At 73.4% G+C, this 113395-nt stretch carries 110 protein-coding genes, 2 tRNA genes and 1 pseudogene (1 of these 113 cut by a window edge); 74 read left to right on the top strand and 39 right to left on the bottom strand.

Annotated elements, in window-relative coordinates; translation table 11 throughout:
- Both JQX11_RS24645 and JQX11_RS24650 read right to left on the bottom strand, forming a co-directional pair.
- Positions 1-333 (bottom strand): 2-oxoacid:acceptor oxidoreductase family protein (locus JQX11_RS24645; protein WP_204927345.1); only part of this gene is annotated, 333 nt, incomplete at its 3' end.
- A gap of 257 nt (positions 334-590) precedes the next feature.
- Positions 591-2039, bottom strand: coding sequence for a hypothetical protein (locus JQX11_RS24650; RefSeq protein ID WP_232378523.1), 1449 nt, complete (start codon positions 2037-2039; stop codon positions 591-593).
- Positions 2040-2181: 142 nt separating this feature from the next.
- Between JQX11_RS24650 and ndhC the strand changes: the two genes are divergently transcribed.
- Positions 2182-2559 (top strand): NADH-quinone oxidoreductase subunit A, encoded by a 378-nt coding sequence (gene ndhC / locus JQX11_RS24655; RefSeq protein ID WP_204927346.1) that lies wholly within the window; start codon positions 2182-2184, stop codon positions 2557-2559.
- A gap of 83 nt (positions 2560-2642) precedes the next feature.
- On the opposite strand, the gene folP is transcribed toward ndhC, so the two are convergent.
- On the bottom strand, positions 2643-3512 hold the full coding sequence (folP, locus tag JQX11_RS24660) for a dihydropteroate synthase (RefSeq protein ID WP_204927347.1): 870 nt from the start codon (positions 3510-3512) through the stop codon (positions 2643-2645).
- A 189-nt stretch (positions 3513-3701) separates the two neighbouring features.
- Here folP and JQX11_RS24665 point away from each other — a divergent pair, with 189 nt between their 5' ends.
- The 5 genes from JQX11_RS24665 to JQX11_RS24685 all read left to right on the top strand — a co-directional run bounded on the left by JQX11_RS24665 (position 3702) and on the right by JQX11_RS24685 (position 6942).
- Positions 3702-4352: a DivIVA domain-containing protein gene (locus JQX11_RS24665; RefSeq protein ID WP_204927348.1), complete on the top strand. Its 651-nt coding sequence runs from the start codon at positions 3702-3704 to the stop codon at positions 4350-4352.
- Positions 4349-4867, top strand: a complete 519-nt coding sequence (locus JQX11_RS24670) for an SRPBCC family protein (RefSeq protein WP_204927349.1) — start codon at positions 4349-4351, stop codon at positions 4865-4867. The genes JQX11_RS24665 and JQX11_RS24670 overlap by 4 nt, the downstream gene beginning before the upstream one ends.
- An 80-nt stretch (positions 4868-4947) precedes the next feature.
- Complete coding sequence (locus JQX11_RS24675; protein ID WP_204927350.1) at positions 4948-5544, top strand: DNA-3-methyladenine glycosylase I; 597 nt, start codon at positions 4948-4950, stop codon at positions 5542-5544.
- Complete coding sequence (locus JQX11_RS24680; protein ID WP_204927351.1) at positions 5541-6125, top strand: hypothetical protein; 585 nt, start codon at positions 5541-5543, stop codon at positions 6123-6125. Before JQX11_RS24675 ends, JQX11_RS24680 begins: the two co-directional genes overlap by 4 nt.
- A 64-nt stretch (positions 6126-6189) precedes the next feature.
- Entirely contained in the window at positions 6190-6942 is a 753-nt protein-coding gene (locus JQX11_RS24685) for an SDR family NAD(P)-dependent oxidoreductase (protein ID WP_204927352.1), read from the top strand.
- Positions 6943-6977: 35 nt separating this feature from the next.
- Here the strand turns inward: JQX11_RS24685 and JQX11_RS24690 are convergent, their stop codons facing one another.
- Positions 6978-7769 (bottom strand): enoyl-CoA hydratase/isomerase family protein, encoded by a 792-nt coding sequence (locus JQX11_RS24690; protein ID WP_204927353.1) that lies wholly within the window; start codon positions 7767-7769, stop codon positions 6978-6980.
- Positions 7770-7773: 4 nt separating this feature from the next.
- Complete coding sequence (locus tag JQX11_RS24695) at positions 7774-8592, bottom strand: PaaX family transcriptional regulator (protein WP_088647021.1); 819 nt, start codon at positions 8590-8592, stop codon at positions 7774-7776.
- 191 nt (positions 8593-8783) lie between these two features.
- Between JQX11_RS24695 and JQX11_RS24700 the strand changes: the two genes are divergently transcribed.
- Together JQX11_RS24700 and JQX11_RS24705 are read left to right on the top strand one after the other, a co-directional pair.
- Positions 8784-8951, top strand: coding sequence for a DUF3117 domain-containing protein (locus tag JQX11_RS24700; protein ID WP_007455245.1), 168 nt, complete (start codon positions 8784-8786; stop codon positions 8949-8951).
- Positions 8952-9093: 142 nt separating this feature from the next.
- Positions 9094-10563 (top strand): leucyl aminopeptidase family protein, encoded by a 1470-nt coding sequence (locus JQX11_RS24705; protein WP_204927354.1) that lies wholly within the window; start codon positions 9094-9096, stop codon positions 10561-10563.
- A gap of 94 nt (positions 10564-10657) precedes the next feature.
- Here the strand turns inward: JQX11_RS24705 and JQX11_RS24710 are convergent, their stop codons facing one another.
- Positions 10658-11266, bottom strand: a complete 609-nt coding sequence (locus JQX11_RS24710) for an O-methyltransferase (RefSeq protein WP_204927355.1) — start codon at positions 11264-11266, stop codon at positions 10658-10660.
- A gap of 329 nt (positions 11267-11595) precedes the next feature.
- Here JQX11_RS24710 and JQX11_RS24715 point away from each other — a divergent pair, with 329 nt between their 5' ends.
- Together JQX11_RS24715 and JQX11_RS24720 are read left to right on the top strand one after the other, a co-directional pair.
- Positions 11596-12945 carry a S1C family serine protease gene (locus JQX11_RS24715; protein WP_204927518.1) on the top strand — a complete coding sequence of 450 codons (1350 nt, stop codon included), beginning with the start codon at positions 11596-11598 and terminating at the stop codon, positions 12943-12945.
- 73 nt (positions 12946-13018) lie between these two features.
- The gene (locus tag JQX11_RS24720) at positions 13019-13444 is read left to right on the top strand and encodes a twin-arginine translocase TatA/TatE family subunit (RefSeq protein ID WP_204927356.1); all 426 of its coding nucleotides are present in this window, start codon (positions 13019-13021) and stop codon (positions 13442-13444) included.
- A 129-nt stretch (positions 13445-13573) separates the two neighbouring features.
- Here JQX11_RS24720 and JQX11_RS24725 read toward each other — a convergent pair whose 3' ends face one another.
- The 3 genes from JQX11_RS24725 to JQX11_RS24735 form a co-directional block, all read right to left on the bottom strand.
- The gene (locus JQX11_RS24725; protein WP_204927357.1) at positions 13574-14722 is read right to left on the bottom strand and encodes an Mrp/NBP35 family ATP-binding protein; all 1149 of its coding nucleotides are present in this window, start codon (positions 14720-14722) and stop codon (positions 13574-13576) included.
- A gap of 134 nt (positions 14723-14856) precedes the next feature.
- Complete coding sequence (locus tag JQX11_RS24730) at positions 14857-15480, bottom strand: DUF1003 domain-containing protein (protein ID WP_204927358.1); 624 nt, start codon at positions 15478-15480, stop codon at positions 14857-14859.
- Complete coding sequence (locus tag JQX11_RS24735) at positions 15473-16777, bottom strand: magnesium transporter MgtE N-terminal domain-containing protein (RefSeq protein ID WP_204927359.1); 1305 nt, start codon at positions 16775-16777, stop codon at positions 15473-15475. The genes JQX11_RS24730 and JQX11_RS24735 overlap by 8 nt, the downstream gene beginning before the upstream one ends.
- A 33-nt stretch (positions 16778-16810) precedes the next feature.
- Between JQX11_RS24735 and JQX11_RS24740 the strand changes: the two genes are divergently transcribed.
- The 4 genes from JQX11_RS24740 (at position 16811) to JQX11_RS24755 (ending at position 21689) form a co-directional block, all read left to right on the top strand.
- On the top strand, positions 16811-17680 hold the full coding sequence (locus JQX11_RS24740) for a PhzF family phenazine biosynthesis protein (protein ID WP_204927360.1): 870 nt from the start codon (positions 16811-16813) through the stop codon (positions 17678-17680).
- 61 nt (positions 17681-17741) lie between these two features.
- Complete coding sequence (locus tag JQX11_RS24745) at positions 17742-18275, top strand: hypothetical protein (protein ID WP_232378547.1); 534 nt, start codon at positions 17742-17744, stop codon at positions 18273-18275.
- Positions 18276-18400: 125 nt separating this feature from the next.
- Positions 18401-19363: a DMT family transporter gene (locus JQX11_RS24750; RefSeq protein WP_204927362.1), complete on the top strand. Its 963-nt coding sequence runs from the start codon at positions 18401-18403 to the stop codon at positions 19361-19363.
- A gap of 106 nt (positions 19364-19469) precedes the next feature.
- The gene (locus JQX11_RS24755) at positions 19470-21689 is read left to right on the top strand and encodes an APC family permease (protein ID WP_204927363.1); all 2220 of its coding nucleotides are present in this window, start codon (positions 19470-19472) and stop codon (positions 21687-21689) included.
- Positions 21690-21771: 82 nt separating this feature from the next.
- On the opposite strand, the gene JQX11_RS24760 is transcribed toward JQX11_RS24755, so the two are convergent.
- The 4 genes from JQX11_RS24760 to JQX11_RS24775 all read right to left on the bottom strand — a co-directional run bounded on the left by JQX11_RS24760 (position 21772) and on the right by JQX11_RS24775 (position 24359).
- Positions 21772-21939 carry a hypothetical protein gene (locus JQX11_RS24760; protein WP_204927364.1) on the bottom strand — a complete coding sequence of 56 codons (168 nt, stop codon included), beginning with the start codon at positions 21937-21939 and terminating at the stop codon, positions 21772-21774.
- A gap of 192 nt (positions 21940-22131) precedes the next feature.
- A complete protein-coding gene (locus tag JQX11_RS24765) occupies positions 22132-22353 on the bottom strand; it encodes a FadR/GntR family transcriptional regulator (RefSeq protein WP_204927365.1) in 222 nt (73 codons plus the stop codon).
- Positions 22354-22847: 494 nt separating this feature from the next.
- Positions 22848-23672, bottom strand: coding sequence for an SDR family NAD(P)-dependent oxidoreductase (locus JQX11_RS24770; protein ID WP_204927519.1), 825 nt, complete (start codon positions 23670-23672; stop codon positions 22848-22850).
- A 126-nt stretch (positions 23673-23798) separates the two neighbouring features.
- Positions 23799-24359, bottom strand: a complete 561-nt coding sequence (locus JQX11_RS24775; RefSeq protein WP_204927366.1) for a DUF4190 domain-containing protein — start codon at positions 24357-24359, stop codon at positions 23799-23801.
- 185 nt (positions 24360-24544) lie between these two features.
- Here JQX11_RS24775 and JQX11_RS24780 point away from each other — a divergent pair, with 185 nt between their 5' ends.
- Complete coding sequence (locus JQX11_RS24780) at positions 24545-25381, top strand: SDR family NAD(P)-dependent oxidoreductase (RefSeq protein ID WP_194823078.1); 837 nt, start codon at positions 24545-24547, stop codon at positions 25379-25381.
- On the opposite strand, the gene JQX11_RS33490 is transcribed toward JQX11_RS24780, so the two are convergent.
- The 4 genes from JQX11_RS33490 to trxA all read right to left on the bottom strand — a co-directional run bounded on the left by JQX11_RS33490 (position 25382) and on the right by trxA (position 28225).
- Positions 25382-26110, bottom strand: coding sequence for a DUF4190 domain-containing protein (locus JQX11_RS33490; protein ID WP_204927367.1), 729 nt, complete (start codon positions 26108-26110; stop codon positions 25382-25384). It abuts the gene before it with no gap.
- Between the two features lie 116 nt (positions 26111-26226).
- A complete protein-coding gene (locus JQX11_RS24790) occupies positions 26227-26634 on the bottom strand; it encodes a CoA-binding protein (RefSeq protein ID WP_204927368.1) in 408 nt (135 codons plus the stop codon).
- Positions 26635-26730: 96 nt separating this feature from the next.
- A complete protein-coding gene (locus JQX11_RS24795; protein ID WP_204927369.1) occupies positions 26731-27777 on the bottom strand; it encodes an Rv2578c family radical SAM protein in 1047 nt (348 codons plus the stop codon).
- An 85-nt stretch (positions 27778-27862) separates the two neighbouring features.
- Positions 27863-28225: a thioredoxin gene (gene trxA, locus JQX11_RS24800; RefSeq protein ID WP_088647038.1), complete on the bottom strand. Its 363-nt coding sequence runs from the start codon at positions 28223-28225 to the stop codon at positions 27863-27865.
- Between the two features lie 669 nt (positions 28226-28894).
- On the opposite strand from trxA, the gene JQX11_RS24805 reads away from it, so the two are divergent.
- The 10 genes from JQX11_RS24805 (at position 28895) to JQX11_RS24850 (ending at position 36804) form a co-directional block, all read left to right on the top strand.
- Positions 28895-29386 carry a hypothetical protein gene (locus tag JQX11_RS24805; protein ID WP_204927370.1) on the top strand — a complete coding sequence of 164 codons (492 nt, stop codon included), beginning with the start codon at positions 28895-28897 and terminating at the stop codon, positions 29384-29386.
- A gap of 97 nt (positions 29387-29483) precedes the next feature.
- A complete protein-coding gene (locus JQX11_RS24810; RefSeq protein ID WP_204927371.1) occupies positions 29484-30107 on the top strand; it encodes a TrmH family RNA methyltransferase in 624 nt (207 codons plus the stop codon).
- 164 nt (positions 30108-30271) lie between these two features.
- Complete coding sequence (locus JQX11_RS24815) at positions 30272-30961, top strand: DUF6758 family protein (RefSeq protein WP_372444636.1); 690 nt, start codon at positions 30272-30274, stop codon at positions 30959-30961.
- A gap of 116 nt (positions 30962-31077) precedes the next feature.
- Positions 31078-31236, top strand: a complete 159-nt coding sequence (locus JQX11_RS24820; protein WP_165942702.1) for a hypothetical protein — start codon at positions 31078-31080, stop codon at positions 31234-31236.
- 6 nt (positions 31237-31242) lie between these two features.
- Positions 31243-32109 carry a PH domain-containing protein gene (locus tag JQX11_RS24825; protein WP_204927372.1) on the top strand — a complete coding sequence of 289 codons (867 nt, stop codon included), beginning with the start codon at positions 31243-31245 and terminating at the stop codon, positions 32107-32109.
- A gap of 103 nt (positions 32110-32212) precedes the next feature.
- Entirely contained in the window at positions 32213-33049 is an 837-nt protein-coding gene (locus tag JQX11_RS32735; RefSeq protein WP_307826347.1) for a SigE family RNA polymerase sigma factor, read from the top strand.
- Between the two features lie 56 nt (positions 33050-33105).
- Positions 33106-34296 carry a TolB-like translocation protein gene (locus JQX11_RS24835; protein WP_307826348.1) on the top strand — a complete coding sequence of 397 codons (1191 nt, stop codon included), beginning with the start codon at positions 33106-33108 and terminating at the stop codon, positions 34294-34296.
- A 23-nt stretch (positions 34297-34319) separates the two neighbouring features.
- Positions 34320-35186, top strand: coding sequence for a PHP domain-containing protein (locus JQX11_RS24840; protein WP_204927374.1), 867 nt, complete (start codon positions 34320-34322; stop codon positions 35184-35186).
- 40 nt (positions 35187-35226) lie between these two features.
- Positions 35227-35841 carry a MarC family protein gene (locus JQX11_RS24845; RefSeq protein ID WP_204927375.1) on the top strand — a complete coding sequence of 205 codons (615 nt, stop codon included), beginning with the start codon at positions 35227-35229 and terminating at the stop codon, positions 35839-35841.
- Positions 35842-35967: 126 nt separating this feature from the next.
- Positions 35968-36804, top strand: a complete 837-nt coding sequence (locus tag JQX11_RS24850; protein WP_204927521.1) for a RecB family exonuclease — start codon at positions 35968-35970, stop codon at positions 36802-36804.
- Positions 36805-36840: 36 nt separating this feature from the next.
- On the opposite strand, the gene JQX11_RS24855 is transcribed toward JQX11_RS24850, so the two are convergent.
- Positions 36841-37695, bottom strand: coding sequence for an oxygenase MpaB family protein (locus tag JQX11_RS24855; protein ID WP_204927376.1), 855 nt, complete (start codon positions 37693-37695; stop codon positions 36841-36843).
- Positions 37696-37861: 166 nt separating this feature from the next.
- Between JQX11_RS24855 and JQX11_RS24860 the strand changes: the two genes are divergently transcribed.
- Both JQX11_RS24860 and JQX11_RS24865 read left to right on the top strand, forming a co-directional pair.
- The gene (locus tag JQX11_RS24860; RefSeq protein WP_204927522.1) at positions 37862-38344 is read left to right on the top strand and encodes a DUF2231 domain-containing protein; all 483 of its coding nucleotides are present in this window, start codon (positions 37862-37864) and stop codon (positions 38342-38344) included.
- Between the two features lie 1129 nt (positions 38345-39473).
- Positions 39474-39665 (top strand): hypothetical protein, encoded by a 192-nt coding sequence (locus JQX11_RS24865; RefSeq protein ID WP_372444632.1) that lies wholly within the window; start codon positions 39474-39476, stop codon positions 39663-39665.
- A 136-nt stretch (positions 39666-39801) separates the two neighbouring features.
- On the opposite strand, the gene JQX11_RS24870 is transcribed toward JQX11_RS24865, so the two are convergent.
- The 3 genes from JQX11_RS24870 to JQX11_RS24880 form a co-directional block, all read right to left on the bottom strand.
- Positions 39802-40350: a flagellar biosynthesis protein FlgA gene (locus JQX11_RS24870; protein ID WP_204927377.1), complete on the bottom strand. Its 549-nt coding sequence runs from the start codon at positions 40348-40350 to the stop codon at positions 39802-39804.
- A 269-nt stretch (positions 40351-40619) separates the two neighbouring features.
- Positions 40620-41075: an FmdB family zinc ribbon protein gene (locus JQX11_RS24875; RefSeq protein ID WP_232378525.1), complete on the bottom strand. Its 456-nt coding sequence runs from the start codon at positions 41073-41075 to the stop codon at positions 40620-40622.
- Between the two features lie 76 nt (positions 41076-41151).
- Positions 41152-41796, bottom strand: coding sequence for a 5-formyltetrahydrofolate cyclo-ligase (locus JQX11_RS24880; RefSeq protein ID WP_204927378.1), 645 nt, complete (start codon positions 41794-41796; stop codon positions 41152-41154).
- 85 nt (positions 41797-41881) lie between these two features.
- Here JQX11_RS24880 and JQX11_RS24885 point away from each other — a divergent pair, with 85 nt between their 5' ends.
- The 6 genes from JQX11_RS24885 (at position 41882) to JQX11_RS24910 (ending at position 48456) form a co-directional block, all read left to right on the top strand.
- Positions 41882-44167 carry a diguanylate cyclase gene (locus tag JQX11_RS24885; RefSeq protein ID WP_204927379.1) on the top strand — a complete coding sequence of 762 codons (2286 nt, stop codon included), beginning with the start codon at positions 41882-41884 and terminating at the stop codon, positions 44165-44167.
- 9 nt (positions 44168-44176) lie between these two features.
- Positions 44177-45178, top strand: coding sequence for a UTP--glucose-1-phosphate uridylyltransferase (locus JQX11_RS24890; protein WP_204927380.1), 1002 nt, complete (start codon positions 44177-44179; stop codon positions 45176-45178).
- Positions 45175-46467 (top strand): molybdopterin molybdotransferase MoeA, encoded by a 1293-nt coding sequence (locus JQX11_RS24895; protein ID WP_204927381.1) that lies wholly within the window; start codon positions 45175-45177, stop codon positions 46465-46467. The genes JQX11_RS24890 and JQX11_RS24895 overlap by 4 nt, the downstream gene beginning before the upstream one ends.
- A gap of 91 nt (positions 46468-46558) precedes the next feature.
- The gene (locus JQX11_RS24900; RefSeq protein ID WP_204927525.1) at positions 46559-47161 is read left to right on the top strand and encodes a GNAT family N-acetyltransferase; all 603 of its coding nucleotides are present in this window, start codon (positions 46559-46561) and stop codon (positions 47159-47161) included.
- 178 nt (positions 47162-47339) lie between these two features.
- On the top strand, positions 47340-48143 hold the full coding sequence (gene sepX, locus JQX11_RS24905) for a divisome protein SepX/GlpR (protein ID WP_204927382.1): 804 nt from the start codon (positions 47340-47342) through the stop codon (positions 48141-48143).
- A gap of 236 nt (positions 48144-48379) precedes the next feature.
- A tRNA-Ala gene (locus JQX11_RS24910) sits at positions 48380-48456 on the top strand.
- Between the two features lie 76 nt (positions 48457-48532).
- Here the strand turns inward: JQX11_RS24910 and JQX11_RS24915 are convergent.
- The 6 genes from JQX11_RS24915 to JQX11_RS24940 all read right to left on the bottom strand — a co-directional run bounded on the left by JQX11_RS24915 (position 48533) and on the right by JQX11_RS24940 (position 55834).
- Complete coding sequence (locus JQX11_RS24915) at positions 48533-49408, bottom strand: S1 family peptidase (protein ID WP_204927383.1); 876 nt, start codon at positions 49406-49408, stop codon at positions 48533-48535.
- Between the two features lie 147 nt (positions 49409-49555).
- Positions 49556-50539 carry a DUF4352 domain-containing protein gene (locus JQX11_RS24920; protein ID WP_204927384.1) on the bottom strand — a complete coding sequence of 328 codons (984 nt, stop codon included), beginning with the start codon at positions 50537-50539 and terminating at the stop codon, positions 49556-49558.
- 54 nt (positions 50540-50593) lie between these two features.
- Positions 50594-51250: a 4'-phosphopantetheinyl transferase family protein gene (locus JQX11_RS24925; protein ID WP_204927385.1), complete on the bottom strand. Its 657-nt coding sequence runs from the start codon at positions 51248-51250 to the stop codon at positions 50594-50596.
- Positions 51251-51417: 167 nt separating this feature from the next.
- Entirely contained in the window at positions 51418-52197 is a 780-nt protein-coding gene (locus JQX11_RS24930; RefSeq protein ID WP_204927526.1) for a peptidase, read from the bottom strand.
- Positions 52197-53477, bottom strand: a complete 1281-nt coding sequence (locus JQX11_RS24935) for a VWA domain-containing protein (protein ID WP_204927386.1) — start codon at positions 53475-53477, stop codon at positions 52197-52199. The genes JQX11_RS24930 and JQX11_RS24935 overlap by 1 nt, the downstream gene beginning before the upstream one ends.
- A gap of 575 nt (positions 53478-54052) precedes the next feature.
- Entirely contained in the window at positions 54053-55834 is a 1782-nt protein-coding gene (locus JQX11_RS24940; RefSeq protein ID WP_204927387.1) for a dolichyl-phosphate-mannose--protein mannosyltransferase, read from the bottom strand.
- A gap of 92 nt (positions 55835-55926) precedes the next feature.
- Between JQX11_RS24940 and rsmI the strand changes: the two genes are divergently transcribed.
- Positions 55927-56766, top strand: coding sequence for a 16S rRNA (cytidine(1402)-2'-O)-methyltransferase (rsmI, locus tag JQX11_RS24945; RefSeq protein ID WP_232378527.1), 840 nt, complete (start codon positions 55927-55929; stop codon positions 56764-56766).
- A gap of 13 nt (positions 56767-56779) precedes the next feature.
- Here rsmI and JQX11_RS24950 read toward each other — a convergent pair whose 3' ends face one another.
- Entirely contained in the window at positions 56780-57643 is an 864-nt protein-coding gene (locus JQX11_RS24950; protein ID WP_372444634.1) for a hypothetical protein, read from the bottom strand.
- A gap of 143 nt (positions 57644-57786) precedes the next feature.
- On the opposite strand from JQX11_RS24950, the gene metG reads away from it, so the two are divergent.
- A complete protein-coding gene (metG, locus tag JQX11_RS24955; protein ID WP_204927389.1) occupies positions 57787-59589 on the top strand; it encodes a methionine--tRNA ligase in 1803 nt (600 codons plus the stop codon).
- A gap of 63 nt (positions 59590-59652) precedes the next feature.
- On the opposite strand, the gene JQX11_RS24960 is transcribed toward metG, so the two are convergent.
- Both JQX11_RS24960 and JQX11_RS24965 read right to left on the bottom strand, forming a co-directional pair.
- Complete coding sequence (locus JQX11_RS24960) at positions 59653-60504, bottom strand: alpha/beta fold hydrolase (RefSeq protein WP_204927390.1); 852 nt, start codon at positions 60502-60504, stop codon at positions 59653-59655.
- A 65-nt stretch (positions 60505-60569) separates the two neighbouring features.
- On the bottom strand, positions 60570-61814 hold the full coding sequence (locus JQX11_RS24965; RefSeq protein ID WP_204927391.1) for a hypothetical protein: 1245 nt from the start codon (positions 61812-61814) through the stop codon (positions 60570-60572).
- Between the two features lie 107 nt (positions 61815-61921).
- Here JQX11_RS24965 and JQX11_RS24970 point away from each other — a divergent pair, with 107 nt between their 5' ends.
- From JQX11_RS24970 to JQX11_RS25000, 7 genes are all read left to right on the top strand, one after another.
- Positions 61922-62821, top strand: a complete 900-nt coding sequence (locus JQX11_RS24970; RefSeq protein ID WP_204927392.1) for a TatD family hydrolase — start codon at positions 61922-61924, stop codon at positions 62819-62821.
- Positions 62822-62853: 32 nt separating this feature from the next.
- Positions 62854-63723, top strand: coding sequence for a 16S rRNA (adenine(1518)-N(6)/adenine(1519)-N(6))-dimethyltransferase RsmA (rsmA, locus tag JQX11_RS24975; protein WP_204927393.1), 870 nt, complete (start codon positions 62854-62856; stop codon positions 63721-63723).
- Positions 63724-63732: 9 nt separating this feature from the next.
- A complete protein-coding gene (locus tag JQX11_RS24980) occupies positions 63733-63873 on the top strand; it encodes a hypothetical protein (RefSeq protein WP_204927394.1) in 141 nt (46 codons plus the stop codon).
- Positions 63870-64823 (top strand): 4-(cytidine 5'-diphospho)-2-C-methyl-D-erythritol kinase, encoded by a 954-nt coding sequence (locus JQX11_RS24985; protein ID WP_204927395.1) that lies wholly within the window; start codon positions 63870-63872, stop codon positions 64821-64823. Before JQX11_RS24980 ends, JQX11_RS24985 begins: the two co-directional genes overlap by 4 nt.
- Positions 64824-65059: 236 nt before the next feature.
- Positions 65060-66862 carry an ABC-F family ATP-binding cassette domain-containing protein gene (locus tag JQX11_RS24990; protein WP_204927396.1) on the top strand — a complete coding sequence of 601 codons (1803 nt, stop codon included), beginning with the start codon at positions 65060-65062 and terminating at the stop codon, positions 66860-66862.
- A 90-nt stretch (positions 66863-66952) separates the two neighbouring features.
- Positions 66953-67408: a DUF4383 domain-containing protein gene (locus JQX11_RS24995; RefSeq protein WP_204927397.1), complete on the top strand. Its 456-nt coding sequence runs from the start codon at positions 66953-66955 to the stop codon at positions 67406-67408.
- A gap of 110 nt (positions 67409-67518) precedes the next feature.
- Positions 67519-67980, top strand: coding sequence for a DUF4383 domain-containing protein (locus JQX11_RS25000; protein WP_204927398.1), 462 nt, complete (start codon positions 67519-67521; stop codon positions 67978-67980).
- An 8-nt stretch (positions 67981-67988) separates the two neighbouring features.
- On the opposite strand, the gene JQX11_RS25005 is transcribed toward JQX11_RS25000, so the two are convergent.
- Complete coding sequence (locus JQX11_RS25005) at positions 67989-68678, bottom strand: TetR/AcrR family transcriptional regulator (RefSeq protein WP_204927399.1); 690 nt, start codon at positions 68676-68678, stop codon at positions 67989-67991.
- A gap of 113 nt (positions 68679-68791) precedes the next feature.
- The gene (locus tag JQX11_RS25010; protein WP_204927400.1) at positions 68792-69751 is read right to left on the bottom strand and encodes an acyl-CoA desaturase; all 960 of its coding nucleotides are present in this window, start codon (positions 69749-69751) and stop codon (positions 68792-68794) included.
- Positions 69752-69871: 120 nt separating this feature from the next.
- Here JQX11_RS25010 and JQX11_RS25015 point away from each other — a divergent pair, with 120 nt between their 5' ends.
- From JQX11_RS25015 to cysN, 9 genes are all read left to right on the top strand, one after another.
- Entirely contained in the window at positions 69872-70645 is a 774-nt protein-coding gene (locus JQX11_RS25015) for a helix-turn-helix domain-containing protein (RefSeq protein WP_204927401.1), read from the top strand.
- Positions 70646-70691: 46 nt separating this feature from the next.
- Positions 70692-70762 (top strand) — tRNA-Gln (locus JQX11_RS25020).
- Positions 70763-70836: 74 nt separating this feature from the next.
- On the top strand, positions 70837-72336 hold the full coding sequence (glmU, locus tag JQX11_RS25025; protein WP_204927402.1) for a bifunctional UDP-N-acetylglucosamine diphosphorylase/glucosamine-1-phosphate N-acetyltransferase GlmU: 1500 nt from the start codon (positions 70837-70839) through the stop codon (positions 72334-72336).
- Between the two features lie 87 nt (positions 72337-72423).
- On the top strand, positions 72424-73404 hold the full coding sequence (locus JQX11_RS25030) for a ribose-phosphate diphosphokinase (protein WP_145917824.1): 981 nt from the start codon (positions 72424-72426) through the stop codon (positions 73402-73404).
- A gap of 302 nt (positions 73405-73706) precedes the next feature.
- A complete protein-coding gene (locus tag JQX11_RS25035; protein ID WP_204927403.1) occupies positions 73707-74396 on the top strand; it encodes a 50S ribosomal protein L25/general stress protein Ctc in 690 nt (229 codons plus the stop codon).
- Between the two features lie 99 nt (positions 74397-74495).
- Positions 74496-75086 (top strand): aminoacyl-tRNA hydrolase, encoded by a 591-nt coding sequence (gene pth, locus JQX11_RS25040; protein WP_204927404.1) that lies wholly within the window; start codon positions 74496-74498, stop codon positions 75084-75086.
- A gap of 117 nt (positions 75087-75203) precedes the next feature.
- Positions 75204-76007, top strand: coding sequence for a 3'(2'),5'-bisphosphate nucleotidase CysQ (locus JQX11_RS25045; protein WP_204927528.1), 804 nt, complete (start codon positions 75204-75206; stop codon positions 76005-76007).
- A gap of 78 nt (positions 76008-76085) precedes the next feature.
- Positions 76086-77000 (top strand): sulfate adenylyltransferase subunit CysD, encoded by a 915-nt coding sequence (gene cysD, locus JQX11_RS25050; RefSeq protein ID WP_204927405.1) that lies wholly within the window; start codon positions 76086-76088, stop codon positions 76998-77000.
- Positions 77000-78295: a sulfate adenylyltransferase subunit CysN gene (gene cysN / locus JQX11_RS25055; protein WP_204927406.1), complete on the top strand. Its 1296-nt coding sequence runs from the start codon at positions 77000-77002 to the stop codon at positions 78293-78295. The genes cysD and cysN overlap by 1 nt, the downstream gene beginning before the upstream one ends.
- A gap of 299 nt (positions 78296-78594) precedes the next feature.
- On the opposite strand, the gene galK is transcribed toward cysN, so the two are convergent.
- Entirely contained in the window at positions 78595-79761 is a 1167-nt protein-coding gene (gene galK / locus JQX11_RS25060) for a galactokinase (RefSeq protein WP_204927407.1), read from the bottom strand.
- Positions 79758-80687: a UDP-glucose 4-epimerase GalE gene (gene galE, locus JQX11_RS25065; RefSeq protein WP_232378560.1), complete on the bottom strand. Its 930-nt coding sequence runs from the start codon at positions 80685-80687 to the stop codon at positions 79758-79760. The genes galK and galE overlap by 4 nt, the downstream gene beginning before the upstream one ends.
- A 228-nt stretch (positions 80688-80915) precedes the next feature.
- Between galE and JQX11_RS25070 the strand changes: the two genes are divergently transcribed.
- The 6 genes from JQX11_RS25070 to JQX11_RS25095 all read left to right on the top strand — a co-directional run bounded on the left by JQX11_RS25070 (position 80916) and on the right by JQX11_RS25095 (position 85699).
- A complete protein-coding gene (locus tag JQX11_RS25070) occupies positions 80916-81971 on the top strand; it encodes a hemolysin family protein (protein ID WP_204927409.1) in 1056 nt (351 codons plus the stop codon).
- Positions 81972-82004: 33 nt separating this feature from the next.
- A complete protein-coding gene (trpS, locus tag JQX11_RS25075) occupies positions 82005-83030 on the top strand; it encodes a tryptophan--tRNA ligase (protein WP_204927410.1) in 1026 nt (341 codons plus the stop codon).
- 32 nt (positions 83031-83062) lie between these two features.
- Positions 83063-83632: a 2'-5' RNA ligase family protein gene (locus JQX11_RS25080; protein ID WP_204927411.1), complete on the top strand. Its 570-nt coding sequence runs from the start codon at positions 83063-83065 to the stop codon at positions 83630-83632.
- Between the two features lie 164 nt (positions 83633-83796).
- Positions 83797-84708, top strand: coding sequence for a YihY/virulence factor BrkB family protein (locus JQX11_RS25085; RefSeq protein WP_302746607.1), 912 nt, complete (start codon positions 83797-83799; stop codon positions 84706-84708).
- Positions 84708-85076, top strand: a complete 369-nt coding sequence (locus tag JQX11_RS25090) for a GntR family transcriptional regulator (protein ID WP_204927413.1) — start codon at positions 84708-84710, stop codon at positions 85074-85076. The genes JQX11_RS25085 and JQX11_RS25090 overlap by 1 nt, the downstream gene beginning before the upstream one ends.
- A gap of 185 nt (positions 85077-85261) precedes the next feature.
- Positions 85262-85699 carry a hypothetical protein gene (locus JQX11_RS25095; RefSeq protein ID WP_204927414.1) on the top strand — a complete coding sequence of 146 codons (438 nt, stop codon included), beginning with the start codon at positions 85262-85264 and terminating at the stop codon, positions 85697-85699.
- A 164-nt stretch (positions 85700-85863) separates the two neighbouring features.
- On the opposite strand, the gene JQX11_RS25100 is transcribed toward JQX11_RS25095, so the two are convergent.
- A complete protein-coding gene (locus JQX11_RS25100; protein WP_204927415.1) occupies positions 85864-87498 on the bottom strand; it encodes a glycoside hydrolase family 13 protein in 1635 nt (544 codons plus the stop codon).
- Positions 87499-87727: 229 nt separating this feature from the next.
- Complete coding sequence (locus JQX11_RS25105; protein WP_204927416.1) at positions 87728-88792, bottom strand: LacI family DNA-binding transcriptional regulator; 1065 nt, start codon at positions 88790-88792, stop codon at positions 87728-87730.
- Between the two features lie 198 nt (positions 88793-88990).
- Between JQX11_RS25105 and JQX11_RS25110 the strand changes: the two genes are divergently transcribed.
- From JQX11_RS25110 to JQX11_RS25165, 12 genes are all read left to right on the top strand, one after another.
- Positions 88991-90244 (top strand): sugar ABC transporter substrate-binding protein, encoded by a 1254-nt coding sequence (locus tag JQX11_RS25110; RefSeq protein WP_204927417.1) that lies wholly within the window; start codon positions 88991-88993, stop codon positions 90242-90244.
- On the top strand, positions 90244-91881 hold the full coding sequence (locus tag JQX11_RS25115) for an ABC transporter permease subunit (protein WP_204927418.1): 1638 nt from the start codon (positions 90244-90246) through the stop codon (positions 91879-91881). The genes JQX11_RS25110 and JQX11_RS25115 overlap by 1 nt, the downstream gene beginning before the upstream one ends.
- A 149-nt stretch (positions 91882-92030) precedes the next feature.
- Positions 92031-92840 carry a sugar ABC transporter permease gene (locus tag JQX11_RS25120; RefSeq protein WP_204927529.1) on the top strand — a complete coding sequence of 270 codons (810 nt, stop codon included), beginning with the start codon at positions 92031-92033 and terminating at the stop codon, positions 92838-92840.
- A gap of 15 nt (positions 92841-92855) precedes the next feature.
- The gene (locus tag JQX11_RS25125) at positions 92856-94712 is read left to right on the top strand and encodes a glycoside hydrolase family 13 protein (RefSeq protein WP_204927419.1); all 1857 of its coding nucleotides are present in this window, start codon (positions 92856-92858) and stop codon (positions 94710-94712) included.
- A 96-nt stretch (positions 94713-94808) separates the two neighbouring features.
- The gene (locus tag JQX11_RS25130) at positions 94809-95150 is read left to right on the top strand and encodes a hypothetical protein (protein WP_145917841.1); all 342 of its coding nucleotides are present in this window, start codon (positions 94809-94811) and stop codon (positions 95148-95150) included.
- A 262-nt stretch (positions 95151-95412) separates the two neighbouring features.
- Entirely contained in the window at positions 95413-96483 is a 1071-nt protein-coding gene (locus JQX11_RS25135) for a BMP family lipoprotein (RefSeq protein ID WP_204927530.1), read from the top strand.
- Between the two features lie 258 nt (positions 96484-96741).
- Positions 96742-98292, top strand: a complete 1551-nt coding sequence (locus JQX11_RS25140) for an ABC transporter ATP-binding protein (RefSeq protein WP_307826355.1) — start codon at positions 96742-96744, stop codon at positions 98290-98292.
- A complete protein-coding gene (locus tag JQX11_RS25145; protein WP_204927420.1) occupies positions 98289-99614 on the top strand; it encodes an ABC transporter permease in 1326 nt (441 codons plus the stop codon). The genes JQX11_RS25140 and JQX11_RS25145 overlap by 4 nt, the downstream gene beginning before the upstream one ends.
- A 3-nt stretch (positions 99615-99617) precedes the next feature.
- Complete coding sequence (locus tag JQX11_RS25150; RefSeq protein ID WP_204927421.1) at positions 99618-100898, top strand: ABC transporter permease; 1281 nt, start codon at positions 99618-99620, stop codon at positions 100896-100898.
- A gap of 161 nt (positions 100899-101059) precedes the next feature.
- The gene (locus JQX11_RS25155; RefSeq protein WP_204927422.1) at positions 101060-101770 is read left to right on the top strand and encodes a cytidine deaminase; all 711 of its coding nucleotides are present in this window, start codon (positions 101060-101062) and stop codon (positions 101768-101770) included.
- Positions 101771-101822: 52 nt separating this feature from the next.
- Positions 101823-103103 (top strand): thymidine phosphorylase, encoded by a 1281-nt coding sequence (locus JQX11_RS25160; protein ID WP_204927423.1) that lies wholly within the window; start codon positions 101823-101825, stop codon positions 103101-103103.
- 135 nt (positions 103104-103238) lie between these two features.
- On the top strand, positions 103239-103919 hold the full coding sequence (locus tag JQX11_RS25165; RefSeq protein ID WP_204927424.1) for a DUF4272 domain-containing protein: 681 nt from the start codon (positions 103239-103241) through the stop codon (positions 103917-103919).
- A gap of 44 nt (positions 103920-103963) precedes the next feature.
- Here JQX11_RS25165 and JQX11_RS25170 read toward each other — a convergent pair whose 3' ends face one another.
- Complete coding sequence (locus tag JQX11_RS25170) at positions 103964-104842, bottom strand: putative RNA methyltransferase (protein ID WP_204927532.1); 879 nt, start codon at positions 104840-104842, stop codon at positions 103964-103966.
- A gap of 235 nt (positions 104843-105077) precedes the next feature.
- Here JQX11_RS25170 and JQX11_RS25175 point away from each other — a divergent pair, with 235 nt between their 5' ends.
- On the top strand, positions 105078-106154 hold the full coding sequence (locus JQX11_RS25175; protein WP_204927425.1) for an adenosine deaminase: 1077 nt from the start codon (positions 105078-105080) through the stop codon (positions 106152-106154).
- Between the two features lies 1 nt (position 106155).
- Here the strand turns inward: JQX11_RS25175 and JQX11_RS25180 are convergent, their stop codons facing one another.
- Positions 106156-106629, bottom strand: a complete 474-nt coding sequence (locus tag JQX11_RS25180) for a nucleoside/nucleotide kinase family protein (protein ID WP_232378532.1) — start codon at positions 106627-106629, stop codon at positions 106156-106158.
- Between the two features lie 322 nt (positions 106630-106951).
- Between JQX11_RS25180 and JQX11_RS25185 the strand changes: the two genes are divergently transcribed.
- From JQX11_RS25185 to JQX11_RS25200, 4 genes are all read left to right on the top strand, one after another.
- A complete protein-coding gene (locus JQX11_RS25185) occupies positions 106952-110599 on the top strand; it encodes a nitrate- and nitrite sensing domain-containing protein (RefSeq protein ID WP_204927427.1) in 3648 nt (1215 codons plus the stop codon).
- Positions 110596-111000, top strand: coding sequence for a roadblock/LC7 domain-containing protein (locus JQX11_RS25190; RefSeq protein ID WP_067304724.1), 405 nt, complete (start codon positions 110596-110598; stop codon positions 110998-111000). Before JQX11_RS25185 ends, JQX11_RS25190 begins: the two co-directional genes overlap by 4 nt.
- A gap of 93 nt (positions 111001-111093) precedes the next feature.
- Positions 111094-111471 carry a DUF742 domain-containing protein gene (locus JQX11_RS25195; protein ID WP_088643989.1) on the top strand — a complete coding sequence of 126 codons (378 nt, stop codon included), beginning with the start codon at positions 111094-111096 and terminating at the stop codon, positions 111469-111471.
- Position 111472: 1 nt separating this feature from the next.
- A complete protein-coding gene (locus tag JQX11_RS25200) occupies positions 111473-112066 on the top strand; it encodes a GTP-binding protein (RefSeq protein ID WP_088643912.1) in 594 nt (197 codons plus the stop codon).
- Positions 112067-112426: 360 nt separating this feature from the next.
- Here JQX11_RS25200 and JQX11_RS33645 read toward each other — a convergent pair.
- Positions 112427-113395: pseudogene (locus JQX11_RS33645) on the bottom strand (hypothetical protein); its annotated part runs 318 nt beyond the window's last position; the annotation flags it as partial.

The following is a 113395-nucleotide window of genomic DNA, read 5'->3' on the forward strand; positions in this document are numbered from 1 at the left end:
GAACTCGTCGGTGTTCACGATGATGTCCGCACCCCGACGCAGATCACCCAGATTCGCCTTCAACGCCGCCGGATTCATCGCCACCAACACATTCGGCGCGTCCCCCGGCGTCAGAATGTCATAATCGGCGAAATGCACCTGGAAACTCGACACCCCCGGCAACGTTCCCGCAGGCGCCCGAATCTCCGCCGGGAAATTCGGCAACGTCGAAATATCATTACCCAACTGCGCCGTCTCCGAGGTGAACCTGTCCCCCGTCAACTGCATCCCGTCACCCGAGTCACCAGCAAACCGGATCACCACCCGGTCCAACTGACGGATCTGCTTGGTCACGCCTGCACCTCGCTTCGCTCGGCCCCGCCGCGCGTGCGGCTGCACATGATGGTGACCTCGCCTTGCCCGGCCACGCGACCTCCCTGATGCGCCGCTGCGCCCGGTCCGCCCGTGGCGGGCCGGACCGCTGTCATCTCTCGCCTCCGAGCCTACGTCCAGGGCTTAGGGCATCCTTGGTGGAGGTCCGACACCTGGGAACCGGGTCGGCGAAATCTGTACGGCTATGCGGCGATTTGCGGTGCACGCCGTAATCGATATCACCGCGACCCCCCGGACGGCCCCCTCCACCTGCCCCGACCCCCGGCCGGTCGGGTCGGCCGCCCCGTCGGCGGCAGGTCCCCCGCCACCTCGGCGGAGCGTCGGCGCAGCGCACCGGTCGCCAGCACGAGGGCCAGCACCACCAGCAGGACGGAGATCGTGATCAGCGCGAGCGCGGTCCGCTGGGCGGAGGACATCCCGCCCAGCGCGACCGTCCCGCCCTGCGCCGCGATCAACCCCTGCGAACCGGTCGGCGCGGGCGTGCCCACCGGCGGGGTGGTCAGCGCGGCGGCGGCGGTGATCCGGAAACTCATCTGGACCTGCCGGGCCGGCCCGCTCTCCGGGGTCAACCGGCCGGTCAGCGCCCCGGCCAGCGGGGCCTCGCGCTGGGCGTCCGGGGTGGCGGCGACCGTGAACCGCAGCGGCTGTGTCCGCCCCGCCGGCAGCACGCCGAGGTCGCAGCGGGTACGCGTCGGAGCCAGCGGCGCACAGCCGGCCGGCGGGTCCAGCACGCTGACCCCCTCCGGCAGCGCCACCTCGACCCGTCCGGCGGCCGGCACCCGGCCGGTGTTGCCCAGGTGGGCCGTCAGCACGGTGGGTCCGCCGCTGATGTCGAAGGCCACCTCGTCGGCGTCGAGGAATATCCCGGGCACCGGCGGGCCGGGTGGGAAGAGCACCGCGAACCCCTCGTCGTCCTGCGCGGTGCCGCCGTCCGGGGCGGTCGCGGTGACCCGTACCGCGCCGCTGAGGGGCATCTGCCGCCAGGCGGTGCCGCTGACCCGTACCCGGATCATGCTGTCGAACCGGTCGCCCGGCGCGGTGGCCCACTCGCCGCAGTGCCACCCGCCGTCGCCGCTGGCCGCGCAGCCCGGCGTCCCGGCGTCGGTGAGCCCGGCCGGCAACGTGTAGGTCAGCCGCAGCCGCGCCGGCACGGCCCCGGTGTTGGTGACGGTGACCCGCAGCGCGGTGACCGTGCTGCCGGCCGCCCAGTAACCGTCGTCGAGGGTCACGTCCCCGGTGCCCACCCGGACCTCGACCCGGTCGCCGCCCGGCAGGCCGGGGCGGGTGGGTCGGCCGGGCAGCGGCGGCCGGGCGGGCGGCGCGGTGGTGGCCGTCGGCGGGGGTGCGGTGGTCGCCGGTGGGGTGCCGGTCGGTTCCGGGGCGGCGGTGGTCGGCTCCGGGTCCGGGGGCAGCGTCGGCGGCGCGCTGGTCGGGCCGGCCCCGGTCGCCGTCGGCTCGACCGGGGGCGTGGTCGAGTCGGTCGGGTCGCCGCCCGGGGTTCCGACGTCGGTCGGGTCGGTCACCGCCAGGGTCACGGTGGGTGGGGCCGCCAGGCCCGGTGTCACCCCGAGCGCGACCGCCAGCCCGGCCGCCAGGGTCGCCACGACCAGAGCGGGGGTACGCCGGGCGAGGGACCGTCGGACGGTACGCGCGTCCACGCCGGGCATCTGACCTCCGTGACCCTGGGTGAGAGTTCATTATTCGGCAACAGTTGCGGCGGGGCACTAGTACCAGCGGAAAATATTCGGTGACGGCCGGCCCGCCCTCGCCTCCTCCGGTGCGGCCCGCCGCCCGGTAGGCTGAGCCACCGTGACCGGTTACCTGGGCTCGTACGCGACGCTCGGGCTGCTGCTGCTCGCTGCCGTCCTCTTCTTCGTTACGGCGTTCTCGGCCAACCGGGTGTTACGTCCCCGCCGGCCGGCCGATCCGGTCGGCAAACGGACCGGCTACGAGTGCGGCCTCGACCCGGTCGGCGGCGACTGGGCACAGATGCAGATCCGCTACTACGTGTACGCATACCTCTACGTGCTCTTCGCCGTCGAGGCGGTCTTCCTCTTCCCCTGGGCGATGGTCTTCGACCGGCCCGGGTTCGGCGCGGTCACGGTCACCGAGATGGGCGTCTTCGTGGCCGTGGTCGCGCTCGGCATCCTCTACGCCTGGCGCAAGCGCATCCTGCACTGGACCTGACCACCGTGCCGGCGGGGCCGGGCCGACCACCGCACCGGCCGGGCCTGACCACCGCACCGGGTCGGGTCACCCGGTGACCGGTCTCAGGCCAGGCCGCGGCGGGTGAGCGTCGGCGGCCGGTCGCCCCGGATCGAGGCCACCATGTCCAGCACCCGCCGGGTGGGCAGCACCTGGTGGGCGCGGAACACCCGTGCGCCGAGCCAGGCCGACACCGCCGTCGCGGCCAGGGTGCCCTCCAACCGCTCCGGCACCGGCAGGTCCAGCGTCTCGCCGATGAAGTCCTTGTTCGACAACGCCACCAGCAGCGGCCAGCCGGTGCCGGCCAGCTCGGCCAACCGGCGGGTGATCTCCAACGAGTGCCTGGTGTTCTTGCCGAAGTCGTGCGCCGGGTCGATCAGGATGCCGTCGGGGCGTACCCCCAGGGACACCGCGCGCCCGGCGAGCCCGGTCACCGTCGCGACCACGTCGGCGACCACGTCGGTGAAGGCGGCCCGGTGCGGCCGGGTCCGGGGCGTCAGCCCACCGGCGTGGGAACAGACCAGCCCCACGCCGGTCTCGGCGGCCACCCGGGCGAGCGCCGGATCGGCCCCGGACCAGGTGTCGTTGAGCAGGTCCGCGCCGGCCGCCACCGCCTCCACCGCCACCTCGGCCCGCCAGGTGTCGATCGAGATGACCACCCCGGGGAACGCGGCCCGGACGGCGGCGATCGTGTCCACCGTCCGGCGGATCTCCTCGGCCACGTCGACCTCGTCGCCCGGCCCGGCCTTCACCCCGCCGATGTCGATGATCTCCGCGCCCTCGGTGACCGCCCGCTCCACCGCGCGCAGGGCGCTGTCCTGGGCGAAGGTCGCGCCCCGGTCGAAGAACGAATCCGGCGTCCGGTTGACGATCGCCATCACCACCGGCTCGCCCGGGGCGAAGCTCCGCCCCCCGAGTCGCAGCGCCCCGGCCAATTCCGCCTCCCGCAGGTCACCGGCCGGACGACCCGGCCGACGCCGACGCTATCCGGTCGCCCGACCCGCCCCCGGGGCGGTACGACCCCGACGACCCGGCCCGTCGCCGGGCCGTCCCGGCCGAAAGATCGGTGACGATGATGGTGGTTGGGGTCGCTCCGGAGGGTGTCCCCGTGCCACGATCTCTGCATGGGTCAGACTCTGCTCATTCTGGTCGTCGCGTTGACCGTGGCGGCGGTCGTGTTCGGCGTGACGGTGCTGATCTCGGGTCGGGACGGCCTCGCGCCCGCCGAGCCCGACGGCAGAGCCGTCCCGCTGCCGGGCGGCCGCCCGCTGCGGGAGTCCGACGTCGGCGCGCTGCGCTTCGACACCGCCCTGCGCGGCTACCGGATGGACCAGGTCGACCAGGCGATGCGCCGGGCCGGCTACGACATCGGGTACAAGACCGAGCTGATCGGGGTGTTGGAGGCCGAGATCGTCGCGCTGCGGGAGGGCCGTACCGCCGACGCCGACGCGCTGCGCCGCACCCGGGAGGAGGCCGCGAGCACCGCGTCCGACGCCTCCCCGACGCCCGCCGACGTGCCCGCCGACCCGGACGGGCCGACCACCGGGGCCGCGCCGACGGAGCCGGCGACCGCCGGTGTCCGCCCGACCGCCGACGCCGACGCCGACCCGTCGGCTGACGCCACCGACGAGGTCACCCCGACCGACGAGGTCACCCCGACCGGCGACGTCACCCCGACCGACGACCGTCCCGGGGACGACCGGTCGGGGGAGCCGGCCGGGAAGACCGACGCCGACCGTCCCGGCGGCGCGGCGGTCCGCTCGGAGCCGGTGTGACCGGACCGGACCCGGCGGGCGGCGGGTTGGCCGACGAGGCGGCCCAGCCCGGAGCCGGCGAGTTCACCGCCACGGTGATCGTCAACGCCCCCGCCGAGCGGGTCTTCGCCGCGCTGACCGACTGGGAGGGGCAGTCCGACTGGATCCCGCTGACCCGGGTCCGGGTGGTCGAGGGCGACGGCGGCGAGGGCAGCCTCGTCGAGGCGGTCACCGCGCTCGGCCCGGCGGCGCTGCGCGACGAGATGCGGGTGGTCCGGGTCGACGCCCCCTACGAGGTGGGCGTGGTGCACTGCGGCAAGCTCCTGCGCGGCCCGGGGGTGCTGCGCTGCACCCCGCTGGCCGACGACCGCACCCAGGTGGTCTGGCACGAGTGGTTCCACCTGCCCGGCGGCGCGGCCGGCCGGGTCGCCTGGCCGCTGCTCTGGCCGGGCTCCAAGGCCAGCCTGACGCTGGCCCTGAAACGCTTCGCCCGGCTGGTCGAGTCCGGCCGGCTGCCCCGCCCGTCCACCCGCTGACGCTGCGGAGCGGGATCGGCCGGGCCGCACCACCCCGGCCCCGACGCCGCGTGTCAGGGCCCTGGCCTAGCGTGTGACGGGTGACTGACCTGGTGACCGGCCCCGACGGCCTGCCCCGCTGTGCCTGGGGGGCGAGCACTCCGGACTACGCGATCTACCACGACACCGAGTGGGGCCGCCCGCTGCGCGGCGACGACGCCCTCTACGAACGGCTCACCCTGGAGGCGTTCCAGTCCGGGCTGTCCTGGCTGACCATCCTGCGCAAACGCGAGGCGTTCCGGCTCGCCTTCGCCGGCTTCCGGATCGAGCGGGTCGCCGCCTTCGGCGACGCCGACGTCACCCGGCTGCTCGCCGACGCGGGCATCGTCCGCAACCGCGCCAAGATCGAGGCGGCGATCGCCAACGCCCGTGCCGCGCTGACCCTGCCCGACGGGCTCTCCGCGCTGCTCTGGTCTTACGCGCCACCGCCCCGGCCGGCCCGGCTCGGGTCGTTCGCCGAGGTGCCGGCGTCGACGCCGGAGTCCGTCGCGCTGGCCAAGGCACTCAAGAAACAGGGCTTCCGCTTCGTCGGCCCCACCACGGCGTACGCGCTGATGCAGGCCACCGGCATGGTCGACGACCATCTCGCGGGCTGCCACGCCGGCACCGCCGTGGCCCGTGATCAGATGGGGGCATGACAGTGACCGACCACCGCAGCACCGGCCCGACGGACGTCGACGGCGGGCCGGACGGCGACGCCTGGGCGGTGCTGCTCCCGGCCGGGCGGCACGACGCCGAGCGCCTCGTCCACCACGAGACCCTGGAGCTGGCCGTCCCGGCCGGTGGGCCCGCCCCGCGTCCCGGTGACCGGGTGGCGGTGCTGGCCGACGGGCCGCCCCGGCTGGTGGCGCTGGGCCGGGTGGCCCGCCACGACGGGCGGGCGCTGCTGGTGACCTACACCCGACGGTCGTTCGACGCGCCGGTGCCGGCCGGGCAGGTGACCGTCGCCGGCCCGGTCACCCCGCTCGAACCGGGCACCTACCGGGAGCTGGTCGACCGGCTCGGCCCGCCGCCGTCGCGCCGGACCTGGCTGGTCAGCCTCGACCTGCCGATCGAGGCCGAGTCGCGGGCCGAGGCGGTCCGGCTCTTCTGGTCGTACGTGCAGGAGCTGGGCCCGGCCGAGCTGCCCGCGTTCGTCTCGCCCAGCGGCGACGAGCTGGCCATGCAGGCGTTCGTGCTGGGCGTCGAGGCCAACCAGGACCCGGAGGAGGACGACTAGCCGCCCACCCACCGGGTATGGCGCACCGGTGCCGACGCCCGGTCGGCCGGTCGAGGGAGGGCCGATGCGGTTCCAGGACAAGGTCGCATTCGTCACCGGTGGTGCCTCCGGGCTCGGCGAGGCCACCGCCCGGCGGTTCGCCGCCGAGGGGGCCCGGGTGGTGGTCGCCGACATCAACACCGAGGGTGCCGAGCGGCTCGCCGCCGACCTGCCCGACGCCCTCGCGGTCACCGTCGACACCGGTGACGCCGACGCGGTGGAGCAGGGCGTCGCCGACGCGGTGCGGCGCTACGGCCGGATCGACCTGATCTTCAACAACGCCGGCATCGACGGCCGGCAGCAGCCCCTGCACGAGATGGACGTGGAGAACTGGCAGAAGGTCCGGCAGATCAACGGCGACGGCGTGTTCCACGTGCTCAAGTACGGCATCGAGGCGATGCTGCGCGGCGGCGGGGGCGCGATCGTCAACACCTCGTCCACCACCGGCCTGGCGGCACAGGAGAACATCTCCCCGTACACCTTCACCAAGGCCGGCATCGTCGGGCTGACCCGCTCGGCGGCGGTGGAGTACGCGGCCCGCAACATCCGGGTCAACGCGGTCGCCCCCACGGTGGTGATGACCCCGTTGGTGCAGCACTTCATCGACAGCGCGCCGGACCCGGCGGAGATGCGGGCCCGGATGGAGTCGTTCAACCCGAAACCCGGCATCCCCAGCCCGGACGACGTGGCCGGCGTGGTGCTCTTCCTCTGCTCCGACGACGCGGCCTGGATCACCGGCCACACGGTGCCCATCGACGGCGGGTACGTGGCCCGCTGACGGCCGGCATGTCCCCGTGCGCCCGGCCGGGCGGCTCAGTTGCCCTGGAAGACCGGCTTCTGCTTGTTGACGAAGGCGATGGTGGCGGCCCGGTGGTCGGCGGTGCCCCCGCAGATCGACTGGGCCTGCGCCTCGGCGGCGAGGGCGTCGGCGAGGGTGCCCGCGTCGGCGATGGAGAGCTGCCGCTTGATCGCCCCGTACGCGACGGTCGGGCCGGCGGCGAGCCGGGCGGCCAGCTCGTGCGCGGTGGGCAGCACCTGCTCGTCGTCGTCGACCAGCCGGGTGAGCAGGCCCAACCGGCACGCCTCGTCGGCGGAGACCGGCTCGGCGAGCATCAGCAGCTCGACGGCCTTGGCGTGGCCGACCAGCCGGGGCAGCGTCCAGGACGCCCCGGTGTCGGCGGCCAGGCCCACCCCGGCGAACGCCATCAGGAACTTCGTCTTCGGCCCGCCGATGCGGAAGTCGGCCAGGAACGCCAGCGAGGCGCCCGCCCCGGCGGCCATGCCCCGGACGGCGGCGACCACCGGCTTGGGCAGGTTGGCCAGCCGGGCGGCGATCGGGTTGTAGTGCGCCCGGACGGTGTCCAGCGGGTCGCGGCCCGGCGACTCCAGGATCTGCACGTGCTCACGCAGGTCCTGCCCGGCGCTGAACGAGCCGCCCGACCCGGCCAGCACCACCGCCCGGCAGGACCGGTCGGTCTCCAGCGCGGCCAGCGCGTCCCGCAGCGCCTCCTTGAGCGCCACGTCGAGGGCGTTCATCGCGGTGGGGCGGTTCATGGTCAGGGTGACCACGCCATCGGTGCGGTCGACGAGCAGCGGCTCGGTCACGTCTCTAACGGCCCTTCTGTCGGGGGACCCGGTTGCCGGCGTCGAGGCACTGCTCGACGTACCGGTCGGCGGCCGGCCGGAGCCGGGCGGCGTGCCGGTCGAAGAAGCTGGCGGCGGCGGTGCCGGGCCAGCGTTCGGGTAGCAGTGCCGGAGGGAGTTGAGGGTCCTGGAACAGGAAGGTACGCCACGCGTGCACCAGCCGGAACCGGGCCGCGTACGCCTCCTCGTCACCACTGCGTACGGTCACCCCGGCGAGTTGGGCGCGCTGCTCGGCGACGAACCGTTCGTAGGCGTGCCCGATCTCGCCGAGGTCCCAGGCGCGGCGGACCACGCCCATCGCCCCGGGGGTGCCGGCGGCGTGCGCGGCGGTGAACCGCTCGTAGCGCACCCCGGCCTCCTCCAGCAGCAGGTCGACGTCCTCGCTGGCCCGGGTCGCCACCCAGGTGTGCTCGTCGAGGGTGCCGTAGCCGAGGAAGCTGAGGTTGGCGGCGAGCCGCTGCCGGTCGCGCCGGGCGGTCGGGGTGGACAGGACGAGCAGGTCGAACCGCCCGTCCCAGGTGATCCGGCCGGTGCGGTAGATCCGGGCGGCGGCCTCGTCGAGCCGACGGACCGCCTTCGGTGTGATCGAATACCCCGGGCCGGAGGCGAGCCGCAGGGGCTCCAGCCAGCCCTGGCGCACCATCCGGGACACGGCGGTCCGGACGGCCGGCGGGGCGACGCCGAGCGGGGCCAGCAACTTCACCAGGGCGGCGACCGGTGCGCGCCCACCCCGCGTGCGGAGATGGTCGCCGTACAGGTCGAAGAGTGCCGACCGTGCCTGCATGACCGCACATTGTGACAGGCCTTCTCAAGATAAGCTAGATGCTGTTACATCAATGCTGCTCCGGTTTGGGTCCGGCGGTGTTCATCAGGGAAAATCGTGGTCGACGCCCCCGCGTACCTTGCGGGTGGTCGACACGAAGTGGCTGTGGGGCAGTACACCGACCCTGATGTATAGGTCTGAGGGGAGACAACATGGCGGCGATGAAGCCGCGGACGGGCGACGGTCCGCTGGAAGTCACCAAGGAGGGTCGGGGCATCGTCATGCGGGTCCCGCTGGAGGGCGGTGGCCGGCTCGTCGTCGAGATGACTCCCGACGAGGCCAACGCACTCGGTGACGCGCTGAAGGCGGCTGCCGGCTGATCGGCCGACGCTCCGCGCGGTGCCGCGCGGAAGGTCCCTGGTCCCTGAGTCACCGGCACCGCCGGTGACTCAGGGACTTCGTCTGTCCCCAGCGGGTCGTCGAGGTCCCGCACCGCCAACTTCTCCGGAGGTACGGTCCAGCGTGCTCGCCATCAGTCTCGCCGCCACCCTCGACGGGTCGGACGTCCTCGTCCTGCCCGTCCGCGCCGCCACCGACCCGGACGACGCCGCGCCGACGCTGGTCGCCACCGCGTCGCCACCCACCGACGAGGTGCGGGCGCAGGCGCGGGAGCTGCTGCCGGTGACCCGGCTGACCGGGCGGGCGGGCGAGACACTGACCCAGCTCCGCCCCGGTGGTTCCCCGGCCCGGCTGCTGCTGCTCGGTGTGGGCGACGGCGGGGAACGGGCCTGGCGGACGGCCGGGGCCGCCCTGGCCCGCGCTGCCGTAGCTGAGACACATGTCACGTTGGCGGTGCCGGTCGACGCGTCCGCCGAGGTCGTCCGGGCCGTCGTCGAGGGGCTGCTGCTCGCCTCGTACCGGTTCCGGCTGACCGGGGCGGGGACGACGCCCGCGCTGACCGCGGTGACCCTGCTGACCACCACGCCGGACGCGTACGCCGGGGCCGTCGAGACGGCCCGGACCACCGCCGCGATGACCCGCCTCGCCCGGGACCTGACCAACACCCCCTCGGCGGTGAAGACCCCGCAGTGGTTCGCCGCCCAGGTCGCCGACGCCGCCGCCGACCACCCCGACCTGCACCTGCGGGTACGCGGGCCGCAGGAGCTGGCGGACGAGGGCTTCGGGGGCATCCTCGCCGTCGGTGCCGGCTCGGCCAGCGGCCCCCGGCTGGTCGAGCTGGACTGGCGGCCCGCCGACGCCCGGCAGCACGTCGTCCTGGTCGGCAAGGGGATCACCTTCGACACCGGTGGCATCTCGATCAAGCCGGTGCCGGCGATGAAGCTGATGCGCAAGGACATGGCCGGCGCGGCGGCGGTGGTCGCGGCCACCCTCGGCGCTGCGGCGCTGCGGCTGCCCGTCCGGGTCACCGCCCTGACCCCGCTGGCCGAGAACATGGTCAGCGGGTCGGCGTTCCGCCCCGGCGACGTCATCCGGCACTACGACGGGACGACGAGCGAGAGCACCAACTCCGACGCCGAGGGGCGGCTGGTGCTCGCCGACGCGCTCGGCTACGCGGCCCGGGAACTCCGTCCCGACCTGTTGATCGACCTGGCCACCCTGACCGGCGCGAACGCGGTGGCGCTGGGCAAGCGGACCGGCGCGCTGTACAGCGACAACGACGAGCTGGCCGCCGCCGTGCTGGCCGCCGTCGCCGACGCGGGCGAGGCGGCCTGGCGGATGCCGCTGCCCGCCGACTACCTCGAACACCTCGGCAGCGACCTGGCCGACCGGCACAGTTCCCCGGACCGGGGGGCCGGCTCGGTGATGGCCGCGCTCTACCTGCGCGAGTTCACCGGCGAGCTGCGGGACCGCTGGCTGCACATCGACATGTCCGCGCCGTCCTGGGCCGACGGCGACGACGCCGAGCTGACCCGGGGCGCGACCGGCTGGGGCGTGCGGGGCCTGCTGCGCTGGCTGGCGACGCTGGACTGAGCGGTCGCCGGGCCGGGTGCCCGCGCCCTGCGTCCCGACGCGGTCGCACCCGGCCGTGGCCGGCTTCCGGCCGCCGGTCAGCGCTCGGTCGTGGTCAGCACTTGACTGCGGCCAGCAGGCCGTGACCGACCGGGAGCAGGGCCGGAATCCACTGCTCGGCCTCCCGGATCGCCTTGACCGTCTCCCGCATGGTCACCGTCTCGGCGTCCCGGGCGGCCGGGTCACCGATCCGGCCGCCGGCGAAGCCGCCGTTGAGGGCGAGCACCCCACCGGGGCGCAGCAGCCGCAGGGCGGCGTCGACGTACGCGGCCGAGCCGGTCGTCTCACCGTCGACGAAGATCAGGTCGTACGCGCCGTCGGCGAGCCGGGGCAGCACGTCCAGCGCCCGGCCGGTGATGATCCGGGTACGGCCGGACGGGAAGCCCGCCTCGACGAAGATCCGTCGGGCGATCCGCTGGTGCTCGACCTCGACGTCGATGGTGGTGAGCACCCCGTCGGCACGCATGCCGCGCAGCAGCCACACCCCGCTGACCCCGGTGCCGGTGCCGATCTCCACCACCGCGCGGGCGTTGCCGGCGGCGGCGAGCAGGCGCAGCGCCGCCCCGGCGCCGGGGGTGACCGCGTCGAGGCCGACCTCCCGGGCGAGGCTGCGGGCGGTGGCCAGGACGATGTCCTCGCCGACGTACGACTCGGCGAACTGCAACGACTGCGCCGTCGGGCTGCCGGAACTGGCGACCGTGGCGATGGGACACCTCCGGGCGGTGGCGATGGTTGTGCGGAGCGGGTGGGCGCTATGAGCCTAGAGGCGAGGCTCCTTCGGCCGCGAGTCCACCCGTGACGGCCCGGGTGGCGCGGCGGCGCTGGCGTGTGGACGGGGTAGGCGCACCGGTCCGGGTGGCGCGGGGCCGGGCGGTGCGCGGGTGCGGGCGGACAAGAGCTGACTCCGCCCGGCGCATCCGTGCAATCCTGGACGGGGTGCCCCCTGCGCCGTGACCGCCACCCCCGGTCGTGGTCCGGGGCACCGGGGGACGACTGGGAGGCACCGACGTGACCGACGGCTGGGAGTGGCGAGCGCCCGGCGGGACTCCGGGTTCGGCGGGACCGCCGCCCGGTCCGCCGCAGACGGCCCCGACGACGCCGTACGGCGGGTCGGCTGCACCGTACGGCGGGTCGGCGTCGCCGTGGTGGTCGGACGCGCTCGCCGACCCCTGGCGGGACCCGTACGCCCCGGCGGCGGTCGTGCTGCCGAGCGTGCCGGCCACGGGTGCCGCGCCGGAGCCGGTCACCGACCCGGACGCGCCCGGCCGGCCACGGCTGCGCCAACTGCTGCTCGTCCCGCTGATCGTCGCGTTGCTCGCCGGCACCCTGGGCGGTGCCCTCGGGTACGCCTTCGCGGTGCGTGGCGGTGTCGGCGGCGGGGTCACCCTGGGGGCCGGCCCGGCCGAGGGGCCCGCGCTGGCCCAGCGTCGCCCGGACTCGCTGGCCGGGGTCGCCGGCCGGGTCCTGCCCAGCGTGGTGACGATCCGGGTGGCCGGTCCGGCCGGCACCAGCGAGGGGTCCGGGTTCGTCGTCAGCACCGACGGCTACGTGGTCACCAACGACCACGTGGTCGCCGACGGCACCGGCCGGGCGTCGGTGACCTTCAACGACGGCAGCAGCTCGGCGGCGACGGTGGTCGGGCAGGACCCGGAGTCGGACATCGCGGTGATCAAGGTGAACCGTGCGGGGTTGCGACCGATCGAGTTCGGTGACTCCGACGCGCTCGCGGTGGGGGACCCGGTGCTGGCCATCGGTTCGCCGCTGTCCCTGGCGAACACGGTCACCGCCGGCATCATCAGCGCGCTGGACCGCACCATGCAGGCGGGGGAGCCGGGCGGGCCGGTCCGCTACTACGCGGCGATCCAGACCGACGCGGCGGTCAACCACGGCAACTCCGGTGGCCCGCTGGTCGACTCGGCCGGTCGGGTGATCGGGGTGAACTCGACGATCAAGTCGCTGGTGGCGGAGGGGCAGGAGGCGGGGAACATCGGGCTCGCCTTCGCCATTCCGATCAACCAGGCGAAACGGATCACCCAGGACATCATCGGCACGGGCAAGGCCCGACGCACCGTGATCGGGGCCCAGGTCGCCGGGACCGGTACGGCCACCCGGGCCGGCGTGGGGGTGCGCCTGGCGGCCGTGGAACCGGCCGGTCCGGCCGCCGGGGCGGGGTTGAAGGCCGGGGACGTCGTGCTCCGGCTCAACGGCCGGCCGATGAACGAGCCGACCGACCTGATCGCCCTGGTCCGCAAGTTCGCCCCCGGGTCGGTGGTGACGGTGGAGTACCGGCGCGGGTCGACCCGGCAGAACGCCTCGGTGACGCTCGCCGCGGACGCCAAGTGAGGGCCGTTCACCCCCTCCCGGACCGGGCCCTGACGTGCGTACGCTGGGGTCGACGTGACGAGGAGGCCCTGCGGTGCTCGACAACCTGAACTGGTGGGAGATCGGCGTCCTGCTGCTCCTGGCACTGCTGATCTTCGGGGACCGGCTGCCCAACGTCATCAGCGACGGCCTGCGGCTGGTGCGCAACCTGCGCGCGATGGCCCGCAACGCCACCGGCGACCTGAGCCGTGAGCTGGGCACCGACATCCAGCTGGAGGACCTCCACCCGAAGGCGTTCATCCGCAAGCACCTGCTCAGCGAGGAAGACGAGCAGGCGATCCGCAAGCCCCTCCAGAGCGTCTACGACGACCTGCGGGCGGACGTCACCGGGGTGCACGAGGAACTCAAGGGTGTCGCCGACCGGATCGACCCGAGGGCGGCCGCCCGCAAGGGCACCGCGACGAGCACCGCCTCCGCGCCCGCCCCGGCCCCCCGCCCCAGCTACGACGACGCCACCTGACCCCGCGTCCGGTCTGGACCACCGCCGGGCGGGCTGCCGCAGTGGAGCGCCAAATGCGGTATCCCCTGCCGGGGATACCGCATCATCGGCTCACGTGAGTGAATCAGGCCTGTGGCGCGGGGCCGGTGGTCAGCGTCCGGCGGGCTTGAGGCCCAGCGACTTGCCGAGCAGCGACTCGCGGCGTACCGCCAGCCGGTCGGCCACCTGGTGCAGCGCCTTCGCGGCGGGCGCGTCCGGCGCGGACAGCACGATCGGGGTGCCGGCGTCGCCGCCCTCCCGGACCCGGCTGTCCATCGGGATCTGCCCCAGCAACGGCACCTGCGCGCCGATCGTCCGGCTCAGCGAATCGGCCACCTCCTGGCCGCCGCCGGCACCGAAGACCTCCATCCGGGACCCGTCGGGCAGCTCCAGCCAGGACATGTTCTCGATGACGCCGACGATCCGCTGGTGGGTCTGCAACGAGATCGCGCCGGCCCGCTCGGCGACCTCGGCCGCCGCGGCCTGCGGGGTGGTGATCACCAGGATCTCGGCGTTGGGCAGCAGTTGGGCGACCGAGATGGCGATGTCACCGGTGCCCGGGGGCAGGTCGAGCAGGAGGACGTCCAGCTCACCCCAGTAGACGTCGCCGAGGAACTGCTGCAACGCCCGGTGCAGCATCGGGCCGCGCCACACCACCGCCGCGTTGCCCGGGGTGAACATGCCGATCGAGATGACCTTCACGCCGTTCGCCTGCGGCGGCATGATCATGTCTTCCACCCGGGTGGGCTTGCCCTCCGCGCCGAGCATCCGGGGCACCGAGTGGCCGTAGATGTCGGCGTCGACCACGCCGACGGACAGGCCCCGGGCGGCCAGCGCGGCGGCCAGGTTGACCGTGACGCTGGACTTGCCGACACCGCCCTTGCCGCTGGCCACCGCGTAGACCCGGGTACGGGAGCCCGGCTGGGCGAACGGGATGACCGGCTCGTCGGTGGCGGCCCCGCCACGCAGCTTGCCCTGCAGCTCCTGCCGCTGCTCCGGGCTCATCACCCCGAACTCGATCTCCACGCCGCTCACCCCGGGCACCGCGCCGACGGCGGCGGTGATGTCCCCGCGCAGCTTGTCCTTCAGCGGGCAGCCGGCCACGGTGAGCAGCAGCCCGACCCGGACCACGCCGTCCTCGCCGATCTCGGCGGAGCGGACCATGCCGAGGTCGGTGATGGGCCGACGGATCTCCGGGTCGTTGACGGTGGCCAGCGCGGCCTGGATCGCGTCGGAGAGGGTGCTGACAGGAGCTGACATGCGGGCAATGCTACGTCGGGCGGCCGGGGCGTCCGCCAACAGCGGGGCCGGGTGTGAGCGAATCGATCGACCGGCCGGGGCCGCCCCGCCCTACCGGACAAAGCCGGACGATCAGGTGGGTCACCCCGGCCCGCTCAGCTCTCCGGGCGGTGACCGTCGCGGACGTAGTCGCCGTCCAGATCGTCGCGCGGCTCGTCGAGCGGTGGTTCGCCCCCGGAACGGCCCTCACCCCGCCCGACTGGTCGCTCCGGCTGCCGCAACTCCCGCTTCTGCCGCCGCTGCGCCGCCGCGTCCAGCTCCTCGGCCAGCCGGGCCAGCTCCGAGCGGAGGAAGTCCCGGGTCGCCACCTCGCCCAGGGCGATCCGCAGCGCGGCCACCTCCCGGGCCAGGTACTCGGTGTCCGCCTTCTGCATGGTCGCCCGGCGACGGTCCTCCTCCAGCGCCACCCGGTCCCGGTCGGTCTGCCGGTTCTGCGCGAGCAGGATCAGCGGGGCCGCGTACGACGCCTGCAACGACAGCACCAGGGTCAGGAACGTGAACGTGTACGGGTCGAAGCGCAGGTCCGCCGGGGCCAGGGTGTTCCAGCCGAACCACAGCGCGATCACCACCGTCATGTAGACGATGAAGTTCGCCGTGCCCATGCCCCGGGCGATCCCCTCCGACCACCTGCCGAACGCCTCCGGGTCGAACCGGGGCAGCTTGACGCCCCGGGGCTCACGCGGCTGGTCCAACCGCTCGGTCCGCCGCTGGTCAGCCATCGGAGTCACCGCCTACCGGCGTGGTGTCCGGCTCCGCCTCGTCCGCGCCCGGGGTGGACACGGCGTCGCGGTCCCGCCAGTCCCGGGGCAGCGAGTGGTCGAGCACGTCGTCGACGGTGACCGCGCCGACCAGCCGGTTGTTCCGGTCGACCACCGGCATCGCCACCAGGTCGTAGGTGGCCATCCGGCGGGTTATCTCCGGCAGCGGGGTGGTCGGCCGCAGCGGGTCGATGTCGTTGATCACCACCCCGCCGAGCAGGTCGGCCGGGGGTTCGCGCAGCAGCCGCTGGAAGTGCACGATGCCCAGGTAGCGGCCGGTCGGGGTGGTCATCGGGGCACGGGTGACGAAGACCTGCGCGGCGATCGCCGGGGAGAGCTGCTCCTCCCTGATCCGGGCCAGCGCCTCGGCGACCGTGGCGTCCGGCGGCAGGATCACCGGCTCGGAGGTCATCACGCTGCCCGCCGTACCGGAGGTGTACTTGAGTAGCTGACGGACCGGGTCGGCCTCGTCCGGCTCCATCAGGTCCAGCAGCACGTCCTGCTCCGGCGGGGGCAGCTCGTTGAGCAGGTCGGCGGCGTCGTCCGGGTCCATCTCCTCCAGCACGTCGGCGGCCCGTTCCCGGTCCAGCGCGGCGAGGATCTCCACCTGGTCGCGTTCGGGCAGCTCGCCGAGCACGTCGGCGAGACGTTCGTCGTCGAGGGCCGCCGCGACCTCGTTGCGTCGGGCGTCGGGCAGATCCTGCAGCGCGTTGGCCAGGTCGGCGGGGCGCATGTCCTCCAGCACGGCCAGCAGGTTGGCCGTACCCCGGTTGTCGGCGAGGCCGCTCAGCCCGCGTACCCGGTCCCAGTCCACCTGGTGCAGGTGGCCACGGCGGGTCAACCGGCTGGTCTGCTCGCGGACGGCGACCCGGGACAACGACCACTCGCCGCCCCTGCTGCACTCCATCGCCACGTCCACGACCGCGCCGGGCTGGCCGCCCGGGTCGAGCTGCACCCGCCGGTCCAGCAACTCCTGGAGGACGAGCAGCTCGTTGGGTCGTTTGGAGAAGCGGCGCAGGTTGAGGGTGCCGCTGCCGAGGACCACCGCGTCGGCGTCGATGGAGGTGATCCGGTTGATGGACAGGAAGATCCGGCGGCGCATCGGCATCTCGGCCACCAGACCCACCACCTCGGGCGGACGCTGGGTCGGCCGGATCCGGGCGACCGCGTCGCGGACCCGCCCCACCTGGTCGCCGTTCGGGTCGAAGACGGCGACTCCGGCGAGTCGAGCGATGTAGACCCGGTTCGGCGTGCTCACGGCCACCAGCCTAAGCGCCTAGTGTTTACCACCATGTCGACCCTGGCCTACGAGATCGTGGACGTCTTCACCGACCGCCCGTTCGCCGGCAACCCCCTGGCCGTGGTGTTCGGCGCCGAAGCGCTGGCCACCGAGCAGATGCAGGTGTTGGCGATGGAGTTCAACCTGTCGGAGACGGTGTTCGTGCTGCCGCCGACCCAGGTGGGCGCGACCTACCGGGCCCGGATCTTCACCCCGACCGGGGAGCTGCCCTTCGCCGGCCACCCCAGCGTCGGCGCGGCGGTGACCGCCAGCCGCCGGGGCCTGTTCCCCGCCGGGTCGGTCAGCCAGGAGTGCCACGCCGGCGTGCTGCCGATCGAGGTGACCGCGACCGGTGCCACCCTGACCGGCGGCACCCCCACCCTCGGGCCGGAACTCGACCCGGAACCGCTGCTGGAGATGGCCGGGCTCACCGCGGCCGACCACGCCGGCCCGGCCCCCCGGGTGGCCGGCTGCGGGCTGGAGTTCCCCTACCTGCCGGTGCACCCCGATGCGGTGGCCCGTGCCCGGCTCAACACGGCCGCCGCGCAGCGGTACGGGGTGGAGCACGTCAGCGTCTTCTCCTGGGACGCCGACACGCGTACCGCCCACGCCCGGGTCTTCGTGCCGGGGCTCGGGGTGCCCGAGGACCCGGCCACCGGCTCGGCCGCACTGGGGCTGGGCGTGTGGCTGGTCGCCAGCGGTCTGCTTCCCGGCGTCGGCCACAGCGGGTACGCCGTCCGCCAGGGCGTGGAGATGGGCCGCCCGTCCGCCCTGGCGTGCACGGTGACCGCCGAGGACGGGACGGTGGTCGGCACGACGGTGACCGGTCAGGTGATGCCGGTCGCCCGGGGCGAGATCCTCGTCCCGCCGTTCGTCGGGTGACCGGGCCGCCGCCGTCACCGTCCGGGCCGGTGGTGACGGTCGGGTGCCGACTGGGTGGTAGCTGCGAGAGGATGCGGGTGTGACGGACGAGGTGGACGCCTCCCGGTCGACGCCACTGGTCGACGAGGCGATCAAGAAGGCCGCCGTGGCCTGGGTGGGGGTCGGCGACGGGCCGGCGGTCGCGCTGTGGTGCGTACCGCTGGAGGGGTCGTTGTTCGTGGTCAGCGGGCCGGGGGAGCAGACCGCGCCGGGGCTGGCCGACGCCGGCACCGCCCGGGTGACCCTGCGCGGCGACCACGGCGGGCGCATCGTGACCTGGCCGGCGCGGGTGACCCGGCTGGCCCCGGGCAGCCCGGAGTGGGAGACCTCCGCACCGCTGGTGGCGGCGAAGCGGCTCAACGCCTCCGGTCCGACCGCCGACCTGGTGGCCCGCTGGGTGGCCGACGGCTGCGCGCTGACCCGGCTCGTCCCGGACGGCACGCCGGACGCCGGGGACGCCCTGCCGGACACCTCGCTGGCCGCCGAACCCCGGGGCGCGGCCGTGGTCCGGGCCACCCGCAAGCCGTTCCGCCTGCACCGGGTGCGCCGCCGCTGACCCACCGGCCGCCGCCGGGCACCACTGACCAGCGCCCCGCCGTCACGCCGGGTCACCGCCGGGCAGCGCCGACCCGCCGCCCGGCGTCCACCTGAGCGCCGCCGTCCGTGTGAGGATGACCCACCGTGTCCTCCGCCGCACCGCCGCCGCGTCCGCCCGTCGACCCGCTCACCGTCGGCATCCTCGTGCTCGCCGTCGCGTCGGTCTCGTCGTCGGCCCCGCTGATCGCCTTCGCGGCGGCACCGGCGCTGGCCGTGGCGTGCTGGCGGAACCTGCTCGCGGTCACCGTGCTCGCCCCGTTCACGCTGGCCCGCCGCCGGGCCGAACTGCGTGCCCTGACCGTGGGGGCGGGCCGCCGCGAGGGCTGGTACTGCGTGCTGTCCGGGGTGGCGCTGGCCGCGCACTTCGCCACCTGGATGCCGAGCGCCCAGCTCACCTCGGTCGCGGCGGCCACCGCGCTGGGCGCCACCCAACCGGTCTGGCAGGGGCTGATCGCCCGCTGGCAGGGCCGGCGGTTGTCGTACCCCGTCTGGGTCGGCATCGGGGTGGCGGTGACCGGCGCGGTGCTGGCGACCGGCGCGGACGTCGGCGTCTCCGGCCGCGCCCTCGCCGGTGACCTGCTCGCGGTCGTCGGCGGGATGTTCGCCGCCGTCTACACCGCGTTCGGTGAACGCGCCCGAGCCACCATCAGCACCGCCACCTACACCACCATCTGCTACGGGGTGTGCGCGGCGATCCTGCTGGTCGGCTGCCTGGTCGGCGGGGTACGGCTGCACGGCTACGCCACCAGCACCTGGGTGGCGATCGTCGGGCTGGCGGTGGGCGCCCAACTGCTCGGCCACTCGATGTTCAACCACGCGCTGCGCCGGGTGTCGGCGACCACGATCAGTGTGCTGATCCTGCTGGAGGCCCCCGGGGCCGCGCTGATCGCCTGGGCCTGGCTGGGGCAGCTGCCCCGCCCGTACGCGTTGCCCGGGTTGGCGCTGCTGCTCGCCGGGGTGGTCGTGGTGGTGCTCGGCGGCGCCCGTACGGGCCGGCGTGCCACCCCGGCGGCGCTGCCCGCCGACGCCGCCCCACCGGCACCCTGACCGCCTACCCGGCCCGGGTGCCCGCCGCAGATCCGTTCGTCGCGATTCCGCCCGAACGGCGGGCACGGGACCCGTCCGCACGTGAGAGTGCGGGGGGAGGTGGGCGATGGCGGGGCGCAGCGCGGACGACGACGACCGTGGCGGCACCGTGGTCACCCCGTCGGCCGAGTTCCCACCGCTCACGCCGGCGGAGGTGGACGCCCTGCGCCGGGTCGGCGCGCACTGGCGGGTCGGCGTGCCGCCCGCCCTGCCGGTCGACCCGACCCTGGACCGCTACCGGCACCGCCCCACCCCGGGCCGGTTCAGCCGGCTGGCCCCGATCGCGCTGTTCCGGCCGGCACCGGGGGCACCGGCCGGACGGGACGGGCTGGTCGCCGCCGAACCGGCCAACCAGCCGGACTCCCCCCTGGGCCGGCGGCTGGGCCGGGTCCGCCGGGTGTTTCTCGGCCCACCGCTGGCCAGCGCCGCCGTGCTGCACGAGCGGATGCGCAAACTGGTGGCCCTGCCGGTGCTCTCCTCCGACCTGCTCAGCTCGGTCGCGTACGGGCCGGAGGCGTTGCTGACCGTGCTGGTGCTGGCCGGCAGCGGGGCGCTGGGCCTGGCCCTGCCCCTGTCGGCCGGGCTGGTGCTGCTGATGGTCGCCGTCGGGATCTCGTACCGGCAGACCATCCCGGCGTACCCGCACGGGGCCGGGTCGTACCTGGTGGCGGGGGACAACCTGGGGGTCGGGGCGGGGCTGACCGCCGCCGCCGGGCTGATGCTCGACTACGTGCTGACCGTGTCGGTGTCGATCGCGGCGGGCGTGCACGCGATCACCTCGGCCCTGCCGGGGCTGACGCCGTTCACCGTGCCGCTCGGGGTGCTGGTGATCCTGCTGCTGCTCGCCGGCAACCTGCGCGGGGTACGCGCCGCCGGCAACCTCTTCGTCCTGCCCACGTACGCGTTCGTGGCCGCCGTGCTGGGGTTGCTCGTGGTCGGCTACCTGCGGGCGGCGGGTCGGGGTTTCGCGCCGGTGGCCCCGCCGGTGGTGCCGGCGACCCAGGGGTTGGGGCTGCTGCTGGTGCTGCGGGCGTTCGCCTCTGGGGCGGTGTCGATGACCGGCATCGAGGCGGTCTCCAACGCGGTCCCGGCGTTCCGGACGCCGGAGTGGCGCAACGCGCGCACCACGCTGGCCTGGATGGTGGCGATGCTGGTGGTCCTGTTCGCCGGGCTCACCCTGCTGATCCACCTGGCGGGCCTGGTGCCCCGCCCCGGCGAGACGCTGCTGTCCCAGCTCGCCCGGGTCACCTTCCCCACCGGCCCGTGGTACGCCGTCGTCCAGGTGACCACCGCGCTGATCCTGCTGCTGGCGGCGAACACCGCGTTCAACGACTTTCCCCGGCTGCTGTTCTTCATGGCCCGCGCCGGTCACGCCCCCCGCCGCTTCCTGCACCTGGGCGACCGGCTGGCGTTCGGCAACGGACTGGTCGCGCTGGCCGCGACGGCGGTCGTGGTGTTCGTGGCGTTCGGCGGCCACACCGGGAAACTGATCCCGTTGTACGCGGTGGGGGTGTTCCTCGCCTTCACCCTGTCGCAGAGCGGCATGGTGGTGCACTGGCGGCGGCACCGGGGCGACGGCTGGCGGCGGCGGGCGCTGGTCAACGGGGTGGGTGCGATCCTGTCCGGCCTGGTGCTGCTCACCGCGGCGGTGGCGAAGTTCATCGAGGGCGCCTGGGTGGTGGTGGTCGCGGTGCCGCTGCTGGTGCTGCTCTTCGACCGGATCCACCGGCACTACCGCACCTTGCACGCCGCCCTGGCCCTGCGCTCCCCATCTCCCGACCCCGCCCCGCCGGCCGTCGTCTGCCGACCCGCCGCCGGGCCGCCGGAACCCGTCGCCGCACCGGCGGACAGGCCCGTCGAGGGCGGGGAGTTGCCGCAGGAGCTGCGCCACCTGGTGGTGGTCCCGGTGGTACGCCTCAACCGCGCCTCGATGCGCGCCCTGGCGTACGCGGTGTCGCTGGGCCGGCCGACGCTGGCGGTGCACCTCGCCCCGGAGGACGCCGAGGCGGACCGGTTCCGGGAGCAGTGGCGGGCCTGGGGGGACCACGTCCGGCTGGAGACGATCGTCTCGCCGTACCGGGCGGTGGTCGGGCCGCTGGCGCACTACCTGGAGGCGCTGCAGGCCGCCGCGCCGGAACTGGTGCTGACCGTGGTGGTGCCGGAGGTGGTGCTGCGCCGGCCGTGGCACCGCCTGCTGCACAGCCGCACCGGCCAACGGCTGCGCCGGGCCCTGCGCGCCCTGCCCGGTGTGGTGGTCACCACCGTCCCCGTCCACGTCCCCGACTGAGGGCGACCCCGACGGCGCAGGGCGGTCGGCGGCACGCCACCGATGGCGGTCCGGCGGGATGACGGCTACTGCCCACGCCCGATCATTCGCTCCTGTTGGTGCGCGTCAGGACGAGGTCGACAACGAGGACCGGCGTCATCGCGGCCGCCCCCATGAGGGCCGCCTGCCAGACCGGCAGATCCGCGATCGATCCGACAACGACCAGGATCAGCAGTGCCGCTGGATACGCAATCCGCACAGAACGCGCCATGACTCGACCGTAGCGACCGACGGCACTGCCGAACGCTCCACGTGAACGGGTCCCCGGCTGACCGTCGAGCAACGCGTCGCCGGGCCGGCCAGGCAGCACGTCAGGATCGTGGAGATCTGTTGTCGCTCCAGCAGCAACAGATCTCCACAGAAACAGGGCGTCTCCGAGGGCCTGCCTGTTCGACGGGCAGGATCAGTCTGCCGGCACTGCCTTCACGTAGACGCCCTCGCCCTGGCGCCCCTCGACCAGGCCCTCGGTCTTGAGGACCAGCATTGCTCCACGGATCGATCCGTAGGACACGTCGTACTCGGCCTTCAGTTCGGTGGTGGACGGAAGTTTGTCCCCCACGGCGAGTTGGCCGGACCGGATCTGCTCGCGGATGGCCTCGGCCACCCGCTCGTACTTGGCGGGCATCTGCACTCCTCGGGTCGCACCCCGAGTAGATCACTTTGAGAAACCTGCATCAACTATGTCGAGCAAGCTAGACCAAGTAGACATAGTTGATTAAGCTGCCGTCGTGTTCATCCTCGGGTCGCACCAGAGGAAGCGATCTATCTGCACGAGCGGGCCATCCGTCGTGTCGACTGGCCTCAACTACCGGCTGAGCACCGGGCCGCCCACCTCATCGATGCCGCCCGCGCCTATCTCCAGACCGGCAACCTCGCTGCCGCCGGACATACCCTCCTTGATGCCGACACCATTGCCCCCGCCGAGGTCCGATACCGGCCGTACGCCCGTACCGTGATCGCCGAGATCGCCCGCGGCGGCCCGGCGGCGGCCGGCGTAACCCGGCTGGCCTCCATCGTCGGCTTGACCCGGTGACCCGACGGAATGCCAGCGGAGGGGTGCCCGAACATCCCGCGATGGCCACGTCGGTCCCGGGGCGCAGCAGTTGGTGTGGGGGCCGGTCAGGCGGTGATGCCGACGGCGGCGGCGCTGGCGGCCCAGAGGCGCGCGGCAAGCGCCGGATCGGTGGCGCGCGGCCAGGGTCGGCGCAGTCGCCGGTCGGCGTAGTAGCCGCCGTCGACCAGCCGGGACGCCGGCTGGTTGGCCAGCCAGACCAGCGTCTCCGCGCCCTTCTCCGGGCTGCGGAACGGCATCACCCGCATGCCGAGGGCGACCAGCCGGCTGTCCGCGCCGAACCGGGTCCGCACCACTCCCGGATGGAACGAGTACGCCGGCACGTCGGGCCAGCGCCGGGCCGCCTCGGCGGCGAACAGGATGTTGGCCTGCTTGCTGGTGCCGTACGCGCGCATCGGCCGGTAGCGGCGCAGCGCGGCGTTGAGATCGTCCGGGTCGAGGGTCCCGCTGCGGTGCGCGCCGGAGGCGGTCACCACCTGCCGGCCGACCCGGTCGACCAGCAGGTTGGTCAGCAGGAACGGGGCCAGGTGGTTGGCCTGGATCGACAGTTCGAACCCGTCGACCGTGCTGAGCGGCTGCAACACGATCGCCCCGGCGTTGTTCGCCAGCACGTCGATCCGGTCGTACGCCGCCCGCAGCCGCTCGGCGAGCCCGCGTACGTCGTCGAGCACGGCGAAGTCGGCGCGGAACAGTTCGGGGCGTTCGCCGGACGCCTCGCGTACCCGGTCACCGGCGGCCTGGAGGCGGGCCGGGTCCCGGCCGACCAGCGCCACCCGGTCGCCGCGTCGGGCCAGCGCCACCGCGGCGGCCAGGCCGATGCCCGAACTGGCCCCGGTCACCACCACGGTCCGCCGCCCGGCGACGTCTTCCACAGGTCCATCCACCCCGGTCACGGCACGAGGTTACCGTGGAGTCACCACGTCACGGGGGCCGTCGGGTTCTCGTCACGTGCGGATGACCGGGTGGGCCGCCCAGGGTGCCCGGGGCGGCCCCACCGCTCAGTACGAGGTGCCGTAGCCGGTCGTCGACTCCTGGTTGGCCAGCCAGACGAAGAAGACCACCATGGCGATGGTGGCCAGCACCGCGATGACGGTGGAGATCCACCCGACGACGATGCCGGCGGTGGCGAAGCCCGCGCCGCCCTCCCCCCGCTCCCTGATCTGCCGCCGGGCCACGTGGCCGAGGATCGCGCCGATGAGGCCGATGTAGCCGCCGAGCCCGTAACCGCACAGCCCGATCGCGCCGATGATCGAGACGATCATCGAGGCGATGGCGAGGCCGTTCTGCGGCGGTGGGGGCTGGTAGCCGCCGTAACCGGCGTACCCCATCGGCTGCGGGTAGCCGGGCTGCGGGTAGGCGGCAGCGGCGGCGTACGGGTCGACCGGGGCGGCCTGGGCGGGGATGCCCGGCGCGCCCGCGTACGGGTCGACCGGGGCGTACGGGTCCTTCCCGACCGGTGCCGCCGAGATCGGCGGGCCACTGGCCGGCAGTGTCGGGTCGGGCTGCTGGGCCGACCAGGCCGGGTCCGACCAGCCGTCGGAGGGCGGGGGATAGGTCATCTGATCTTCTCCGTCGCATGTAGGTGCGCCGTCAGGGTAGCCAGGACCACACAGTGGCGAGGTCGGCCCCGTGGTGGCTCGTTGCCCGCACCCGGTCGAGCGGGCAGGATGCCGGCATGGCTATCGACGCGCGTGGGGCCGACCGATCCGGCAGCCGACCGAGGCGGGACGTGAGCCGCCCCGGCCTGGCCCGGCGCACCCGCGCCACCACCGGTGGCAGCCAACCCGGCCAGGACGAGCCGGTGCCGCTGCCGGACCCGGTGACCATGCGGCTGGACGGCCGGGTCGCCCTGGTCACCGGCGCGGGCAGCGCCGACGGCATCGGGTACGCCACCGCCCGCCGACTGGCCGACCTGGGAGCCCGGGTGGCGATCGTCTCCACCACCCGGCGCATCCACGAGCGGGCCGGTGAGCTGGGCGTGACGGGTTTCGTCGCCGACCTGACCGACGAGTCCGAGGTCGGCGCGCTCGCCGACGCGGTCGCCGAACAGCTCGGTGACGTCGAGGTACTGGTCAACAACGCCGGCTTGGCCAGCCGGGCCAGCCCCGAGGTGCTCCGCCCGGTGGCCCAGCTCAGCTACGACGAGTGGCGCGGCGAGATCGACCGGAACCTGACCACGGCGTTCCTGTGCAGCCGGGCCTTCATCAGTGGGATGGCCGAGCGGGGCTGGGGGCGGATCGTCAACCTCTCGGCCACCGCCGGCCCGGTCAACGCCCTGCCCACCGAGGCGGCGTACGCGGCGGCCAAGGCGGGGGTGGTCGGGCTGACCCGGGCCCTGGCGATGGAGATGATCGCCGACGGGGTGACGGTGAACGCGGTGGCCCCCGGCACCATCTACACGGCGGCCTCCACGATGGCGGAGATCAAGCAGGGGCTCGGCACCCCGGTCGGCCGCCCCGGCACCCCCGACGAGGTGGCCGCCGCGATCAGCTTCCTCTGCTCGCCGGCGGCGTCGTACATCACCGGGCAGATGCTGGTGGTGGACGGTGGCAACAGCGTCCGGGAGGCGCAGTTCCGCTGATCAGTAACCGGTGCCGGTGCTGCTGCCGACGCCGGCCACCACGACGAGGGCGAGCCAGCCGCAGCAGACGAGCACCCCGATCGCGGTGAACGCGTAACTGAGGACCAGCCCCCAGGTGGCGAGCTGGTCGCCCTCCTCGCCGGTCCGACGGATCTGCCGTTTCGCCAGGTGGCCGAGGACGATGCCGGCCGGGGCGAAGACGATGGCGAACACCAGGGACAGGATCGCCAGCACGTTGGTCCCGCCGCCACCCGGTGGTCCGTACGGCCCGGGTGGCGGGTATCCCCACCGCTGTTCGCCCGGCGGCTGCCCCCACGGCGGCGGCTGCTCCCAGGCTGGTCCGCCGGGGGTCGGCTCCCCCCAGGCCGGTGGTTGTTCCCAGGCCGGTGGTTGTTCCCATGCCGGTCCGCCCGGCGGGGTGACGGCCGGCTGTTCGCCCGACGGCGGCCCCGTCCAGCCGGGTGACCCGGACGGTGGGGCTGACCCGCCCGGCTGACCGATGCCCGGGGAGCCACCGGCCGGGCCCGCCTCCGCCGGCGGTTGCGGGGCCGACGGCTCGGACTGCTGCGCCCAGGGGGACGGCTCGGACGGTCGGGCCCACGCCGACGGCTCGGGCGCAGCCGGGCTCCACGGTCCCTCCGGCGGGACGGGTGCGGGCGGGGTGACCGGCTCGCCGGGTGACTCGTACGGTGACGGCGGCTGCTCCGGCTCGCCCGGTGGCGTACTCACGGTGCCCGCCCTCCGCCGCAGGTCAGTGGCCTCTCTCCAGCGGACGCTACCGGCGCGCGGTGCGGCTTTTCACCCGGTTGACGCCGGGTCACCTCGTCGGGGCGGGTCGGGGGCGGTCAGGGAAGCCGGGACAGGCCGGCGGCGGCCCGCTCGACGATCAGGCAGCGGTCCTCCACGTAGTCCATGCCGGCCGCTTCGGCGATCCGCCGCGCCTCGGCGGAGACGATGCCGAGCTGGAGCCAGACCGCCGGCGCGCCGATCGCCGCCGCCTGTCGGACCACCTCGACGGCGTCCCGGGCCGGGCGGAAGACGTTCACCAGGTCCACCGGGTGCGCGATGTCGGCGAGCGACGGGTACGCCCGCTCGCCGAACAACTCGTCGACGGTCGGGTTGACCGGAATGATCCGCCAGCCGTACCGCTGCATCTGCGCCGGCACCCGGTGCGCGGCCTTGCCCGGGTCGCGGGACGCGCCCACGACGGCGATCACGGCGGAGTCGGCGAGGAGCTGCTGTGCGGTCCGCATCCGCCGAGCCTAGCCCGATTCCGGGCGGGTGGGACCGGCCCGGCCGCCGGGCCCGGGGACGGCTCTGCCCGTACGCCGCGCGCCCGACCGGCCCGCTCAGAGCAGGGCGAGCTGTTCGGGGGCGGGTGCGGGCGGTGGGGCCGACACGCGGCGGGTGTCGCCGGGTTCGCTGCGGTGCAGGCCGTGCCGGCGGGCCGCGATCCGCACCCGGGCGGTCAGCTCCCGCTGGTACGCCTGCGGCGGGTAGGCCCCGGACCGGTACAGCTCGCGGTAGCGGGGGACCAGGTGCGGGAACTCCCGGCCGAGCCAGTGCGCATACCACTGGCGGGCACCGGGGCGCAGGTGCAGGGCCAGCGGGGTGACACTGGTGGCACCGGCGGCGGCGATGGCCGCGAGGGTGGCGTCGATCGACGCGTCGTCGTCACAGAGGCCGGGCAGGATCGGCGCCATCAGCACCCCCACCTCGAAGCCGGCGTCGGTGAGCCGGCGGACCGCGTCGAGCCGGCGGCGCGGGCTCGGGGTGCCCGGCTCCACCGCCCGCCACAGGGCCTCGTCGACGAAGGCCACCGAGAACGACAGGCTGACCCGGGTGACCTCGGCGGCCTGACGCAGCAGCGGCAGGTCGCGCAGGATCAGCGTGCCCTTCGTGAGGATCGAGAACGGGTTGGCGAAGTCCCGCAGTGCCGTGAGGATCGGCGGCAGCAGCCGGTAGCGGCCCTCGGCGCGCTGGTAGCAGTCGACGTTGGTGCCCATCGCGATGGCCGCCCCGCGCCAGCGCGGCGCGGCCAGCTCGCGGCGGACCAGCTCCCCGGCGTTGATCTTGACGATCACCTTGCGGTCGAAGTCCGCGCCCGCGTCGAGGTCGAGGTAGGTGTGCGAGTTGCGGGCGAAGCAGTAGACGCAGGCGTGGGTGCAGCCCCGGTACGGGTTGATCGTCCAGCTGAACGGCACCTGCGACCCGCCCGGCACCCGGTTGATGATCGACTTGGCCTGCACCTCGTAGAAGGTCATGCCGGCGAAGTCGGGGGTGTCGAACGTGCGGGTGACCGCGCCGGGCAGCGCCAGCGGCAGGGGTGGCGTCGCTGGCGCTGCCCGGTCGGGACGCTCCTCGTCCGGGGGAGCGGAGAGGTGGTCCCAGCGCATGCCGTCCATTCGAACATGTGTGCGAGCGTGGCGCAAGTGAAACGCCGGCGGCCGGGCCGTCGGGCCCGACCGCCGGCGGCGGTGGTCAGTGCTGGTGGTTGGCGAGCTGCTTGCGGACGTCGTCCATGTCCAGCGCCTGGACCTGCTCGATCAGGTTCTCCAGGGCCGACTCGGGCAGCGCGCCGGGCTGGGCGAAGACGATCACGCCGTCCCGGATCGCCATGATCGTGGGGATCGAGCGGATGTCGAACTTGGCGCCCAGCTCCTGCTGCGCCTCGGTGTCGACCTTGCCGAAGGTGATGTCGGGGTGCTTCTCCGACGAGCGTTCGTAGACCGGGGCGAACCGCTTGCACGGGCCACACCACTCGGCCCAGAAGTCGACCAGCACGATGCCGCTGCTCTCGGTCACCTCGTCGAAGTTGGCCGTGGTCAGCTCAACGGTTGCCATTGGACTCTCCGATCAGCGCGGATTGCTTTTTCCGTCCGGTAGAACCAGGTGGTACCCCGGCAAATTCCCGGGTGGGGCGCGCCGAAACCGGCCCACTCCGAAGCGCCGATCACGCTCATCGAGCTGCATCTGTCGATGCGCGCGTGCGGACTGCACTTGCACGACGCATTTGCGTGACGGCCCGTGATGGGAGCGTTTCCAGGGAGATCGCCGCCCGGAGCAGCCAACATGCGTCAACTTGTCGCCTGACAAGGTACTACTTCACCTGCGGAGATCGCTCTCTCGTTGATCGTTAGTGACTCTGAGTATTGTTACGAAAAGATAAATGTGACCTCCGTCTCTGTTCGTTCATCGTCGTGGTGGGGCAGAATCTTCGACATCAGAGCGTGGGCGGCGGGTGCCGGGGAGGGCCCCGCCGCTCATTGCGTCTCCCCCCGGGTGGGTCCGGGAGTGACATTTCGCCGTCACCCGCCGCCCGGTATCTCCTTAACCAGCGGTAAGGCAGGTTGAGTCAACCACCGGTAAGGCATGTCGAGTCGTGCTCACCGCTGTCCGCCGACGGCGACGCGCGGGTGCCCGTACCGCGACCCCGGGTGGCGGCGGGCGCGGATCGCGCCGGGACGAGCACGTCACCCGTCCGGCGGGCTTATGCTGACGGCGGAGGTCCTGATGAGCCACTCCCTCGCCGGAGAGCCGCCCTCTGCCGGACGGCGTGCCGCACCGCTGACCAGCGCCGTCTACTCCGCCACCGAGTGGGACCTGCTCACCACCCTGCCCGGTCGGGTGCTGGTGGCCGCCGCCTCACCCGGTCCCGGTCGCCCGCCCAGGGACGTCACCGCCGGCCTCGTCGGGTTGGACGCGCTCGCCGCCGGCCGAGCCTCCGACAGTGACCTCGTCCGCGCCGTGGTCGCCGCGATCTACGCCCGGCACGACGGCGCGACCGCTCCGGTCGGCGGGCCCACCGGCCCGGCGGACCTGCCGCCGGCCTGCCGGGCCGCCGTCCGGGTGCTGCGCCGCCGCGCCGACCCCGCGGACTCCGCCGCGTACCGGCAGTGGGTGGAGTCGGTGGCGGTCCGGGTCTGCCGCACCGGTGTCCCCGACCCCACCGACCAGCGGTTCCTGGACCGCCTCGGCGACGCGTTGGGCCTGCGCGGGCGGTGAGGGCGCGGCGGTCCGGCGGACCCGGGCGGGCGCCCCGGAGGGCACCGGTCGGGGTGGCGCACGGGGCTCGCCGTTGCGGCCGTACCCTCTTGGAACCGTGACCGAGGACCAGCTCGACGTGGGTGTCGGACCGTGGCCGGGCGACCCGCCGGACGACCCGCGCTACGACCCGGAGCTGCTCGCCGCCGGCGACCGGCGCAACGTGGTGGACCGCTACCGCTACTGGCGGCGGGAGGCCGTCGTGGCCGACCTGGACACCCGGCGGCACGAGTTCCACGTGGCCATCGAGAACTGGCAGCATGACTTCAACATCGGCACGGTGGTCCGCAACGCCAACGCCTTCCTCGCCGCCGAGGTGCACATCGTCGGGCTACGCCGGTGGAACCGCCGGGGCGCCATGGTCACCGACCGGTACCAGCACGTCCGGCACCATCCGACGATCGAGGAGTTCGTCGGCTGGGCCGCCGGTCGGGAGCTGCCGGTGGTCGGCATCGACAACCTGCCCGGAAGTCGGCCGTTGGAGACCACCACCCTGCCCCGGCGCTGCGTGCTGATCTTCGGCCAGGAGGGACCGGGGCTGTCCGCCGCCGCCCGCGCCGCCTGCGACCAGCTCTTCTCGATCGCCCAGTACGGCTCGACCCGGTCGATCAACGCCGGGGTGGCCAGCGGCATCGCCATGCACGCCTGGGTACGCGCCCACGCCGCCGCCCCGCCCGCCTGACCCCTCCCCGCCCGCGCCGTGCCGGGCCGCCACCTCCACCGGGGTGGAGGCCGACCGCAGGAAATCGCCGTACGGGCGCTGAGGTGGGGAAAGGGGCGGCACGTCCGTGGCGGCGGCTTGACGGCGGGCGGTCACCGGGCCACGGTGGGGATGTGAGTGTCGTGGTGAGTTGTCCGAGGTGTGCGGGTCAGGTACGCCCACCGGACCTGATGCACGGTGAGTCGCGCTGCGTCAGGTGCGGGCCGGTGGCCCCGCTGCACGTGCCCGAGCACATCGACGCCGACATCGTGGCGAGCGTGGTGGACCGGGTGGCCGCCGAGAGCGACCCGCAGCGGCCCGCGCCGCCGCTGTGGTGCCCGTGGCCGCTGCCGTCCGGCTGGACGGTGACCGGGGTGGCCTGGGCCGGCGACGAGGCCGGTGGCGTCCGCGCCACGGCCGTCGCGTGCGCCGGGCCGGCGCCGCTCGGCGGTGGACCGGCCGAGTTGGTCCTCGTGGCCGAGGAGCCGGGGGTGGGACTGGGCACCCGGTTCGCCGGGGTGGCCGGCCCGGACCCCGGTCCAGAGTTGACGGAGGTGCTGGCCGGGCCCGGTCCCGGCCCTGGTCACCCCGAGCATGTGGAGCCCGCGCGGATCAGGGTCGGCGGCCATCCGACTCCACTGTGGTTAATCAATTCGGCAACGGATCGAAGCGCGTACGCCGGTGAGGCTCGGGGAATGTGGCTCCATGCGATAGCCTGGCCGGCGAGCGCGGGTCACCTCCTCGCGGAAGATGTCGTCCTGCACGACCTCACCGAGTGGACTCCGCCCGAGCTCGTGTACGGCGCTCCGTCCCCGTACCTGCACGGAAAGGCCTGACGGTCCTCCGGGCGAGTCGGAGATGGGACGCAGATATTCACGCTACGACATCATGCTGATACTCTGGGTGCCGCTGCGGTAAACGGACCCGGCGCCGCGCGAGAGGATGGCCCGCTATGGTCAAGAAGGTCCTCACCTGGGCCGGTATCGCATTCTTGATCTTCTTCGTTGCCTACCGGCCAAACTCGGCAGCGGACGTCTTCAAGTCGCTCGGCGGTGGCATCGTGGACATCGCCCAGGGCTTCGGCGACTTCTTCACGAGCCTCGTCGCCTAACCCCCGATGGGCAGCCCCTCCGGACCCCCGTTCGACCCGGACGATCCCGGCCGGGACCGCCGGGAGCGGGACACCGAGCCGATCCCGAGGTACCGACCCGACGACGGGCCGGCCTACGGGTCCGGGGCGGGACCGACCGGCGGACCGTCCTTCTCGGACGACGCCGGCTACGGCGACGCCCCGGGATTCGGTGGCCAGGGGCGCACCTGGGTCCGCGACCCGGAGGAGGGCTACCAGCAGCCGGTCATCTCCGAAGAGGAACTGGCCGGCCTGCGGTCCGACGCCCAGGGCATGACACCCCGCCGGGTGCTCCCCCTGGAGGACGAGCCCAGCTCCCTGGTCGCCCGCTACCTCTTCCCCACCGAGCGCTACCGGGGCGAGTGGAAGCGGCACTGGATCCACCTCGGCACCCCGATCGTCGTCGGTGTGGCGGCCACCTTCATTCTCGGCTACCTCTCCGGCTTCCTCGCCGGGCAGGACGTCGGCGCCCTCACCACCATCGCCGTGCTGCTCTGGTTCGCGGTGATGGGCTGGGTCGCGTGGAAGGTCGCCGACTGGTGGTACGACCGGTTCATCCTGACCAACAAGCGGGTCATGGTGGTCAACGGCATCGTCACCCGCAAGGTCGCCATGATGCCGCTTGCCCGGGTCACCGACATGAAGTACGAGCAGACCCCCACCGGTCGGGCCCTCAACTACGGCACCTTCGTGCTGGAGTCCGCCGGCCAGGAGCAGGCGCTACGGGAGATCAAGAACCTGCCCAACCCGAACGAGCTCTACCTGCGGGTCGTCGAGGAGATGTACGAGCCGCAGGCGGTCGAGGCCCGGTTGGGCAAGGAGGCCGACGAGGCGAAGGCCGACGACGGCGCCTGAACGTTTTCGTCCGTACGTCGGGCGAACTGCCCACCTTCCGCCGTCGACCGGACCCTGCCCGGCGTGACAGCCTGCCAGACAGGACGGGGTGCGGAGGTGAGCGGTGGCCGACCGGGATCCGCTGGAGGACGAGTTCCGCGACTTCGTCGCGGCGCGCTCCGGCGCCCTGCTGCGTACCGCGTACCTGCTCGCCGGGGACTGGGCCACCGCCGAGGACCTGCTCCAGACCGCGCTGACCAAGACGTACCTGGCCTGGCGGCGGTTGGGCGGGATCGAGGCGGTCGAGCCGTACGCCCGACGGGTGATGGTCAACACGTCCACCAGTTGGTGGCGGCGTCGATGGCACGGTGAGCGCCCCACCGAGGTGCTGCCCGAGCGGGCCGGGGTGGACGAGATCGAGCAGCAGCTCGACCGGGACGCCCTCTGGCGACACCTGCGCATGCTGCCGGCCCGGCAGCGGGCGGTGCTGGTGCTGCGCTACTACGAGGACCTGTCCGAGGCCCAGACGGCGGCCCTGCTGGAGATCTCCCCCGGCACGGTGAAGAGCCAGACGTCGCGCGCACTGAACACCCTGCGCCGCCGGCTCGCCGCCGAAGGGCTGCACGACCTCGCCGCCGACCCGACCGGCCGCCCCGCCCCGGCCGTCCCGACGGCCCGCCCGGCCACCACCACCGCCCGGCCCTCCCTCGCCGCCCGTACGTCGACGCCCGACCGGGCCACCGGCACAACCCGGACACCCGCGCCGGGCCGGACCCCGGTCCGTGGCGGGCGGCGCGCCGGCCCGCCGCCCGCCCTCGCCGATGGGCCGCCCACCCGGGTCGGAGCCTCCCCGCCGGGAGCGGCACCCGCCGGGACCGGCGACGATCCGGCGACGGTCCAGCCGGTCGGCGCGGGCACCCGACCGAACCCGACCACCGCGGTCGCTGCGGAGAGCCGATGAAACCCTCCTCACCCCGGTCGGACAACCAGACCGGTGCCCCCGAGCGTCCATTCGCCGTGACGCACGACGAGCCGCTGGAGCAGGCGCTGCGGGAGACCCTCGTCCAGCGGGTCGCCGTACCGCACCGGCTGCCCGCCGACCCGGCCGGCGTGGCGCTCGGGCGGGCCCGTCGGGTGCGACGACGGCGAACGGTCGCCGGGCTCGCCCTGGCCGGCGTGGCGACCGCCCTGGTCACCGGGGGGATGACCCAGCTCGGAGGGCAGCCGGACCGCCCCACCACGCCGACCGTGGTGCTCGGCGACCCGCGCGGGGTGGCCAGCCTGTCCGCCGGGCCGGTCGCGCCCGCCCCGCCGCAGCAACCCGCCGACGGTGGGGTCGACCTGGTCGTCGCCGGCACCCTGGTCACCGCCGCCGGGCAACGGTACGAGCTGGGCGTCGGGCCGGTCGAACGCGCGCAACGGCTACCCGACCACGGCGGCTGGCTGCTGACCGGGGCGGTCACCGCGGCCGGCCGTACCCTCTGGGTGGTGCCCGCCGGGGGTGAGCCCCGGGCGTTGCTCGCCGGAGCGGACGAGATCGCCCTGTCGCCCGACGGGCGACAGGTGGCCTGGCGTGACGACGGCCGGCTCTTCGCCGCCGTGATCGTCGCCGGTCAACTCATCGCCCCCGTGACCGGACCGCCCGCCGACGCGGTGCCGGTCCGGTTCGTCGGCGACCGGGTGCTGCTGCGGGCCGGTGCCGCAGGTGGTCACCGGTGGTGGCGGCCGACGCCGGGCGGGTCGCCCGGGCCCGTCGCCCCGGACGTCCTCGATGTCTACGGGATCATGCCGGACGGCCGGTTGGCCGCCCGGGTGCGTGCCGGGGCACGGAGCGACCTGGCCCTGCTCGGCCCCGACCTCACCCCGGCCACCACCCGGGGAGCGCCGACGCCCGCCGCCGACGGCCGGGGTGCGGTCTCTCCCGACGGGCGCTGGTTGCTGGTCAACAGCCGGGTCGCCGGGGTGGACGGCGCGGTCCTGGTCGACCTGACCGGCACCGCCCCGCCGTCGCGGACCGCCGGCCCGGTGATCGGCGGAGTGGTGACCTGGACGGACACCCGGACGGCGGGGTACGTCGACCGGGACGGCGCGCTGGTCCGGCTGCGCCCCGCCGAGGCGCTGGCGGGCCAGCGGGCCGCCTCGACCCCGGTCGCCGGGGCCGCCGACGGCGTCCGGCCGGTGCTGGTGACCGGCACCGACCCGGGGTGACCTGCCCGGGTAGCGTCGGGATCATGCCCGCGCGCCCGTTGATCGACCTGCATGCCCACTCCACCGCCAGCGACGGCACGCTGGGCCCGGCCGAACTGGTCCGGGCCGCCGCCGACGCCGGGTTGGACGTCGTGGCGATCACCGACCACGACACCACCGCCGGGTGGGCGGCGGCGGTCGACGCATTGCCGGCCGGGCTCGGCCTCGTACGGGGCGCGGAGCTGTCCTGCCGCTGGCAGGGCGCCCAACCGGCGCTCCCGCTGCACCTGCTGGCCTACCTGTTCGACCCGGAGCACCCCGAGCTGGTCGCCGAGCTGGCCCGGGTACGACGGGCCCGGGAGGCACGCGGGGAACGGATCGTCGAGCTGCTGCGGGCCGACGGGATCGACGTGAGCTGGCCGGAGATCATGGCCGCCGCCGACGGGGGCACGGTCGGTCGCCCGCACATCGCCGCCGCGCTGATCCGGACCGGCCTGGTCGCCACCACCACCGAGGCGTTCGGCCCGCAGTGGCTGGGGCAGCGGTACCGGCTGCCCAAGGAGGACATCGACGTGTTCCGGGCCGTCGCCCTGGTCCGGGCGGCCGGCGGCGTGCCGGTGTTCGCCCACCCCCGGGCCAGCCGGCGGGGGCGCATCGTCCCCGACTCGCTGATCGCCGAGCTGGCCGCCGCGGGGCTCGCCGGCCTGGAGGCCGACCACGAGGACCACACCCCCGCCGAGGCGGCGCACGTCCGGGGGCTCGCCGCCGACCTGGGCCTGCTGGTCACCGGCTCGTCGGACTTCCACGGCAGCCACAAGACCGTCCGGCTGGGCGCGCACACCACCGCGCCGGAGGCGTACGAGCGGATCGTGGCGGCGTCCTCCGGAGTGACCGGCGTCGCTTCCGGGTGATCCGCGTTTCGCCTGCCAGCGGCACCGCTACCCTCGTCCGGTGGATCTCAAGCTCTTCGGTGAGGTCTTCGTGACCCTGCTGGTCATCGTCGACCCGCCGGGCATGATGCCGATCTTCCTCGCCCTGACCGGACCGCTGCCGGCCCGTGACCGTAACCGGGCCGCCTGGCAGGCGGTCGCGTTGGCGCTCGGCGTCATCGTGGTCTTCGCCGTCGCCGGCCAGACCCTCCTCGCCTACCTGCACGTCGACCTGCCGGCCTTGCAGGCGGCCGGCGGCCTGCTGCTGATCCTGGTGGCGCTGGAACTGCTCACCGGCAAGGCCGACGACCCCAGCCAACAGGCCACCTCCAACATCGCCCTGGTGCCGCTGGGCACTCCGCTGCTGGCCGGGCCCGGCGCGATCGTGGCGACCATGCTGTTCGTGCAGCAGTCCGAGGGCGTCGGGCAGGTCTCGGCGATCGCCGCCGCGATCGTCGCGGTGATGCTGGCGGTCTGGGTGGTGCTGCGGTTCTCGGGCGGGATCGTCAAGATCCTCCGGCCGGGCGGCATCGAGGTGCTGACCCGGATCGCCGGCCTGCTGCTGGCCGCCATCGCCGTGCAGCTCATCGCCGACGCGGTGGCCGCCTTCGTCACCCAGTACGTGAACATGAGCTGATCCGCCCGTCGTGCCGCCGGCGGGCTGTCGTACCGGGCTGGCAGGATCACCGGGGTGCGACGAGCCTCCTCCGCCGGTACTCCCCGGCCCCGCTCCGGCCAACCCGAGCAACTCGGCTTCGCCGGCATGCCCGAACGGCTCTTCACCTGCACACCCAGCAAACTCGGCGCGTACGCCGACTGCCCCCGGCGCTACCGTTACGCCTACGTCGACCGGCCCGCCCCGCAGAAGGGCCCGCCGTGGGCGCACAACTCGCTCGGCGCGAGCGTGCACACCGCCCTGAAGAACTGGTATGCGCTGTCCGCCGACCGTCGGCGTCCCGAGGCGCTGCCCGCCCTGCTCAAGGGCACCTGGGTCCGCGAGGGCTACCGCGACGACGAGCAGGAGCGCGCGGCCTACCAGCGGGCGCTGGGCTGGCTGGAGGGCTACGTCGCGACCCTCGACCCCGGCGACGACCCGCTGGGCGTGGAACGGGTGGTCGCCGTCAAGACGGCAGTGCTGGCCTTCAACGGGCGCGCCGACCGGATCGACTCCCGCCCCGGCCCGGACGGCCCCGAACTGGTCATCGTCGACTACAAGACCGGCCGTACCGGGCTGGACGCCGACGACGCACGCGGCTCGCAGGCACTCGCCCTCTACGCGTACGCCGCCGAGCGGACGTTCCGCCGGCCCTGCCGCCGGGTGGAGCTGCACCACCTGCCGACCGGCACCGTCGCCGGGCACGACCACAGCGAGGAGTCGCTGGCCCGGCAGCTCAGCCGCGCCGAGGACACCGCCCGGGACATCATGGCCGCCGAGCGGGCGGTCACCGACGGGGCCGACCCGGACGAGGCGTTCCCCACCGTGGCCGGGCCCCGCTGCGGCTGGTGCGACTACCGCCGTACCTGCCCGGTCGGCGCGCAGACCCCCGGCCGTGAGCCGTGGTCGGCGATCGACCGTCCCGCCGCTCCGGTGGCCGACTGACCGGCCGTCCGCGTCGGGGCGACCCGTCCGGGGTGGTCAGGCGGCGGCGGTGCGGCGGGCGGCACGGGTCTTCGCCGCCTGCTGGATCGGGCTCTCCCGCCAGTTGCGGGGCAGCGCCGCCAGGGCGAGCCGCAACGTCCGGACGCTCAGGTCGGCCGACAGTGCGGTGGTGGGCAGCCCCAGGCCGCCGTAGAGCCGCAGCGCCCACGGCGGCAGCAGCCCGAGCGCCGTGCCGGCCACCCCGAAGTACGCCCAGCGTGGCGGCCCCAGATTCAGCCCCAGGCGGGCCGGTCGGCTGAGCTTCCACGGGATCGGCGGGGCGGTCAGGAACAGCGCAGTCTCGGCCGCCTCCTTCGTCATCCGCAGCTCGGGCCGGACCGCCCGGTAGTAGTCGGCCACCTCGGCGGCGCTGCCCGGCACCCCGGCCGGGTCCAGCCCCACCAGCGCGGCGGCCCGCCGCTGCTCGGCGTAGTACCCGTCGACCTCGGCGTCGGTCAGCGACAGGCCGGCCCGGCGGGCGGTGCTCACGAACGACTCGACCTCGGTGACGTGCACCCAGCGCAGCAGGTCCGGCTCGTCGATCCGGAACCGCTCCCCGGTGAACAGGTCGGTGGCGTGCAGCCGGGCGTGCCGGGCCCGCAGCCGCCGGCCGGCCGCCTCGGCCTCGGCGGTGGTGCCGTAGTTCACCGTGTCGATGTACGTGCCGGTGCGGACCAGCCGCCCCCAGGCGTCCGACCGGTAGTTGCTGTTCTGGGTCACCCCGGCCATCGCCCGGGGGTGCAGGGTCTGCAGGTAGAGGGAACGCAGGCCGGCGACGATCAGGATCGGCTCGTCGTGCACCTTCCAGGTGACCGAACCGGGACCGAAGAGGCCGAGATCGTCGGTGTCCACCCGTCAACAGTGCCACGCCCGGCCGGGAACCGCCGGTCGTCGGGGCGCTGCCCGGGACGCCACCGGGCGGGATGAACCTGAGCGGTCTTCGCCGCGTGTACTCCTGCGGGGCACGTCGCGACGTACGCTGTCTGCCGCAACCCGCATTCCACCCTCGGAGGTGTCGGTGTTCAAGGAGATCAACGGTCTGCCCGGTCACGTCCTGGTGGTCCACGCCGTGGTGGTCTTCGTGCCGCTGCTCGCGCTGCTCGCCAGCGCCTATGGGCTGATGCCCCGCTGGCGGCCCCGCCTCGACTGGGCGGTGGCCGTCCTGGCCGTGATCACCCCGGTCCTCGCCTGGGTGGCGACCGAGTCGGGGGAGGCCTTCGAGGAGGCGCTGCGGGCGAAGGGCTACTCGCCCGAACTGCTCGCCAAGATCCACGAGCACTCCGAGTACGGCGAGACGCTGCAGTGGTTCACCATCGGCCTGGCCGTGGCGGCGTTGCTGCTGCTGGCGGTGACCAGCAACCGGGTGCGTACCCCGGACCTGCCCGCCTGGACGCCCTGGGTGCTGACCGCGATCACCGTGGTGCTGGCCGTGTTCGCCCTGGTCTACGTCTATCTCACCGGGGACAGCGGTGCCGCCTCGGTGTGGAGCAACACGTTCTGACCGGTGACCCCCGTCGGGCGGCGGTCAGAACAGCGCCCGCGAGCAGAGCAGGCAGAGCAACACCAGCAGGACGACCCCGACCACCGCGCCGACGCTCCAGGTGATCCGTTGCGCCTGCTGCTCCGCGGCGTCCATCGCCTCCATGTCCTGCGCCGGCAGGGTGCGGGCCGGGGTCGCCGCCAGGTGTACGGGGGGACGCCAGCCCGGCGGCGGGGGCGTGGTCGGCGGCGGCCCGGCGTAACCGGCCGTCCCCGCCTGCCCCGCGCCCGCCCACCCCGGGCCCGATGCCGCCCTGCCCGTTCTCGACGCCGGCCTGCCCGATTGCGGTACCGGCCCGCCCGTTTCCGGTGCCGCCGGGCCTGCTGCCGGCCCGGACGCCCCCGGGCCGGGTCCCGCACCGGAGGGCGCGCCCGCAGCGTGCTGGCCGGGCTGGGCGGGTGGTGGAGCGGGCTGGCCGGGCTGTGGGCCGGGCTGTCCGGGTTGGGCGGGCGGTGCAGCGGACGACCGAGCCGGAAGGCCCGACGCCGACCCGTCGGCCGGGCTGGCCCAGAGCGACGGTACCGGCGAGGCCCCCGCATCCGTCGCGGCTGCGGACCCGGCTTCCGTTCCCTCCCCCGGGCCGGCTGCGGACCCGGCTTCCGCTCCTTCTCCCGGGCCGGCTGCGGACCCGGCTTCCGCTCCTTCTCCCGGGCCGGCTTCGGCAGTTACTCCTCCCGGGCCGGTTGCGGGCTCTGTCTCTGTCGTGCCGGCTTCCGCCCCCCTTCCCGCGCCGGCCTTACCGGACGGGTCCGTGACGGGCGGGTGCGGCTGGGAGGAAGCGGGTGGCGGGGCCGCGTCCGTCTGTTCCGCCGTTTCCGCGTCGCTCGACGTGGGTGTCGGTCCGGTGGGGGAGGGGGTGGGCGGGCGTCGCCAGTACTCGTCCTCGGGGCTGGCACCGCTGGGCGTCGTCACGCCGTCCGACGCTACCAACGCGAGGAGCCCGTCAGCCGGTCCGACGCGGCGATCTTCGACCGGCATCCCCCGGCGCTGGTGGCGGTTCGGTCGGCTGCATCCCGCCCGCTGCGGTCCGGGTGGGTGCCGGAGAAGCGCCTTCGGTGGTGCGCCGGGGTGGGTCCGGCGCGGGGTAGTGTTGCCGATCGTGATCCCCGAGGACCCGGCCGGGCATGGCGTGCCCGGCGACGACGACCGCACGGTCGACCTCAGCGACGACTTCGTGGTGTTGCCCGAGCAGACCACCGACGACACCGATTTCGGTTGGGGTGAGCGCCGGGGCGGCAACGACGACTGGTTGCTCGCCGAGCGTCCCCCGCACTGGAGCTGACCCCCCGGGGCCGCCCGACCGGGCACGGTCGTCGGTAAGATCCACTCAAGGGTGCCGATGTTGCGGTATCCGGGGTGGGCGATGCCGCAACATCGGCCCCGCTGCGCGCCCCGAACCGCCGTCGACGACGACGGGATCATCCTCGGATGACGACGCTGAAGCGGCTGCCCTCCGGCTGGCCGACCGAGCGCTGCGCCTGATCGGGTCGGACCGCCAGGTAGAGCGCGGACGAGCCGTCGACCGCGTTCCCACCCACCACGTCGAGCACCAGCGCGTCGGCTGCCAACAGGACCGTCTCACCGGCGTTCCGTCCCGCCGGGAGCACGAGCAGGTCGACCCGCGCGCCGGGGCGCAGGACCGCGAGGGCGGCCGGCTCGGCCAGGCGTACGGGCACTCCGACGAAGCCGCTCGGCAGTGGCAGCGCATCTGGAGCCTTCCCGTCGGCAGCTCGATCACGAGCTGGATCGGGTCGGTCAGCGTCCTGCCGGTGTGGGGTGGCGATCCCGTCGGCAGCCGTACGCCCGTGGGATGTGGTGGGGGCGGGCCGGCCCGCGTCCAGGACGATCACCGCCAGACCCAGCAGAACGGCGACCAGCACCGCGCGCACCAGGGTCGCCCCACCCGGCCGACGCGGCCAGCGGAACGGTCGTAGCGAGCCGTCGCCGCCCGTGCCCCTGGCCGCCATGACCCACCTCCACCTGTTCCACCGGGATGCCCCGGTGGCGTCCCGGCTCAGCAGGCTAGGCGGAAACCACACACCTTACGAGCCGTTGTCCACAGCCTGTGGACAACGGCTCGTCCTGTGGAAAACCCACCCGCCCCGGGCCCGCCCCGACCGCCCCGGCCCGGACCCGGGGGCGGTGATCAAGAGGTTCGCGTCATCCGCAGAGATCCACTTGACGCGAATCTCTTGATCAACCCGGGCTGGCGGGGGTGGGGTGCTGGGGGTGGGGGTCAGGAGGAGGTGCTGGTGGCGGGGGACTTGGTGGAGCTGGACGAGCCGGACGCCGGGGACCCGCCCGAGCCGGACGACGAACCCGAGCCGGACGCCGGGGACCCGCCCGAGCTGGACGACCCGCCCGAGTTGGACGACGAACCGGAACCCGAGGAGTCTCCGCCGGACGAGGAACCCTCCGACTTCGGCGACTTCGCCGCGCCGCTCTTGCCCTCGCTGCCGGAGGCCCGGGAGTCGGTGCGGTAGAAGCCGGAGCCCTTGAACACGACCCCGACCGAGTTGAAGACCTTGCGCAGCCGCCCCTCGCACGCGGGGCACTCGGTCAGCGGCTCGTCGGAGAACGACTGCACCGCCTCGAGCTGGTGGCCGCACGCGGTGCAGGCGTACTGGTACGTGGGCACGTTCTCCTCCGGATCTGGTACGGCCGGTTGGCACTCGACGTATTCGAGTGCCAATGGTGCGTCATCGGACCCGGATTCGTCCAGCGGACGTGATCGTCCTCCGTCCACCGGGCGTCCCCGGACCGCAGCGTCAACTCACCGGATGATCAACGGAGGTTGGTGCCGGAAGCGCGAGGAGCCCGTCCGACGGGGTGAGCGCGGCACCCACCGGCCGGTCGTGCGGCTGGGCGGGCAGCGCCGGGAGCAGTTCGCCGTCGTGCAGCAGCGCCACGGTCAGGGTGGCCGCCGGCACCCGGGCCAGGGCCCGGTCGTAGGAGCCGCCGCCCCGCCCCAGCCGCAGGCCGCGCCGGTCCACCGCCACCGCGGGCACCACCACCAGGGTGGCTCCGACGATCGCCGTCCGGCCGAGCCGGGGGCCGTCCGGCTCGCGCATGCCCCGGCCGGCGGCGACCAGGGTGCCCGGCCCGGCGTAGGCGGCCCAGTCCAGGTCGAGATCGTCGCACAGCACCGGCAGCAGCAGTTCCGCCCCGGCCGGCAGGGCGGCCCGCAGCACGTCGGGCAGGTCGGGACCGCCCGGCTCGGAGCCGACCGGCACGTACCCGGTCATCCGGGCCGGCCGCAGCCGGCGTACCAGCGCGGTCAGCTCCGCCTGGACGCGCGCCGCGGCGGCGGCCCGCCGGGGTGCGGTGAGCGCCCGACGGCGGGCGAGCAGCGCGACCCGCGTCTCGCGTTTCGCCGCGTGGACTGCTTCCGCTTCATCAGAAAAATCGGGCACGCAACACTCCTGACGCAACGCTGTCAACACGGTTGCTCTGTGTCAGCATCGCAGGAACGGGCCTGGAACTTCCGGGGGGACAGCGTTGACGCTACGCGGGCGGTTGACGGCGGCCTTCCTCACGGTGGTGCTCGGCCCGGTGCTGCTCGGCGCGGTCTTCGTCGGCACCACGCTGTCGACGGTGGACCGCAGCCGGTCCACCGAGCGCCTCGGCCTGGCCGCGTCCGCCGTGCGTACCTCGATCGACGCGCTCTGCCAGCAGTTGCGGGCCGCCGCCGACGCGGTGGCCCTGCGCCCCGACCCGGCGACCCGGGCGGGCACGGCCGGTCAGGTGGTCAGCCGGGGCCTGGCCGCCGCCGTGCTGGTCACCGACGTTGCCGGCGGCACCACGTACGCCACCCCGGGCGGACCGGCGACCCCCTGGCAGGACTGCACGGGGACGACCCGCAGCGGCGGACCGGTGCGGGCGCTGAGCGCCCGGGTGGACCTGCGTGACCCGGCCGGCACGCCGCTCGGCACGGTGGCCGCCGCCGAGGTGGTCGACCCGGCGTTCGTGGCCCGACTGGCCGCCGCGACCGGCGTCGCGGTCACCCTGCTCGACGACACCGACGGCCCCGACCGGATCACCCACACCACCGAGACCCGTCGGGTACGCGAGGCGGTGCTCGCCGCCGCCGGCTCCCTCGACGGCGACCGGGTCACCGCGACCCCCGACGGCCGGTACGTCAGGCGGCTCGGGCCGGCCCCCGGGCAGCCGCTGCCGCTGGTGCTCTCGGTCGCCGGTGAGCAGCCGTCGGGTCTGCCGGCGGCGCTGGTCGGGGCGGTGCTGCTGGCCGCCGTGCTGGCCGTGCTGACCGCGTGGCGACTGGCCCGGGTCACCACCCGGCCGCTGGTGGAGCTGGCCGGGGCGGTGGACCGGGTGGCCCGGGGTGACCTGACCACCCGGGTGCCGGTGCGCAGCCGGGACGAGATCGGCCGGCTCGCCGCCGCGTTCAACCGGATGATCCGGGAGACCGCCGGGTACGTGACCGCGCTGACCAGCAGCCGGGACCAGTTGCGCGGGCATCTCGGGGTGCTCGGGGACACCCTGGCCAGCACCCACGACCTGCAACGCATCCTGCGGGTGATCCTGCACAGCGCCGTCGCGGCGACCGGGGCGCGGGCCGGGGCGGTGCTGCTGCGCGACGACGCGGCGACGCTCGTCGGGCGGTGCGCGGAGGGGCTGGCCGGGCGTTGCCCGGCGGGCACCGAGCCGGAGGAGCTGCGGGTGCCGGTCGGCGCGGGGGTGGTCGGTGCGGTCGCCGCCACGGGCGAACCGCAGCGGGGCCGGGTGTCGCCCGGGGCGACGCCGCCCGGCGAACCGTGGTGCGAGACGTACGTGGCGGTGCCGTTCACCGCACCCGGCGGGGACGCCACGGGTCGGGAGCCGGCGGTCGGCGTGCTGGTCCTCTACGACCGGCTGGGCGGCGACGAGTTCGACGACGACGACCTGGCCACCCTGCGGACCTTCGCCGGGCACGCGGCGGTGGCGGTGGAGAACGTCCGGGTGCACGAGGAGGCGCAGCGGCTGTCGCTGACCGACCCGTTGACCGGGCTGTGGAACTACCGCTACCTGCGTGAGTCGTTGCGTCGGGAGGTGGAGCGGGCCAGCCGGTTCGGTCGGATGCTCAGCATCCTCGTTCTCGACCTGGACCGCTTCAAGACCGTCAACGACAGTTACGGACACGCCGCCGGGGACGCGGTGCTCGCCGAGTTCGCCCGCCGGGTGCGGGGCGAGATCCGCGAGGTGGATCTCGCCTTCCGGCAGGGCGGCGAGGAGTTCGTGGTGCTGCTGCCGGAGACCGACGCCCGGGGCGCGGCGACCGTGGCCGAGCGGTTGGGCGCGGCCGTGCGGGACACCCCGGTCGTGGTGCCGGGCCATGCGGGCGGCCCGACGACGATCGCGGTGTCGGTCTCCATCGGCATCGCCGTCTATCCCGACCACGCCAGCACCGGTGTGGAGGTGCTGGACGCCGCCGACGAGGCGTTGTACGCGGCCAAGGGCGCCGGCCGCGACGGCTACCGGGTGGCGACCGCGCGGCCCCGACCGACGCCGGTCGCGGACGGTGCGGTCGAGGAGATCGTCGTACCGGCGGGGGCGACCAGCCCGGCCGACGGCCTGCCCCGCGCCGGCCCTCCCACCGACCCGCCCTCCATCGACGAGCCATCCGCCCGCCGGCCGCCCGCCGACCGGGCTCCCGTCGACGACCTGCCGACCGGCCTGCCGGTCGACGGGTCGACGGGTCGGCACGCCGTCGGCGCTCCCGGTGTGACGCAGCCGGGCGGCGCGTCTTCCGGTCCTCACCCGCCGCGGCAGAGCCGTGGCCGATAGTCTCGCGGCATGTCGGAGCACTCAGCGAACCCCTCAACGACCGCCGCGACCGGTCGCGCCCGCGCGGTCAAGGCCGTGATCCCGGCCGCCGGCCTGGCCACCCGGTTCCTGCCGGCCACGAAGGCGGTGCCCAAGGAGCTGCTACCGGTGATCGACCGCCCGGTGCTCCAGTACATCGTCGAGGAGGCCGCCCAGGCCGGCATCGGTGACGTGCTGCTGATCACCGGCCGGGGCAAGACGTCGATGGTGGACCACTTCGACCGTCGCCCCGACCTGGAGGCCCGGCTGGAGGCCAAGGGCGACGCGGACCGGCTCGCCGCGGTCAAGCGCCCCAGCGAGCTGGCCGAGATCTACACCTGCCGCCAACCGGAGCAGCTCGGTCTCGGCCACGCCGTCGGCTACGCCGAGTCGCACGTCGGCGACCAGCCCTTCGCGGTGCTGCTCGGCGACGAGTTCGTCAAGCCGTCCGAGCCGCTGCTGCCGGCCATGTTGGAGCTCCAGGCCCGCACCGGCGGGGTGGTGCTGGCCTTCTTCGAGGTCGACCCGGCCGAGACCAAGCGGTACGGCATCGCCTCGGTCGCCCAGGCCGAGGCCGAGCTGACCGACATCGGCGAGGTCGTGAAGGTCACCGGCATGGTGGAGAAGCCCCAGCCGCAGGACGCCCCGAGCAACCTGGCCGTCCTCGGCCGGTACGTCCTGCCGGGGCGGATCTTCGACGCGATCCGGCGTACCGAACCGGGCAGCGGCGGGGAGATCCAGCTGACCGACGCGATGGAACTGCTGCGTAGCGAGGGGGTGCCGGTGCACGCGATCGTCTACCGGGGCACCCGCTACGACACCGGCATGCCGCTGGGCTACCTCCAGACAGTCGTGCAGATCGCCGCCGAGCGGGAGGACCTCGGCACCGAGTTCCGCGCCTGGCTGACCGAGTTCGTCAACAACGGCGACGAGACGGTCACGGCGGCGGTCCTCAACGGGGTACGCGACGCGGCGGGCGGCTCCGGTACATGACCTCGACGGCCGACGCCGAGGCGGCCGCGAACGAGTTGACGCCGCTCGCCGACTACCTGGGCAGCGTGCTGCGCAGGTTGCGCGCGCTGCCTCCACTCGACCTCGACCTCACCCAGGCGTACGGCAACGTCCTCGCCTCGGACGTCGTCGCCCCGCACTCGTTCCCCGCCTTCGACCAGGCGGCGGTGGACGGGTACGCCGCGCGCTGGGAGGACCTCGTCGGGTACGGCCCGGTCCCCACCCAGGGGCCGGGCCGTCCGGTACGCCTCAACGTGGTCGGTGACCTGGGGGCGGCGAGCTGGCGACCGGTCCGGCTCACCCCCGGCTCGTGCTTCTCGGTGGCCGCCGGTGCACCCATGCCGATCGCCGCCGACGTGGTGGTGCCGGTGGAGTGGACCGACCAGGGCATGGCCGCGGTGGAGATCTTCCGTACCCCCAAGCGGGGGTACGGCGTCCGCCGCGCCGGTGAGGAGTTGCCCGCCGGCACCGTCCTCGCCCGCGCCGGCACCTACGTCGCCCCGGCGTTGGTGGCCGTGTTCGCCGCCACCGGCATCGGGCACGTGGTGGTCCGGCCCAGCCCCCGGGTGGTCATCGTGGCCACCGGTGACGAACTCGTCGACGTGGGCCGGGGCAGCCAGCCCGGTCAGGTGGTGGACGCCAACTCGCACGCGTTGACCGCCGCCGCCGCCGAGGTGGGCGCGTTGGCGTACCGGGTGGGGATCTGCGACGACGACCCGGAGGGGCTGCGCGGCCTGCTGGAGGACCAGACCCTGCGGGCCGATCTGATCATCACCACCGGCGGCACCGGCACCGGCCCCGGTGACATGGTCCGGCGGATCCTGTCCCGTCGGGAGGGCGGCCGGGCCGGGCCGGTCACGTTCACCGATGTGGCGCTGTACCCCGGCACGGCCCTCGGGTTCGGTACCGTCGGCGCCGAGGAGGTGCCGGTGGTGTGTCTTCCCGGTGAGCCCGGTGCGGCGTTGATCGGTTTCGAGGTGCTGGCCCGGCCGGCGATCCAGCTGCTGGCCGGCGCGGAGCCGGTGTTCCGGCCGAGCGTCCGGGCGCACCTGCTGGAGACCATCTCGTCGCCCGGCGGGCTGCGGGAGTTCCGCCCCGCGCACGTGGCCGAACGGCGCGGCGGGGGCTACACGGTGCAGCCGCTCAGCGGTGGTCCGTACACCCTGTCCGGGCTGGCCGAGGCGAACGGCCTGATGGTGCTCGGCGAGCGGGTGACCACCGCGGCGGCCGGCTCCACCGTGGACGTGCTGCTGCTGGACCGGCGGCGGTGAGCCGGCCCGGGCGTGCCGACGCCCCGGTGGCGGACGGGAGGTCGGCGCGGTGAGCTGGTTCGGGCGGGCACCGGGATGGCCGGTGGTGCTGATGGACGGTCCGGTGGTGCTGCGGCCGTACCGCCGATCCGACGCCGGCGCCTGGTCGTCGGTGCGCCGGGCGAACCGGGCCTGGCTGGCACCCTGGGAGTCGCATCTGCCGGGCAACTGGGACGAGACGAACTCGCCTGCCGCGTTCCGTTACGTGCACGCCGACCAGCGGCGCTCGGCGCGTACCGGCGAGGGGATGCCGTTCGCGGTCTGCCTGCGTGAGGACGGCCGGGAGCAGCTGGTGGGGCACCTGAACGTGGGCAACATCGTCCGGCGGGCGTTCTGCTCCGGGTACGTCGGCTACTGGGTGGACTCCCGGGTGGCCGGGCGCGGGGTGATCCCCACCGCGATGGCGCTCGCCGTCGACCACGCGTTCGGCGCGGGTGGACTGCACCGGGTCGAGGTGAACATCCGGCCGGAGAACAAGCCGTCCCGGCGGGTGGTGGAGAAGCTGGGCTTCCGCGAGGAGGCGTACCACGTCCGCTACATGCATATCGACGGTGCCTGGCGTGACCACATCGGATACGCGATGACCAGCGAGGAGGTGGCCGCCGAGGGCGGTCTGCTGGCCCGCTGGCACCGGATGCGTCACGACGCCGGGTGAATCGTCCCACGCGTGGGATGCGGCGCGGCGTGTCGGCATCCCGGTCGGCGGCCCGTAACCTCAAGTAACTGCAAGCTGCGGCAAGCGCTGCCCGGCCGCAGGATCTGCGCCCAGGGCGAGGTTTCGGGGAAGATCCTGCTGTCGAACGGCGGTTGCCCCGAATTCGGTGACGGGAGGGGTGAGGGTGCCGACCTCGGTGCTCCTCGCCGTCCTCGCCGCCGCCGGTCTGCTCGCCCTCGCGCCGGCGCTGGTCCGCCGGTACGACGCCACCGAGCGGCTGGTGGCGGAGCGGGCGCAGTCGACGGCGCGGGTGCTCCAGCGCCGTCGGCGGCGTCGTACTGTCCCCGGGCGGCGGCCGGTCAACCAGCCCCGCGCGCTCGTGGTCACCCTGGCCGAGGACGCCGCCACCGGTAACCTCGGTGTCCCCGTCTCCGCGCCGCCGGCCCGCCGCGCCGCCCCGCCCGCCAAGCGTCGGTCGGGTCGCCTGCGGGCCGTGCCGCCCACCGCCCGGCAGGCCCGCCGCCGTCCGCCCCGGCACCACACCCCGGCCGTCTACCGGCGGCGTCGGGTGCTCGCCGCGCTGCTGCTGCTCAACTTCGTCGAGCTGGTCGGCGTGGTCGTGGTCAGCCCCGGCTTCTGGATCAGTTTCTCGGTCACCGCCACCCTGCTCGTGGTGTACGTCGTACACCTGCGGCGGCGGGCGCTGGCCGAGCGTCGGCGGCGGCGGATCCGGGCCCGGGAGGCCGCCTGGCTGGCCGCCCGGCAGGCCGAGGTGCGCCGGGAGCAGGCCCGTCGGGCGGCGGCCCGCCGGGAGGCGCAGCGCCGTCTCGCCGCGCAACGCGAGGCGGTACGCCGTACCGCGATGGGCCTGGACCGGCCGACCGACCTGCCGGCTGCGGCCAGCGGGGGCGGCTCGGTGTCCTACCGCCGCTCCGGCGGACTGCGTGGCCGCCCCTACCAGTCCGGCCGCGACCCCCGCTGACCCCACCCCTGGCCACTGCCCCGGTGATCGACGGGGCGTCCCGGTGATCGACTCGCCGGGGCCGAAACAGCGGCTTCCGGGCGGTCGGATGCCGCTACCTGGGCCCACAGGCGCGGGCGGACCGTCGGGGGGCGTGGCGGGAGGGGTGATTCGCCCGGGGGGCGGGTGGGCTGTTAGTCTTGGCGCCGGCCCGCCCGGTGAAAGCCGGGTGGGACCGAAGCCGGTCCACCGGCGGAGGGGCTGTGGCGCAGTCTGGTAGCGCACCTCGTTCGCATCGAGGGGGTCTGGGGTTCGAATCCCCACAGCTCCACCAGGAATTTCATGATCAAGGGCGGGTCTCCGAGCAGGGGGCCCGCCCTTGATCATGTATCCCGGGTCGACGGGGCCGCTCAGGGGAGGGTGACGCCGTAGGCGGCCAGGATCTCGGCGACCGGCTGGTAGTAGGTGCTGCCCCCGCTGGTGCAGTTGCCGCTGCCGCCGGAGAGGATGCCGATGATCACCCCGGTCGCGGCGACGTAGAGCGGGCCGCCGCTGTCGCCCGGCTCGGCGCAGATGTTGGTGCGGATCAGCCCGGACACGCTGCCCTCGGCATAGTTGACCGTCTGGTTGAGGGCGGTGACGGTGCCGCACCGCACGCCGGTGGTGGAACCGCTGCGGCAGACGGCCTGCCCGACGTACGCGGTGCCGACGCCGTTGAGGGTGAGCAGCCCCGGATAGGTGTAGACGGCGCTCGGGTGGCTGACCCTGCCGGTGTAGCGGACCAGGCCGTAGTCGTTGACCGGGAAGCTGCTGCCGGTCCGGGTGCCCAGCGCGGTCGTCTGACCGCTGTCGGCGTACCAGGTGGTGGCGGTGGCGGTGCAGTGGCCGGCGGTGAGGAAGTAGTACGTGCTGCCGCTGTGCACGTTCGCGCCCAGTGAGCACTTGGCACCACCACCGTAGATGCTCTGCCCACCGGCGATGAGCAGGCGCAGCCGGCCGGGTTCACGGCGCACGTCCGCGCCTTCCCGTGCGGCGAGGGCGCGCAGCGCGCGTAGCTGCTCCGGCGCGACGGTGTCGTCGACGGTGAGCGTCGGCCGCCCGGTCGTCGGGTCCGGGCCCCACGCGGTGCCGACGGTGCGCACCTGTGCCAGCCCCGCCGCGGCCGGTGGGCCGCTGACGCCGGGGTGGGCGGCAGCCTGGTGGTCGATGCCGGCGTACGCGGCGGCCGGGGTCGCCGGCAGCAGGGTGACGGCCAGGGTCAGGGCGACGAGCGAGAGACGACGCATCCCCCACCTCCAAATCGATCGCTGTGGGTCGATGCGTCAAGCATCCGCCGGTGTCGGACCCGATTCAAGACACGGCAGCGATCCCGGCCCCGCGACGCCGACGGGCCGGCCCCCCGCCAGGGGCCGGCCCGTCGGACAGATCGGTGCTCAGGGCTTCCAGGAACCGGCCGCCTTGAACTTGTGCTGGTACTCGACCACGCCGTTCTTGTCGGCCACGTCGAACACCACCGAGCCGGCACGCTTGCTGCCGGCCGGGATGCCGCTGCCCGAGTCGAGCAGGTCGCCACCGCAGCCGGAGAACGCGCCCGCCAGGCCGTTCACCGTGGTCCCGTCGTCGGCCACCCACTGGAAGTAGAACGGGTTGATCGACGAGGTGCCCTTGGTCACCGTGGCGGTGACGTCGGCGATCAGGTACATGCCCTTGTTGGGCGGCGGCGCGAACGAGCGGCAGCCCTTCGTCGAGGTGCTGAAGCTCCGCAGGGTGATCTCGATGGTGCCGTCGTCGTCGCTGATCACCAGCGTCTGGCCGGCCCTGAGGTTGAACGCCTGGTCGGTGGACGACGGCGCCGCCGACGGCGGGTCACCGGGCAGCCCCGGCGCCGCCGTGACACCGGGGGTGGGCACCGAGGGCCGGTACTCCCGGGCCGCGTCGTCGGCCTGCCTGCCGCCGGCGACCACCAGGGCGATGATGCCGCCGCAGCAGAGCAGCGCCACCAGGGCGACCACCAGGCCGACGACGATCCAGACGTTCTTGGTCGACGAACCGGCCGGCTTCGCCGGACCCAACGGATAGCCGGGCCCACCGGGCGGTGGCGGATAGCCCCCGCCGGGCGGCGGGTAACCCCCGCCGGGCGGTGGCGGATAGCCGCCACCGGAGACCGGCGGGTAGCCCGCGCCCGACACCGGCGGGTAGCCCGCACCGGAGACCGGCGGCGTGCCCCCGGGCTCGTACGACGGCTGCGGCGCCCCCGACACCGGCGGCGGCGCGTACGGCGACGGCGGCGCGTACGGGTCGGAGTAGGACGGGTCGGGGACCGGGGGTGGCGCAGCCGTCGGGTCGACCGGGTAGTACTGCCCGGGGGGCGGCTGGTGCGGGTCCTGGGGCCCGTAGGGGGGCTGGGGCTGGTTCACCGTACTCCTCGTTCGACGGTCGGCACTCGGGGAAGGCGGGGCGGCGGCAACGGGTCAGGGCAGGTGCAGCACGGCCGCGGTGCGGACCAGGTCGTCCTCGACCGCGAACCGGCCGGTGACCACGGTGGGCGGGTCCGCCACGGTGGCCGCCGACACCCGGGCCGGGGCGATCCGGGCGGTGAAGACCCCCGCGTCCGGGTCCAGGTCGACGGTGGCGTCCAGGAAGTCCAACCAGGAGCCCACCACCGGATGCCAGACCTTGTAGACGGTCTCCTTGGCGCTGAACACCACGATCGGCCAGCTCACCCCGCCGGGGAGCCGGGCCAGCCGGTCCTTCTCCTCGGGGTGCAGGATCATCCGGTGTACCCCCGGGTCGAGGTCGCGCTGCCGTTCGGCGTCCATGCCGACCGCGCGCAGGTCGCTGCTGCGGGCGACCGCGGCGGCGCAGTAGTCCCGGGTGTGGGTGATAGTGCCGACCAACCCGGCCGGCCAGACCGGTGCCCGGCTCGGCGCGGAGGGGACCGGCGTGGGTGCCAGGCCGAGGGCGGTCATCGCCCGTCGGGCACAGACCCGACCGGCGGTGAAGTCCCGCCGTCGGCGCTCCACCGCCCGCTCGCCCAGCCCGGCCCGTTCCTCCGGGAGCAGCTCACCGACCCAGTCGGCGGTCCCGGCGACCGCCACCGAGACGGCCGCCGGCAGCAGGTCACGCATGAACCCACCCCTTTCCGGTACGACCACGCCCGGTCCGCCCGGTGCGCGGACCAACGGCCATGGCTGGTGAACGTACCGCAACCGGGCGACACGGCAGGGTCCCGTGGCGGCCCGGTCCCCTCCGGCGCGGCGGCGGCCACGCCCGACGGGACCGGGCACCGGGCGGGTCAGGGTCGACGGGGCCGGCGGGTCAGCGCGAAACCGACCACCCCGGCGACGGCGGCGAGCGCGCCACCGACGGTGCTCCACGCCCAGCGTGAGCCGAGCGCGGGCAGCCAGTCGCCGTCGAACCAGTCGTCGTCGGCCTCGGCGGGGGCCGCCGCCGGGTCGCCGGTCAGCACGGCACCGGCCCGGGTGTTCGGCACCAGCGGCGCCTTCAGCTCACCGTCGTCGCGGGAACCCTCGCCGTCGGCGGCGAGCAGCAGTTCGACGTCGACCGGCTGCCCCAGGTCGGCCTCGGGCAGGTCGGTCACCGACAGCCGGACGTAGTAGGTGCCCGGCAGCGGGTCGGCCGACCACGGCTCCGCCCAGGAGCGCACCTGACGCAGCGTGCAGCCCAGCGCCACGCTGCCCGCCGAGGCGGCGACCGTCGGGGTCTGCGCCCCGGCCGTGCACGCCTGCCGGCGGCGCAGCCCGTCGAACACCTCCACCGTCCAGGTGGACGCGCCGGTGCGGGCCTTGGGCAGCGACACCGTCGCAACGATCTCGTGCCGTTGCCCGGCCGAGGCGGGGAACGACCAGTACAGGAAGTCGCCGGTGGAGGCGTCGACCCGGACCGGTTGGCCGGCCGTGATGCCGGTGGCGGTCAGGAACGACGTCCCGGCCCGGGTGACCGGGGTGGCCCCGGGGGAGGGGGTGGGCGCGGCCGTGGCCGTGGCCGGGGCGGCGAGCAGGGTCAGGCCGGCGGCGGCCAGCGCCGCGCCGCCCCGGATGATCGGGGTACGCATCAGTTCGTCCTCCACGTCGCCACCCACCAGCGGGTGAGCAGTCCGACGACCAGGCCGGTGAGCAGGCCGGCCAGGGTGAGCAGGAGCAGCAGCACCCAGCCGCGCCCCAGGTCCGGTGCGGTCGGTGCGGGTGACGAGGCGACCACGTCGATGGTCAACTCGACCGGCATGCCGGGTTCGGCCCGGGTTCCCGGACGCGGCGCGAAGGCGTTGCTGACCACCAGGCAGACGGTGGTGGCCGGCACCGGCGTGTCGGTCGCCGACGGGCTCGGTGACGCCCCGTCCTCCGTCTGCGACCAGCGCAGCCCCGCCGACACGACGTCGGTACGGCCGCTGCCGGCGTCGACGCCCCGGACCAGTTCCCGCCCGTCGGTGGCGGTGGCCCGCAGCAGCACGGCGTGGTCGGGGTTCACCGGGCGGTCGAGCGCCACGCTGACCGACGCGCGCAGCTCCTGGCCCGGCCGGACGGGCACCCGGTACCACCGGTGCTCGGAGAACGCCTCCCGGTCGGCGTAGACGCCGGGGGCGAGCAGTGGCGCGTCCGCGCACTCGCCCCGCCCGGTGACGACGGTCGGGGCGGCGGTGTAGGTGTCCTTCGCCCGTTCGACGAGCTGCTTGATCCGGCCGGTCAGCTCGTCGGCGCTCTGTGCCGCCGTGTAGGTGCCGCCGGTGGCGGTGGCGATGCAGAGAAGTTGCCGGCGGACCTTCTCGTCCGGGGCGAGGCCGAGCGTGTCGACCACCAGCTTGGTGCCCTGCGCGGCCAGTTCCCGGGCCACCTCGCACGGGTCGGGCGGGGCGCAGGTGTCCTCGCCGTCGGTGATCAGCACGATCCGGCGGGCGGTCGTACCGGTGCCGAGGTCCCTGGCGGCGGAGCGCAGGGCCAGCCCGACCGGGGTGAAGCCGGTCGGGCGTAGTGTCGCCACGGCCGCCTTGGCCGCCGTCCGGTCCACCGGACCGACCGGCACGATCTGCTGGGTGTCCAGGCAGCCCTGCTTCTTGTCCTTGCCCCGGTAGGTCGCGCCGAGCACCCGGATGCCGAGCTGGGTCTCCTCGGGCAGCGCGTCGACCACCTCGTTGAACGCCTGCTGGGCGACGGAGATCCGGCTGCGTCCGTCGATGTCGTTGGCCCGCATCGAACCGCTCACGTCGAGCACCAGCTCGACCTTGGGCGGCTCGGTGGGCTCCTCACCTTCGGCGCGGGCGGGTGCGGGGCCGGTCAGCGTGGTCGCCGCCAACACTCCGATCAGGACGGCCGTCGATCGTCGTCTCGTGTTGATCACCGGGCGAAGTGTAGTGAGATCCATAGTGGAGCCCCACCGGGGTGCGGCGGTGGGAGTCTCGACGACGGGATCGACCAGCCGGCACCCCGGGTGTTCGGTCGACCGCCCGGCCCGTCGTACGGACGAGGGTCGTGACCGTCCGTTAGATGCTAGATGTAAACCATTTGCCGCGCGATGCATCGGTCGGAAATCTGACCCAAGTCGACCCGTTGTGCCGGTGGCACAACGTGGTTAAGCTCTCCTTGCGCGCCCCAATCGCCCGCTTCCCCCGTGGCAGGCGATCGGGGCGCGCCCTTTTGTCCCGGCACGCGCGTGGGACACCTCCCGGCGTCGTCGATCCCCCGCCCACGGTCGGGCTCCCCGCCCCCGTCAGCGTGGCCCCTGAGAGCCCCTGCCGGCGTCGCTCCCGCTCCCCCTGCCCGGCCCCGGGTCGGAGCCGGCAACCCGCGTCGCGTCCACTGGGGAGCCGCGACGGCGGGGGTGCCCGGAAAGACGTCCGCCCCACCGGCTCCTGCCGACGGGGTTGGGAACCCGGGCGGCAGGGACGGTGGGGCGGGCGGCGGGTGCGGGGCCGGTCAGATCCAGCGGCCGTCCAGCCACATCCGGGCGGACCAGTCGTCGTAGGGCAGGATGTTGCCCACGAAGATCGGGTAGAAGTAGGCGAAGCAGAGCGCCACCAGCAGCACGTACGCGCCGACGATGACCCCGCCGACCAGTCGCCGGTCGGCGAGCTGTTCCGCCGCCGCCGCATCGGCCTCCGCGACGACCACGACGGCCTTCGGCTCGGCCGGCTCGCCGGTGTCCGGTGGACTACCGTCCGGTGCCGTGCCGTCCGGTGCGGGGCCGGCCCGACCGGCCGGGGCGGCGCGTTCTCCGACGCTGGGGGTGGCGATCGCGCCGAGCACGTACACCACGCTCAGCACCAGGAACGGCAGTGCCGGGGCGGCGTAGAAGGAGAACATCGTCCGGCCGTCGAGGGCGTACCAGAACCAGGGCAGCAGTCCGGCGGCCACGGCCACCAGGAACGCCCCGGCCCGCCAGTCGCGGCGCGCGATGCCGAGCCAGAGCGTGGCGGCCAGGGCCGGCAGGAACGACCACCAGAGCAGCGGTGTGCCCAGCAGCAGGATCTCCGACGCGCAGGTGGGTGCGCCGCACGCGCCGTCGCCGGACCAGTGGAACGCCACCGGCCGGCCGAGCAGCAACCACTGCCAGGGCCACGACTGGTACTTGTGCGCGGTCTCCAGGCCGGTGTGGAACTCGAACGCCGCCTTGTGGTACTGGAACAGGTTGGTCAGCGCGCCGATGACGGGGGTGTCGCTGAGCCCCGGCACGTTCGGGTACCGGGACGCGATCCGGTAGTAACCCTGGTCGGAGAGCAGCCACCCGGACCAGGTGGCCAGGTAGGTGCCGACCACCAGCAGCCCGGCGAGCACCAGCCAGGGCAGCTCGTCCAGGAGCGCGTCGCGCCACGGCCGGCGGACCCCGACCGACCGGCGCAGGCCGACCTCCCAGAGCAGGACCAGCAGCCCGAAGGCCGGCACGAACCAGATCGCGCTCCACTTCACCGCGCATGCGCAGCCGAGCAGCACCCCGGCGAGCAGCCGCCACCAGGGCCAGTTCCGCCAGCCACCGGCGGGGCGACCGGCCCGGCCGGCTGCGGTCGGGTCGAGGCCGGCGTCGAGCGCGCGGGCCCAGCGCCGTCGGCGGGCGTCCCGGTCGAGCACCAGCGCGCCGAAGGCGGCCAGGATGAACATCGGCAGGAAGATGTCGAGCAGCGCGGTGCGGGAGAGCACCAGGTGGAAGCCGTCCAGGGCGAGCAGCAGACCGGCGGCGCAGCCGAGTGTGGTGGAGCGGAACAACCGGCGGGCGATGCGGGTGATCATCAGCACCGTGAGGATGCCGGCGACCGCCGAGGCGATCCGCCAGCCGAACTCCGGGGCGGTGGTCATCAGGTGGCCCGGCACGGAGATGTTGGTCTCCGCGTCCTGGTAGCCGAAGGCCCACTCGCCGAGCCCGATCAGCCACTTGCCCAGCGGCGGGTGGACCACGTACGACGGGCCGTTGTCCTTGTAGTTCCACTCGACGCCCTTGTCGATCAGGCCGTAGCCGTCACGGGCGTAGTAGATCTCGTCGAAGATCTTGCCCTTGGGGCTGCTGAGCCCGAGCAGCCGCAGGACGGCGGCGATCGTCACCACGACTGCGGTGGCGATCCACGAGTTCACGTCGAGCCGGGACTCGACGGTGGCGAGTCGTCGCCGGACGATCGCCGGCACGCCGCCCCCTCCACCCTCGGGAGGGGGTGCCTCCGGGTCGGTCCGGTCCGCGCTCGCACTCTGTGCTGTCGACGCACTCGTCACCCGGCGATCGTAGGCTGCGAAGGTGCCCGGTGGCGCCCGTCGTCCCCGAGATTGGTACGAGTATCGATGAAGGAGCGCGCCACGTGGGTGAAATGTCCGAGATTGGGCGCCTGATTCTGCTCGGCGCGCCCCTGGGCAACCCGGCCGACGCGTCCGCCCGGCTGCGCGACGTCCTCGCCACCGCCGACGTGGTCGCCGCCGAGGACACCCGCCGGCTCGCCCGGCTCGCCCGCGACCTCGACGTCACCGTCGGCGGGCGGATCGTCTCCTACTTCGAGGGCAACGAGGAACGGCGTACCCCGGAACTGGTCGACGTGCTCCGGGAGGGTTACCTGGTCGCGCTGGTCACCGACGGCGGCATGCCCAGCGTCTCCGACCCCGGCTACCGGCTGGTCACCGCCGCCCTCGACGCCGGGGTGCCGGTCACCTCCGCCCCCGGCCCGAGTGCCGTCACCACCGCCCTGGCCCTGTCCGGGCTGCCCTGCGACCGGTTCTGCTTCGAGGGTTTCCTGCCCCGCTCGCCCGGCGGGCGGCGGGCCCGGCTGCGTGCCCTCGCCACCGAACCCCGCACCCTCGTGTTCTTCGAGGCCCCGCACCGGATCGCCGCCGCGCTGACCGACCTGGCCGCCGCGTTCGACGCGGACCGGCCGGCCGCGCTGTGCCGGGAACTGACCAAGACCTACGAGGAGGTCGTCCGCCGGCCGCTCGGCGAGCTGGCCGACTGGGCCGCGCGGGAGGAACCGCGCGGCGAGATCACCCTCGTCGTCGCCGGAGCGTCGCAGACCCCCGCCGAACGCCCCGACGACGACACCCTGCGGGCCCAGGTGGCCGAGCGGGAGGCCACCGGGATGTCCCGCCGGGACGCGATCAGCGACGTCGCCACCGGGTACGGGCTGCGCCGCCGGGACGTCTACGCCGTCGTGCACCGGTAGGCCGGGCCGGCGCTCACCAGGCGGCGACCAGGAACCCCAGGGTGATCAGCACCGGTCCGGCGTAGCCGCCGCCGGTCGCCCAGCGGCGCTGCCGGGGGTCGGCCAGCAGGGTCGCCCCGGTCCACCTGACGATCCCCGCCGCGCAGCCGGCCACCGCCAGCAGGCCGAGCAGCCAGCGCAGGTGCCGGCCCACCCCGGTGTCGGCGTAGGCGGTGTCCGCGTCCGGTCCGGTCACCCGCGCCGGCAGGGTCGAGCCGGCGGCGGTGCGTTCGGCCGGCACCCCGCTGACCCGTACCCCGTGGGTGCGGAACCGGTCGGCGTCGGCGGTGAAGATGCCCCGGCAGCGCTGGGTCAGCCCACCGCCCGAGCAGTCGGTGACCACCGCCGTCCCGGCCGTGGAGTGCCCGACGGCCAGCCAGAGCGGCCCCGCGCTCACCCAGGCGAAGAACGCCGCGACCAGGCTCAACGCCAGCAGCACGGCGAGCCCCCGGATCGGGTCCGGCGGGGCGGGGGTACGGGCGGGGCGACGTCGGCGCGGGGTCCGCAGCCGCTGCTTCGGTTCCTTGCGCAGCGGGGTGCCGTCCCAGTGCACCTGTTCGATCGGTGCCCAGAAGAACCCGTCGTCGTCCGGCTTCTCCCCGGCCCGCCGGAGGGCCCGTGGCTGGCGGACCGGCACCCGCCGGGGCACCGCGTCGACCGGCGCGCCCGTGGTCGGCTCGACCTCCACGGCCGCGTCGTCCGGGCCGGGGCCGGGGCGCGGCTGCGGCGCGACGGCCGAGCCGCGTGCCGGCGGAGCGTCCCCGGGGCCGGGGCGTGGTCGCCGGGTGCCCGCCGTCGACTCGTCGTGCCCCGATCGTCTGCCCGTCACGTCAGCCATTGGACACCGGGTGGCGGTCGGTGTCCGTGAGCTGACTCCGCGTGTCGGTGGGCAATTCCCGGCGACGGCGATTCGACGTCGGCGTGGCGCGGTGACCCTATTGGTTCGCCGGCCGTCGACCCGGGTCACTAGGCTTGCTGGTCATGAGTCACGTTCTCGCCGCGGTCGCCTGGCCCTACGCCAACGGTCCGCGCCACATCGGCCACGTGTCCGGCTTCGGCGTACCCTCCGACGTCTTCGCCCGGTACATGCGGATGGCCGGTCACGACGTGCTCATGGTCTCGGGCACCGACGAGCACGGCACCCCGATCCAGGTGCAGGCCGACGCCGAGGGGGTCACCCCGCGCGAGCTGGCCGACCGGTACAACCGGGTGATCGCCGAGGATCTGCTGGCGCTGGGCCTGTCGTACGACCTGTTCACCCGCACCACCACCCGCAACCACTACGCGGTGGTGCAGGAGCTGTTCACCGGGCTGCACCGCAACGGCTACATCGTCCCCAAGGTCACCACCGGGGCGATCTCCCCGTCCACCGGGCGGACCCTGCCCGATCGCTACATCGAGGGCACCTGCCCGATCTGCGGCTACGACAGCGCCCGCGGCGACCAGTGCGACAACTGCGGCAACCAGCTCGACCCGATCGACCTGATCAACCCCAAGTCCAAGATCAACGGCGAGACGCCGGAGTTCGTCGAGACCGAGCACTTCTTCCTCGACCTGCCCGCCCTCGCCGACGCGCTACGCCAGTGGCTGGACACCCGGGAGGGGTGGCGGCCCAACGTGCTGCGCTTCTCCCGCAACCTGCTCGACGACCTCCAGCCCCGGGCCATCACCCGGGACCTCGAATGGGGTGTGCCGATCCCCCTGGAGGGCTGGCAGGAGCGCGGCGACAAGCGGATCTACGTCTGGTTCGACGCGGTGATCGGCTACCTCTCCGCGTCCATCGAGTGGGCCCGGCGCACCGGCGACCCGGACGCGTGGCGCAGGTGGTGGTCGGCCGACGGGGAGGGCAAGGACTCCCCGGGCTACTACTTCATGGGCAAGGACAACATCGTCTTCCACTCGGTGATCTGGCCGGCCCTGCTCGGCGGCTACTCCGGGGCGGGCAGCCGCGACGGCCAGCCCGGCGACCTCGGCCGGCTCAACCTGCCCACCGAGGTCGTCTCCAGCGAATACCTGACCATGGAAGGACGCAAGTTCTCCTCCTCCCGCAAGGTGGTCATCTACGTCCGGGACTTCCTGGAACGCTACGACGCCGACGCGCTGCGCTACTTCATCGCCGTCGCCGGCCCGGAGAGCAACGACACCGACTTCACCTGGGCCGAGTTCCTCCGCCGCAACAACGACGAACTCGTCGCCGGCTGGGGCAACCTGGTCAACCGGTCGGTCTCCATGGCGGCGAAGAACTTCGGCGCGATCCCGCCGGTCGACCCGGCCGGGCTCACCGAAGCCGACGAGGCGCTGCTCGCGGTGGCCCGCGCCGGTTTCGCCACGGTGGGTGACCTGATCGCCCGGCACCGGCAGAAGCAGGCCATCGGCGAGGCCATGAAGGTCGTCGCCGAGGCCAACCGCTACCTGTCCGAGCAGGCCCCGTGGAAGCTCAAGACCGAGGCCGACAAGCCCCGGATGGGCACCATCCTGCACGTCGCCCTCCAGGTGGTCAGCGACGCCAACACGCTGCTCACCCCGTTCCTGCCGCACTCCGCGCAAAAGATCCACGAACTGCTCGGCGGCACCGGCGTGCACGCCCCGATGCCGGTCCTCAAGGAGGTCGACGACCTCGACGGTGGGCCCGGCTACCCGGTGCTCACCGGGGACTACACCGTCGGCGCGCGCTGGGAGTCCGTACCGTTGCCGGCCGACCGGCCACTCGCCGCGCCGAAACCGGTCTTCCGCAAGCTCGACCCGTCGATCGTCGACGAGGAACTCGCCCGGCTGGAGAGCTGACCGCCCGGCACCCGACGGGGGCGGCCCCGGGGGAACCCCCCCGGGGCCGCAGTGCGCGGTACGTCAGGCGCGGGCCATCGCCGGCGCGCCGATGAACTCCATCAGCGCCCGGTTCACCTCGGTCGGGTGCGTCCACGGGATACCGTGCGGCGCCCCCTTCAGGGTGACCAGCGTGCCGTTGGGCAGCATCGACGCCAACCGCTGACCCGTCTTCGCAAACGGCAGCACGTTGTCCTTGTCGCCCTGGATGATCAGCACCGGGACGTCCATGTTCGGCACGTCGCCCCGGAAGTCGGTCTGCCAGGCGTCCACCGAGTCGTGGGTGCCCTTCGCCGACGCCTGCGCGCCGATCTGCCAGTGCGCCCGGTACGCCTCCTCGCTGACCCACCTGCCCCTGTTCTCGCTGTAGTTGAAGAACGCGTCGCAGAACTGGGTCAGGTAGGCGAACCGGTCCGCGAGGATCGCCTGCTGGAACCCGTCGAAGAGGCTCTTCTCGACGCCCTCCGGGTTGTCCTTGGTCTGCAACAGGTACGGCGCCAGCGGCGCCATCAGCACCGCCCGGTCCACCCGGCTCGACCCGTACGTGCCGAGGTAGCGGGTCACCTCACCGGTGCCCATCGAGTGGCCCACCAGGATCGCGTTACGCAGGTCCAACTCGGTCATCAGCACGTCGAGGTCGGCGGCGAAGGTGTCGTAGTCGTAGCCCATGGCCGGCTGGGCCGAACTGCCGAAGCCCCGCCGGTCGTAGGTGATCACCCGGTACCCGGCCGCGAGCAGCGGACCCGACATCTTCTCCCAGGTCGCCCCGTTGAACGGGAAGCCGTGGATCAGCACGATCGGCTGACCCTGCCCGTGATCCTCGTAGTACAGGTCGATCGGGGCGGAGTTCTCCGTACCCACGGTGATGAAGGGCATGCTCTTCTCCTGATCCGTCGGTGTCGGACCCGTCGCGCTTTCCCCGGCAGGCTCCCGTCATGCCTTCACAGCGCGTACGGCAGGTCCACCACCCGGTCGTCGGTCACCTCGGCGACCGGCGCCCACGTCTCGTACACGCCCCGTTCGTGGCACTGTGCCCCGGTGTCGAGCACCCCGTCCGGATCGGGCTGCCGCAGGCGCAACCGCAGCCAGCCGGCCTCCTCCCGGAGCACCAGGCACGCCACGCCCCGCCACCGGGCGTGGCGCAGCCGCCGGCCGACCGACTCCACCGGATAGCGGGCCGCCCGGGTCATCGCCAGCACCCGGAACCCGCCCGGCAGGTCCGCCACCGCCTCGTACTCCCCGCCGGCCAACCCGCCGACCAGCTGCGTCGACCGCGGCACCTCGCCGGTCGGCACGTACTCCTGGTCGGGTGAGAGCCCCGGCACCGCCGCCAGCAGGTGCCGCCACTGCGGCCCCACCATCCGCAACCAGCCCCGCTGCTCCGCCTGGTAGCTGTAGAGCACCACCTCGGCCCCGTCGGCGGTGTACGCCAGCAGGCTGGCGTTGGCGGGCATCGGCAGGTCGGCGAAGTCCCGGGTGACGAACTCCGGGATCAACTGCGCCGAACTCGGCACGAACCCGGTACCCAGCACCGGCGGGCCGAGCCGGTCCCGGGGCGGCAGCTCCAGCAGGCCCCGGTGCGTCCCGCCGACCGGCACGTCGTAGTCGCCCGGGTCGGCGACCCGCCAGCGCAGCGCGTACCCGACGTCGGTGCCGTCGCCACTGGTGCCGTCGCCGCGCAGCACCGCCAGCGCGGCCGGGGTGCGCAGGTGCGCCACGTCGTGCTCGCGGTAGCAGAACCCGTGCGGCAACCACCCCCGCACGTACCCGGCGAGCTGCCGGGCGGAGAGCACCTTGACCATCCGGGTGCCGCGCCGCAGCACCGCCGAGGCGCGCACCGCGGCCAGCGTCGGATCGCCGGCCGCCGTGGGCTGCTGGCTGAGCTGGTGCACGTACGACCAGCCCCGGTCGCGGTGCACCGGCATCAGCAGTGCCGCCTCCGGCTCCTCGACCGGTAGCCCGCCCCCGCTCACCTCGGTGACCTCGGTCACGTGCACGAACCGCCGCCACGGCCAGCTCACGCCCGGCCGGGGCGCCCACTCGAAACCGGGTGCCGCCTCGGCGCTGAACAGTTCGTAGGCCGCGCCCCGGGCCAGCTCCTCCGCCGGGTGGACCACCCCGCCGTACGTCACGCGCAACGCGGTCCGCCCGGAGGCCGCGCCGCTGGCCCGATCGGTGACGCTCATCCCGGCGAGGCTAGGCCGGCCAGGTTCCACCCCGGTGAACGTCCGGTGGCCGCCCGGGAACACCCCACCCCGCACGGGTCGGTGCCCCCGGCCGCCCCCGGTGTGTGATGCTGGCCGCGATGACCGAACGGACCGAATCCCGCAAGCAGCGTGCCGCCCGCCGGGCCGGTGAGTTCCCGCCCGCCCCGCCGCCGCTGCCCCGCCCCGTGCTGGACAGCCACACCCACCTCGACATCACCGTCAGCGAGGCCGGCGTGCCCGGCGGGGGCGACGCCGTCGACCCGGTGGCCGCCGCGATCGAGGTGGCCGCCGCCGTCGGCGTGGACCGGCTCGTGCAGGTCGGCGTGGACGTCGGCTCGTCCCGCTGGGGGGCCGACGTCGCCGACCGGTACCCGGCGGTGCTCGCCACCGTGGCGCTGCACCCCAACGAGGCACCCCGGCTGGCCGACCTGGACGCCGCGCTGCGCGAGATCGAGACGCTGGCCGCCCGCGACCGGGTCCGGGGCGTCGGCGAGACCGGGATGGACTTCTTCCGCACCGGCGACGACGGCCGGGCCGCCCAGGAGGAGAGCTTCCGGGCGCACATCGCCATCGCCAAGCGGTACGGCAAGGCCCTGGTCATCCACGACCGGGACGCCCACGCCGACGTGCTGCGCATCCTCGACGACGAGGGCGCCCCGGACACGGTGGTGCTGCACTGCTTCTCCGGCGACGCCGACTTCGCCCGCGAGTGCGTCCGCCGGGGTCACCTGCTCAGCTTCGCCGGCACCGTCACCTTCGGCAGCGCCGCCTCGCTGCGCGAGGCCGCCGCGCTCACCCCGATCGACCAGATCCTCGTCGAGACCGACGCGCCCTACCTGACCCCGATGCCGCACCGGGGCCGGCCCAACGCGTCGTACCTGATCCCGCTGACGGTCCGGTCGCTGGCCGAGACCACCGGGGCCGACCTCGACGAGCTGTGCGCCGCCATCTCCGCCACCGGCGACCGGGTCTTCGGGCCGTGGTGACCGACCCGCGACCCGCGACTACGCTTCGGGGCGTGACCGGCCTGCTCGGCCCGGCGGAGATCCGGGAACTCGCCGCGCGCCTCGGCGTCAACCCGACCAAGAAGCTCGGCCAGAACTTCGTGCACGACCCGAACACCGTCCGCCGGATCGTCACCGCGGCCGGGCTCACCGGGGACGACGTGGCGTTGGAGGTCGGCCCCGGCCTCGGCTCGCTCACCCTGGCCCTGCTGCCGGCCGCCGCGCACCTGCACGCGGTGGAGATCGACCCGGTGCTGGCCGGCGCGCTGCCGCAGACCGCCGCCACCCACGCCGGCCCGGACGCCGCCCGGCTCACCGTGCACCGGGCCGACGCGTTGCGGATCACCGCCGCCGCCCTGGCCGACCCGCCGCCCACCGCGCTGGTGGCGAACCTGCCCTACAACGTGGCCGTCCCGGTGGTGCTGCACCTGCTCGCCGAGCTGCCCACCCTGCGGCACGGCCTGGTGATGGTGCAGAAGGAGGTCGCCGACCGGCTGGTCGCCGGCCCCGGCTCCAAGGTGTACGGCATCCCGTCGGTCAAGCTCGCCTGGTACGCCCGATCCCGCGCCGCCGGTCGGGTGCCACCGAACGTGTTCTGGCCGGTGCCGAACGTCGACTCCGGACTGGTCGCCTTCACCCGCCGCGAACCACCCCGCGACGACGTGCCCCGGCAGGCCGTCTTCGCCGTGGTCGACGCCGCGTTCGCCCAGCGCCGCAAGACGTTGCGGGCCGCGCTGGCGGGCTGGGCGGGTGGCCCCGACCGGGCCGCCGCGGCGCTCACCGCCGCCGGGGTCGACCCCGGCGCACGCGGGGAGTCACTCACCGTGGAGCAGTTCGCCGCGATCGCCGCGTCGGCTCCGACCGTCGCGCCGGTCGCACAGTAGGCTGACGCCGTGCCCGCCGAGGAACACGCCGCACCTGCGCGTACGACCTGGTTGCCGGCCGGTACGCCGCCGGCCGCCGACGCCGCCGAGGAGCTGATCGTGGAGATGCCGTTCGACATCCGCCCGTGCCGGTGGGACGTCACCCGGTGACCGAGGCCTGGCGACCGGACGACGATGACGACCAGCGTCGGGGCAGCAGCGGCCCGGTACGGGTCCGGGTCCCAGCGAAGGTCAACCTGCACCTCGGGGTGGGCCCGCTGCGCCGGGACGGTTACCACGAGCTGAACACCGTCTACCATGCGATCTCGATCTACGACGAGTTGACCGCCCGCCGGGGTGACACCCTCACCCTGACCATGGAGGGCGAGGGCGCCGGCGAACTGGCCCTGGACGACTCCAACCTGGCCATCCGTGCCGCCCACGCGCTCGCCGGCTACGCCGGGGTGCTGCCGCACGCCCGGCTGCACCTGCGCAAGCAGATCCCGCTCGCCGGTGGGCTGGCCGGGGGCAGCGCCGACGCCGCCGCCGCGCTGGTCGCCTGTGACGCCCTGTGGGGCACCGGGTTGTCCCGCGACGAGCTGGCCGGGATCGCCGCCGACCTCGGTTCCGACGTGCCGTTCCTGATCCACGGCGGCACCGCGCTGGGCACCGGCCGGGGCGAGGCGGTCAGCCCGGTGCTGGCCCGCCCCACCTCCTGGCACTGGGTGGTGGCCGTCGCCGACGGCGGCCTGTCCACCCCCGCCGCCTACCGGGAACTCGACCGGCTGCGTGCCGCCGGTACCGCCGGTACGCCGCTGGGCAGCACCGACGGCCTGCTCGGCGCGCTGCGCCAACGTGACCCCCGGGTGCTCGCCGGCTGCCTCGGCAACGACCTGCAGGACGCCGCCCTGTCGATGCGCCCGGCCCTGGCCGACACGTTGAAGGCCGGGGAGGCCGCCGGCGCGCTCGCCGGGATCGTCTCCGGCTCCGGCCCGACCTGCGTCTTCCTCGCCCGCGACGCCGCCGACGCGCAGCGGATCGCCACCGAGGTGGCGGAGGCCGGGGTGTGCCGGGAGACCCGGGTCGCCCACGGCCCGGTGCCCGGGGCCCGCGTCGGCTGAGCTGTCCCCGGGTGGAGATCGACTCCCGTGGGCCGGGGTTGCGGTATCCGGCGACCGGGAACCCGCAACATCGGCCCCGATGAGTTGATCAACCCGTCTCGACCTGCTGTCCGGGGCGGCCCGGCCCCGGTTGCGGCACGGGCGGGTGGGGCGGCGCGGATGTCCGCGTACCCTTGCCCCAGGCGTCCCGAGGTGCCCGCCGGCACCGGGACGCCTTGATCATGAAAGGTGGGACCGTGGCCAACATCGTCAACCTGGACCGGGTGTCCAAGGGGTACGGCGCCGCCGGGCCGCTGCTCACCGACGTCTCGCTCGGCCTCGACGACGCCGACCGGATCGGCGTGGTCGGCCTCAACGGCGCCGGCAAGTCCACCCTGCTGCGGATGCTCACCAAACAGGAGGACCCCGACGACGGCCGGGTCACCCACCGCCGCGACCTGCGGGTGCTCTGGCTGCCGCAGGCTCTCACCCTGACCCCCGAGGCCACCGTGCGGGACGTGGTGCTCGGCACCGCCTGGCTCGCCGAGGGGATGGGCGCCGAACACGAGTGGGCCGGCGACGCCGGGGTCCGCGCCATCCTCGACGGCCTCGGCATGCCCCACCTCGGCCTCGACCAGCCGGTCGGCCCGATGTCCGGTGGCGAGCGCCGCCGGGTGGCGCTGGCCGCCCTGCTGGTCCGCGAATCCGACCTGCTCATCCTCGACGAACCCACCAACCACCTCGACGTCGGCGGCGTCGACTGGCTCGCCCGGCACCTCGTCGGCCGCCGGGGCGCGCTCGTCGTGGTCACCCACGACAGGTGGTTCCTCGACGCGGTCTGCACCACCACCTGGGAGGTCGCCGACCAGACCGTCCGGGCCTACGAGGGCGGCTTCGCCGCCTGGACGCTGGCCCGCGCCGAACGGGAACGGGTCGCCGCCGCCACCGAGGCCCGCCGGCAGAACCTGCTCCGCAAGGAGATCGCCTGGCTGCGGCGCGGCCCGCCCGCCCGCACCTCCAAGCCGAAGTTCCGCATCGACGCGGCCAACGCGCTCATCGACGACGTGCCGCCGCCGCGCGACACCATGTCGTTGCAGCGGATGGCGACCGCCCGGCTCGGCAAGCAGGTGTACGACCTGGAACACGTCCGGCTGCACGCCGGCCCCAAGGAGATCCTGCACGACACCACCTGGCAGGTCGGCCCCGGCGACCGGATCGCCATCCTCGGGCGCAACGGCGCTGGCAAGACCACCCTGCTGCGGCTGCTGGCCGGCATCACCCGCGCCGACGGCGGCCGGTTCCACACCGGCTCCACCGTCAAACCGGCGTTCCTCTCCCAGGAACTCGCCGAACTCCCCGGCCACCTGCGCGTCCTGGAGGCCGTCGAGGAGGTCGCCCGGCGGGTGCAGCTCGGCGACCGGGAGATCTCCGCCGCCCAGCTCGCCGAGGTGTTCGGCTTCGACGACCGGCGGCTCTGGACCCCGGTCGGGGACCTCTCCGGTGGGGAACGCCGCCGGCTGCAGATGCTCCGGCTGCTCGCCGGGGAACCCAACGTGCTGCTCTTCGACGAGCCCACCAACGACCTCGACACCGACACCCTCGCCGCGCTGGAGGACCTGCTCGACTCCTGGCCCGGCACGATCATCGTGGCCAGCCACGACCGGTACCTGATCGAACGGGTCACCGACGCCGCGTACGGGATGTTCGGCGACGGCCGGCTGGTGCACCTGCCCGGCGGCGTCGACGAGTACCTGGCCCGCGCCGCCGGCCCGGGTCCGGCCCGCACCACGACCGGCCCCGCCGAAAGCCCCGAGGCCCCGGCCACGGGTGGCATGTCCGCCGCCGAGGCCCGGCAGGCCCGCAAGGAGCTGACCCGGCTGGAACGGCAGATCGGCAAGCTCGACCAGAAGGAGGCCACCCTCCTCGACCAGCTCGCCACGCACGCCACCGACTACGCCCGGGTCGCCGACCTCGACGCGCAGCTCAAGGAGGTACGCGCCGAACGGGAACGGACCGAGGAGACCTGGCTGACCCTCGCCGACGAGATCCCGCCCCTGTAGACCAGGGACGACCCCGTGTGCGGCGTCACACCGCGCCGTACGGGACAATCGTCGGCGACCCTCACCTCGAACGGCGTTGGAGACACAGTCATGGCCCACACCCCCGTCAACCACCCCGCGCGGCCGGTCTACCGGGCGATCGGCGGGCTCATCGGTCTCTACCTCGTGGTCTTCGGCGCGCTCGGCGTCATCGCCAGCGCCGGCAACGACATCTTCGCCCAGGACGACACCAAGGTCCTCGGCCAGGGCACCAACCTCGGGTTCTCGCTGCTGTCCGTGCTGTTCGGGGTGGTCATCCTGGTCGGCACGGTGATCGGCCGCAACCTCGACGTGGCGATCAACCAGTGGCTGGCCTACACCCTGATGGTGATCACCCTCGCCGGCCTGGCCTTCCTCCAGACCGACGCCAACGTCGCCAACTTCAGCATCCTCACGGTGATCGTGCTGATGACCCTCAGCCTCGTCCTGCTGATGGTCGGCATGTACGGCAAGGTCGGCACCGAGGACGAGAAGGAAGCCTGGCAGAAGGCCCGCCTCGTGCTCTGACCCGCTCCGCGGCGCGCGGGCCGGGATGTGGCGTGACCTGGCGTTTCTCCGACACCGTACGGCGGGACGGGAGACAATCGTCCCGACACGTCGTCCGCGCAGGAGGGGCCATGGCGCACTTTCCGGTCAACCACCCGGCCCGCCCGCTGTACCGGGTCTTCGCCGGCCTCGTCGGCCTCTACATCCTGGTCTTCGGCGCGTTCGGCGTCGTACAGACCTGGGGTGAACCGCTGTTCGCCCGGGGCAGCCACTGGGCCCTGGGCCTGCGTACCAACCTGGCGTTCTCGCTGGTCTCGGTCGTCTTCGGGGTCGTCCTGATCATCGGGGCGTCCCGGCGCGGCAACCTCGGGCACGTCATGAACCTCACCGCCGGGGTGGTCTTCATGGTCACCGGCATCGCGATGATGAGCGTGCTCCAGACCCGAGCCAACATCCTCAACTTCTCGATGTCGACGGTGATCGTCTCGCTGCTGTTCGGCCTGCTGCTCCTCGCCACCGGTCTCTACGACAAGATCGGCACCGACGAGCACGCCGCCCAGGAACGCGCCGACCGGCTCCACCCGGCCCGCTGACCCGCCGCTCAGCCGCCCGGACGCACGGTGGTCAGGCCCGGCCCCGCCTCCAGGTGCGACAACCCGTTCCAGGCCAGGTTCACCAGGTGCGCCGCCACCGTCTCCTTGCCTGGCTGGCGGACCTCCAACCACCAGCGCCCGGTCAACGCCACCATCCCCACCAGCGCCTGGGAGTACAGCTCGGCCAGCTTCGGGTCGTAACCCCGGCTGGAGAACTCGGCACCCAGGATGTGCTCCACCTGGTGCGCCACGTCGTTCATCACGCTGCTGAAGTTGCCGGCCGCCGACATCAACGGCGACTCCCGTACCAGCACCCGGAACCCGCTGGTCTCCTCCTCGATGTAGCCCAGCAACGCCAGCGCCGCCTGCTCCAGCAACTCCCGCGGATGACCGGCGGTCAACGCCGCGGCGATCCGATCCAGCAGGGCCCGCACCTCCCGGTCGACGACCACCGCGTACAGGCCCTCCTTGCCGCCGAAGTGCTCGTAGACCACCGGCTTGGAGACCCGCGCCCGCGCCGCCACCTCCTCGATCGAGGTCGCGTCGAAGCCCTTCTCGGCGAACACCTGCCGGCCGATCGCGATCAACTGCTCGCGCCGCTGCGCGGCCGACATCCGTACCCGGGCGGCCGGCTTCGCGCCCGCCGCCGGCACCGCCCGTCGTGTGCCGGTGTTCTCCCCAGTCGGGGGCTGCGCCATCTCGTCACCTCGCCGGCGCTCGGTGACGCCCTGTCGTGGAATGCTCCGGTCGTGCCCGTCTGTCTCGGTCACCCGGCCATCCTGCCAGGTGGCACCCCGGGGCACCGCCGGGTTCAGCGCCCCAGCGGCTCCCGCACCCGCTTCGCCGCCACCCGTTCCGGCTTCGGCCACCGCACGTCGTGCACCGCGCCGGCCCGCTCCAGCAACCAGATCACCCGGGCCGACGGGTCCCACTGCCCACGCAGCACCCCGTGCCGGGCGCTCGTCGGCTCGGCGTGGTGCAGGTTGTGCCAGCTCTCCCCGAACGACAGCAGGGCCAGCGGCCAGAAGTTGGCCGCCCGGTCGCCCGGCCGCATCGCGAACGGACGCTCACCGTAGACGTGGCAGACCGAGTTGATCGCCCAGGTCACGTGGTGCAACAGGGCGATCCGGACCAGCCCGCCCCAGAAGAACCCGCCCAGCGCGCCGGCCCACGACCAGGTCAACAGCCCGCCCATCAGCGCCGGGCCGAGCAGCGAGACGGCCACCAGCAGCGGCGAGAGCCGGTCCACCCGGCGGGTGTCCGGGTCGGCGAGCAGATCCGGCGCGAACCGCTCCCGGTTGGACAGCTCCCGGCCGAACAACCAGCCCAGGTGCGCGTGGAACAGCCCCTTGGCCAGGCCCCGCACGCTCTCGCCGTACCGCCAGGGGGAGTGCGGGTCGCCGTCGAGGTCGGCGAAGGCGTGGTGCCGCCGGTGGTCGGCCACCCACTGGATGATCTCGCCCTGCACCGCGAACGACCCGGCGACCGCCAGGGCCACCCGGACCGGGCGGCGGGCCTTGAACGCGCCGTGGGTGAAGTACCTGTGGTAACCCACGGTGATGCCGAGCCCGGACACGACGTACCAGAGGGCCGCGACGAGCACGTCGGTCGGGTGTAGCCAGCCACCCCAGGCCACCGGCACGGCGGCGAGCAGGGCCAGGAACGGCACCACCACGAACGCCCAGAGGGCGATCAGGATGCCCCGCGACTGGGGACCCTGGGTGAGCGGCTTCGGGCCGGCGGCACCGGCGTCCCCCAGGGTGGTCGACATGGCACCTCGCAGCGGTCGGATACGCCTACGTCACCGTAACCTACGGTCCGGCCACAGTGGAGTGAACAGTGGCGCACGTGAATGAGTCAAGTGTCATACGGTTGTCTTAACCTGCCGGTCATGACCGATCCGACGGCCGCCGAGGTGCGCCGGCCGGGCGTCGGTGCGCCCCCGGCCCGCACCCGCCGACCCGCCGCCCGCGACGAGCTGCGCGCGGCGGCGGTGGTACTGCGCGGCGAGGGCCGCTCGGTCGGCGACATCGCGGCCCGGTTGGGCGTCGCGAAGTCCACCGCCTACCTCTGGGTGCGCCACCTCCCTCTCGACCCGGACGAGGAGGTCGCCCGCGAGCGTCGACGGGCGCACTCCAAGGTGATGACGGATGCCCGGTGGTCGGCCCACCGGCAGGCACGGGACGCCGCCCGGGCGGCGGCTGTGGCGGACGCCGCGGCATGGGTGGGGTCGATAGAACACCGCGAGCTGGTCATGGTGGGGGCGGCGCTCTACTGGGCGGAGGGGGAGAAGGCCAAGCCATGGCGGCCTCACGAGTGCCGGGTCAGGTTCATCAACAGTGATCCCGGGCTGGTCGGTATCTTCGTCCGCTTCGTCGAGGCGATGGGTGTGTCCCGCGAGGCCCTGCGCTTCCGGGTGAGCATCCACGAGACCGCCGACGCTGAAGCAGCCGTGCGGTGGTGGGCTGAGCGGGTGGCTGTTCCGGCCGAAACGTTCCGCCCCACGTCGTTCAAGCGCCACCGGCCGACCACAGTGCGGCGCAACACGGGCGAGGAGTATCGAGGTTGTCTGATCGTCGAGGTGCCCAGGTCCCGGCAGTTGTACTGGCGGATAGAGGGGATCATGAAGGGAATGGGCGATGGCGCGGCTGGCGAGGGGCGCTAAGGTGTAGGAGGTCTGCCAAGTAATTCGATTTGCACGTTTTAGACCTTCCCGGGTCGTCTAATGGCAGGACGTCAGGTTTTGGTCCTGATTGTAGGGGTTCGAGTCCTCTCCCGGGAGCTTCCGCTGATTCGCCCCCGCAGTCTGGTTAGCATGGCGGCGAGACTGTCACCTTCCCCGACGGGAGCCCACCCGTGTCCCAGCCCCACCGCCGTACCGTCGTCGTGCTCGCCGCGGGGGAGGGCAAGCGGATGAAGTCGGCGCTGCCCAAGGTGCTGCACCCACTGCTCGGCCGGACGCTGCTCGGGCACGTGCTGGCCGCGGCCGGGCCGCTGCGCGCGGACCGGACCGTGGTGGTGGTCGGCCACGGGGCCGATCAGGTCCGTGCCCACCTGGCCGAGGTCGCCCCGGACGCCACCGCGGTGCTCCAGGCCGAGCAGCTCGGCACCGGGCACGCCGTACGGATCGCGTTGGACGCGGTGCCGGAGGCCACCGGCACCGTCGTGGTGATCAACGGGGACGTGCCGCTGCTGCGCACCGAGACGGTGGACGCGCTGGTCGCGGCACACGAGGGTGAGGGCGCGGCGGCCACGGTGCTCGCCGCCGAGGTGCCCGACCCGACCGGCCTGGGCCGGATCGTCCGGGACACCGCCGGCCGGCTGGAGCAGATCGTCGAGGAGCGTGACGCGAGCCCCGCCCAGCAGGCGCTGCGGGAGATCAACGCCGGCATCTACGCCTTCGACCTGGCCCGGCTGCGGGCCGCGCTGGGCAAACTCTCCACCGACAACGACCAGGGCGAGGAGTACCTCACCGACGTCTTCGGGCTGCTCGTCTCGGCCGGCGAGCCGGTGGGGGTGCACGTGGCCGCCGACCACGTAGAGACCCTGGGCTGCAACGACCGGGTGGAGCTGGCCGGGCTGCGCCGGCTGCTGCGCGACCGGGTCAACGAGGCGTGGATGCGGACCGGGGTGACGATCCTGGACCCGGCGACCACCTGGATCGACGTGACCGCCACCGTCGAACGGGACGCGGTGCTCGACCAGAACACCCAGTTGCGCGGGGCCACCGTGGTGGGGGCCGAGGCGGTGGTCGGGCCGGACGTCACGTTGATCGACACGGTGGTGGGGCCGGCGGCGACCGTGCTGCGCAGCCACGCCACCGGCGCAGAGGTGGGCGCGGGGGCGAGCGTCGGCCCGTACGCCTACCTGCGCCCGGCGGCGCGGCTGGCCGAGAAGGCGAAGGTGGGCACGTTCGTCGAGGTGAAGAACTCCGAGGTCGGACCGGGCGCGAAGGTGCCGCACCTGTCGTACGTGGGGGACGCGACGATCGGGGCGAAGGCGAACATCGGTGCGGCGACGATCTTCGTGAACTATGACGGGGTGAACAAGCACCGCACGGTGGTCGGTGACGGTGCGTTCGTCGGCTGTGACACGAACCTGATCGCGCCGGTCGAGGTGGGCGCGGGGGCGTACGTGGCGGCGGGGAGCGCGTTGAGTCAGAACGTGCCGCCGGGGGCGTTGGGGGTGACCCGGGCGCCGCAGCGCAACATCGAGGGGTGGGTGCTGCGTAACCGGCCGGGCACGGTCTCCGCGCGGGCCGCCGAGCAGGCCCGGACGGCCGGTGAGGATGCGTCGGGTGGGCCGGCGTCGGCAAGTGAAGGTGAGGCAATCCACGGGGGTGCCGAGACGGTGTGAGGGTCGCCGTGGTCGGGGCATACTGCAACCGAGCAGCCCCGGCCCACCGCCGCCGGGCACCACCGACCAACGGGAGCAGACGGGCCCATGGGCAGCATCGTCGCCGAAAACCGCAAGAGCCTGATGCTCTTTTCCGGACGTGGCTTTCCGGAGTTGGCCAAGGAGATCGGTGAGGTGCTCGGTGTAGCGCCGACCCCTTCCGACGCGTACGAGTTCGCCAACGGTGAGATCTTCGTACGGTTCCGGGACTCGGTGCGTGGTTCGGACGCCTTCGTGGTGCAGTCCGTCACGCACGGGGTCAACACCTGGGTCATGGAGACCCTGATCATGATCGATGCGTTGAAGCGGGGTTCGGCGAAGCGGATCACCGTGGTCCTGCCGTTCTACCCGTACTCCCGGCAGGACAAGAAGCACCGCGGGCGGGAGCCGATCTCGGCGCGGCTCGTGGCCGACCTGCTCAAGACGGCCGGCGCGAACCGGATCCTCACCGTCGACCTGCACACCGCGCAGATCCAGGGCTTCTTCGACGGCCCGGTGGACCACCTGTTCGCGATGGACATCCTCGCCGAGTACGTGGAGCACAAGTTCGCCGGCCGGCCGATGACCGTGGTGGCACCGGACTCGGGCCGGGTACGGGTGGCGGAGCGGTGGACGGACCGCCTCGGTGGTTGTCCGTTGGCGTTCATCCACAAGACCCGCGACCCGTTGAAGCCCAACCAGGTGGTGGCGAACAGGGTGGTCGGTGAGGTCGAGGGTCGGGTCTGCCTGATCGTCGACGACATGATCGACACCGGTGGGACGATCACCAAGGCGGCGGACATCCTCAAGGAGTCCGGTGCGGCGGAGATCGTGGTGGCCTCCACCCACGCCCTGCTGTCCGACCCGGCGACGGAGCGGTTGAAGAACAGTCCGATCACCGAGGTGGTGGTGACGAACACGCTGCCGCTGCCGCCGGAGAAGCAGTTGGACAAGCTCACCGTGCTGTCGATCGCGCCGTTGCTGGCGCGGGCGATCCGGGAGGTCTTCGACGACGGGTCGGTGACCACCCTCTTCGGTGGCCTGAGCTGACGCCCGCCCCGGGGAGCGCGCGGGCCGGTCGGGTGCGACCGGCCCGGCGTCGCCGGGTCCGACGCGCGGTGCGGCGGCGCATGGCGGGGACTGCCGGAAGGCGCGGAAAGACCTCGGGTAGACTGGTGCGGTTGCCACGGCGAGGGTGCCCGGCGGGCCGCTGATCGAGCGCCGCACGGAGGCACCGTCATCGACGCGGTGCTCCGGGCAGTCGTTCATGACGCATGAGCCCCAAGCGAGCCCCTCGCCCCAGCACCGCCAGACGACAAGCCGCCGTAGCGTTGAGCATCAGGAGTTTTCCCGTGTCCGAGGTAAAGATCAGCGCCGAGCCCCGTACGGAGTTCGGCAAGGGTGGTGCCCGTCGTACCCGTCGGGCCGGCAAGGTGCCCGCCGTGCTGTACGGTCACGGCGAGAAGCCCAAGCACATCGCGCTCCCGGCGCGGGAGTTCGCCGCCGCGATCCGTAAGGGCGGCGCCAACCAGCTCTTCGCGATCGAGGTCAGCGACGGCACCCAGGTGCTGGCGCTGCCGAAGGCGATCCAGCGTGACCCGATCCGGGACAGCTTCGAGCACGTGGACCTGCTGCTGGTCCGTCGGGGCGAGAAGGTCACCGTCGAGGTCCCGGTCCAGCTGACCGGTGAGGCCGCGCGGGACACCCTGATCGTGCACGACCACGACACCCTCTCGGTGACCGCCGACGCCACCAAGGTGCCGGACCACCTGGAGGCGTCGATCGAGGGCCTGGAGGCCGGCAGCCAGGTCACCGCCGCCGACGTCGAGCTGCCCTCGGGTGTGGAGCTTGCCGCCGACGCGGAGCAGACGGTCGCCTCGGTGACCGCCGCCCCGACCGCCGAGCAGCTGGAGGCCACCCTGCCGGAGGTCGAGGCCCCGGCTGCGGAGGCCGAGGAGGCCGAGGGTGCGGAGGCCGCCGAGGGCGCCGAGGCTCCGGCCGCCGAGGGCGAGGAGAGCACCGAGGCGAAGACCGAGGCCTGACCGGTCGCATCGTTCACGGCAGGCGCTCCCGTCGCGGGGGCGCCTGCCGGCGTATCGGGGCACGGTCGGCGCGCAGACGGCGAGCGGGAGGTACGGGACGTGACGGACGAGACGGGGCCGTGGCTGGTGGTCGGCCTGGGCAATCCGGGTCGGGAGTACGCCGGGAACCGGCACAACGTCGGCTTCATGGTCGCCGAGTTGCTCGCCGTACGGCTGGGTGGGCGGTTCGGTCGGTACAAGCGGGTGGTGGCGGACGTCGCCGAGGGGCGGATCGGTTTCGGTGGGCCGAAGCTGGTGCTGCTCAAGCCGCAGACGTACATGAACCTGTCGGGTGGGCCGGTGGCCGCGCTGGCGCAGTTCCACAAGATCCCGGCCGAACGGGTGATCGCGGTGCACGACGAGCTGGACATCCCGTACGGGCAGTTGCGGGTGAAGCTGGGCGGCGGCGAGGGCGGGCACAACGGTCTGCGGTCGATGTCGAAGTCGCTGGGGACGAAGGACTACGTGCGGGTGCGCTTCGGCATCGGCCGGCCGCCGGGGCGGCAGGATCCGGCGGATTTCGTGCTGTCGGATTTCAGCACCGCGGAGCGCAAGGAGTTGGAGTTTCTGGTGGACCGGGCCGCTGACGTGGTGGAGTCGGTGGTCACCAAGGGCGTCGAGCCGACCCAGAACGCGTACCACGGGGTCTGAGTCGCGGGGGCGTACTCGTGGCGCGCCCGCGTTGGCGGTAGTCTGCGCGTTCTGGCGTGGCGCGACCGCGCGCGGGCCGTGGTAGGCGACGGGAGCGAGTTCGTGGGCAGTCCTCCGATGATCGACGGCGCGTTCGCCCGCTGGTTGGCGGACCGGGCCGGGCAGGCCCTGCTGGAGCTGCGCGCCGAGATGGGGTTCGCGGACGCGGCGGCGTTGAAGTCGGCCGGGGACAAGGTCTCGCACGATCTGATCCGCAGCGAGCTGGCGAAGTGGCGGCCCGGTGACGCGGTCCTCTCCGAGGAGGACGAGGGGTCGCGGCTGGTGGACACCACGGGCGGGGTGTCCCGGCTGACGGCCGACCGGGTGTGGATCATCGATCCGTTGGACGGGACCCGGGAGTTCTCCGAGGAGGGGCGCGCCGACTGGGCGGTGCACGTCGCGCTCTGGGCGCGTAACGCGCCGACGCCGCACGGTCTGGTGGCGGGGGCGGTGGGGTTGCCGGCACAGCACCGGGTGCTGGGCACGGACTACCCGCCCGCGTACCCGCCGATGACGGTGGAGGCGGCCACGACGGGCGACCGGACGCTGCGGTTGGCGGCGAGCCGGAGCCGGCCGCCGGCGTTCCTGACCGCGCTGGCCGAGGACGTGGGCGCCCAGTTGGTGCCGATGGGTTCGGCGGGCGCGAAGATCGCGGCGGTGGTGACCGGTGACGTGGACGCCTACATCCACGCGGGCGGCCAGTACGAGTGGGACTCGGCGGCGCCGATCGCTGTGGCGACGGCCACCGGACTGCACGCTTCCCGAATCGACGGTTCTGCGCTGAGATACAACGAGGCGGATCCGCGCCTGCCTGACCTGCTGGTCTGCCGCAAGGATCTCGCCAGCCGGTTGCTTGCAGCGCTGCAGAGGCATTCCGGGTAACCTGAGCGCTGTTTTTGATTTGTCCGACCGGAAAGGTCTGGAATCCATGTACGGATCCGCGCCGATCGAGCCCGTGGCATGACCGCCCCCGGCCGCTTCTACCAGGTCTCCCACCTCGACGAGTTGGAGGCGGAGAGCATCTTCGTGATGCGTGAGGTGGTCGCCGAGATGGAGCGGCCGGTGCTGCTCTTCTCCGGTGGCAAGGACTCGATCGTGATGCTGCGGCTGGCGCAGAAGGCGTTCGCCCCGGCCAACATCCCGTTCCCGGTCATGCACGTCGACACCGGGCACAACTTCCCCGAGGTGCTCGACTACCGCGACCAGCGGGTCGCGGAACTGGGTCTGCACCTCGTCGTGGCGAGCGTGCCCGACGCCCTGGCGGCCGGCACGGTCCGTGAGTCGGGTGACGGGATGCGGAACCGGATCCAGACGCCGGTGTTGTTGGACGCGGTGGAGAAGCACCGGTTCGACGCGTTGTTCGGTGGGGCGCGGCGGGACGAGGAGAAGGCGCGGGCGAAGGAGCGGGTGTTCTCGTTCCGGGACGAGTTCGGGCAGTGGGATCCGAAGAACCAGCGGCCGGAGTTGTGGTCGTTGTACAACGGTCGGCATCATCCGGGTGAGTCGATCCGGGTGTTCCCGTTGTCGAACTGGACCGAGTTGGACATCTGGCATTACATCGCCCGGGAGCGGGTGCCGTTGCCGTCGATCTACTACGCGCACGACCGGGAGGTCGTCGAACGCGACGGCATGCTCTACGCCGTCAACGAGTTCTTCCGGCCCCGGGCCGGCGAGCAGCAGTTCAAGGCCCGGGTGCGGTACCGGACGGTGGGCGACGCGTCGTGCACGGCGGCGGTGCGTTCGGACGCCGACACGGTGGAGAAGGTGATCGACGAGGTGGCCGCGACGCGGATCACCGAGCGGGGTGCCACCCGGGGCGACGACCGGGTCAGCGAGGCCGCCATGGAGGACCGCAAGCGGGAGGGCTACTTCTGATGAGCACCGAAACGGTGTCGCCCGAGGTCGAGGCCCGGCCGATGGACCTGCTGCGGTTCGCCACGGCCGGGAGTGTGGACGACGGCAAGTCGACCCTGATCGGTCGGCTGCTGTATGACACGAAGTCGTTGTTCACCGACCAGTTGGCCGCGGTGGAGGCGGTCAGCGCGGCCCGGGGTGACGAGTACACCAACCTGGCGTTGCTCACCGACGGCCTGCGGGCCGAGCGGGAACAGGGCATCACCATCGACGTGGCGTACCGGTACTTCGCCACCCCCCGGCGCAAGTTCATCATCGCCGACACCCCCGGGCACACCCAGTACACCCGCAACATGGTCACCGGCGCGTCCACGGCCGATCTGGCGTTGATCCTGGTGGACGCGCGTAAGGGTCTGGTGGAGCAGTCGCGGCGGCACGCGTTCCTGTGCTCGCTGCTGCGGGTGCCGCACCTGGTGCTGTGCGTCAACAAGATGGACCTGGTCGACTTCTCCCAGGAGGTCTTCGAACGCATCGCCGACGAGTTCACCGCCTTCGCGGCCAAACTCGACGCGCCGGACCTGACGGTGGTGCCGATCTCGGCGCTGCGCGGCGACAACATCGTCACCCGGTCGGAGAACATGCCGTGGTATGACGGGCCGTCGCTGCTGCACCACCTGGAGCGTGTGCACATCGCCTCGGACCGCAACCTGGTCGACGTCCGGTTCCCGGTGCAGTACGTGATCCGCCCCCAGTCCACCACGGTCACCGACTACCGGGGCTACGCCGGGCAGGTCGCCTCCGGGGTGCTCAAGCCCGGCGACGAGGTGATGGTCCTGCCGTCCGGGTTCACCAGCCGGATCGCCGCCATCGACACCGCCGACGGACCCGTCGACGAGGCGTTCCCCCCGATGTCGGTCACCGTCCGCCTCGACGACGAGATCGACATCTCGCGCGGCGACATGATCTGCCGGCCGAACAACGCCCCGACCGTCTCGCAGGACATCGAGGCGATGGTCTGCTGGATGGACGAGACCCGCCCGCTCCAGGTCGGCGGCAAGTACACGATCAAGCACACGACGCGTTCGGCGCGGACGATCGTGCGTGGCCTGTACTACCGCCTCGACGTCAACACCCTGCACCGGGACGAGACCGCCAGCGAACTGCGGCTCAACGAGATCGGCCGGGTACGGCTGCGGACCACCGTCCCGCTGCTGGCCGACGAGTACCGCCGTAACCGCACCACGGGCGGCTTCATCATCATCGACGAGGCCACGAACCGCACCGTGGCCGCCGGCATGATCGTCGACACCGCCTGACCCACCCCACTCTCCCTCTCCTCCTCCCGCCGCCGCCCGGCCCTCCCCGCCCCGTCGGCTCTCGGTGATCAAGAGCTTTGCGTCAGTTTCCGCCCGACGGATGACGCAAGGCTCTTGATCACCGCCACCCAGCACGCCCACTCGCCCGGCTGTTGCTCGGTGATCAAGAGGTTTGCGTCAGGTTTCGCTGGCGGATTGACGCAAACCTCTTGATCACCGGCGCAGGAGCGGGCCCGGGCAGGCCGGACCGGGGCAGGCCGGACCCGGGGCGTGAGCGGGGTAGGCCGGGGGGAGGCGGGTCAGGGGAGGCGGGTGGCACCGGGGGCGGGGAGGGCGGTGAGGGTGTCGGGGGCGGCGAAGCCGCGTTCGGCGTAGGCGCTCCGGACGGCTGCCGCCACCGGTTCCGCAGCCGCCGCCTCGACCAGGGCGAGGACGCAGCCGCCGAAGCCGCCGCCGGTCATCCGGGCACCCAGCGCGCCGGCCGCGAGCGCCGCCTCGACGGCGGTGTCGACCTCGGGGACGGTGATCGCGAAGTCGTCCCGCATGGAGGCGTGCGACGCGGTCAGCAGCGGTCCGATCTCGGCGACCCGGCCGGCGCGCAGCAGGGCGACGGTGTCGAGCACCCGCTGGTTCTCGGTGACCACGTGCCGGACCCGGCGTCGGGTCTCGTCGTCGGGCAGCCGCGCCAGCGCGGCGTCGAGGTCGGCGACCGGCACGTCGCGCAGGGCGGGCACGCCGAGCAGGTCGGCGGCCCGTTCGCAGGCGGCGCGGCGGGAGGCGTACTCGCCGTCGGCGTGCCGGTGCGGCGCACGACTGTCGATCACCAGGATGGCCAGGCCGGCGGCGTCGAGGTCGAACGGGACGTGGTCGACGGATTCGTCCCGGCAGTCGAGGAACAGGGCGTGGCCGGCGCGGCAGCGGATCACCGCCGACTGGTCCATGATGCCTGTCGGCGCACCGACGTAGCCGTTCTCGGCGCGTTGGGCCAGTCGGGGCCGGCGCTCGGCGGGCAGGTCCAGCCCGCCCAGGTCGGCCAGGGCGGCGAGCACCGCCGCCTCCAGGGCCGCCGACGAGGAGAGCCCGGAGCCGAGCGGCACGTCCGAGGCGATGGCCAGCCGGGCGCCGGGGACGGCGTACCCGGCCTCGCGCAGGGCCCAGACCACTCCGGCGACGTAGCCGCCCCAGCCGGTGACCCGGCCGGGGGAGTCGGCCTCGGCGGCCCCGAAGTCGACGGGCCGGTCGGCGATCTCCGAGCGGACCGTCCAGCGTTCGCCGGGCTGCGGGTCGGCGGCGACCACGGTACGCAGCGGCAGGGCGAAGGGGAGCACGAATCCGTCGTTGTAGTCGGTGTGCTCGCCGATGAGGTTGACCCGTCCGGGTGCCGCCCAGCGTCCGGCGGGCGTCGCGTCGTACCCGCAGGAGAAGCCGGCGGTGGCGCGGTCGGCGACGTCCGGGCGGCCCGTCACGACTGCTCCAGCACGTGCGCGCGGTAGAACGCCCAGGCGTCGCCGACCATGTCGGTGAGGGTGGGTTTCTCGGGCACCCAGCCGAGTTCCTGGCGGGCCAGCGCCGAGGAGGCGACGAGTTCGGCCGGGTCGCCCTCGCGGCGGGGGGCGGTCTCGACCGGCACCGGGTGCCCGGTGACCTCGCGGACCACGTCGACGACCTGCCGGTTGGTGAAGCCGCTGCCGTTGCCGAGGTTGTAGATGCGGTGCCGGCCGGGCACGGCGGCAGTGAGCGCCAGCAGGTGGGCGCGGGCCAGGTCCTCCACGTGGATGTAGTCGCGCACGCAGGTGCCGTCGACGGTGGGGTAGTCGTCGCCGAAGAGTTGGAGTTTCTCCCGGCGGCCGGCGGCGACGTCGAGGGCGATGGGGATGAGGTGGGTCTCCGGGTCGTGCCGTTCGCCGATGGCGAGGCCGTCGCGCAGGTACGCCCCGGCGACGTTGAAGTAGCGCAGCGACACGGCGGCGAGGTCGTGTGCGGTCGCCTCGGAGGTGAGCACCAGGTCGACGGCGAGCTTGGTGGCGCCGTACGTGTTGGTGGGGGCCTTGACGGCGGTCTCCGGGATCGGCAGCTCGACCGGGTTGCCGTAGACGGCGGCGGTGGAGGAGAAGACCAGGCGCGGCACCCGGGCGGCCCGGACGGCGTCGATCAGCGCGATCGAGCTGACCGTGTTGGCGTGCCAGTACCGCTCGGGGTGGACCATCGACTCGCCGGCGGCGATCAGCGCGGCGAAGTGCAGCACCCCGTCGAAGCCGGCGTCGGGGGTGAGCACCCGGGCGGCCTCGTGCACTGGCAGCTCGACGTGGGTGGCGTCGGGGGCCAGCGCCGCCCGGTGCCCGGTACGCAGGTCGTCCAGGACGGTCACCCGGTGGCCGGCGTCGAGCAGCATCCGGGTCACCACGCTGCCGATGTACCCGGCACCGCCGGTGACGAGCAGTTTCACGTCGGTCCTCCTGCCTGGCCGCGCCCGCTGCGGCCGTTCGTGATCACCCTACGGCCGGGTGCTGTCGCCGCGCTGTGCGTCGTGGGGTCGCCCTCATTCCATCATGAACCTTCATGATTGAACAGATCCGCACATTGCCCACCGGCCGGGTCCGCCGGCCCTACCATCACTTCCATGCGGGAAGCGGGTGGTCCCGGGCCCCGAAGACGCGCGCCGGGGCGGAGCCGACGCGTACCCGGGCCGGTGGCCCGTAGTGTCGCGCGGCTGGTCGTCCGGGCCGCCGACGGCGCGACCCGGCTCGTCACCGACCTGCTCGGCGCCAGCCCGGCCGCCGGCCGGGAACGGATCAGCGAGCACGAGCTACGCGACCTGGTCGCCGCGAACACCGTCCTCGACCCGGACGAACGGCGGATCATCGACGAGGTGCTGGTCGCCGGGGCCAGCCTGGTGCGCGAGGTGATGATGCCCCGCACCGAGGTGGTCTTCCTCGCCGCCGGGCTGACCCTCGCCGAGGCCGAACGCCTGGTCCGGATCGACCCGCACACCCGGTACCCGGTGGTCGACGGCACCCATGACGACGTGGTCGGCTTCGTCCACCTGCGGGACGTGCTGCTCCGCCCCGACCTGGACCCGGCGACCACGGTGGGCCGGCTGAGCCGGGAGGTCAAGCGGCTGCCCGGCAGCAAGCGGGTGCTCGCCGCGCTGACCGAGATGCGCCGCGAGGGCCACCACCTCGCCGTGGTGGTCGACGAGTACGGCGGCACCGCCGGCATCGTGACCTGCGAGGACCTGATCGAGGAACTGGTCGGGGAGATCCACGACGAGTACGCCGGCCCACCCGAGCCGGCGTCGGCCGGCCTGCCCGCCGTGGTCGACGGCCGGCTCAACCTGGCCGACTTCGCCGAGCGGACCGGGGTGCCGCTGCCCGCCGGCCCGTACGAGACGGTCGGCGGGTACGTGATGGCGGCGCTCGGCCGGCTCCCGGTGGCCGGCGACGAGGTGCCGGTCACCCCGGGAGACGAACCGTCCCCGGCTGAGGGGTGGCTGTTGCGGGTGCTCGCCCTCGACGGGCGTCGGGTGTCCCGGGTCGCGGTGTCCGCCGCCCGCCTGCCGGAGCCGCGCCGGGAGGCCGCCGCTGCCGCGGCACCGGTGGACGTCGCGCGGGTGTCGGTACGCGAGGTCACCGCCCCGGTGCAACCGGCGGCGAGTCGACCCGCCGGCCCGTCATGACGGACGCCGGGGGTTGCTGACAGAATTGCCGGCATGTCCGACGCTCCCGCCCGCCCCCGCGTCTTCTCCGGCATCCAGCCGACGGCCGACTCGTTCCACCTCGGCAACTACCTGGGCGCGGTGCGGCACTGGGTGGCGTTGCAGGACACCCACGAGGCGTTCTACTGCGTGGTCGACCTGCACGCGATCACCGCAGGGCACGATCCGGCGGTGCTGCGCCAGCGCACCCGGGTGGCCGCCGCGCAGCTCCTCGCGGTCGGCATCGACCCGGAGCGCAGCGCCCTGTTCGTCCAGTCGCAGGTGCCCGAGCACGCGCAGCTGGCGTGGGTGCTGGGCTGTATCACCGGGTTCGGTGAGGCGAGCCGGATGACCCAGTTCAAGGACAAGTCGCAGAAGCAGGGCAGCGACCGCTCCAGCGTCGGCCTGTTCACTTACCCGATCCTCCAGGCCGCCGACATCCTGCTCTACCAGGCCGACGCGGTGCCGGTCGGCGAGGACCAGCGGCAGCACCTGGAGCTCTCCCGGGATCTGGCCCAGCGGTTCAACTCGCTGTTCGGGCCGACCTTCACGGTGCCCGCCCCGCACATCGTGAAGGACACTGCCAAGATCACCGACCTCCAGGAGCCGACGGCGAAGATGTCGAAGTCGTCGTCCTCCCCGACCGGCATCATCGACCTGCTGGAGGACCCGGCCCGCTCGGCCAAGAAGATCCGCTCGGCGGTCACCGACACCGGCCGGGAGATCGTCTTCGACACCGAGACCAAGCCCGGGGTGTCCAACCTGCTCACCATCCACTCCGCCCTGTCCGGCCGGAGCATCGACGACCTGGTGGCGGCGTACGCGGGCCGGGGCTACGGCGATCTCAAGAAGGAGCTGGGCGAGGTGGTCCGCGAGTTCGTCACCCCGATCCAGGAACGCACCCGGGCCTACCTCGACGACCCCGCGCAGCTCGACAAGCTGCTCGCCGTCGGGGTGGAGAAGGCCCGTGCGGTGACCGTGCCGACGCTGCGCACAGCGTACGAGCGGGTCGGGTTCCTGGCGTCGGCCCCCGTGGCGTAACGGTGGGCGGGTCGGCGGTACGGGTCGAGACGATGGCCGGAGGGGTGGCGCGGAGCGTGGATCGCAGCGACGGGATACCGGTGGCCGGCGACACCATCCAGATCGGGATCGCGGTGGACATCCCGGAGCCGTGGGGTGGGCTGCTCACCCGACGCCGGATGCAGACGGGTGACCCGCAGGTCGTCCCCGCGCACGTGACCCTGCTCGGCCCGACCGAGATCCCCCTGGCCGCGCTGGAGTCGGTCGAGGCGCACCTGGCGCAGGTGGCCGCCGCCCACCTGCCGTTCACCCTGCACCTGCGGGGCACCGGCACGTTCCGGCCGGTGACCCAGGTGGTCTTCGTCGCCGTCGCGGCCGGGATCAGCGAGTGCGAGCTGCTCGCCGCCGCCATCAGCGCCGCCCCGCACCTGCACCGGGAGCTGCGCTTCCCGTACCACCCGCACGTCACCGTGGCGCAGGACGTCGCCCCGGAGGCGCTGGACCGGGCGTACGAGGATCTCGCCGACTTCTCGGCGATGTTCGAGGTGGAGGGCTTCACCCTCTTCTCGCACAGCGGCGCGACCCGGTGGCAGCCGCGCCGGGACTTCCGGCTCGGCGGCTGACCCGTCCCGTGGCCGGTCGGAGGGGCCCCCGGCGCGGCACCTCGCCTGCCGGTGGCACGCTGGTGGCCGGCACCCGCTCCCGCCGACCGCCGGTTGGCCGGCACCGGTGACGACAGATCGGCGAGGATGACGTGGTGGACGCGTGGGGCCGGTGGACGGCCGGCATCGACCGCCGGTTCACCGTGGCCCGGCACCGGTGGCCCCGGCTCGACCACCTCTGGCGGGCGGTCGACCTCTACGGGGAGGTGCTGGGCGGCCGGCTGGCCGCCGCCATCGCCTACTACGGGTTCTTCGCCGTGTTCGCCCTCGCCCTGGTCGCCTACTCGGTCTTCGGGGCGATCCTGGAGGACAACGACGAGGTCTCCGACGCGGTGGCGGAGTTCCTGCGGGACAACCTGCCCTTCCTCGACCCGCAGCAGATCGCCGAGAGCAGCAACGCGGTAGGCGTGGTGGGCCTGGTCATCCTGTTCTTCACCGGGATCGGCTGGGTGGAGGCGATCCGGTCGTCGCAGCGGCTGATGTACGGCTTCAACCAGCAGCCGGGCAACCTGGTGGTCCGCCGGCTGGTGGACCTGGGTGTGCTGCTGCTGGTCTTCGTCATGCTGGGCATCTCGGTGGCGGCGGTGGACGCACTGGAGTCGGTGCTGCGGTTCCTGCTGCGGGCCACCGGCTCGGTGGGGCTGACCACCATCAGCGCGGTGCTCAGCGTGCTGGTCAACGCGGTGCTGGCGACGGCGCTGCTGGTGGCGGTGCCCCGGCTGCGGATGAGCCGCCGCCGGCTGCGCCCGGTGGTGTTGCTGGTCGCGGTCGGGATCACCCTGCTCAACACGGTCGGCCGGTTCTACATCGTGCGGACCGAGCGCAACCCGGCGTACGCCGTGGTGGCCGGCGCGGTGGCCGTGCTGCTCTACCTCTACCTGCTCAACCAGTTGGTGCTCTTCGGCGCGGCGCTGGCCGCCACCAGCCGGCACGGCCGGGTGGTCGACCTGTCGGAGGGGGCGGTGATGCGGCAGGTCAACGTCGAGGCCGACGTCGACACCGAGACCGATCCGGGTACGCCGGGAGGGGCGGGCTGATGTCTGTCGAGATCGATCCGGGCTCCCCGGTGCCCCCGTACGAGCAGGTGCGGGCGCAGCTCGCCGCGATGATCGGCGACGGCCGGCTGGCGGTCGGCACCCGGCTGGCCCCGGTCCGGCAGTTCGCCGCCGAGCTGGGGTTGGCGGTGAACACGGTGGCCCGCGCCTACCGGGAGCTGGAGTCGGCCGGGCTGGTGCAGACCCGGGGCCGGCACGGCAGCTTCGTCGCCCCGGGCCGGGACGACGCGGCCGACCGGTTGCAGCGGGCGGCGGCCCGCTACGCCGAGGAGGCGACCCGGCTGGGCGTGCCGCCGGACCGCGCGTTGGCCCTGGTCCGCGCCGCCCTGGGCGGGTCACCCCCGGCCTGAGCCCGCACCGTCGCCGCCCGGCCCGGTGCCGGCCGGCCGGGGCCGGGGCCACGGCCGGGACGACGGTCGGGCCGGCTGACGGCAGGACCGGTCCGGGGAGGAAAGCGGGATGCCGACAGTCGTCGGAAAAGATGAATGGGGCAAATCCCACCCGGTGTGCGAGGCCGAGCCGACATGATGAGCCGGTGGGCGCACTCGTGACGCTGGACCTGCCGGACGACTCGCCGCTGCTCACCCTGCCCTGGATCATCACGTTCGGCCCGCTCGCCGATCCGGCCGAGTGGGAACCCGTGGTCTGCGGCCCGTACGAGCGACCGCACGCGCTGGCCCTGGCCGAGGCGGTGGTGGCCGACGAACGGTTCATGGCGGTGGTCGAGCCGCTGGTGCCGGCGCTGTCGGCCGAGGAGATCCGGGGCGAGATCGCCGCGTCGCAGCTCGCCGCCGCCGACGAGGAGGCCCGGATCGAGGCGGCCGACCTCTACGGCGACTTCGACGACGTCCTCGACGAGCAGGAGGACGAGGCCGCCGTCGGGGCCGACCGGCCGCAGCCGCCGCCCGTGCCGACCGAGGCACAGGTGCGGGCGGGCTTCGGGCGGATCGCGGGGCTGCTGCGCGGGCGGTGACGGGTCGGGCGACGCCGGTACGCGGTGGTGCACCGGCGTCCCGGGAAGCGGACTTCCCGGGACGCCGGTGCCACCTTCACCCCCCACCACAAGGGGTCGGCAGCCCCAGTCGCCCGTCGGCGCGGGGCACAACGGACGACCAGGTCAAAGGCGGGTTACCCGGCTCAGCGCCGTTCGAACCACGCGGCTGCGTCCACCGGCAGGACGTGTCCGGTGTCCTGCTCGGTGAGGTCGGCGCTGGCCACCAGGGGACGGCCGTACCCGTCGATCCGGACCGGGGCGCCGCTGAGGTTGACCACGCAGGTCAACGCGGCGGCGTCGCCGTCGCGGCGGAACGCCAGCACCCCCGGCTCGGTCTGCTGCCAGAGCACCGGGCCGGCGGTGGCCGACAGCGCCGGGTGCGCGCGCCGGACCCGCAGCGCGGCCCGGTACAGCTCCAGCGTCGAGCCGGGCGTTCCGGTCTGGGCGGCCACCGAGAGGGCCCGCCAGGTGGCCGGGGCCGGCAGCCAGCTCAGTTCGCCGCCCTGCGGCCCGAAGCCGTACGGGGGCAGCTCACCGCCCCACGGGATCGGCACCCGGCAGCCGTCCCGGCTCTCCCCGGTCCGCAGGAACGCCGGGTCCTGCCGGAGCGCGTCGGGCAGGTCCAGCACCTCCGGCAGGCCCAGCTCCTCACCCTGGTAGAGGTAGGTGGAGCCGGGCAGGGCCAGCATCAGCAGGGCGGCGGCGCGGGCCCGGCGCAGGCCGACCTCGCCGTCGCCGTACCGGGTGACGTGCCGTTGCCGGTCGTGGTTGGACAGCACCCAGGTGGTCGGCGCGCCGACGATCGTCGCCTCGGCCAGCGCGGTGTCGATCACCTTGCGGAACGAGTCGGCCGACCAGGTGGCGTCGAGGAAGTCGAAGCTGAACGCCTGGTGCAGCTCGTCCGGGCCGATGTAGCGGGCGAGCCGCTGCGGGGTCTCCGCCCACGCCTCGGCCACCGCCATCCGACCGCCGGGGTAGCTGTCGAGGATGGGTCGCCAGGCGCGGTAGATGTCGTGCACCTCGTCCTGGTCGAAGTAGGGCAGCCGGCCCTTGCCGAGCAGCTCCGACTGGCGGCGGCCGGTGGTCATCGAGCTGAAGCCGACGTCCGGCAGCCCCTCGGCCTTGATCATGCCGTGGGCCACGTCGATGCGGAACCCGTCGACCCCCCGGTCGAGCCAGAAGCGGAGGACGTCTTCGAACTCGGCACGCACCTGCGGGTGCCGCCAGTTCAGGTCGGGTTGGGCCGGGTCGAACAGGTGCAGGTACCACTGGCCGTCCGGCAGCCGGGTCCAGGCGGGGCCGCCGAAGATGCTCTCCCAGTCGTTGGGGGGCAGTTCGCCGTCGACGCCCTGGCCGTCGGCGAACAGGTAACGCTCCCGCTCGGGGGAGCCGGGGCCGGCGGCGAGGGCGGCGGTGAACCAGGGGTGTGCGCTGGAGGTGTGGTTGGGCACCAGGTCCACGATGATCCGCAGGCCCAGCGCGTGCGCGTCGGTGATCATGGCGTCGAAGTCGGCGAGGTCGCCGAAGAGCGGGTCGACGTCGCGGTAGTCGGCCACGTCGTAGCCGGCGTCGATCTGCGGCGAGGTGTAGAACGGGGTGAGCCAGAGCGCGTCCACCCCGAGGTCGCGCAGGTAGGGCAGCCGCTGCCGGATGCCCCCGAGGTCGCCGACGCCGTCACCGTCGGAGTCGGCGAAGCTGCGGACGTACACCTGGTAGACGACCGCGGCGCGCCACCAGTCGTCGTCGGAGGCCAGCGGCGTGGGGTCGGTGGCGGTCATCGGCGGAGATCCCCGTTCTGTGGCGGGACGGCGGCACCCGCGCGGCGGTGGGTGACGACGCGGGTGTGTGGAGAGAATGCCGGCCAGATGCTGCAAGAGTCAAGCATGCCTTGCGCAAGAAATGACGTCCGTCACCGGTGGCCAGGGCAGGTCGTTCGTGGGCGCGTCCCGTCCACCGGGAGGTGGACCCGGTCGACGGGCCGGCGCGGCCCGGGAGGTGGCGGGGGTGTCAGGCGGGGACGGCGAGGGCGGGCGGCACCGGGCGCTGCCGGCCGGCGTCCGCCGGTCGGACGACCGCGGTCGATCCGCGTACCACCAGCTCGGGGCGGAACAGGTACTCCGAGTGCGGCGCGGCGTGCCCGTTGATCTCGTCGACCAGGGCCCGGACCGCGGCCACCGCCATCGCGGCCACCGGCTGCCGCATGGTGGTCAGCGGCGGGTCGGTGAAGGCCATCAGCGGCGAGTCGTCGTAGCCGACCACCGACAGGTCGCCCGGCACGGACATGCCGCGCTGCCGGGCGGCCCGGACCGCGCCGAGCGCCATCAGGTCGGAGCCGCAGACGATCCCGGTGACCCCGCGCCCGATCAGCCGGCCGGCGGCGGCCTCGCCGCCCTCGACGCCGAACAGCGACAGCTCGGCGAGCGCGTCCAGGTCGCCGCCGGTGGTGCCGAGCCGGGTCATCGCGGCCCGGAAGCCGGCCACCCGACGCTGCACCGGCACGAACCGGTCCGGCCCGGTGATCAGGCCGATCCGCCGGTGCCCGAGCGCGACCAGGTGCGCCACGGCCAGCTCGGTGGCCTCCCGGTCGTCGCAGGAGACGAAGGGCGCGGCGATGCCGGGGGCGTACCCGTTGATCATGACGACCGGCAGCGGCCGGGCGATCAGCGCGCGGTACCGGTCGTGGTTGGCGGCCGTGTCGGCGTGCAGGCCGGAGACGAAGACGATGCCGGAGACCTGCCGGTCGAGCAGCATCTCCACGTACTCGTCCTCGGTGACCCCGCCCGGGGTCTGGGTGCACAGCACCGGGGTGAACCCGCTCTGCGCCAGCGTCGACTCGATGACCTGGGCGAACGCCGGGAAGATGGGATTGTCCAGCTCCGGCACCACCAGCCCGACCAGGCCGGCGCTGCGCTTGCGCAGCCGGGCCGGACGCTCGTAGCCGAGCACGTCGAGGGCGGTCAGTACCGCCTGTCGGGTCTCGGGGGCCACACCGGGGCGGTCGTTGAGCACCCGCGACACCGTGGCCTCGCTGACTTCGGCCTGTTGGGCGATGTCGGACAGTCGAGCGCGCATGGCGGCACTCTAGCTCACGGGCAAGTTCTTGCGTACGCCTCTGCAAGCCCTTCCATTGCATGCAACCTCTTGCTAACGTCCCGGCAACACGTGACAGCAGCGACGCGGCCTTCCCGGCGTCGGTTGGCAAGAACTTTCAGTGTTTCCCCGGTGTGGTCGCCCGTCCCCCGGCGACCCGTCATGACGACAGGAGTACCGATGCGCATCCGTACCGCGGGTGTGGTCACCGTTCTCGGCCTGGCGCTCGCCGCCTCGGGCTGCGGCGGCGACAACAGCAAGGACGAACCGGCCGCCAAGGCCACCTCCCCGGCCGCGAGCGGCAAGCTCGTCATCTGGGCGGACGACAAGCGGACCGCGGCGCTCAAGCCGTTCGCCGAGAAGTTCGGCCAGGACAACGGCGTCACCGTCGAGGTGCAGGCCGTCTCCAAGGACCTCCAGACCAACTTTGTCACCGCCTCCCAGCAGGGCAGCGGCCCGGACGTGGTGGTCGGCGCGCACGACTGGATCGGCAACCTCGTGCAGAACGGGGCCATCGACCCGGTGCAGCTCGCCGCCGAGCAGAAGTCCGGCTTCAACGAGACCGCGATCAAGGCGGTCACCTTCAACGGGCAGCTCTACGGTGTCCCCTACGCCACCGAGAACGTCGCGTTGATCCGCAACACCGCGCTGGCCCCCGAGGCGCCCAAGACGATCGAGGACCTGGTCGCCACCGGCAAGAAGCTCAAGGCCGACAAGAAGGCCAGCGAGATCCTCTGCCTCCAGTCCGGACAGAACGGCGACGCGTACCACATCTACCCGCTGTACACCTCGGCCGGCGGCTACCTCTTCGGCACCGCCGCCAACGGCGACTACGACCCGAAGGACCTGGGCGTGGGCAAGCCGGAGTCGATCGAGGCGTTCAAGAAGATCGGCAAGCTCGGCGAGAAGGGCGACGGCGCGCTCAAGCGCTCCATCACCGGCGAGAACTCGATCGCCACCTTCACCGGTAAGAAGTGTGCCTTCCTGGTCTCCGGCCCGTGGGCGATCGCCGACGCCAAGAAGGCAGGCATCTCCTACGACATCTCCCCGGTCCCCGGCTTCGCCGGTGGCAAGCAGGCCCAGCCGTTCGTCGGCGTCCAGGCGTTCTACGTCGCCGCCAAGGGCAAGAACAAGGCGCTGGCCCAGGAGTTCGTCACCAACTACGTCACCACCCCCGAGCTGGCCGTGGCGCTCTACCAGGCCGAGCCCCGCCCGCCGGCGTTGACCGCCGCGTTCGACCAGGTCAAGGGTGCCGACCCGGACCTGGCCAAGTTCTCCGAGGCGGGCAAGGGCGGGCAGGTGCTGCCGGCGATCCCGGCCATGGCCGCGATCTGGGACCCGTTCGGCAAGGCGGAAGCGGCCGTCATCGGTGGGGCCGACCCGGCGAAGACCGTCACCGCCGCCGGCAAGACGATCTCGGGTCAGATCAAGTAATGAGCACGCTGTCCGGCCCGGGACCTGCCCCGCAGGCCCCGGGCCGGGGGCCTGCGCGTTCCGGGCCCCCGGAAACCTCCCGTACCGCGCGCTCCCACGCGCCGATCACCGCGACCGGTCTCGTCGTCAAGGTGGTCCTGCTCGGCCTGGTGGCCGGGATCGCGATCTGGGCGGCCTTCCCGCTCATCGCCGCCCGGCTCTGGGTCGGTCTCGCCATCCTGGTGGCCACCACCGCCGGCCTGGGCTACCTCTACCTCACCCGCCGGCACATCCCGGCCAAGTACCTGGTGCCAGGAACGATCTTCCTGATCGCCTTCCAGGTCTTCCCGGTGCTCTACACCGCGAGCACCGCGTTCACCAACTTCGGCGACGGCCACCGGGGCTCCAAGGACGACGCGATCGTCGCCATCGAGACCTCCTCGGTCAAGCAGGTCCCCGGCTCCGCCGAGTACGCCCTCGCCATCGCCACCACCGGCGACCCGGCCGCCGGGCCGCTGGTCTTCCTGCTCACCGACCCGGCGACCGGCCGGGTCTCCGCCGGGGACGCCGACGGGCTACGCCCGCTGGACGCCGCCGACGTGACCGTCGCCGGCAGCGGCAGGGTCACCGCCGCCAAGGGCTACACCGTGCTCAACGTCGGCCAGGCCAGCGTCCGCAGCGAGGAGATCACCGCCCTGGTGGTGCCGACCTCCGGGGGCGCGGTGCGCTCCAACGGCCTGTCCCGTGCCTACGAGGGCAGGGCCGTCCGGGCGTACGACCGGGGCTGCGACTGCGTCACCGACGGCGAGACCGGCAGGACCTGGACGGCCGACCCGGACACCGGCTCCTTCGTCGCCGCCGACGGCGAGCGGCTCGCCCAGGGCTGGCAGGTCGGGGTGGGGTTGAAGAACTTCGCCCGGGTGCTCACCGACCCGAACATCTCCGGCCCGTTCTTCGGCACCCTGCTGTGGAACTTCGCCTTCGCGATCGGCTCCACCGGGTTCACCTTCGGACTCGGCATGGCGATCGCGCTGGCCCTGCACTCGCCCCGGATGCGGGGCACCAACCTCTACCGGGTCTTCCTGATCCTGCCGTACGCGATGCCGTCGTTCGCGATGCTGCTGGTCTGGCGGGACATGTTCAACACCGACTTCGGCCTGGTCAACAACCTGTTCGGGCTCGGCGTCGACTGGTTCGGCGAGGCCTGGTCGGCCCGGCTGGCGGTGCTGCTGGTGCAGCTCTGGCTCGGGTACCCGTACATGTTCCTGGTGACCACGGGCGCGCTCCAGGCGATCCCCAAGGAGCTGACCGAGGCCACCTCGGTCGACGGCGCGTCGCCCTGGCAGTCGTTCCGGGCGGTCACCCTGCCGCTGCTGCTGGTCGCGCTCTCGCCGCTGCTGATCGCGTCGTTCGCGTACAACTTCAACAACATCAACGCGATCTGGTTGACCACCGAGGGTGGCCCGTTCGCGCCGGACAACCCGACCAACGGGGCCACCGACCTGCTGATCACGTACACCTACCGGCTGGCCTTCGGCGCGCAGGGCGCCGAGTTCGGCCTGGCCGCCGCGGTGTCGATCTTCATCTTCGCGATCGTGGCCACGGTCTCGGCGGTCAGCTTCCGGCGCACCCGCCGGCAGGAGGAGGTCTACTCGTGACGACCCGTCCCCACACCGCCGGGCCGGCGACCCCCGCCGCACCCGTCGTCGGATCGGATGCCGCCGGCCCGCGTGCCGGCCGGCCGGGTGCCGCGGTACGCGGTGGCCGGCGTCCTGGCCGGTGGTTCACCCAGGTCGGCTGGCGGCACGTGGTCGGCGTGCTGGCGGTGGCGTTCAGCCTCTTCCCGATCCTGTTCGTGCTCTCCGCCGCGCTCAACCCGCTCGGCACCCTCTCGTCGACCGAGCTGCTGCCCACCGGGGCGTCGCTGTCGAACTTCGGCGACCTGTTCGAGCGTACGGAGTTCGGCCGCTGGTTCCTCAACTCGCTGCTCGTCGCGGGCGGGGCGAGCTTCGCGTCGATCTTCCTGTCCTCGCTGGCGGCGTACGCGTTCTCCCGGATGCGCTTCGCCGGGCGGCGGTTCGGGCTGCTGACGCTGCTGCTGATCCAGATGTTCCCGCAGTTCCTGGCGATCGTGGCGATCTTCCTGATCTTCACCCGGGTCACCGACCTGTGGCCGTCGATCGGCTTCAACACCCCGTGGGGCCTGTTCCTGCTCTACATGGGCGGCGCGCTGGGCATGAACACCTGGCTGATGAAGGGGTTCTTCGACACCCTGCCCCGCGAGCTGGACGAGTCGGCCACGATGGACGGCGCCAGCCACGCGCAGGTCTTCTTCCGGATCATGCTGCCGTTGGTGGCGCCGATCCTGGCGGTGACCGCGCTGCTGTCGTTCATCGGCACGATCAACGAGTTCATGATCGCCAACGTGTTCCTCACCGACACCGGGTCCAAGACCCTCGCGGTCGGCATGTTCGGCCTGGTGGCGGGGGAGCGGAACAACAACTTCGGCATCTTCGCGGCGGGCACCCTGCTCACCGCGATCCCCACCGTGCTGGTCTTCCAGCTCCTCCAGCGCTACATCGTCTCCGGCCTCACCGCCGGGGCCGTCAAGGGATGAATCGGAAGGCACCACATGTCCCTGTCGCCGCACCACGACGGCTCAGAACTCTACGTACCCGAGCAGGAACCCACCCTCGGTCAGACCGTGCCGGTCTTCGTCCGGGTGCCCGAGGGCACCGACGTCCGGCAGGTGCACGTGCGGACCACCGGCGACGGTGAGCCGCGTTTCGTCGAGGCCACCGTCGACCGCCGGGACGGCCACGACGTGTGGTGGCGGGCCGACGTCGAGGTCCGCAACCCGGTCAGCAACTACCGGTTCATGCTCACCGGGACGACCGGCTACCGCTGGCTCAACGCCGCCGGGCAGGTCGACCACGACGTGCCCGACCACGGCGACTTCAGGCTGGTCAGCCACGCCCCGCCGCCGGCCTGGGCCCGGGACGCGCTGGTCTACCAGATCTTCCCCGACCGGTTCGCCCGGTCCGCCGCCGCCGACGGGCGCACCCCGCCGGACTGGGCGGTCCCGTGCGACTGGGACACCCCGGTCGTCGGGTACGGCCCGCAGACCCCCCGCCAGTTCTACGGCGGCGACCTCGACGGCATCACCGAACGCCTCGACCACCTGGACCGGCTCGGCGTCAACACCGTCTACCTGACGCCGATCTTCCCGGCCCGCTCCAACCACCGCTACGACGCCGCCGACTTCGACACCGTCGACCCGCTGCTCGGCGGCGACGCGGCCCTGGTCCGGCTGGCCGACGCCGTCCGGGCCCGGGGCTGGCGGCTGATCGGCGACATCACCAGCAACCACACAGGTGACGCCCACGAGTGGTTCACCCGCGCCCTGGCCGACGCCGACGCCCCCGAACGGGAGCTGTACTACTTCGACGTGCCCACCGGCGGCGGGGAGCCGACCTACGAGTCGTGGAACGGGGTGCGGTCGCTGCCGAAGCTGAACTGGGGCAGCGCCGAGTTGCGCCGCCGCTTCGCCACCGACCCGGACTCGCTGCTGCGCCGCTGGCTGCGCCCGCCGTACGGGCTGGACGGCTGGCGGGTCGACGTGGCCAACATGACCGGCCGGCGGGGCGCGGACGCGTACACCCACGAGGTGGCGCGGCTGCTGCGCGAGGTGGTCGCGCAGACCCGGGCCGACGGGCTGCTGCTCGCCGAGCACGGTCACGACCACACCGGTGACCTGGACCGCGACGGCTGGCACGGCACGATGAACTACGTCGGCTTCACCGACCCGGTCTGGTCCTGGCTGCGCACCGGGCCCGGGGACCACGCGCCGCTGCCGAACTTCCTCGGCACGCCGGGCGGGGTGCGGCGGCGGGACGCGCACGCGGTGCTCGCCACCATGGACAGCTTCCGGTCGCTGGTCTCCTGGCGGTCGTACGTCCACTCGTGGCAGCTGCTCGGCTCGCACGACTCGGCCCGCATCCGCACCGTGGTCGGCGACGCCGCCCGGCAGGAGGTGGCCGCCGGTCTGCTCGTCACGCTGCCCGGCACCCCGGTGGTCTTCGCCGGTGACGAGTGGGGGCTGACCGGCGGCAACGGCGAGGGCTCCCGCACCCCGATGCCGTGGCACCGGCCGGAGCGCCGGGACGCCGGCACCTTCGCCGCGTACCGGGCGCTGCTGGCGCTGCGTCGGGACACCCCGGAGCTGCGGCACGGCGGCCTGCGCTGGGTGTACGCCGACGCCGACACGCTTGTCTTCCTGCGCGAGGCGACCACCGGCACGGTGCTGGTGCTGGCCCGCCGGGCGGCCGGCGCGCCGGTGCGGCTGACCGGCCTGCCGGCCACCGGGAGCACCGGTTCCGGCCCGGCGGGGGAGAACCTCCACGGGGGTGCCCCGGCCCTGCGGCCCGCCCCCGACGGCGGGATCACCCTGCCCGGTGACGGCCCGACCTTCCAGGTCTGGCGGCTCTGACGGGCGGCCCGTCGGCGGGGGCGGCGAGATCACGGATTGAACTCAGCCGGCGGGCCACCTACTACAAACTGTCGTTGATGGGGGAGGATGGCCGGCGTGGAAGCTCTCCGACTGGTCCTTCTCTACGTCCATCTGATCGGGTTCGCGCTGCTGCTCGGCGGTGCCGTCGCCCAGTACGTCAGCGGCCGGCTGCGGATCAACGCGGCCATGCTCTGGGGCTCGGTGATCCAGTTGCTGACCGGCGTGGGCCTGTCCGCGCCGCTGCGCGACGGCGACGAGCCGGCCCCCGCGAAGCTTGTTACCAAGTTGGTGCTGGCCCTGCTCATCTTCGTCATGGTCTTCTTCTCCCGGAAGCGGGCGCAGGTGGCCCGTGGCCATTTCCTGGCGATCATCGGGTTGACCCTGGTCACGGCCGCTGTGGCGGTGTTCTGGCGGTAGCCGTCGGGGTCGCCGGGAACGGGACGTTCGCCGCACCCGGCCCGCCGGAACCGGCATGCTGAGTGATGTGCCCCACCCGAGGGTTACGCCGGGATAACGAGCGTTCAACAGTCGTGCACGATTGGCGGCCGGTGGGTGGACGTCGGGCTACGCTCCCGTCCGTAACGTGGGATGCCGGCGGCACAACGCTCGTCGGTTCAAGGGCTGCCACCGCACGAGGCGGTGAGCAATGGAAGGAGACGTCTTGCGCTCTGTGCGTGGGATGCGGATCGCCTCTGCCATCGCGGCGGGTGGGCTCGTGCTGGGTGCTGCCGCGTGTGGTGAGGCGCCGGACGACGACAACAACGCCGGTGGCAGCGGCGACAAGAAGTACAGCGCCTGCATGGTGACCGACGTCGGCGGCATCGACGACAAGTCGTTCAACACCTCCGCCTGGAAGGGCCTGGAGGAGGCCAAGAAGGCCAACGACAACATCGACATCAAGTACGTCGCGTCGAAGGCCGAGGCGGACTACGAGGTCAACCTGACCGGGTACGTCAACCAGAAGTGCGACTTCATCCTGGCCGTCGGTGGCCTGATGTCGGACGCCACCAAGAAGATCGCCGCCGCCAACCCGAACCAGCAGTTCGGCATCGTGGACGCGAACCCGGCCACGGCGAACGTCTACCCGATGCAGTTCGACACCGCCCAGGCCGCCTTCCAGGCCGGTTACCTGGCCGCCGGGATGAGCAAGAGCGGCAAGGTCGGCACCTACGGTGGCCTGCCGATCCCGCCGGTGACCATCTTCATGGACGGCTTCGCCGACGGCGTGGCGCACTACAACAAGACCAAGAGCAAGAACGTCCAGGTGCTGGGCTGGAACAAGGAGACCCAGAAGGGTTCCTTCACCAACGACTTCGCCAAGCAGGACGAGGGCAAGAAGGTCTCCGACGCGCTGGTCGCCCAGGGCGCGGACATCGTCATGCCGGTCGCCGGTGGCGCGGGCCTCGGCACCACCGCCGCGGCGAAGGCGTCGGGCGGCAAGTACTCGGTCGTCTGGGTCGACGTCGACGGCTGCGAGAGCACCCCGGACTGCGCGGCGCTGCTGACCACGGTGGTCAAGAACATCCCGGACGCCGTCAAGGACGCCGTGCTCAAGGCCGCCGGTGGCGAGAAGCTCGCCGCCACCCCGGGCTTCGTCGGCAACCTGGCCAACAACGGTGTCTCGATCGCCCCGTACCACGACTTCGACAGCAAGGTCCCGGCGGACCTCAAGGCCGAGGTCGAGAAGCTCAAGGCGGACATCGCCGCCGGCACCATCACGGTCACCTCGAAGGCCCAGCCGACCAAGTGACCGCCGCGTCGGCCGCCGCGATGGGATCATCGGCAGCGGCGGCCGGCGGGCACCAGGCATGACGACCGGCCGTCCCGGCGTACGTGGGCAATCCACGGGCGTCGGGGCGGCCGGTCCGCGCACCGGTCGGCCGGCACCCCGGTGACCGGCCGATCCGGCAGCTAGGCTGCACCATCGCTCGCACCCCAGGAGGTTGCGCTGAGACTCGAACTGCGCGGCATCACCAAGCGGTTCGGTGATCTGGTCGCCAACGATCACATCGACCTGACGGTGGAGCCTGGAGAGATCCACGCCCTGCTCGGCGAGAACGGCGCCGGCAAGTCGACCCTGATGAACGTGCTCTACGGGCTCTACCAGCCCGACGGGGGCGAGATCCTGGTCGACGGCCGGCCGCTGAAGCTCAAGGGCCCCTCGGACGCGATCCGGGCCGGGATCGGCATGGTGCACCAGCACTTCATGCTGGTGCCGGTCTTCACCGTGGCCGAGAACATCATGCTCGGCGCCGAGCAGGTCCGGGGCGGCATCGTCGGTTTCCTGGACCGGCGGCGGGCCCGCCGCGAGGTGGCCGAGGTCTCCGCCCGGTACAACCTGCGGGTCGACCCGGACGCGGTGATCGAGGACCTGCCGGTCGGCATCCAGCAGCGGGTCGAGATCGTCAAGGCGCTCACCCGCGACGTCGACCTGCTGATCCTCGACGAGCCGACCGCCGTGCTCACCCCGCAGGAGACCGAGGAACTGCTCACGGTCATGCGGTCGCTCAAGGCGGCCGGCAAGTCGATCGTCTTCATCACCCACAAACTCGGCGAGGTCAAGGCCATCGCCGACCGGATCACCGTGATCCGGCGCGGCCGGACCGTCGGCACCGCCTCCCCCGAGGCGAGCCGGGACGAGTTGGCCGCGCTGATGGTCGGCCGCAACGTCCGGCTCACCGTCGACAAGCAGCCCGCCACCCCGGGCCGGCCGATCCTGGAGGTCGCCGGCCTGGTCGTCGACGACGACCGGCAGGTCCGCGCGGTCGACGGCGTCGACCTGACCGTACGCGCCGGTGAGGTGCTCGGCGTGGCCGGTGTGCAGGGCAACGGGCAGACCGAGCTGATCGAGGCGATCATGGGGCTGCGCCCGACGCTCGCCGGCACGGTGACCCTCGACGGCGAGCCGATCCACGGCTGGTCCACCAAGAAGGTGCTCCGCGCCGGGGTCGGCTACGTCCCCGAGGACCGTAGCGTCGACGGCCTGGTCAAGGAGTTCAGCGTCGCCGAGAACCTGGTCCTCGACATCTACGACCGGCCGCCGTTCGGTAGGGGCCTGGCGCTGCGGCCGGACGCGATCGCCGCCTCGGCGAAGGAGCGGATCGAGCAGTTCGACGTGCGCACCCCGTCGGCGGACGCGGCGGTCGGCACCCTGTCCGGCGGTAACCAGCAGAAGGTGATCGTGGCCCGGGAGCTGTCCCGGCCGCTGAAGCTCTTCATCGCCGCGCAGCCCACCCGGGGCGTGGACGTCGGCTCGATCGAGTTCATCCACAGCCGGGTCATCCGGGAGCGCGACGTCGGCACCGCCGTCATGGTGGTCTCCAGCGAGTTGGACGAGGTGATCGGCCTCGCCGACCGGATCGCGGTGATGTACCGGGGCCGGATCATCGGCATCGTCGGCCCGGACACCCCGCGCGAGGAGATCGGCCTGCTGATGGCCGGCATCACCCCCGACGCCCCCGCACCGGCCCAGACCGACGGCGCGGCCACCACCCCGGGCGGTCCGGCCGGCGGCGTGACGCCGGCCCCCGAGAGCCCTGGTAACGAGGACGAGGCATGAGCAACCCCAACCCGGTGTCCGGCTCCCCGGACAAGGAACCGGCGACCGAGGCGGAGCTGGCCGGAACCGGCAGGGCCGACCGGGGCGCCACGATGACCTCACCCAAGCAGCCCGCGCCGGGGCCCCGGCCCACGCTGGGCCGGCTCTTCCTGGACAACCTGTGGGCCGCCAATACGGTGACCGTGACGGTCCTCGCCCTGGTGCTGGCGATGCTGGTCGGCGCGGTCCTGATCATCGTGTCGGACCCGGACGTGCTGGCCACCTACGGCTACATCACGGCCCGCCCGACCGACGCCCTGAACGCGAGCTGGACGGTGGTCAGCGAGGCGTACGCCAACCTGTTCAAGGGGGCGGTCTTCGATCCGGAGGCGTCCGGCTTCACCGCCGCGATGAGCCCGATCTCGGAGACCCTCACCTACACCGCGCCGCTGGTGTTCACCGGGCTGTCGGTGGCGCTCGCCTTCCGGGGCGGCCTGTTCAACATCGGTGCCCAGGGCCAGGCGACGATGGGCGTGATCCTGGCCGCGGTGGCCGGCTTCGCGTTGCCGCTGCCCCCGGTGGTGCACCTGGTCGTCGCGTTGATCGCCGGTGCGGCCGGCGGCGCGGTCTGGGGTTTCATCCCGGGCATCCTCAAGGCCCGGACCGGCGCGCACGAGGTGATCAACACGATCATGCTCAACTACGTCGCCGTCTACTTCCTGTCCTGGATCATCGTGCAGAACGGCGTGCAGAACCCGGACCGGGCGGACGCGATCAGCCGCCCGGTCGACTCCTCGGCCGCGCTGCCCCGGCTGCTCGGCGACAACCTGCGGGTGCACGCCGGCATCCTGCTCGCGGTGCTCGCCACCTGGGCCATCGCCTGGCTGCTCAACCGCTCGACGCTCGGCTTCGAGCTGCGGGCCGTCGGAGCCAACCCGGACGCGGCGCGGACCGCCGGGATCAGCGTCACCAAGACGTACGTGCTGGTGATGGTGATCGCCGGGATGCTCGCCGGCCTCGGTGGCAGCCAGATGGTGCTGGGTTCCACCGCGAACGCGCTCACCCCGCTGGTGATCGCGCAGATCGGCTTCGACGGCATCCTGGTGGCGCTGCTCGGCCGGGTGAAGCCGTGGGGCGTGCTGCTGGCCGCGCTGCTGTTCGGCGCGCTCCAGGCCGGTGGCAACCGGATGCAGTCGTACTCCGGGATCTCGCTGGAGCTGGTCACCGTGCTCCAGGCGCTGATCGTCATCTTCATCGCCGCGCCGGCCCTGGTGAAGGCGATCTTCCAGCTCCGGGCCGCCCGTGCCGCCCGGTTGCAGACGAGCCTCGCGAAGGGCTGGTGAGGCATGTCCACCACCGCTGTTCCCGACGTCGCCGTGGCCGCGGTCGACGAGGGCTTCTGGACCCGTCCCCGTAAGGTCGGCGCGGTCCTGCTGGCGCTGGGCGTGCTCGCCACCGTGCTGTTCGGGGCGCTGGCCACCGGCCAGCAGGCCCGGTTCACCCTCAGCGAGACCGAGGGCGGCGCGGCGCTGGAGATCCAGGGCACCCTCGGCGCGATCCTGTTCGGGGTCGTCGCCGCCGGGGCCGGCGGCGCGCTGCTGGCCGGGGTCCCGAAGCGCTGGTTCACCGTGGTCCTCGGGGTGGGGCTGGTCGGCTTCGTGCTGAGCTTCCTGTGCTGGCAGGTCTCCGCCGCCCCCGAGGGCCGCAACTTCATGCCGATGGTCAACATCGTCCGGGGCACCTTCGTCCTGGCCCTGCCACTGATCTTCGGTGCGCTGGCCGGGGTGCTCTGCGAGCGCTCCGGCGTGGTCAACGTCGCGATCGAGGGGCAGTTGCTGATGGGCGCGTTCAGCGGCGCGCTCTTCGGCAGCCTCAGCGGCAACGTCTGGGTGGGCCTGGTGGCGGCGGCCGTCGGTGGCGCGTTCATCTCGCTGCTGCTCGCCGTCTTCGCCATCCGCTACCTGGTCGACCAGGTCGTGATGGGGGTGGTGCTCAACCTGCTGGCGGTCGGTGTCACCGGCTTCCTCTACGAGCGGCTGATGCAGACCGACGCGGAGAAGTACAACAGCGCGCCGCGGTTCGGCAACTGGGAGATCCCGCTGCTGAAGGACATCCCGCTGCTCGGCCCGGCGCTGTTCCGGGGCAACATCTTCCTCTATCTCGGCCTGCTGCTGGTGCTCGTCATCCACCTCGCGCTGTTCCGCACCCGGTGGGGCCTGCGGACCCGGTCGGTGGGGGAGCACCCCACCGCCGCCGACACCCTCGGGGTCAAGGTGCTGAGCCTGCGGTACCGCAACGTGCTGCTGGCCGGGGTGGTGGCCGGCATCGGCGGCGCGTCGTACACCCTGGCGCTCTACAGCTTCACCAAGAACATGATCGGCGGTAAGGGCTTCATCGCCCTGGCCGCGCTGATCTTCGGCCGGTGGAGCCCGACCGGCGCGCTGCTCGCCGCGCTGTTCTTCGGCTTCGCCGACCAGCTCGCCACCTACCTCGGGGCGATCGGCAGCAGCATCCCCAACCAGTTCCTGGCGATGCTGCCCTACCTGGCGACCATCCTGGCGGTGGCGGGGCTGGTCGGTCGGGTCCGGGCACCCGCCGCCGACGGCAAGCCGTACGTCAAGGGCTGAACGACCGGCCCGCAGGCCCGGCGGGGACCTCCCTGCCGGGCCCGCGTCGTCCCCGACGGACGCCGTCCGGGTACGGCCCCGGGCCGGCAGCCGGGAAGCGACGGGCGGCCGACCGGCACCCTTCCCGCACCCGGGTGGGGTGACCTGGGCAGAATGAGGGGATGAGCGAGATCGACTGGGAGCGCCTGCGGGCCGCCGCGACCGAGGTGATGCGGCACGCCTACGTGCCGTACTCGAAGTTCCCGGTCGGCGCGGCGGCCCTCGTCGACGACGGCCGGGTGGTGGTCGGCTGCAACGTGGAGAACGCCGGCTACGGGGTGACCCTGTGCGCCGAGTGCGGGGTGGTCTCGGCGCTGCACGCCACCGGCGGCGGCCGGCTGGTCGCGATGTCCTGCGTCGACGCGAACGGCGAGCCGTTGATGCCGTGCGGCCGGTGCCGGCAACTGCTCTGGGAGAACGGCGGCCCGGAGTGCCTGGTCGAGTCGAGGACCGGCCCGCTGCGGATGGCGGAGCTGCTGCCGCACGCCTTCGACGTGGCCGACATCGAGGCGGTCGTCGGCGAGAACCCGGTGCCGGTGGTGCCGGACCGGCTGGCCGCCTGGCGGGGGCGGGGCACCGTCTTCGTGCACCCGGACCTCTCCGCCGGGCAACAGGTCTGGACGGCGTACTGGGAACGGTCGGCGGGCGACAGCGACGAGGCCGGGCCCGGGGTACTGGAGGAGGGCCCGAGCTGGGGCGACCCGGCGGAGGCGATCACCTGGGGGCTGGCCCGGACGCCGAGGGTCGTGGTGGTGGACGCGGAGGGCACCATCTTCTGGGCCGGCGAGGGCGAGCCGCCGGTGGAGATCCCGGCCCGCTGGGCCACGTCCTGATCCGTCCGGTTCTCGCGCCGGTTACCGCAACGACTTCAGAGGGAACTCAACGGTGAGTGCTTTTACCGCGGTCGACGTCATCCGGGCCAAGCGGGACGGGGGTGTGCTCAGCGACGGCCAGATCGACTGGGTGGTCGACGCGTACACCCGGGGGCTGGTGGCCGACGAGCAGATGTCGGCGCTGGCCATGGCGATCCTGCTGCGCGGCATGTCGGTGCCGGAGATCGCCAGGTGGACCGCCGCCATGATCGCCAGCGGCGAGCGGCTGGACCTGTCGGCGGTGGACCGGCCGACGGTCGACAAGCACTCCACCGGCGGCGTCGGTGACAAGATCACCCTGCCGCTGACCCCGCTGGTGGCGGCCTGCGGCGGCGCGGTCCCGCAGCTCTCCGGCCGGGGGCTGGGGCACACCGGCGGTACCCTCGACAAGCTGGAGTCGATCCCCGGCTGGCGGGCCTCGCTGAGCAACGACGAGTTCATCGCCCAGCTCCGCGACGTCGGCGCGGTGATCTGCGCGGCGGGCGCCGCGCTCGCCCCGGCCGACCGCAAGCTGTACGCGCTGCGCGACGTCACCGGCACCGTCGAGGCGATCCCGCTGATCGCCTCGTCGATCATGAGCAAGAAGATCGCCGAGGGCACCGGGGCGCTCGTCCTCGACGTCAAGGTCGGCTCCGGGGCGTTCATGAAGACCGTGGCCGACGCCCGCGAACTGGCCCGGACGATGGTGGCGCTCGGCGACGCCCACGGGGTGCGCACGGTCGCCCTGCTCACCGACATGGCCACCCCGCTCGGCCTGACCGTCGGCAACGCCGTCGAGGTGGCCGAGTCGGTGCAGGTGCTCGCCGGCGGTGGCCCGGCCGACGTGGTGGAGCTGACCCTGGCCCTGGCCCGGGAGATGCTCGACGCGGCCGGCCTGCCCGACGCCGACCCGGCCGCCGCGCTGCGCGACGGGCGGGCGATGGACGCCTGGCGCACGATGATCCGCGCCCAGGGCGGCGACCCGGACGCCAAGCTGCCCACCGCCAACGAGGTGGAGGTGGTCCGCGCCGACACCGACGGCTTCGTCGAGTCCGTCGACGCGTACGCGATCGGGGTGGCCGCGTGGCGGCTCGGCGCGGGGCGGGCCCGCAAGGAGGACCCGGTCAGCGCCGCCGCCGGAGTGGTGCTGCACAAGCGGCCCGGCGACCCGGTCCGGGTCGGCGAACCGCTGTACGAGCTGCGCGCCGACGACACGGTACGGCTGCCGGCCGCACGCGCCGAGGCCGCCCTGGCGGTCCGGGTGTCGGCCACCGCGCCGTCGGCGTCGCCGCTGGTCATCGAGCGGATCGGCTGACGGTCGGCGGCACCGGTCAGCGGTCGGCGCGACGGGGGCCGGCCGACGTGGTGCCGGTCGCGACGGAACGCTATCCTCCCTGGTCAGGGGGACCGAACGGCGGTGACGCCGCGTGAGCAGACAGGGAATCCGATCGTGCTGGTAGCCGCGCCCGATCCCCGCGAGGTCCGCGAGGCGAGCCTCGACGAGTTGTCCCGGTTGCGCCTGCCCCTGCCGCCGGCCCAGTTTCCCCTGGTCTGGGAGCCGGGCGACGAGATCGAACTGCGGCCCACCGTGGAGATCGAGGCCCGCATCGCGGTGCTGCACCTGATCCTGGCCCGGTGCTTCGGGATGCCGGCGCAGACGGCGATGAGCTGGCTGCTCGACTCCCACCTCGTCGACATGGTCACCCCGCCCGAGTGGCAGTTCGTGGTGGGCGGCAAGGGCGACCACCGCTCGTTCGTCCTGCACCACGACGCGCTCTTCTCACTGTCCTGGGTGCTGGGCCTGAGCAAGCAGCTCGACCCGACCATCCCGGTGGACGAACGGCTGGTGGAGCGGATGCCGTACCTGGCCGGGGGGGAGACCTTCGGCCAGTGGCGGGCCCGCATCCTGGCCGCCCCGCAGCACCCGGCGGACGCCGCCGCCCTGCTCGACCTGCACTACTGCCTGGACTGGGCGTACCTGGAGGTGGAGAAGTCGGGGCACCGGCTGCCCGGCCTGGTGGACGCGAACGCGATCGGCCAGCGCCGGTGGGCGTTGGAGTGGGCGGTGATGCTGCGTGGCCCGTACCACGACGAGCCGCCCGGCTGGGAAGAGGTCGACCTCTCCACCTGAGTGCCCCTCGCCCGGCGGCGGGGTGGCGTCCTGTTACCCCGTGGTCAGCGGGGTCGCCAGGCGGTGAGACGTACCGAGGCGGTCACCGTGACCGGGGTGGGCAGCGCGTCGATCGCGGCGGCGAGCCGCGCCGGGTCGGTGTGCCAGGCGCTCGGCCCCATCCCGACCAGGGTGGCCACCTCGGCCCGGTCGAGGGTGAGCCGGGCGGCGTGCACGGCCGTGTGCTTCGGCGTGAACCGCCCGGCGAGGCTGTCCGCGACCCGGTCGGCCTTGGCCGGGTCGACCCGCAGCAGCCCGAGCACGTCGACCAGCTCGGCGAGGTGGGCGTCGGTGGGGGTGACCACCAGCAGCACCCCGGCCGGGTGCAGCACCCGGTGGAACTCGTCGCCGTTGCGCGGGGCGAAGACGTCGAGCAGCACGGCCACCGACCGGTCGGCCAGCGGTAACCGCTGCCAGGTGTCGGCGAGCGCGGCGGCGGCGCGCGGGTGGGCACGGGCGGCGCGGCGCAGCGCCGGCTTGGCGACGTCCAGGGCCAGGCCGACGGCGTCCGGCCACGCCGCCAGCACCGCCGCGAGATGCCGGCCGGTGCCCGCCCCGGCCTCCACCACCAGCGGGTACGCCCCGAAGCCCACCCCCTCCGACCCGCCCGCCCCGGCGGGGCCGGTCGGTGTCGCCAGGGCGGATGCCGCCGCCCCGGCCAGGGCGGACGAGATCATGTCGTAGTGCCCGGCGGCCAGGAAGTCGGCGCGGGCGGCGACCATCTCGGCGGTGTCCCCGACGTGCGGGGCCCGGCCGGCGAGCAGGGTGACGTACCCCTGGCGGGCCAGGTCGAAGCTGTGCCGGCGGGGGCAGCGCAGTGCGCGGGTGTCGGTGGCGGCGGCCAGCGGCTGGGTGCAGACCGGGCAGCGCAGCCGGGCGACGATCTGCGGGTGCGTCGCGTCGACGGGCTGCTCGAACGGGTGCGGCGCGGTCACCCGCAGCAGCCTACGGCGCGCGGCCGGCCGGCCGGTCGACACATCCGCCCGACGCAGGTGGGGCGATGTAGCGGTATCCGTTCGCGTTGATGCCGCTGTACCGGCGACATTGCGCGTCCGGCCCGCGTGCGGGCCGCGCGAGGCTGATCGCGGGCGGTCGGGGGGGCGTGACTAGGGTCGGGGGATGGTCGCAATCCGATACGAGGACATCGTCAAGGTCCCGAAGGCGCTGCTACACGATCACCTCGACGGCGGCCTGCGGCCGGCGACGGTCGTCGAGCTGGCCGCCGAGGTGGGGCACGAGCTGCCGAGCACCGATCCGGAGGCGCTCGGCCGGTGGTTCGCGGAGGCGGCGCACTCCGGTTCGCTGGAGCGCTACCTGGAGACGTTCGCGCACACCGTCGCGGTCATGCAGACCGCCCCGGCGCTGCGCCGGGTGGCCCGGGAGTGCGCGCTGGACCTGGCCGCCGACGGCGTGGTGTACGCCGAGGTGCGGTTCGCCCCCGAGCAGCACCTGGAGCAGAACCTCACCCTGGACGAGGTGGTCGAGGCGGTCGTCGCCGGGTTCGTGGAGGGCAGCGCGGAGGCCGCCGGGGCGGGCAACCCGATCCGGGTCGGCACCCTGCTCACCGCGATGCGGCACGCCGCCAGGTCGCAGGAGATCGCCGAGCTGGCCGTCCGGCACCGCGACGCCGGGGTGGTGGGCTTCGACATCGCCGGCGCCGAGGCCGGGTTCCCGCCCACCCGCCACCTGGACGCCTTCGAGTATCTCCAGCGGGAGAACTTCCACTTCACCATCCACGCCGGTGAGGCGTTCGGGCTGCCGTCGATCTGGCAGGCGATCCAGTGGTGCGGGGCGGACCGGCTCGGCCACGGGGTGCGGATCGTCGACGACATCACCCCGGGTCCGGTGCCGACGCTCGGCCGGCTGGCCGCGTACGTGCGGGACAAGCGCATCCCGCTGGAGCTGTGCCCGTCGTCGAACGTGCAGACCGGGGCGGTGGCGTCGATCGCCGAGCACCCGATCGGGCTGCTGCGGGAGCTGCGGTTCCGGGTGACGGTGAACACCGACAACCGGCTGATGAGCGGCACCTCGATGTCGCGCGAGATGGCGTTGCTGGTGGAGAACTTCGGCTACGGCTGGAAGGAGCTCCAGTGGTTCACGGTCAACGCGATGAAGAGCGCCTTCATCCCGTTCGACGAGCGGTTGGCGATCATCGACGAGGTGATCAAGCCGGCGTACGCGAAGCTGATCGGCTGACTCAGCGGTGCGGGTGGCCGGCGACCAGGTCGGCCACCCGGCGCAGGAACTCCCGCGCGTGCGCGGCCTCGGCACCGAGGCCGGTCTGCCGGCGCAGCACCGCCGGTTCGGCGCGCAGCAGCGCCAGCCCGCGCCGGATCAGCACCCTCGGCGCCTTGCGCTGTTCGGACAGGTCCCGGGCCAGCCGCCGGACGAAGGTCGCCCCGCGCGGCCGGCGCAGCGCGTACGCCCCGGCGAGCAGCCCCCGGCGTCGGCATTCCGCGACGATCTCGGCGGCGAAAATCCCTTCGGCGATGAAGAGTGGCGATCCGGTCACCTCGAATGGCCGGGTGGCCACCCGTCGATCCGCACCGATCGCATAGACCGGCACATCGGCCCGGCCCTGCTGGGCCAGTCGGGCAATTGTCTCCACCGCCGTTCCCGCGTCCCACGACTCGGGCGCGTCCCAGTCGACCAGTCCGTTCTGTCTCGGCAACGTAGGGTCATCACCGTTCTTGTAGAAGTCGTCCAGGCAGAGCACGGGAAGGCCGGTTCGTTGCGCTATGTACGACTTTCCGGACCCGGAGGGGCCGGCGAGGAGCACGACGCGGTGGCGGTAATCCATTACTTTGGGTAACTCCGGAAAGACGGATTGCGATCAAATTGCATCAACATCTCATCACACCTCCGGCGACCGACAACCTGGGCTTTCTCTTTCAGGGGAGGCGTGATGGAATCTCGGAGGTCCGACCCGCCGGGTCGGCTGCTGGGCGTTGCCCGTGGCAACGCGGAGACGCTGTAATCGCGAGGGCGGTGACGTGAGCAAACGGCCAACGACGGCGAACTCCTTCCTGTCGCGTCTGCGTCGGCCGGCCGGTCGGCTCCGTGACATGCCGATCTGGTCCAAGCTCGGGCTGATCATGATCGTGCCGACCATCGCCACGGTCGTCGTGGGCACCAGCGGACTGGTGGACCACCTGCAGACGCTCAACAACGCCAACCGGGCTGGTGACCTGGCCAACCTGGTGGGTTACTCAGGCGACCTCGTCAACACCCTCCAGGACGAGCGCACCAACGCCGTCCTGCTGCTCGGCTCGCCCAAGGGGCAGGCCCGCGCTCAATACCAGGAGGCGTACAACCGGGTCAACCAGCGGGTCGACCAGTCCAAGGCGCCGTACTCGCAGCAGCGTGCCGAGATCGAGGGGCTGCCGGCCTCCCTGGAGACGCAGCTCGACCGGATCGACAGCGACCTGACCGAGATGCCCGGCATCCGCAGCCAGGTCTACAACGGCAAGCTGCGGCTCAGCGAGGCGGTCAGCCGGTACACCGGCCTGATCAACAATCTGATCACCATCCGTGACTCGGCCACCCAGCTCGCCGGCGACAACGACCTCAGCGACCAGATGCGCGCCGCCGCCGCGATGGCCCGCGCCAAGGAGTACGCCTCCGTCCGCCGGATCGCGGTGCACCAGGTGCTGCTCCAGAAGGCGTACACCCCGGCCCTGCGTGAGCTGTACATCTCCAGCAACACCGGTGAGCAGCAGGCCCTGCAGAGCTTCCAGGCCGTGGCGAGCCGCGCCGAACGCGAGTTCCAGGACCAGACCGTCTCCGGCTCCGACCGGCGGCAGGCCGACATCTACGCCGGCCAGGTCAGCGCGCTCAACGGCGACAAGCTCGACGGCATCACCTTCAGCACCGACCAGTGGGACGCGGCCATGGTCGCGTACGCCCAGCTCAACCGGGCCGTCGAGGTGCGCCTGGACAGCGACGTGGTGGCCAAGGCCGACGAGCTGCGCTCCGACGTGCAGCGTCAGGTCTTCCTGGAGACCGGTCTGCTGCTGAGCATGCTGCTGCTGGCGATCCTCTTCGCCTACCTGGTCGCCCGGTCGATGGCCCGATCCCTGCGGGAACTACGCCAGGGTGCCCTGTCCATCGCCCAGTTCGGCCTGCCGCAGGCCGTGGCCCGGCTGCGCGACCCGCAGTTCACCGGCCAGCAGTCCCCGGACCAGCTGGCCAACCAGATCGCCGAGCCGCTGCCGGTCCGCAGCCGCGACGAGTTCGGCCAGGTGACCGAGGCGTTCAACGCCGTCCACCTGGAGGCTGTCCGGACGGCCGCCGAGCAGGCTGCGCTCCGCTCCTCGGTCGCGACGATGTTCGTCAACCTCGCCCGCCGTTCGCAGATCCTGGTCGACCGGCTGATCGGCCACCTCGACCGGCTGGAACGCGGCGAGGAGGACCCCGACCGCCTGGCCGAGCTGTTCCAGCTCGACCACCTGGCCACCCGGATGCGCCGCAACGACGAGAACCTGCTGGTCCTCGCCGGTGCCGACTCGACCCGCGTGCAGCGCGAACCGGCCGCCCTGATCGACGTGCTGCGCGCCGCCCAGTCCGAGGTCGAGCACTACACCCGGATCGAGTTCGGGGTCATCGACCGGGACATCGAGGTCTCCGCGCACGCGGTCAACGACCTGGTGCACCTGGTCGCCGAGCTGTTCGACAACGCGACCGCGTTCTCCCCACCGGACTCCCAGGTGATGGTCGAGGCCCGTCGGGTCGGCGACCGCGCGTCGCTCTACGTGGAGGACCGGGGCATCGGCATCAGCGCCGAGCAGCTGACCGACCTCAACGAGCGGCTCGCCACGCCACCCCAGGTCGACGTGGCCGTCTCCCGGATGATGGGCCTGGTCGTGGTGGCCCGGCTGGCGTCCCGGCACGGCGTCAAGGTCGAGCTGCGTCCCGGCACCGACCGGGGCACCGTGGCCGAGGTCGTCCTGCCCACGTCCGTGCTGGTGCCCCGTGCGCTCACCGGCCGGGCCCCCGGCACGCCGGGCCTGCCGGCCGGCCCGCAGTTCGGCGGCGGGTCCGCCCCAGCCTTCGGTGGTGCGGCCCCGGCCTTCGGTGGCTCCGGTGCCGCGCCGGCCTTCGGCGGTGCCGGCACCCCAGCGGCCTTCGGCGCGCTTCCCGCCCTCGGCAACGGCCAGCCGCCGGCCCCCCGGTCGGGCGACTCCGGCAACCAGGTCACCCTCGGCGGTCGGCCCTTCGACCCGGCACCGCGCAACGGTTCGCCCGCCCCCGCCAACGGCGGGCGCGGAATGCCCGCCTGGTCCGACCTCACCGGCGCCAGCGGGATCAACGGTGGCGACGGCTTCACCAACCCACGGGCCACCAACGGGCACGCGATCGACCCGCTGCCGCAGCGGCGGAGCACCGACGACCCGGACAGCACCGGCCAGCAGCCGGTCATTCCGCGCCAGCTGCCGAGCAGCCCCGAGGCCCGGCCGTACAGCCCCCCGCCGGTGCCGCCGGTGTCGGCCCCGCCGCTGCCGCCCGCGTACCCGGTCGCTCCGGTGTCCGGCCAGCCCGTCTCGGGCCAGCCGGTCTCCGGTTACCCGGTGTCCGGTCAACCGGTCTCGGGTCAGCCCGTCTCGGGTCAGCCGACGTCCGGTTACCCGGTGTCGGGCCAGCCCGCCCCGGGCTACCCGGTGTCGGCGTCCCCGTACGTCGGTCAGCCGGGCCCGGTCGCACCGGTCTCCGGGTCGCCCGCCGGTCCGCTGCCGTCCCGGCCCACCTCGGGCGGGGCCGCGCCGGGCGCCGCCGCCCCGCCGGCCTGGCCGCCGGTCGCGAACCCGGACCGGGACACGGCCACCCCGCCGGTTCCCGAGCGGCTCGCCGCCGCGCTGGACATGACCACCGAGCTGCCCCGGGTGCCCCGATCCGAGCCGGCGGCGCCGGTCACGCGGCAGCCCGCCCCGCCGGTGCGGACCGCCCAGACGACGCCGGCCAACCGGCCGTCGGCACCGCAGCAGGTTCCCCAGCAGCGGTACGCGGACGAGACGATGGAGCTGCCGATCTTCCGGGAGCTGGAGTCGGCCTGGTTCCGTACCCGTAAGCCCGGCCCCGAGGACGCGGCCGGTGCCAAGCAGGCGGCCAACGGCACGACGGCGGCCCACGCAGCCGTCGACACCGCCGGTCACCCGGCCCAGTACACCGCACCAGGGACGACAGGTAGCGCACCGATGGCAGACACTGCGCCGACCGGGGGCGTGCCGCGTGACAACGGGTCGACAGTGAACGGTGGCGGGTTCCCCGGTCGGGGCGAGAGCCCGGCGAACCGACGTTCCGCCGCGCCGCCCGCCGGCTGGCAGACCGCCGCCGACGAGGGCTGGCGGGCCGCGGTGGCTGCGACCGAAGCACCGGTTTCCGGCACCACCCAGACCGGTCTGCCGAAGCGGACGCCGATGGCGCAGCTCGTGCCGGGGGCTATCGAGAAGCCGACCACGTCGGTGCAGCGGCGGACGCCGGAAGCGGTCAGGGGTCTGCTCTCGGCCTACCATCGAGGTGTGCAACGCGGCCGGACCACCTCGGACAACCCCACCAACCCGGACGCGACTCCGGGCGGGCAGCAATCCTCGTCGTCTGGCTCCGGCCGGGCGGGCGGGAGCGGGCAGAAGGAGCATGAAGGATGACAACTACGCAGGATCTGGGTTGGCTGCTGGCCAACTTCGCCGACCGGGTGCCGGGTGTCGCGCACGCGGTCGCGGTCTCCGCCGACGGCCTGCTCCTCGCTTCGTCGCGTGACCTGCCCCGGGACCGGGCCGACCAGCTGGCCGCGATCGCGTCCGGCCTGGTCAGCCTGACCCAGGGCGCGGCCCGCTGCTTCGAGGGCGGCGCGGTGTTGCAGACCGTCGTCGAGATGGACAACGGTTTCCTGTTTCTGATGTCCATCTCGGACGGGTCGTCGTTCGCCGTCCTGGCCGCGCGCAGCTGCGACGTCGGTCAGGTCGGGTACGAGATGGCGCTACTGGTCGACCGGGTCGGTGACGCGCTCACGCCGCAGGCCCGTACGGCTGTCGGGATGATGGGCTGACCGGGCTGACCGCCTGGTCGGCACGGGACGACAAGAACGACGGGTTCCACCGGGTGAGAGCCGGTGCCGGGGACGAAGGAGGTGAGCGGCGACATGGTCGATCGTGACGAACCGACAGGGGCGTTGGTCCGACCGTACGCCGTGACCCGTGGTCGTACCCGTCCCCGGCTCGACATCGCCCTGGAGGCGCTCGTCGAGACGACGGTGCGCGGTCGCGCTGCTGCCGGTGGCAACGGCGGTCAGGGCCGGGAGCACCAGTACATCGCCGCGCTGTGTGACGGACGTGTGCAGTCGCTCGCCGAGATCGCGGCGCGGATGCAGCTTCCGCTCGGCGTGGCCCGGGTGCTCATCGCCGACATGGCGACGGACGGCCTGGTCGCGGTCCACGAGCCGACCATCTTGGACGACTCGGACGACGCGGTGGGCACTGAACTGCTGGAGAGGGTGCTGAGTGGACTTCGCAGGCTCTGACATGTCGCAGCGGCCGCCTGCCCCGAACGGGCGCGTGACGTCGGCGAAGATCGTTATCGCCGGTGGGTTCGGCGTCGGCAAGACGACGCTGGTCGGCTCGGTCTCGGAGATCACGCCGCTGACCACCGAGGCCATCATGACCTCTGCCGGTGTGGGCGTCGACGACACCCGGCAGGTGCCGGGCAAGACGACGACCACGGTGGCGATGGACTTCGGCCGTATCTCGATCGACCGGGATCTGATCCTGTACCTGTTCGGTACGCCCGGCCAGACACGGTTCTGGTTCATGTGGGACGAACTGGTCCGGGGTGCCATCGGTGCCGTGGTGCTGGTCGACACCCGCCGGTTGGCCGACTGCTTCGCGGCGATCGACTTCTTCGAGCACCGGCGGCTGCCGTACCTGGTGGCGATCAACTGCTTCGACGGGATGCAGTACCACGATCCGCAGGACGTCCGGGACGCGCTGGCGATCTCGACCGACGTGCCGGTGGTCGCCTGCGACGCCCGTAACCGGGAGTCGACCAAGCACGTGCTGATCTCGTTGGTCGAGTACGTGCTGACCATGCGCCGTTCGCGCGCGGTCGCGCCGGCCTGACCGACTCCGTACGCGCCCGGTGGCGGCTCCGGCCGCGACCGGGCGCGTCCGTGTTTCCCGGCCCGGTACGCCGGGAGCCGGCTGGCGGCTCTCCGTGCCCCGCGCGGCTGGCGGCCCACGCGCCACGAGAGGCAGGTCCCCGGCGGTCGTGTCCGCATGGCGTGGTGGGGATGCCCGGGGCCGGGCGCAGAGGTGTGGCGCCCCAGCCGGTGCCCTGGCTCTGCGGGCCGGCTCTGCGGGCCGCTGCGCGGATCGAGGCATGGGAGGACCCCCTGGGGTGGGGCGGGTGCGTTGAGGGCCGCACAACGGCGCTGGCCCGACCGGATGAACCGGTCGGGCCAGCGGTGAGCCGTCAGAGGGTCAGGACCGGTAGCCGGCGGAGCGGAACTCGTACTCCCGGTCGTCGTCCCGCTCGGTCGGGTCGCGGCTGAAGTCCCAGCCGCCGGCTGCCTCGCGGCCGGGCCGGCCGCCGACGGCGAAACCGCCGATCTCCTGGCCGCGACGCCAACCACGGAAGTAACCGGTGGTGTTCTCGGCGAGGCTCGCCGCGTCCCGGACGATCCGCAGCGGACGCTCCTCGCGCAGCGGCGACCCGGGCACCAGGTTGGCCTGCGGCACCCGCTTGGGCAGCCCGGCGGAGGTCTCCGCGCCGACGGCCGGCTGCGCCACCTTCTCGGCGGCCTGCCAGCCGGTGTCGGCGGTCGACGACCACTCCAGGTCGCTCTCGTCGCTGTGCCCGACGAACCAGGCCGACTTGGCCTGGGCGAAGATCAGCAGGTCGCCGTCGCCCTCGTCGGAGACGGGCGGCGGGCGGTGCTCCATGGGGGCGGGGCGGCGTTCGGCCGGTTCCGGTCGCCGCTCCAGGCCCGGCCGGTCGCCGCGTGCCGGCCGCTCGACCCGGTCGAGAAGCTCCGGCCGTTCCGCACGGTCGAGCCGTTCGGGGCGGTCGGCGGGCCGGTCCAGCCGACCGGGCCGCTCGGCCCGGATGGGGCGGTCCAGCTGCTCCGCCCGGTCGGCCCGGTGGGGTCGTCCGGCCCGGCCGGCCTCGTCCCGGTCCACCAGCCGCAGCGGCGGGGTGTCCAGGTGCGGGTCGGCGGGGGTGTCCAGCCCGTCGCGCAGGGCCCGGTCGGCCAGCGGCGGCGGCTCCACCAGCCGCAACATCGGCGGCTCCTGCGGCAGGTCGTCGGCGAGCCACGGCGGGGTGATGCGACGGCCGGCACCGGCGTCGGTGGGCGCGTCGGCCGACCGGCCGCCCCGCTCGCCGTACGCCGGCACCACCGGGTTGTTGGCGGAACTGTCGGCCGGATCCTCCGGGTTGTTGACCAGCGG

It is taken from the genome of Micromonospora humida (assembly GCF_016901255.1).
GTDB classification, from domain to species: domain Bacteria; phylum Actinomycetota; class Actinomycetes; order Mycobacteriales; family Micromonosporaceae; genus Micromonospora; species Micromonospora wenchangensis.

What these genes read in the sequence shown, in the direction of transcription:
- JQX11_RS24790 (WP_204927368.1), bottom strand. Translation starts at nt 26,634, where the DNA reads ATGCGGACCGCACAGCAGCTCCTCGCCGACTCCGCCGTGATCGCCGTC.
- JQX11_RS25155 (WP_204927422.1), top strand. Translation starts at nt 101,060, where the DNA reads ATGAGCGAGATCGACTGGGAGCGCCTGCGGGCCGCCGCGACCGAGGTG.
- JQX11_RS25005 (WP_204927399.1), bottom strand. Translation starts at nt 68,678, where the DNA reads ATGGCGCAGCCCCCGACTGGGGAGAACACCGGCACACGACGGGCGGTG.
- rsmI (WP_232378527.1), top strand. Translation starts at nt 55,927, where the DNA reads ATGTCCGAGATTGGGCGCCTGATTCTGCTCGGCGCGCCCCTGGGCAAC.
- JQX11_RS25115 (WP_204927418.1), top strand. Translation starts at nt 90,244, where the DNA reads ATGAGCACGCTGTCCGGCCCGGGACCTGCCCCGCAGGCCCCGGGCCGG.
- JQX11_RS24825 (WP_204927372.1), top strand. Translation starts at nt 31,243, where the DNA reads ATGGGCAGCCCCTCCGGACCCCCGTTCGACCCGGACGATCCCGGCCGG.
- JQX11_RS24730 (WP_204927358.1), bottom strand. Translation starts at nt 15,480, where the DNA reads ATGGCTGACCAGCGGCGGACCGAGCGGTTGGACCAGCCGCGTGAGCCC.
- JQX11_RS25070 (WP_204927409.1), top strand. Translation starts at nt 80,916, where the DNA reads ATGCGGGAAGCGGGTGGTCCCGGGCCCCGAAGACGCGCGCCGGGGCGG.
- JQX11_RS24840 (WP_204927374.1), top strand. Translation starts at nt 34,320, where the DNA reads ATGCCCGCGCGCCCGTTGATCGACCTGCATGCCCACTCCACCGCCAGC.
- JQX11_RS24925 (WP_204927385.1), bottom strand. Translation starts at nt 51,250, where the DNA reads ATGCGTGACCTGCTGCCGGCGGCCGTCTCGGTGGCGGTCGCCGGGACC.
- JQX11_RS24900 (WP_204927525.1), top strand. Translation starts at nt 46,559, where the DNA reads ATGGACGGTCCGGTGGTGCTGCGGCCGTACCGCCGATCCGACGCCGGC.
- JQX11_RS24970 (WP_204927392.1), top strand. Translation starts at nt 61,922, where the DNA reads ATGCTGGCCGCGATGACCGAACGGACCGAATCCCGCAAGCAGCGTGCC.
- JQX11_RS24725 (WP_204927357.1), bottom strand. Translation starts at nt 14,722, where the DNA reads ATGTCAGCTCCTGTCAGCACCCTCTCCGACGCGATCCAGGCCGCGCTG.
- JQX11_RS24890 (WP_204927380.1), top strand. Translation starts at nt 44,177, where the DNA reads ATGTCGGAGCACTCAGCGAACCCCTCAACGACCGCCGCGACCGGTCGC.
- JQX11_RS24665 (WP_204927348.1), top strand. Translation starts at nt 3,702, where the DNA reads ATGGGTCAGACTCTGCTCATTCTGGTCGTCGCGTTGACCGTGGCGGCG.
- JQX11_RS24805 (WP_204927370.1), top strand. Translation starts at nt 28,895, where the DNA reads ATGAGCCACTCCCTCGCCGGAGAGCCGCCCTCTGCCGGACGGCGTGCC.
- JQX11_RS25175 (WP_204927425.1), top strand. Translation starts at nt 105,078, where the DNA reads ATGGTCGCAATCCGATACGAGGACATCGTCAAGGTCCCGAAGGCGCTG.
- JQX11_RS24775 (WP_204927366.1), bottom strand. Translation starts at nt 24,359, where the DNA reads ATGACCTATCCCCCGCCCTCCGACGGCTGGTCGGACCCGGCCTGGTCG.
- JQX11_RS24820 (WP_165942702.1), top strand. Translation starts at nt 31,078, where the DNA reads ATGGTCAAGAAGGTCCTCACCTGGGCCGGTATCGCATTCTTGATCTTC.
- trpS (WP_204927410.1), top strand. Translation starts at nt 82,005, where the DNA reads ATGTCCGACGCTCCCGCCCGCCCCCGCGTCTTCTCCGGCATCCAGCCG.
- JQX11_RS25135 (WP_204927530.1), top strand. Translation starts at nt 95,413, where the DNA reads ATGCGGATCGCCTCTGCCATCGCGGCGGGTGGGCTCGTGCTGGGTGCT.
- JQX11_RS24870 (WP_204927377.1), bottom strand. Translation starts at nt 40,350, where the DNA reads ATGGCGGCCAGGGGCACGGGCGGCGACGGCTCGCTACGACCGTTCCGC.
- JQX11_RS24950 (WP_372444634.1), bottom strand. Translation starts at nt 57,643, where the DNA reads ATGGCTGACGTGACGGGCAGACGATCGGGGCACGACGAGTCGACGGCG.
- JQX11_RS25045 (WP_204927528.1), top strand. Translation starts at nt 75,204, where the DNA reads ATGATCGACGGCGCGTTCGCCCGCTGGTTGGCGGACCGGGCCGGGCAG.
- JQX11_RS24965 (WP_204927391.1), bottom strand. Translation starts at nt 61,814, where the DNA reads ATGAGCGTCACCGATCGGGCCAGCGGCGCGGCCTCCGGGCGGACCGCG.
- cysD (WP_204927405.1), top strand. Translation starts at nt 76,086, where the DNA reads ATGACCGCCCCCGGCCGCTTCTACCAGGTCTCCCACCTCGACGAGTTG.
- JQX11_RS24685 (WP_204927352.1), top strand. Translation starts at nt 6,190, where the DNA reads ATGCGGTTCCAGGACAAGGTCGCATTCGTCACCGGTGGTGCCTCCGGG.
- JQX11_RS25125 (WP_204927419.1), top strand. Translation starts at nt 92,856, where the DNA reads ATGTCCCTGTCGCCGCACCACGACGGCTCAGAACTCTACGTACCCGAG.
- JQX11_RS25195 (WP_088643989.1), top strand. Translation starts at nt 111,094, where the DNA reads ATGGTCGATCGTGACGAACCGACAGGGGCGTTGGTCCGACCGTACGCC.
- JQX11_RS25105 (WP_204927416.1), bottom strand. Translation starts at nt 88,792, where the DNA reads ATGCGCGCTCGACTGTCCGACATCGCCCAACAGGCCGAAGTCAGCGAG.
- JQX11_RS25100 (WP_204927415.1), bottom strand. Translation starts at nt 87,498, where the DNA reads ATGACCGCCACCGACCCCACGCCGCTGGCCTCCGACGACGACTGGTGG.
- JQX11_RS24680 (WP_204927351.1), top strand. Translation starts at nt 5,541, where the DNA reads ATGACAGTGACCGACCACCGCAGCACCGGCCCGACGGACGTCGACGGC.
- trxA (WP_088647038.1), bottom strand. Translation starts at nt 28,225, where the DNA reads ATGGCAACCGTTGAGCTGACCACGGCCAACTTCGACGAGGTGACCGAG.
- JQX11_RS24960 (WP_204927390.1), bottom strand. Translation starts at nt 60,504, where the DNA reads ATGCCCTTCATCACCGTGGGTACGGAGAACTCCGCCCCGATCGACCTG.
- JQX11_RS24700 (WP_007455245.1), top strand. Translation starts at nt 8,784, where the DNA reads ATGGCGGCGATGAAGCCGCGGACGGGCGACGGTCCGCTGGAAGTCACC.
- JQX11_RS24650 (WP_232378523.1), bottom strand. Translation starts at nt 2,039, where the DNA reads ATGCCCGGCGTGGACGCGCGTACCGTCCGACGGTCCCTCGCCCGGCGT.
- JQX11_RS25090 (WP_204927413.1), top strand. Translation starts at nt 84,708, where the DNA reads ATGTCTGTCGAGATCGATCCGGGCTCCCCGGTGCCCCCGTACGAGCAG.
- JQX11_RS25015 (WP_204927401.1), top strand. Translation starts at nt 69,872, where the DNA reads ATGACCGATCCGACGGCCGCCGAGGTGCGCCGGCCGGGCGTCGGTGCG.
- JQX11_RS25190 (WP_067304724.1), top strand. Translation starts at nt 110,596, where the DNA reads ATGACAACTACGCAGGATCTGGGTTGGCTGCTGGCCAACTTCGCCGAC.
- JQX11_RS25145 (WP_204927420.1), top strand. Translation starts at nt 98,289, where the DNA reads ATGAGCAACCCCAACCCGGTGTCCGGCTCCCCGGACAAGGAACCGGCG.
- JQX11_RS25030 (WP_145917824.1), top strand. Translation starts at nt 72,424, where the DNA reads ATGGGCAGCATCGTCGCCGAAAACCGCAAGAGCCTGATGCTCTTTTCC.
- JQX11_RS25080 (WP_204927411.1), top strand. Translation starts at nt 83,063, where the DNA reads ATGGCCGGAGGGGTGGCGCGGAGCGTGGATCGCAGCGACGGGATACCG.
- JQX11_RS24765 (WP_204927365.1), bottom strand. Translation starts at nt 22,353, where the DNA reads ATGCCCGCCAAGTACGAGCGGGTGGCCGAGGCCATCCGCGAGCAGATC.
- JQX11_RS24995 (WP_204927397.1), top strand. Translation starts at nt 66,953, where the DNA reads ATGGCCCACACCCCCGTCAACCACCCCGCGCGGCCGGTCTACCGGGCG.
- JQX11_RS25010 (WP_204927400.1), bottom strand. Translation starts at nt 69,751, where the DNA reads ATGTCGACCACCCTGGGGGACGCCGGTGCCGCCGGCCCGAAGCCGCTC.
- JQX11_RS25000 (WP_204927398.1), top strand. Translation starts at nt 67,519, where the DNA reads ATGGCGCACTTTCCGGTCAACCACCCGGCCCGCCCGCTGTACCGGGTC.
- JQX11_RS24895 (WP_204927381.1), top strand. Translation starts at nt 45,175, where the DNA reads ATGACCTCGACGGCCGACGCCGAGGCGGCCGCGAACGAGTTGACGCCG.
- JQX11_RS25150 (WP_204927421.1), top strand. Translation starts at nt 99,618, where the DNA reads ATGTCCACCACCGCTGTTCCCGACGTCGCCGTGGCCGCGGTCGACGAG.
- cysN (WP_204927406.1), top strand. Translation starts at nt 77,000, where the DNA reads ATGAGCACCGAAACGGTGTCGCCCGAGGTCGAGGCCCGGCCGATGGAC.
- galE (WP_232378560.1), bottom strand. Translation starts at nt 80,687, where the DNA reads ATGCTGCTCGACGCCGGCCACCGGGTGACCGTCCTGGACGACCTGCGT.
- JQX11_RS24695 (WP_088647021.1), bottom strand. Translation starts at nt 8,592, where the DNA reads ATGCAGGCACGGTCGGCACTCTTCGACCTGTACGGCGACCATCTCCGC.
- JQX11_RS24755 (WP_204927363.1), top strand. Translation starts at nt 19,470, where the DNA reads ATGGCGGGGCGCAGCGCGGACGACGACGACCGTGGCGGCACCGTGGTC.
- JQX11_RS24850 (WP_204927521.1), top strand. Translation starts at nt 35,968, where the DNA reads ATGCCCGAACGGCTCTTCACCTGCACACCCAGCAAACTCGGCGCGTAC.
- JQX11_RS24740 (WP_204927360.1), top strand. Translation starts at nt 16,811, where the DNA reads ATGTCGACCCTGGCCTACGAGATCGTGGACGTCTTCACCGACCGCCCG.
- JQX11_RS25110 (WP_204927417.1), top strand. Translation starts at nt 88,991, where the DNA reads ATGCGCATCCGTACCGCGGGTGTGGTCACCGTTCTCGGCCTGGCGCTC.
- JQX11_RS24930 (WP_204927526.1), bottom strand. Translation starts at nt 52,197, where the DNA reads ATGCGTACCCCGATCATCCGGGGCGGCGCGGCGCTGGCCGCCGCCGGC.
- JQX11_RS24915 (WP_204927383.1), bottom strand. Translation starts at nt 49,408, where the DNA reads ATGCGTCGTCTCTCGCTCGTCGCCCTGACCCTGGCCGTCACCCTGCTG.
- JQX11_RS25200 (WP_088643912.1), top strand. Translation starts at nt 111,473, where the DNA reads ATGTCGCAGCGGCCGCCTGCCCCGAACGGGCGCGTGACGTCGGCGAAG.
- JQX11_RS24760 (WP_204927364.1), bottom strand. Translation starts at nt 21,939, where the DNA reads ATGGCGCGTTCTGTGCGGATTGCGTATCCAGCGGCACTGCTGATCCTG.
- metG (WP_204927389.1), top strand. Translation starts at nt 57,787, where the DNA reads ATGAGTCACGTTCTCGCCGCGGTCGCCTGGCCCTACGCCAACGGTCCG.
- JQX11_RS24795 (WP_204927369.1), bottom strand. Translation starts at nt 27,777, where the DNA reads ATGCGCTGGGACCACCTCTCCGCTCCCCCGGACGAGGAGCGTCCCGAC.